Source organism: Maribacter sp. 4U21 (assembly GCF_002742365.1).
Lineage (GTDB): Bacteria > Bacteroidota > Bacteroidia > Flavobacteriales > Flavobacteriaceae > Maribacter.
Window position 1 is genome coordinate 57,672 of the sequence record NZ_MDGN01000058.1, and the last position, 115,343, is coordinate 173,014.

Here is a 115,343-nt window from a genome sequence, read left to right on the forward strand (position 1 = left end):
ACTTTACAACAATTTAGATATATAGTAACTCTTGACGAGAAACGCCATTTTGCAAGCGCTGCAGAATTCTGCCATGTATCGCAGCCAGCATTGACTACTCAACTAAAAAAGTTTGAACAAGAAATTGGTATTCAAATTTTTGATAGAACACAAGTGCCACTAAAACCTACAGAACTTGGGTTAGAAATTATATCAAAAGCAAGAAAAATCCTAAGAGATGTAAATGAAATTGAAGACTATGTCATCAATCAAAAAAACACAGATACTGGAATTATAAAAATAGGGGTTATAAATACTCTGTCACCTTACATAATTCCTTTAGCAATTAAGAATATCCAATCTGCTTTGCCAAAAGTTAAATTTATTATAAACGAATCTTCTACGCTTGAATTAATCAAATCTTTGAAAGAAGGAAAAATAGATATTGCACTTATGGCGACACCAACAGGTAATAGTAACCTAAAAGAATTTTACGTTTTTACTGAACATTTTGTCGCATATTTAAATCCAAGTCACAAAATGCGACAACAAGACTATTTTCTTTTTGACACGGATAGCTCTGAGAAATTATTAATGCTGAAAAAAGAATTCTGTTATAACTCACAAATTCTTAAGATTTGTAATATGAAACAAGAGGCCCAAGTATTTGAGCATTTCAATTTTGAAGCCAGTTCTATTGAGACATTAAAAAATTTAACCCTATCTGATTTGGGTTTCTCAATATTGCCTGAGTTAGCAACTATTCGTGAAAAAGCCGAGCAGAATATAAAATATTTTAAAAATTTTAAGCCTGCAAGAGATATAAGTTTGGTTGTTTCTCATTCTTTTTCAAAAACTTTGATACTTGAAAAACTAAAATTTGCCATTTGGAAATCGATACCAGAATATATACAAAACAGAGAAGGTTACAAAATCATCAGATGGGATGACTCACCTTACTTTAGGGCCAAGTTAAAATGAATGAACAAAACGATGAGCAGATAGTGAAAAGCCTCAAAATCCCTCAACCTATCTTAAAGCAATTGTTGGAACAAAAGGACTTTATGAGGCTCGTATAAAATTGGGCTCAAATATTTGGAGAGTGTTCTGTTTTTTCGACAAAGGCAAATTGGTAATCCTGCTAAATGGATTTGCCAAGAAAACGCAAAAGACGCCGAAAAAAGAAATCGACAAAGCGGTCGGACTAATCAATTCATACTATGAAGACAAAAAAAGATAAGATGGACACTAAAAGCTGGAAAGACATCAAGGATACGGTTTACGGAAAAAAAGGAACTGAACGCAGAGATGGACTGGAAAGAGATTTTGAATCCTTTAAAATCGGTCTGCTTCTTCGCAACGCTTGGGAGGAAAAAAACTTGACTCAAGAGCAGCTTGGCAAACTTATAGACAAAAAACGAACATACATTTCAAGAGTTGAAAATAACGGGAGTAATCTTACATTAAAAACGTTGTATGAAATCGTGGAAAAGGGACTTGGAGAAAAGGTTACTATCTCAATCGACGTGTGAAAAAAGTACGTTGTACAACAAGGCCTATACTTAATGCGGACTTGTGGCTTTTGTGCTAAGGTCTGTGTATATTTATAATGTCGCTAAATTAAAAATTACGCGATAGCGAAACGTTCAAATTTAGCTTTGGAACAAAAAAAGAAAAAGCAAAACAATAAGCTTTAGCTACGTCGGCAGACGGAAACTGGCCCGCGCGCCAACTCGCCCGCTGCTATCGCGGATGGCGTACTCCCGCAATACGCTTAGCTGAACCGTTTTAAACAATAGCTCTAAAAATTATCACATGAAAAAAATATATGGATATATTATTGTTGGAATTGGACTCTTTTTTATTGGATACGGAATAAATCTGGCAGTTCACCAAAATGAAAATGAATTTTTATTAATTGCTCTAGGCGTAATAATGGTTATTGGTGCCGCTTTTTATTTTAAAAAACTGCCAAATAAAACTGACTAAAAATTAGAACGTAATCACTGCAAAGATGGACTTTGTTCGGACGGAAAAACTAAGGAAAAAGAATCGTAATGTGTTTACTCAAACCTTTTACTACTGATTGCAACAAAGCCTATAATTAATGCGGACTTGTGGCTTTCACGCTAAGTTCTGTGTAGATTTATGAAGTCGTAAGATCTTCGGGATTTTGCTTTGGACGGAAAAAAATCAGTAAGGTTAGAAACCAACTTAGTGTAAACCCTAATCTATAACTTGTGTAAACAATGTATCTTAACGAACAATAACCCGAAACCATAAATGAGTGAATTTCAATAATTATTTAACAGGAACAATTTTTTTCGTCTTATTAATTTGGGGTCCAATCAACCACAATTCTTCATATACGATGTTAATAAGGTCTTCATATCTAATATTAATTCCTTTAATTACTTGGATAACAATATATTGTATTTGGAATAAATATGAGGTTCAAGAAAAAGTAAGCGTTTTATTAAGTAAGATTTTATCTGGCATAATAAGCTTAGCTCTCTTTATTTATCCAATCATAAAAATGAATAATGACACGCACATAACCAACACTGAATATTCAAGAACATTTGATGGAATGGAGGCTGTTGGAGATTATATTGAAGTTAATGGTACAGATTGGGGACAAATACTTGTATTATTAATAGCATCCACTTTATTTTTTGTTCTAGGTGTTTTAAGACTAGGTTCAGATAACTCTGACAAATTAAACAATAATCTGACTTTTAATTCAATGGAAAATAATGTTGAATTAAAAAAAACTAATAAGGATAAATACGAACCTAGAATGAGTAGGTCAGAAAGATTAAGGCTAGTTGCTTTTAGAAATGTTCAGGAACGAAAGAAAAAGATATCAGAAAACGGAAATGATAGAAGTACAAGCAATAAAAAGTAACAAAGAGCGGATTATATTAAAATAAAAATATAGTTGTGGACAAAAACGATTTGCCAACACCCTATATAATTTATTACTAGTTCTAGCCTACTTAAGATTATCCTAGCGGATTTTATATTCGGTTTGTATTTGCTAAATTCGTTACTTAAACCACGCAACAAATCTTACTAGATCAGCTTTGGAAAGTGAATTTTTAATGCGGAAAAAATAAATCTAGTAAAAATGACGAAAAGCCTGTAAGGTGTATTGGCACCTAATTTTTCAAGTATTAATCCATCACTTTATTTAGGAGCCCCCAAAGTTCATCGTCAAAGCCCGAGGGTCCCAGTGCTTGATAACCCGTATCCTCACCCATACGAACAACAACCAGGTTTTGACTAGGAACTATGTACAACTTTTGGTCATTTTTGCCTAAGCCTGCATAGAGGTCATCCGGCGCATTGGGCATTAGCTCTGTATTGAATACCAGTTGGGATTGTGGTACCATAGCACTCTCTTTTCCGTTTAACCACCATAGATACCCGTAGGATTTGTTTAAATCTTGAGAAGTAGTGCTCATGGAGGTGATATAGTCCGTATTTTCAAGGATAGGGGTTCCGTTCCAGTTTCCCTTATTCAGGTTCAATAAACCAAAACGGGCCATACTTCTAGCGGTACTCCAGTACACATTATTAATACCATTAGTAGAAATCCATGAACCTCCCATACCAATTCGATTCTTTATTTTAGAAGCAAAATAATCTTCAAATTCCATTTGCGTAGCGTTTGAAATTACCTGTTGAATAAGGGTATAAGGTGCATTGTGATAGGACCAGCGCGTTCCTGCATCCGCAACGTAGGTCAAACAGTCGGGCGTTTTACAATCCCCTTGCGTATCGTCCATCCCAGAGGTCATGGTCAATTGATGCCAAATGGTTATCAATTCTTCTTTCTCATTGCTTAGGCTCGTCCAACCCGTTCCTAGATAATCAGCGGTTTTATCGTTCAAGGATAAAAATCCTTCCTGTAATGCTATACCTGTAGTGAAGGACGTCAATGTTTTTCCGGCTGAGGCCCAATACCAAGGGGTGTTTTCAGTATGGTCTCCAAAATATTCTTCGAGGGCAATCTTACCATCTTTCAGCACAATAAAGGCCCTTGTACCATTTGTATTCAAAAAATCATAAAGTTCCGCTTCGGCGTCGGCATTCCAATTTAGGTCCTCTAGGTCAACCCTGTCCCAGTCCGCACCATTCAAAGGAGGACAGTAAAGGCCGTTATTTTCTATAGGGATATCATTATTTTCATCAACGGGCGTGTCTTTGGAACATCCGAGAATGAGGGTCGTGATGAGAAGTAGGATATAAGTTTTGGAACGTATCATAACGATTGATTTTTTAGTAGGACTGTATATTGATACATTGGTTTAACGTTAAAATCAAAGAAATCGTGTGAAACACAGCTAGTTCTAACGGCAAATCGTATTTTTGCACCCCATTAAAAAGCTATGCGAACAAAAACGCTCAAGAAGAATAAAATCAACGTAGTAACCCTTGGTTGCAGTAAGAATGTGTACGACTCGGAAGTTCTTATGGGCCAGTTGCGCGCTAACGAGAAAGAGGTCGTTCATGAGGAAGAGGGGAATGTAGTCGTCATTAATACCTGCGGTTTTATTGCCAATGCCAAAGAGCAGAGTGTAAACACCATTCTTGAATATGTGCAGAAGAAGGAGGCCGGAGAAGTGGACAAGGTTTTTGTTACGGGCTGCTTAAGTGAGCGGTACAAGCCAGATTTGCAAAAAGAAATACCCAATGTAGACGAGTATTTTGGAACTAGCGAACTTCCCAACCTTCTAAAAGCTTTGGGGGCGGACTATAAGCACGAGCTTATAGGGGAGCGCTTGACCACGACACCCAAAAATTACGCATATCTTAAAATAGCGGAAGGTTGTGACCGTCCCTGTTCTTTTTGTGCCATACCCTTAATGCGCGGTAAGCATAAGAGTAAGCCCATTGAAGAATTGGTTACAGAAACGGAGAAACTGGCCGCGAAAGGCGTTAAGGAGTTGATTTTAATTGCGCAGGATTTAACCTATTACGGGCTCGATTTATATAAGAAAAGAAACTTGGCGGAATTACTTGAAGCTTTGGTAAAAGTTGAAGGTATTGAGTGGATACGATTACATTATGCATTCCCGACAGGTTTTCCGATGGATGTTTTGGAGGTAATGAAGAACGAGCCAAAGGTCTGTAACTATCTGGATATTCCTTTACAGCACATTTCCGATAGTATTTTAAAGAGTATGCGTCGTGGCACCACGCAGGCGAAAACAACGAAGCTTCTGCAGGATTTTAGGGCTACGGTACCAGAAATGACCATACGCACTACCTTGATAGTGGGCTACCCCGGAGAAACCGAGGAGGATTTTCAAACCTTGAAAAATTGGGTAGAAGAAATGCGTTTTGAACGTTTGGGCTGTTTTACCTATAGTCATGAAGAGAATACTCATGCCTATAATTTAGAGGACAATGTACCTGAATCAATAAAACAGGAACGTGCCAACGAGATTATGGAAATACAATCCCAGATTTCTTGGGAACTTAATCAGCAAAAAATAGGGCAGACCTTTAGGTGTATTATTGACAGAAAAGAAGGGAATTATTTTATCGGTAGAACGGAGTTCGACTCTCCCGATGTTGATAATGAGGTTTTAATAGATGCTACCAAGCACTATGTAAAACAGGGTGAATTTGTTGATGTAACCATTACAGATGCGGCAGATTTTGATTTGTACGGTGATCCTGTAATTTCAAAATGAAAGTTTTAAGGATACTTTAAAACCATACGAAGGCTCATAAATTTATATGCATTTCAAGGAATAGTTATTCAAATTGATTTTTAAAATAATGAATCTCTTTTGAACATAATATAGATAGTTCCTTTAGTGTTTCTTTTCTCCTTTTAAGATATAATCTGATTCTTCTATAGAAGTTCTTTTCATTTGAAATAAGTGAAGAATATTTTATGTGGACTTCTCTTATGATATCTTCTTTTTTAAGTCTAAATTCCTTGGTGTTTTTATAATTATTTGCACCGTCTGCTATGATATTCATGGTTAAAAATGTTTTTTATCATCACTTAAATTACATAAAAAATTAGACTCCTTTCATCATCTTAAGCGTAAAACCACCCAATACAAGAATAATGGTACCCATTAGCAACCAGAGCCATAGCTTGTTTTCAAATAGTGGGGCCTTTACGAAGGGAGGTTTTTTCTCAATGATTTCCGGCTGCCCTAGTTGTAAGGGTTTCATATCCTCGGGGAACGTAAAGCCCGTTTGTTGAATATCATGTCGGGGTTTGTACGCATTTTCTTTTCCATAGACCAAATAATACTTCGCATCATCCATTAAGCGCGTTATTAAGGTATATTCATAACCTTTGGCTTCTACGTCAGTAATAGGTAGCGGCGCGTTGTCATTATTCGCTATCCTTACCCTGAACTTGGACGTTAACACGGGCCTAAATGTAAATTCATTCGCCTTGAAAGAGGTCAAAGTTCCGCGATAAAGATTTCTATAAGAATACCGCCATCCTTTTTCGGTTTCGGTACTGTCCACTATATAATCAATGGTAATGGTTCTGTAATACGCCATATCATCGGTAACTTTAAGCTTCAAAAAACCTATGGGCACACGTTTCTTTAAATCAATATCGATATAGGTCTGTTTTCCCTTTTCCGACACGGAGAAGTCCGAGGCAGAATAAGAACGATAACTCGCAGGCGTAATTTTGTTCGAAACGAGATAGCTCTTTAAAAGCTCAGGTTTTATAGTGGTCTTTATAAATATTCTAAAATACCTAAATTTTGAATCTGGAAAGATAAGGTCCGTAAACCGGTAGTTGGTTTCGGTATTCTGTATGGATAAAATTCTGTAGTCCTCTAGAATAGTGAACCATTCATTTTGATTTTGACTTCCTTCCAATTGAACCTTCCAATCAAAATTGGTATTCTTAAAATCGAGTGCTATTTTGTTGATGGATTCGTCCACGGGAATTTGATAGGTAAAATAGAATCCATTGGCGTTGAAAGACTGGTTTACGAGTTCAAATTTAATTTCATTCTCAACTCCAGTGGCTCTGGAAGTTTGTAGTACATAAGGTGCCTCTATGGTATCTTTTTCGGTGATACCATAAATGCGGATATCCGAAAATTCGTCATTTACCTTTGCAAAGACCGTATCGGGTAGGGCTATCGTGTGCCACGAGTCTGAAACCCCGGTAAGGGGAATTTTTTCGGAATAAGTGTCTAACTGTCCAAAAGAATAAGAGCAAATGAGCAGCGTAAGATAATAGATCAATTTAGTCTTCATTTTCTTCCGTAATAATATGTTTGTATTTATTGTACAAGAATGAGATAATAAGGAGCAGCACGCCAAGAGAAACAAAAACGATGGTCTTGGCAATAGTGCTCAAAGAAGCTATATCATAAAAGAAAAGTTTTATGAGGGTTACGCCAAAGAGTACGATTGCCGAAATACGAAGATATTTTTTCTTCTTCCAAAGCCCCAATATAATCAAGAACAATGAATAACTTCCCCAGAGAATACTAAGGCCCAATTTATAGCTTTGGTCAGAGCCACTCATATCCATCCAATGAATAAGCTCACTACTTGCAATCCATAATACGGAGGTATGTAGTAAAAGTCCAAATGGAACATTAAAGTTTATCCTCATAAAAGGAGCCAAAGTCAATTTACGGACCAAGAAAAGCAGTAGTGCTAAAAACGCAAAGCAAACATAGCGTACGGTAATCGTAAATGTGCTCACGGTATAGAACTCGGCCAATGCTCCGCTCAAGTAATTTTCCCTGAGTTCACTAAGTGCGTACAGCCCGGTTGTCAGGAAGAGGAATCCGGCCAAAATGGACAGGATCAAAGTAACGATTCCAAGGACCCTACTTTTTAGTTTATGAATGTTGATGAACGTTAGGACGGACAAGAACAACAAGGTATAGTTCAGAAGCCAGACAATTCGTTGTTGGGAAATATTTTCGTTGTATTGCGAATACTCAGAGGTATCCGTTATGGTCCTAGGTATTCCGGAGGCTTGATATAATTGTGTGAAATAGTATTCAATTTCCAAATAGAACGAACAATAAAGGACTAAAATGAAAACTGCTGGTATTGCGATGGACATTACCTTGGATATAAAACTCTTTTTTCCATCAACGGTATTGTATTTCTTGTTCACCCAATTGATAAAACCAGAGGCCGCGATGAAAAGAAACGAAGTTAAAAAAGCTGCGCTGAATATCGGCTGAAGTCGCTCGTCTTCTAGATTGAAGGTAAAGCCACCATACGCTAAAGCCCAATCCTGGGTCAAACTTAAAAACGCGATGACCATTAGAGGATAGGACATATACTCGTAAGCGCGTATGTTTTTGCTCTTTCCTATCCAGAATAAGAGTGCCGCCTCCATAGCCCATAATAATGTTACCCAGTTACCGTCTAATTGTACGGGTATGGCAATGGTTATAAAAATCAGTACTAAACCTGCCGCAAGATAAAATAGGTTCTTGTCACCAAGATTCTTTTTGAATATTATGGTAGTCACCACAAAATGGACCAACGCATTACCCAGAGTAAATAAACCTAGCAATTCCTCACCCGTTTCGTTATGGGCCAGTAGTCCAAATCCGAATCCGTAAAAGATAAAGGAATTCAACAAGAGCATAAAAACATCCGAGACTTTGAATTTTTCGGACTTGATGAGTTTATAACCCAGAAATGTTGCGTAAAAGATTAAAAAGAAGATGAAAAGAAATAGGAGTGCTATTTGATAATGGTCCTTTGTTTCGTAAGAAAAAGTAATCCAGCCGCTAAATATGAGCCATGTGAAAGCAAAAGCGACATAGTACAGCGCTTTCCAGTACTTTTTTATGGAAATGAAAAGGATGCCCAAATTAATAATGGCCATATAACTGAACAGGACCCAGGCATTGCCAGAATTATTACTGAGTAAAAAGGGCACGGCATAGGCACCGACGAGTCCAATATGGGCAATAATCTGTTTGTTGTAATTTAATGCGGCCACAACCCCGAATACGGTTAAAAAGACCATTAAGGTAAAGGCTACACCTTGCGGAAATAAATCGTAAAAACTGTAGGCCGCAAAGGTAATAAAGTATACTATCGCCAAGGCGCCACTGACCAGTACGGCGCTGTAATTCTCATAGGTTGCCTTTAGTTTAATTCCTGTTGCCACCAGTCCTAAACCTACCAAATACCCTAAGATAATGCGGGTCAGCGGGCTTATGAGGTTGTTTTCTATAGAATATTTGGCACCTATGAATACACCAATAACGGTAATGAGAATACCAATTTTATTAATTAGGTTCTCCCCAATGAATTTCTCCAGATTTGATTTGCCCTTCGGTTTTTTTATTGGTGCGGAAAACTTTATAGAAGGAGCTTCAATGGGTGTAGTCGGTTTTGTTTCAATTACCGCTTCATTATCTTTTATTACAGCGGTTTCCTCTTTTATAATAGGGTTTTCCGGGGTAGTTGCTTCTTTTGTTTCAGGAGTTATTTCAGTGATCTTTGATGGCGCTTCACCTTGCAATGCCTTTAAGTCTTTGCGAAGCTCATTGACTTCCAAATTAAAACTTTCTTGCTTTTTTAAAAGCAGTTCTAATTTTGCTAAAAGTGCTGATACGTTGTCTTGATTATCTGGCATAATGATTCATTTTACTCCACACTCTTGGTATCGTTCGGATTTTAAGAACGAATATACTCAGGATTTGTTGGCAAGATATTAAGCTTTTTAGAGTTGCTATACCCTGAATACTGGGTATTCTGAGATACTCTAAAATTCTATTAAAACCGTATTTTTCAATTAAACTACTGTAAATCAGTAGTTTGAAATTCTATTTTTCAAAATAAAGATAGATGTAAACCGCTGCACCGAAGTTGGTAGCGTCCGTTGAAGCCAGTCGCCAACCATACTTGGCATATTCATCTAACTTTTCTTGAATTTCTGCCTTTGAAGAATTGGCAATATGCTTGGTGTCCAGGGTAATTTTACTGTAATAGATAAGTGTTTCGACTTTATATGCTTTCATGCGGTTTATTTTGAGGTTTTAATTGACCATGAATATGGCGTTGGCAAAGAATAGTTTTCCATTTTCCCAAAATCCTCGAAACAATGGATTATCAACCATATAAACAACTTGACCTCTTCCTATATTTTCGGTTCCAAAAATCAGTGTTTCTGCAATTTTCTTTTGAGCCTCGCTCCCTGCAAAACCAGAAACCGGTTTGTTCGCGTTCTCATTAAGATATACCGCGCTGCCACCGTCCAAATAATTAAAGGCAGTATTACCGAGTTTTAGGGTAAAGTAAGTATTGCCATAACCGTATGCTAAGGGATGCGTAGGATCTACTGTAGCTTTAAAGATTGCGCCGGTAATAGCCGTTTTAATACGTTCTCTTTGATTGTTTTCAAAAGCTTCAAGATTTACTGTGGTGTCTTTAGGTGTTTCTTTTTCCTTGATGCCAAAACTATCACTTTTAGCTAAGGCATTTACGGACCCGCCCATGGCAATTAACCTACCACCAGATTTAACCCAATCTGTGATTTTTTCGGTAATGTTCTTCTTTAAGAAACTGCGATATCCCCATCCGTCAGGAAGAATTAAAATGTCATAGTCGGATAAATCAACCCGACTAAAGTAGCTTTCGTCCAAAACGGATAATGGGTAGTTGAGCTGTTGTTCAAAAAAATGCCATACTTCGCCAAAACGGAGTGTAGAGGTTGGTTCACCGGATAATACGGCAACTTTTACATCTGGTACAACGCCAACGTATCTAGAGCCAAAGTCTTTTCCACTCTCTACAAAACCGGTGGTTGTGGGTTGGAGCTGTTTAGAAAATTTTATGGATGCCTCATTTAAAATTTTGCTAAAGTCGGTTACGTTTTTATTGTCCGTTTTAGTAATAATAAGACTTCCTCTTTTGTGTTCAATCCCATCTAACATAAAGGGTTTGTGAGCATAGCGCACCCGTATTTTTTGCTTGAGCAATTCCGCAAGAAATTTAGCATCGTTCATGGCATTCCAATCGGTAATATAAGCATAGCTATCCGGCTTTGCTATCCCAAAGCTTCCTGCAGTATTCGTAGCCGTATTTTTCTGAATGCCGGTCTCCGTTGCCAATGCATCCAAGCCATAGGCATAGGGTAGGGACCAAGCGGTTATATCATAGGTAACCGAATCACTTAATTTTGCTTTAGGCTCAAATAGTACCTTGACCAACGTTCCTTTAGCTTGGTCTGTTGAAACGACCAGACTTTTGGTCGATGCCTTCATAGTGCCTATTTTCCCGGTAGCGTAGTCGTATCCTTTATATGTTGTATTGGAAGCGTAACCGAACTCGATTTCATGCTGTTTTAACAGGTTGGTCAGCGCATTCAATTTATCCTGGTTTCCGTTGAGCACATAGTTCTTGTACTTGAAGTCCTTGTCCTGATAGAATTTCTTGAATTCATCATTTAATTTTGCCACATTATTGCTTGCCACCTCCACAGTGGAAAGTCCGGTAGTGTGGTGGTGAGAAATTCGGTCTTTCAACGTAAGAGTGTCCCCAATGCTAGTTTTAATACCGAGACCCGCTCTACCGCTTCCTCCTTGTTCATAGGTCATGCCAATACCGCCGTTATAGGTCGGATAGGTGTCTCCGTAGCTGGGATATAACAGGTCAAACGATTCTTTGGTAAAGTAAAACCATCCGTTTTCATCAAAATATTTTGCATGGTTTTTACCGATAGTTACTTGGAACGCTCGTTGAAAATCAGTGATCACCTCATGATAAGGTTCGGCCGCCGGGGCAAAATAATAAGGGCTATCAACCCCTTGTTCATGAAAATCTACGTGTACATGGGGTAGCCATTTGTTAAACTGTTTCAGTCTTTGTTGACTTTCTACCTGTGTTAGCCATGCCCAATCCCTGTTAAGGTCGAACATGTAATGATTGCTGCGACCACTCCACCAACCTTCATGGTGCTCTTTGCTGTTCGGGTCAACCGTATTGGGATTGTTTTTGTACTGGTTGTACCAATTTACATACCGATCCCTGCCGTCTGGATTTATACAGGGGTCCATAATGACGATGGTATTTTCCAAATAATCGCTTTTACGGGTGAGTAAATCATAAATGGTCTGCATGGATGCTTCCGTGCTAACACTTTCGTTACCGTGAACATTATAACTAAGCCATACGATGGCTTTATCCGATGCTCCCTCTCCACTGGTGCTTTTTAGATGCTCTAACCGAATACGTTCTAGATTTTCAATATTATTCGCTGAGGAAATATATGCCAATAATAAAGGTCTTCTTTCATTGGTTTTCCCATACTGCATTAATTGCATCCTGTCCGGTGATGCCCCGACGAGATATTCGTAGTAGTCTACTACTTGATGGTGTCTTGTAAACTGGCTTCCAAGTTCATAACCCAAAAATTCTGAAGGGGATTGAAGCTGCGCAATTGATAAAATAGGTAGTAGAAATAGGAGGGAACGTAAAATTTTAACCATGTGATATTTTTAAAATCGAAAGTTTCCAAATCTAACAAATTATTGTTGAAAATTGTCCTGTGAAAACTGCTTTTTAACGAGTAATCAAAAATTTATTTGTTAAGGTAATTAACGTATTTTTAGGAACTCTAAAACAGGAGAGTTTTATATTTACCTTCATTTTTGTTCTTCTATGGATATTGACTGTTTACCCTTTAAAGAGACCGGCTACTTTTCAAATTTAATCTGCGACTATATTGAGGCGGATAGGAAGATTAAAACGCTCTACAAAAACTTTCCGGATAGAGCAGGTTTCCAAAAACAGTTAAAGGAGAAAGGGGCGAACTTTCCCCAAGAAAATAGAGCTATTTTAAAGGAAGCGTTATTACATCAATATAAAGATTTTAATGTTTCCGATAACACCTTACATCATATCAACAGTTTAAAGGAATCTTCAACCTTCACCGTTGTAACGGGGCACCAGCTAAACCTTTTTACGGGACCTTTATATTTTTTGTACAAAATCATAGCTACTATAAATCTCGCAGAACAGTTAAAAAAAGACTTCCCTGATTCCAATTTCGTGCCTATCTATTGGATGGCCACGGAAGACCATGATTTTGATGAAATAAATTATTTTAATTTTCAAGGTAAGAAGCTTCAATGGAACAAAGATGCCTCTGGAGCCGTTGGTCATTTAGGTACCGAAGGTTTAGATGAGGTGTTCAGGATTTTTTCTAGCCATTTAGGGAGTAGTAAGAATGCTCTGGAATTGAAGGACCTTTTTGAAAAAGCCTATTTAGAAAACGGGACACTAACAAATGCAACCCGTTTCTTGGCGAACGAATTATTTGGGGAATATGGTTTGGTTATCGTAGATGGTGGCGACAGTAGGCTTAAACGGCTACTAATTCCATACGCAAAAAAAGATATCCTAGAACAAAAAGCCCATTCCGAGGTTAGCAAGACCATTAGTGCTATAGAAGGACTAAACGAGGGGTATCCCATACAAGTGAATCCTAGGGAAATCAATTATTTCTATTTGCACGAGGGTTTAAGAGAACGGATTGTTGAACACAAGGACAGCTATGTCGTAAATGATACAGCTATTTCCTTTACGGAAGAAGAACTGCTTAGAGAATTAGAAGAACATCCAGAGCGCTTTTCGCCAAACGTGATCGCCAGACCATTGTATCAAGAGGTGATATTGCCCAATCTCTGCTATATTGGCGGAGGCGGTGAAATTGCATATTGGTTGGAGCTAAAAGCTACTTTTGAAGCTATGCAGGTGCCTTTTCCTATTCTTCTACTAAGAAATTCGGCCTTGGTGATTTCAAAGAAACAGTTGAAAAAGTTAGATAAGATGCAATTGTCCGTCAAGGATTTGTTTCTAAAGCAAAATAGCCTCATTAATAAAAAAATACGTGAAATATCGAATGTCGAAATCGATTTTACTTCACAAAAAGAACTTTTGGAAAATCAATTTAAAGACTTGTATACCTTGGCCGAACAGACGGATAAATCTTTTTTAGGCGCCGTTAAGGCACAGGAGGTAAAACAAAAAAAAGGTCTTGACCATCTGGAAAAACGACTGTTGAAGGCACAAAAAAGAAAATTGAAAGATCATGTCGTTCGTATGACGGAAATTCAGAACGAACTCTTTCCAGGAAAGTCTTTGCAAGAACGTAATTTGAACTTTTCAGAACTTTACTTGGAATACGGTGATGGTCTTATACCCATGCTAAAGAATGCCTTACAGCCTTTATGTATGGAGTTCACTGTTATTAGCCTATAGTCAAGATTAAGGAGTCAAAAATTCCTCTTCCCATTTTTCTCCCACTTTGGAGTATTTAATCCGGATGTGGTTTGGTCTCTTTAGTTTAAGATACTCGATTTTATAGGGCTTTATTTCTATCATACAAAAATGATGCTCATCATCCATGTAGGTTACCAAATCAGGATTTTTGATGACAGTTCCAGGAGCCTTTTTGGTAATGTAATCTTTGCGACTGTTGGGCTGTATGCCGTTCCAGTATTTTTTTAGAGTTTCAGGGTCTTCAATGATTCTAGCTTTCCCTTCTATTTTAAGTTGTAGCATCTTTTTGGGGTGATATAGGAGCAGGCTTACTTTGTTGTTCTCCTTTATATGTATTACTTTTTTAGAGCGTTTGTCCGTGAATATCGTAAGGTCCAGATTTTTGTTCAGCTTTCTCAAAACCACGGTTCTGAGTCTTGCCAAATGGTCCAATCCCACAGTAGCAAGGGTCATATACCGAAAAGGATGCCCTTTTTTAGTTATTCCTTTATGTAATTCCTCATTTAGCTCCTTCCAGAAAACCTGCTCCATGTTATGCTTCTTTTAATAAAGTTAGAAAAAAACATAGGATTGGGTAGGGTTTTTTACAGGTAAGTTGTTCTATATATAAATTGCTATGAAAAATAAATTAGTATTCCGATAAAATACTAAAGTTAGGTTGGTTTTTGATTTTGATTAAAAAGCTCGGGGTGGTTCCCGAGCTTTTTTTAAACCTTAAATGTAAGGCATGTATGTATCTTGCGACCAAGTGGAGGAATACGAATTGCTATGAAAAAGAGTAGTATTTAATTCCTAATCGTATTCGATTATTTGGTTGGTTGGATAGAAAGCCCGGTTGATTACCGGGCTTTTTTTAATACTGGTTAAGAATATTTTGTAGGAATCAATTCAAGAGTTTGTATATCAGCTAAATAAGATATTTTATTTCAATGAATACATTTAGTCTACCCTATAGTCCAATTTCATGGTGATAGATGCCGTTTTCTTTTTGGATGTGGTATTATAGGCTCCGCCCCAAGAGTAATCTTCACCGGAATTTTGACCTGTTATCTGAAAAACGCCCATTCGCGCAGAAGATAAGTCGCCCAATCTACTCCCCGAATTTTCTGCTATTTTCTCAGCTCTTATTCTGGCATCTTCGGTGGCTTTGGAAATCATCTCTATTTTTAAATCCGCCAGCTTGGTATAGTAATAGCGGGGAGGAAAAGAGTTGAACTGAACGCCTCTGTTCAAAAGCTCTGTAATCTCTCTAGACACTTGTTCAATAAGCGCTACATTGGGTGATTCTATTTTAATGGACTGGGTTAATTGGTAACCTCTAAAAATACTACCGACATAATTACCATTGTCGTATTTGTTATCTCTCATTTCCGTAGTCTGTACGCTATTAAAAATGATGTTTTCTTCTTTTATACCTTTTGACACTAGGTAATCCCTAACGACAGCTTTATCTAGATTTAACTGCTCAAATGCTGATTTTAACACCGTATTGTTTGCAGAAAACTTCCCCTCCCAAACAATGAGGTCCGATGTAAAATTTTCGTTTCCAAGACCCGTCACGGAAATAATCTGCGGCGGATTCGCTCTTTTGATATAGGCGTTTCCAAGAAAATAGGCCGCGAGTACTATGGCGGCACCGAAGATAATTGAAGAAATATATTTCATAGATTTTGTGTAAGCTGTGTGATAAAAATAGTGAAAACCCTACAATATGGTTCTGTAAGACTTAATACTCTAGGTATGTACGTAAGAAGTCACCTAGACGGTCGTTATGTACAAAAAAATAGTATCTGTTACCATGAAAGTTATGTCAGGCTTGTAATTTTACATACGTGTTGAAAACATGACGCTTGGGGACGGTATAGGGTTTTGCAGGCTGGTGGTTGATCTAGTTGACAGCGATGTGGTTTATTGTTAAAAACCTGTTGTAAATATCTCAAAAGAACGCTCTATCAAATTTTCGATTTTCCTATTTTTGCCCATGCAAAATAAAGTCCTGATTCTAGATTTCGGTTCTCAGTATACCCAACTCATTGGTAGACGTGTTCGAGAGCTTAATATTTTCTCTGAAATAAAACCTTATAACAAACCACCGGCAGCCCTTTCTGAATACAAAGCGGTGATACTTTCGGGTTCTCCTTATTCCGTTAGGGCCGATGATGCTCCGCATCCTGATTTATCGGAAATTCGTGGCAAGAAACCCTTGTTGGGTGTTTGCTATGGCGCACAGTATCTAGCTCATTTCAATGGTGGGAATGTTGAAAAATCGAATACAAGAGAATATGGTCGGGCAAATTTGTCCCAAGTGGATAGCAATTCCCCTTTTTTAGCCAAAATAGGTACGGGCAGTCAGGTCTGGATGAGCCATGCGGATACCATTAAAAAACTGCCAGAAAATACTACCCTATTGGCTAGTACCAATGATGTTGAGAATGCCGCTTTTAAGTTTGATGGTGAAGATACGTATGGAATTCAGTTTCATCCAGAAGTGTATCATACCACGGATGGTAAACAATTATTGGAGAATTTTCTAGTTCATATTGCAGGGGTGGCACAAACTTGGACACCGGACGCTTTTGTAGAAACCACGGTGGCGGAGTTAAAAGAAAAGATCGGGGATGAAAAGGTAATATTAGGCTTGTCCGGAGGAGTAGACTCCTCTGTGGCCGCGGTACTACTGCATAAAGCCATTGGTACTAACCTGCATTGTATTTTTGTCAACAATGGTTTGCTTCGTAAGAACGAGTTCGGCGATGTGCTAAAACAGTACGAGGGCATGGGCCTCAATGTTAAAGGAGTAGATGCTTCGGCACGCTTTTTGGATGATTTGGAAGGAGAGTCTGACCCAGAGACGAAGCGTAAAACCATAGGAAGAGTGTTCGTTGAGGTTTTTGATGATGAATCGCACAAGGTAGATAACGCCAAATGGTTGGCGCAAGGAACAATTTATCCGGATGTCATTGAGTCTGTTTCGGCAACCGGCGGACCTTCGGCGACAATAAAAAGTCATCACAATGTTGGTGGTCTTCCGGATTATATGAAGTTAAAAGTAGTGGAGCCTTTAAAAATGTTGTTCAAGGACGAAGTGCGTAGGGTAGGTGCCAGTTTAGGAATAGACAAAGCCTTGTTGGGACGGCATCCATTTCCGGGTCCTGGTTTGGCAATTCGAATTCTAGGGGATATTACCAGGGATAAAGTGGCCATATTACAAGAAGTAGACCATATATTTATTAATGGATTACGTGAGTGGGGATTGTACGATAAGGTCTGGCAGGCGGGTGCTATGTTATTGCCTGTCAATAGCGTGGGCGTTATGGGAGACGAGCGAACTTATGAAAAATGTGTAGCTTTACGAGCTGTCGAAAGTACAGATGGTATGACCGCAGATTGGGTAAATTTACCATATGAGTTTTTGCAAAAAACATCAAATGATATCATTAATAAAGTCCCTGGAGTGAATCGTGTCGTATATGATATAAGTTCCAAACCACCAGCAACGATAGAATGGGAATAATGAAAAATACAGTCAAAACACTTTTTACGGTTCTAATCTGCCTTCTGTTCGGCGTTACGGCCTTTGCGCAGAAGTTTAATACGCATCCGGTAAAGAAAGGAGAAACCTTAGAGAGCATCTCTAAGGCTTATGGAGTTTCTCCGGACGATATCCTTAAATATAACAAGCAAATTAAAAAGGACGGGGATTTAAGCCCTAATACTATTTTGGTAATACCAAGCGGTGCTATGACGGCCGATGACAAGAATACCGTTGATGCCCTTATCAAAGGTATAATGACTGATTCAGTAGTAAAAAAGGAGCCGATTGGTTTTAGGGAACACAAAGTAAGAAAGAAAGAGACGCTTTATGGTATCGCCAAGAGGTACAATGTTTCTGAGGAGGAAATAAAGAAATACAATAAACAGCTGTACGCCTCGCAATTAAGGAAGAAGATGATAATCCGTATCCCGAAATATCCAGAGGTAGACGAAGAAACATCTGCGATTGACCCAGGTGATTATGAGAAGTATATTGTCGCTCCTAAAGAAACGAGGTGGAGTATTGCCCACAAATACGGGATTACCATCGATAGTATGCTCGTACTTAATCCTGGATTGTCCAAGACAAGTAATTATCTGGCCGAAGGCTATGAGCTTTTAATGCCCAGAATTGCGGGAAGCACAGTAGAAGACCAGCAAACGCAGCTCTATATTTCCTACACGGTTCCGGCCAAAATGAATTTTTATCGGTTGGAAAAGGAGTTTGATGTAAAAGCGGATGAAATAGTTCGTTTAAATCCAGAAATTTCTGAGCGTGGAGGGTTGAAAGAGGGGATGGTCATTAGACTACCTGAAACGAAATTGGACCCTGGCGAAATCAATACGGACAATTATATCTTCTATGTGGTACGGCCAAAACAGAACGAATTTCGGCTGACTCGAAAATTTGGAATGTCCTGGTCGGATTTAATGCAACTAAACCCAGATTTAAAAGATGGTCTTAAAGCAGGGATGGTGCTTAAATTACCCAAAGATCAAGTTGGGGATTTTGAAGTACGCAATTCCCTTGTTCTGGATAAAATCAACTTGTTGGATAGCATCAATACCCAGGTAAGGCCAAAAATTATGTTTTTGTTGCCCTTCCGCATTGATAAGCTTAATATGAGCGACAAGGAATCCGTTACTTGGGCCATGCAGAACAGAAATAGCCTTAAATATAGTCTTGGGCTATACTCTGGTGCCTTGGTTGCCTTAGATTCTATTAAATCCTTAGGTATTTCTGTAGATGTGGAAACTTTTGATAACCAATTTACCTTGGCTAGGACAAAAACAATTTTACAGCAAGAAAATCTTTCAGAATACAATGCTATCGTAGGACCTTTGGACGCAATTTCTTTGAATGAGGTTTCTAACCAAGCCGCAAGTTATCAGTTACCGGTTATTGCCCCTGTTCCTGTAAAAAGTGAACTTAGTTTAAGTAACGTGTTTTTCTCCTATACCGAAGAAAAATTGTTGCGGGAACATATGATTAAATACGTGAAGGCCAATCATACCAATGAAAATTTGGTGATTATCGCGGACGAAAAAAATAGAGCGGTGGAGGAAGAGTTGTTGGGACATTTCCCGGGTTCAAAAGTAATTCTTGTAAAAGAAGAAGAGAAGAATATCGGCATAAATAGGGATAAATTGGCAAGTCAATTATCCGAAGACGTAGAAAATTGGGTTTTCGTAGAATCGGACAACTTTAAACTGATAGCCAGTGTGGTATCCATATTAAATTCCTTTAATAATGCATTGCTGGATATTGAAAATGGTAAGAACAAGGTGAAATTACGCATGTTAACAACGGATAAGAACAACGCATTTGAAAATGATGTCATTTCTAGCACCCATTTGTCTAACTTAAACTTCACGTATCCATCTGTATACAGAGAAGTCACTTCAAATGCCTTTGTGAAACGTTACAGGAAAAGATTCGGGGATGCTCCGGACAAATTTGCGGTAAGAGGTTTTGACCTTACGTATGATTTACTATTAAAGTTAGCCTATAAGAACGATTTGATAGATATTTCCAAGTTCATAGGGGCAACGGAGTATAACGGCAATAAATTCGATTACGAAAAAGATGCCACATCCGGTTACTTCAATAAGGCCTCTTATATCATGGCTTATGAGGATATGGCCATAAAACAAATAGAATAAGTAGTATGACATCAAAAGTGACCTATAATGGCGATTTGAGAACGGAGTGCGTTCATTTAAAATCCGGTAATTCTTTCGTAACCGATGCCCCAACCGATAATAATGGTCTTGGACAGGCATTTTCGCCAACCGATACGGTGGCCACCGGTTTGGCCAGCTGTATTTTAACGATGATGGGAATTAAGGCAAATAGCCTAAAATTAAATTTAGAAGGTTCGCGGGCAGATGTGACCAAACATATGGCATCCGACCCAAGAAGAATTGCCAAGATAGAAGTGGACCTAAACTTACCATCACATATTTCCGAAAAGGATAGGAAAATATTGATACACACGGCAAATACCTGTCCTGTTCATTTTAGTTTACACCCTGATATAGAAAAGGAAATCTCTTTCAATTGGGTGTTATAAAGAATGCTTTTCTAATTTTTTTCTTTTTTGTTATGTTCTCATCGTATTCTTGGGGACAAGAAGAAGTGCTTTGGGAACCGGACAAAAGGCTGTATTGGAGCGATTTCAGGGGAAAAGTTCCCGTTGGGGCGGGAGCTGCAGCTACTACCGCGAGTGGCATAAGTTATCAGTTTTCAACAAGCTATAAGGGTAATGAAATGGTGGTTGATTACGAAGTCAATGCGTTCTTTTACCCTACAAAGTCATGGTACAAACCCAACATATGTAATGAGGCAACCTTGGTACACGAACAGCTTCATTTTGATATTTCGGAGCTTTTTGCTCGCCATATGCGAAAAAAAATGGCGAAAGCACGATTTACAAAAAACATAAAGGCCGAGGTGAAGGCTATTTATAGAGAGACCCTTAAAGAACTAAACGATTTTCAGAACCGTTACGATAAGGAAACGGATTATTCTAGAAATATACCTCAGCAAAAATTTTGGATTCAAAGAATAGAAAAAGCATTGAACGAGGGTTAGGTTGCAAACGTTGAGTTAAACGTCACAAATGGTTACGCCTTGCTTAAGGGCATCTATTTTATTTTCCCAAGTAGGCACAAACTCTTGGGCTACATGGCCCTTGTATCCCGTGGCCAATATAGCCTTCATAATTGCCGGGTAAAAGAGTTCCTGTGTTTCATCAATTTCATTTCTTCCGGGATTGCCGCCCGTGTGGTAATGTCCAAAATAAGGGTGGTATTCCTGTATGTTTCTTATGATGTCCCCTTCCATAATCTGCATGTGGTAAATATCGTAAAGCAACTTGAAATTTTCGGTACCAAGGGCTTTACAAAGGGCTACACCCCATTCGGTGCGATCACACATATAGTCTTCGTGATTTACCTTGCTGTTCAAAAGTTCCATTTGTACTACAACGCCGTGTTTTTCGGCAAGTGGTAAAATGCGCTTTAAACCTGTAATACAGTTCGCTAAACCTTCTTCGTCATTCATTCCGTTTCGGTTACCACTAAAACAGATAAGATTGGTATAACCGGCTTCTGCTACTTTGGGTATTATTTGTAGATAATCCGCCACCAATTCATCATGCAGCGCGGGATCGTTCCAGCCTTTTTTAATTCCTAATCCCGCGCCCCAGCACATGGAAGCATGTATGTTGTATTTTTTAAGAAGTGGCCAATCTTCAGGTCCTACTAAATCAATGGCCTTGATATCCAGTTCATTTAAATTCTTAAGAAACGCTTCCAAGGGAATAGAATCGTAACACCAATAACAGGCACTATGGTTTATATTGTGCTTAAGTTTTACGGCCGAGTCTTTTTTTGTGACCTGTGCAGCTGAAGTATTGCACGCTATTAGGCCGACTGAAGCGGCCGCGGATGCTCCGATAAACTTGCGTCTTTTCATAAGTATAGATTTTATTGGTAGTACTAAAGATAATTTTTTTAGATTTAAAAAATGGAATTAGGTCTAGATAAGCAACATTTGATTGCGCTTGCCCATTACAGAATGCCTTTCGGAAAATATAAAGGTCGCTATCTGGTGAACCTACCAGAACCTTATTTGGTTTGGTTTAATCAAAAAGGATTTCCGACTAGAAGATTAGGGGAAATGTTGCGTTCTATGCATGAAATCAAGGTAAATGGCTTGGAAACCCTAATTCTTAAAATACAAAAAGAATTTCCTGTCAATAAGCCCTGAAATCTTACGGCAATTTGTAACTTTGTGTCCCGTAACACAGAATTCCAATCATGTCGCAAACCAAATACATCTTCGTTACGGGCGGGGTAACTTCTTCTCTTGGTAAGGGTATCATAGCCGCTTCCTTGGCAAAACTATTGCAAGCTCGCGGATACCGAACTACAATTCAAAAATTAGACCCTTATATTAATGTAGATCCAGGTACACTAAATCCCTATGAACACGGTGAATGTTATGTGACGGATGATGGGGCGGAGACCGATTTGGATCTGGGACATTATGAGCGTTTTCTTAATGTAAGGACTTCACAGGCGAACAACGTTACTACGGGAAGAATTTATCAAAGCGTCATTGAAAAGGAAAGAAGAGGGGAATTTCTAGGAAAGACCGTTCAGGTAGTTCCCCATATAACCAACGAAATAAAGGAGCGTGTTCAGTTATTGGGCAATAGTGGAGATTACGATATTGTAATAACGGAGATTGGTGGTACCGTAGGTGATATTGAATCCTTACCCTACATAGAGGCCGTTAGACAATTACTGTGGGAGTTAGGTGATAATAACGGTATAGTAATTCACCTTACCCTAGTTCCGTATTTGTCCGCCGCGGGTGAACTTAAAACGAAACCAACACAGCATTCCGTAAAAACACTTATGGAGAGCGGAATTAAAGCGGATATCCTTGTTTGTAGGACCGAACATGAGATTTCAGATGATATAAAGGACAAATTGGCACTCTTTTGCAATGTGAAAAGAGAAGCGGTTATACAAAGTATTGATGCTTCAACGATTTATGACGTGCCCGTTCTTATGCAAGAAGAAGGTCTAGATACTGTTACGTTAAAAAAATTAGCATTGCCGGATACAATTGAGCCAGACCTAACGCAATGGAACGAGTTTTTAAAGCGACATAAAAATCCTAAAAACGAAGTAGTTATAGGGCTCATCGGTAAATATGTAGAACTTCAGGATTCTTACAAGTCCATCTTGGAAGCTTTTATCCATGCCGGTGCCGTAAATGAAGTTAAGGTCAAAGTAAAATCCATTCATTCAGAATTTATAACAGAACGTAATTTCGAGAACAAATTAATAGGGCTAGATGGTATTCTAGTAGCTCCCGGATTCGGTGAAAGGGGAATAGAAGGAAAAATAAAAGCTGTTCAATACGCTAGAGAAATGGGGATTCCGTTTTTGGGAATCTGTCTGGGTATGCAAATGGCGGTCATAGAATATGCTAGAAATGTTTTAGGACTTAAAAATGCTAACTCTACTGAAATGGATGAGCATACCGTTGCTCCCGTAATAAGTCTTATGGAAGAGCAAAAGACAATTACCAATATGGGAGGTACTATGCGTTTGGGAGCATGGGACTGTAAATTAAAAGAGGGGAGCTTGGTACAAAAAGTCTATGGTGGGGAAACGGAAATTTCTGAGCGCCACCGTCATAGATATGAATTTAATAACGACTATAAATCACAATTGGAGCAATCTGGTTTATTGACATCGGGTATAAATTCGGCCACTGATTTAGTGGAAATCGTTGAGTTGGGGAATCATCCTTGGTTTATTGGCGTACAGTATCATCCAGAATACAAAAGTACCGTTGCTAATCCGCACCCTCTATTCGTAGGATTTATAAAGGCCGCCTTAGCGCATAAAAAAACACAAACTAGTGCCAGTATGGCATAAACTATCGATTTGGGCATATATTTGCTCTCTGAAAACCAAACAATTACCTTACCTATAAGATATTTTAGATGGAAGAAAAGAAATTGGACGTGAATTCCATAATCGGTTTTGTACTGATTTTTGGCATATTGATTTTCATGTTTTATCAGAACAAGCCTACCCCAGAAGAGCTAGAAGAACAGGCGAAACAAGAGCAGGTAGAGGCTAAGGCGGCACAAGAAGAAAATATAGATAAAGAGGTAGTAGCGGAAGCGCCAGTACTTAATTTAAACGATTCTACGGCAGTTGCAAATTACAAAAGTCAAATAGGGGCATTCGGCTTTACGGCGCCCTCTGCGGCAACGACCGTTCTTCAAAACGAAGTACTTTATTTAGAGATAAGTAATAAGGGAGGACACATTATAGAGGCAAAGATGAAGAATTTTGTCACCTATGATTCTATTCCGGTGTACCTAATTAAAGATGGAAATTCCTCTTTTGGGCTTAATTTCTCTACCACGGACAACAGGGTGTTGAATACCAAGGATCTGTATTTTGAACCAAGCTTAAGTAATTCGGATAACAACCAAGTGCTTTCATTGAAAGCAAAAGTTTCCAACAACCAATACTTGGAATACCGTTATGAAATGAAACCGGATGACTACTTGGTAGATTTTACAATACGTAGCCAAGGTCTGGACAGGGTTATGAACGATAGTAAGCCTGTAACCTTAGACTGGCAGTTAAAAGGTATAAGACATTCCAAAAGCATAGTATATGAAAATAGATATACGCGTCTCACTTACAATCATGAAGATGGTAAGATAAGTAAACTCTCTGAAGGTAGTGATGATGAGGAAACGGAAGAGGATATTAAATGGATATCTTATAGACAGCACTTTTTTAGCTCTATTCTGGCGACTAAGGAGCCCTTTGAAACTGGAGCGTTAGAGTCAAAAAATTTAGTGGAGGAAGAGAGTAGGACTTTTGGTTTTACTAAAGAGTATGCCTCAGTTTTACCCCTTGAAGTTAAAGGAGGTGAACTTTCTCAAAATATGCACTGGTATTTTGGCCCAACCGATGTTGAGGTCTTGTCAAAATATGAAGATTTGGGACTGGAGGACTCTATACCATTTGGGTGGGGAATTTTCGGATGGATCAATCGCTATATTTTTACGCCTTTTTACTCTTTCCTAGGGGGAATGCTACCTGCAGGTATCGCTATCATTATCATGACCATTTTGGTGCGTTTGGCCATGTCTCCGGTTACGTATAAATCGTATCTGTCACAAGCTAAGATGAAAGTGTTGAAGCCAGAGATTACAGAGCTTGGAGAAAAGTATAAGGACAATGCCATGAAAAAGCAACAGGAAACCATGAAATTGTATGGTAAAGCTGGTGTTAGCCCAATGAGTGGTTGTGTGCCGGCATTTCTTCAGATGCCTATATTCTATGCGTTGTTCATGTTTTTCCCAACATCTTTTGCATTGCGCCAAAAGTCGTTTTTATGGGCAGATGATCTTTCTTCCTTTGATACCATCTATCAGTTTCCAGAAGGTTTTTCAATACCCTTCTATGGTGACCATATTAGTCTGTTTCCAATTTTGGCATCCGTAGCTATTTTCTTTTATATGATGATGACTACTGGGCAGAATATGCCAACACAGCCCGGTATGCCCAACATGAAGTTCATTATGTACTTAATGCCCTTTATGATGTTATTCTTCTTTAATAATTATGCAAGTGGATTAAGTTTGTACTACTTTGTTTCCAACTTAATTACTATTGGAATTATGTTGGTGATCAAGAATTTTATCTTAGATAACGATAAGATTCATGCGCAAATACAGGAGAATAAAAAGAAGCCTAAAAAGGAGAATAAATTTCAGCGAAAGATGCGTGAGATGATGGAGCAGGCGGAAGCTCAGAAAAAGAAATAATTAGATACTCTTATTTATTAAATAACTCAGGGCACTCCTAAGAGTATTTAAAAGGAAAACAAGGTGTGTGCTTTTGAGCTAAGCCTTGAAGCATTCTAATCTTGTTTATTACGCAATAAAGAAAAGCCTCTGGATAATCCAGAGGCTTTTGCCAATGATTAAGGATTGGTTTGGTAAGATTTGGGGATGTAAATATGATTCTAATTACCTCTTAAAAAAAATATGAGTTGTAAAGAGCACTTATTTGTATGCTAACTAATCTACTTCTGATGTTTGAAAAAATAATTACACAAAAAAACCTCTCAAGTTGTTGAGAGGTTTTAAAATTTATACTGTTATATACTAGTGAGAAGGAGGACTTAAAATATCCAATACTTCTTGTGGTAATAACACTTTATCTATGACATGTACGATTCCGTTGCTCGCCATTACATCCGCCAGGGTAACGTTAGCATCAACATCTGTTTTGTCACGTATTTGAACGCCATGGTTCAATATTGGAAAAACAGATTCTCCCTGTACAGTACCAATTTCTTGATGATTTTGTAAATCTCCCGAAGCCACCGCAGCGCCTGCAGCTACATGATACGTAAGTACTTTAGCTAATAGGGCTTTTTCCTCATCCGTATCAAAATCAGCAAGGCTGTGGAAATCATCTCCCAAAGCATTCAATAAATCAGCGAAAGCTGCATTTGTAGGAGCAAAAACAGTAAATGGTCCGTCACCACTAAGTACGTCTACTAGACCAGCATCTGCCTGAATCAAGGCATCTACCAATAAACTTAAGTCATCTACACTTTGCGCGGTCTCAACAATATTGGGTACGGCAGGAGTCAATGCATCTAAAACAGCTTGCGGTAATAATACTTTATCAATAACGTGTACTACTCCGTTACTAGCTTCAACATCCGCAAGGACAACTGTAGCATTTTCATCGGTAGCGTCATCTATATGAACTGTACCGTCTTTAATATTAATGGAAACATCCTCTCCTTGGAAGGTAGTGATGTTTTGACCATCGCTTAAGTCAGTTGAAAAAGCGGCAGTTCCCGCAACGACGTGATATGTTAACACACTTACAAGGAGTGATTTTTCTTCGTCAGTATCAAAATCTGCTAAACTGCTATAGTCATCTCCTAAGATATCCAATAATTCCACGAATGCTGCATTTGTCGGAGCAAATACTGTAAAAGGTCCGTCACCACTCAATGTTTCCACTAAACCAGCATCAGCTTGTCCTAAAGCACTTACTAAAAGACTTAAATCATCGGTTGCAACAGCAATTTCTACGATTGTTTGTAGGCTCATGGCCGCTAGAGCATCCAGTACTTCTTGTGGTAAAAGGACTTTGTTTATTACATGTACAACACCGTTGCTAGCTTCTACATCAGCGATAACTACTTCAGCATTAGTTTCTGTAGCATCGGTTATAAATACACCGCCATTTAAACTTACTCCAACGTTTTCACCTTGGAAAGTTTCAATCATTTGTCCATCGCTTAAATCTGTAGAGAAAGCGGCTGCACCAGCAACTACGTGATACGTCAATACCTTAACAAGAAGTGCTTTTTCTTCCTCTGTATCAAAATCAGCCAAACTGTTAAAATCGTCACCTAAAACATCTAACAAAGCTGCAAAAGCCGCGTTAGTTGGAGCAAATACTGTAAATGGTCCGTCACCACTCAAGGTTTCAGCTAGTCCTGCATCTGCCTGAACTAAAGCATCAACTAAAAGACTTAAGTCGTCTGAAGCAACTGCTGTATCCACTATGGTCTTTAACTGAAGGCTAGCTACAAAATCGATTGCAGACTGTGGTAATAAAACTTTGTCGATCGTATGCGCTACACCATTGGAAGCCATGATATCCGTTGCAGTAATATTAGCGTTTGTTTCAGAAGCATCACCAATGACAAAAGTGTCACCGGAAGCGATAACTTCAATTGAATTGTCCGCAAGTGCTGTCGGTACGGAACCAGCTGCTAAATCCGCAGCCTTTACCTCTGCAGCTAAAACATGATACAATAAGATGTCTTTTAACAAGGCTATTTCTTCTTCCGTGTCAAAATCGTCCAACCCATTATAATCATCTCCTAAAATATCTAAAAGTGCAACGAAAGCATCGTCCGTGGGAGCAAAAACGGTAAAAGGACCTTCACTACTTAGAGTTGCAGCCAAATCTGCTTTAATGACAGCGGCTTCCAATATGGATAGTGCTTCGGTTGCGACAACCACATCTACAAGGGTACCAGTCTCATTAGTCATTTCTCCTTCATTCAAGGCATCGATGATAGCCTGAGGAACCATAACTTTATTTATAACATGTACTACTCCGTTACTGGCTTCAACGTCTGCGATAACAACTTCAGCATCAACTTCCGTAGCATCTTGGATAAAGACACCACCTGCAAGATTTACCGTTAACTCTTCTCCTTGTGCGGTTCCTAGCTTTTGTCCTGCACTCAAATCCGTAGATTTTGCAGCCACACCAGAAATAACATGATAAGTAAGGATAGTTGTTAGTATGGCACGTTCTTCATCCGTATCAAAATCCGCAAGAGATTCGAACCCGTCCAGTGAGGCCAATAAATTTTCAAAGGCATCATTTGTGGGGGCGAAAACTGTGAAGGGGCCATCTCCGCTTAAAGTTCCTACTAAATCGGTTCCTTCAGTATTATCTGCAGTAGTTAATGCTGAAACTAATGCCGCTAGGGCTTCTTGTCCCTGTGCGGTCTCAACAATATTTTTTTCATCAAACGTTTTGGCTACTTCATCGTTGTCGTCCTTGTCACAGGACCAGGCCAAGAAAACTATTGCTAGCAGGGCTAACAAACTTTTAAAGGATACTACTTTTTTCATAATGTGTGTTTTAGGTAAAATGTTTAATTAATTGTTTTTTAAATAGAACAAATGATTCAAATGATATTTTTTTATTTTTTGCTAATTCAATAAAAAAGTGGAGTCATAATCTAAAAAAATTGAATTTTGAACACAAAAAATGAATTTAATCACTTTTTCTATATTCTTTTTAACAAGAGTGTCAAAAGTAGAAAGGGTTGCTTTTGTTTATTTAAATTTTACAAAAGTTTAACAAAAAGCTTAAACAAAAAGCTCAATTGTAAGACAATACAACAGTATTTATCGCGAATTAGGGATATTTGTTTAAGGATGACGTGGTTTGATTGGTCATCATTCTAGTGCTAGTGAAACGAATCCGTTTCAATGATGCACATAAAAAAAAGCCGCAAGAAGCGGCTTTGAGAATTTGACTTTATATTAACTATTAATTCGTCGTATCCGGAATCATAACTTTGTTCAAGACATGAACGACGCCGTTGTTGGCTTGCACGTCTACCGCTATGATGCCTATATCCGTAGTTCCCGAACCATCGGTTACGTCGGCAATGTTGTCACCTGAGCCTGGCAAGGTTATCGTAATTGCGTCTCCTTCAAGAGTTGTAGCGGCTGTAGTTCCATCAGCATTCAAATCTCCAGACCTTACGTTAGCTCCAGCTACTACGTGATGTAACAATACTTGGGTCAAGACAGCTTCCTCGGGTATTTCGGACAATGCCTCGAATGCTTCATTTGTTGGTGCAAATACAGTAAAATCCGGATTTATATTGTCCATATTTCCACCTTCTGTTCTTGATAGGATTCCTGCGAAATCAGTATCTGGTGTTAATTCTGTCAATGCACTTACTAAAGTCGTAAAATTAGGGTCAGCTACAGCAAAAGTAACCACCGATGGTAAATCTATGACCGCATCAACTGCATGGATTACACCATTAGTAGCAATAACATCTGCAATGGCCACACTACTCGTTCCGTTAAGTCTTACCCCATCATCTGTATTAACGTACATACTTAGGTTGTCCCCATCCACATTAGTACCCAAAGAGCTAATATAACTATTGGTTAATCCTGTGGATACTGCGGCAGCACCTTGAATTACGTGATTGGACAATACATTATTAATATCGTTTCCGTTTGGATTGGTAAATGCTGTAAAAGCAGCATTGACTGGAGCGAATACGGTAAATACTTCGTCAGCATCAGATAATAGAGTAGTGAAGGTCGTATTTCCACCGTCGGTTAAAGCACCTACAAGAGAGGTCAATTCTGAATTTGCCAATGCATGATCAACAATATTGGGAAGACCTATAACCGCATCTACGATATGTACTACACCGTTACTTGCTTTAATATCGGCATTAGTAACTGAGGATACTCCATTTACGACAACACCGTCGGACACATCTATAAACATACTAAGGTTTGCGCCTTCAGGTCCCGCTGTAGAAAGTGATGATACATAACCTGTAGCTAAGTCAGAAGACATATTTGTACCGCTAACAACATGGTTCAGTAGAACTTGTGTTAATACGTCTACAGGAACATCCGCTAGGGTCGCGAAATTATTGGCCTCTAGGAAGGCTGCGAACGCATCGTCCGTTGGAGCGAAAACCGTAAAAGGTCCTGCGCCATCTAAAACATTAGGTAAATCGCCGTCTGCCGCTTGCAGTGCTGCAACTAAATTACTTAATGTCGGTGTAGCTATGGCCAAGTCTGTTATAGAACTTAAAAGAACACCTTCTAATGCATCTAATGCTGCTTGAGGTATTAATACCTTATCAATAACATGAACAATTCCATTGTTCGTAGTCACATCGGCAGTAGTTACGAAAGCTGCTTCTCCTGCTGCATCGGTAAATGAAGCACCGCCTTCAAGGCTAACGGTCAATTGTTCTCCCTGTGCGGTAGTAATTGTTAGTCCCTCCGTTAATTCAGAAGAAGGAACCGCAGCCCCGCCAACGACATGATAAGTGAGTATCGTAGCGAGTAAATTCTGAAGTTGTGTCGTATTAAAATCGTCTAAAGAATCAAATCCATCTAAACGTCCGAGTAAAGCTGTGAAAGCTTCATTGGAAGGAGCTAATACCGTATATACGGCACCTTCTGTACTTAGTAAAGTTATAAGGTCATTATCATCACTTTCATCAGCCTTCGAAAGTGCTGCTACTAAGCTACTTAAAGAATTATTAGCTTGGGCGGTTTCAACGATGTTAGAACCAGGTACTATTTCAGGTCCTTGATCCTGATCGTCATCGCTACAAGAGGCAGCGAATATTAAGAGGAACGCACAAATGGTAGATTTTAAAATTCTGGGTAATGTTTTCATAGAACTACTTTTAAGGATTTAGATTATTATTGTTTAATTATTTCAGAATATAAATAAACAGTTTTTATATAGGGAAAGATGTTATAGTATTCTTAAGGTTGATTTTGTTTATTGAAATTTCACAGAAGTTTAACAGAAATGAATCTTTTGAGTTCTTTTCCAAATAGATAGAGCACATGTGAAGTTGCCCAGAGCGGAATTTGCCTGCAACAAGGAAAATATTTGTTCAGGATTGTGCTAAAATGATAATGCAACCATGACATAAGGTTTAAAATGAACATATTGATTTCGTTATACGGAATAGGTTACAGTGTCTTCTAATGCACTGTAATTTTGTATTTTTGTACCGACAAAAGGGGAAGATGAAAAAAGTTGTTATTGGACTTTCCGGAGGTGTAGATTCTAGTGTTGCCGCTTATCTTTTAAAAAAGCAAGGATACGAGGTCATAGGACTATTCATGAAGAATTGGCATGATGATTCCGTAACCATTTCCGAGGAATGCCCTTGGCTAGAGGATAGTAACGACGCATTAATCGTTGCGGAGAAATTGGGTATTCCGTTTCAAACAGTGGATTTAAGTGCGGAGTATAAAGAGCGTATCGTTGATTATATGTTTAGGGAATATGAGATGGGAAGAACTCCCAATCCTGATGTACTTTGTAACAGAGAAATTAAGTTTGATGTTTTTATGAAGATAGCACTACAGTTGGGTGCTGACTATGTGGCTACGGGTCATTACTGTAGAAAAGGCGCCATTGAACGCCCTGATGGAAGTAAGATCTATCAGCTTTTGTCGGGTAAGGATAGCAATAAGGACCAATCTTATTTCTTATGTCAATTATCACAGGAACAATTGTCCAAGACCTTATTTCCTATAGGTGAATTAACCAAACCGCAGGTGCGAGAAATCGCCGCTGAAATGAATTTGATAACGGCGGATAAAAAAGATTCTCAAGGGCTATGTTTTATAGGTAAAGTGCGACTTCCGGAATTTTTACAACAACAATTAAAGCCAAAAAAGGGAAAAATCATACAAGTCCCCCACACCGTTGATGCCTACCGCAGAACAGTTCCTAATTTTAACAACAAGCAAGAAGAATTGGCTTTTTATGCAAGTAAACCTCAATATAGCATCGCAGACGGTGCCGTGGTAGGCGAGCATCAAGGAGCACATTATTTTACAAAGGGGCAACGTAAAGGTCTACACGTGGGCGGTACAAAAGAACCTTTGTTCGTCATTGAAACCGATGTTACCGATAATGTAATTTATACGGGTGAGGGTAAATCTCATCCCGGTCTTTATAGAAGAACCTTGTTCGTAAAGGATGAAGAATTACACTGGGTACGTCCAGATTTGAAGTTAAAAACCGATGGCTCCTTAAAAGTCATGGCACGAATAAGGTACCGGCAACTTTTGGAAGAAGCCATCCTATATAAAATAGAAGGCGGTCTTTATGTAGATTTTGCAGAAGAACAGTCCGCCATACAGGAAGGTCAGTTCGTTGCATGGTATATAGAGGACGAGCTCGTAGGTTCTGGTGTTATATCTTGATAGTTAAGGGGCATTTTTCAAAGACAGCAAAAAAGGTAACCAATGAAAAATAGAATTACCGAACTCTTCAATATACAGTATCCTATTATTCAAGGCGGAATGATTTGGGCTAGTGGCTGGCGTTTGGCTTCCGCTGTTTCCAATGCGGGCGGGTTAGGTATAATTGGGGCAGGAAGTATGTATCCCGATGTATTACGAGAACATATTCAAAAATGTAAACAGGCGACCGAAAAGCCCTTTGCGGTAAATATACCAATGCTTTATTCGGATATTGAAAAGTTGATGGATATTATAGTAAGCCAAAAGGTTAAAATCGTTTTTACTTCCGCAGGAAACCCTAAAACGTGGACGGCATTCTTAAAAGAGAACGGAATTACCGTAGTGCATGTGGTCAGTAGTGTTAAGTTTGCCCTTAAAGCGCAAGACGCCGGTGTTGATGCGGTAGTAGCAGAAGGTTTTGAGGCCGGTGGACATAACGGTCGGGAAGAAACTACGACCTTGGTTCTGATTCCTGCCGTAAAGGAAAGACTCGAAATACCTTTAATAGCCGCTGGAGGCATTGCCACAGGTAAGGCCATGCTGGCCACCATGATATTAGGAGCTGATGCAGTACAAGTAGGTAGTAGATTTGTAGCAAGTATAGAAGCCTCGTCTCATGATAATTTTAAGGAATCTATAATAGATGCAAAAGAGGGTGATACCCATTTAACTTTGAAAGAACTGGCCCCAGTTCGGCTTTTGAAAAACAAGTTCTACCAATCAGTGCAAGAAGCTTATGCCAATGGTGCTTCTACAGAGGAATTAAAACAGTTATTAGGAAGAGCAAGAGCCAAGAAAGGGATGTTCGAAGGAGACTTGGATGAGGGCGAGTTAGAGATTGGACAAGTATCCGCTTTAATCCACGATATTAAACCAGCAGGTGAAATTATCCGTGAAATGATGGAGGAGTACAAATTGGCTGTTCGTGCCACTGGGAAATCACATCGTTTTTAGGACGGTCCGCAGCATCTTGCAAACGTCATTTTATTTTGAATTGCACTATTGGCGTAAATTGCAAAAAAGGGTAGCGTTTAATGTTACCGGCACGGCCCGGTTCTTATAGCCGTATGATTTTTCCAACTTAATAGTATATTTGAAAAAAATCAATACATATGAAAAGATACTTTTTGCTGGCAGTTGTAATAACTTCTTTTAGTCCAACAATTATTTCTGCGCAAGAGGGACACCCCCTAGAAGGAAGATGGAATCTGACTATTGATCAAGAAGGAGAAAAATTACCGTCATGGCTAGAAATACGACATTCCGGTAACAACACTTTAATAGGTAGGTTTACCTATGCTTTTGGAAGTGCGAGACCAATCGCAGAGGTAAAGAAATACGGCGATTTGTTTTACTTTTCAATTCCGCCGCAATGGGAGCCAGGTGCCTCCGACATGGAGTTCCAAGGTAAAAGAGTGGGAGCGGGGCTTGAAGGGACTATGATATATACGGATGGAAAGACCTATAACTGGACAGCGGTTGCAGCTCCCAAATTGAATACCATAGCCAATCCTAAATTTGGAAAAACCCAAAAGCTCTTTAATGGAAAAAATTTAGACGGTTGGAAAACGGACGGTAGTAACCAATGGGAAGTGGTCGATGGAATTTTGACAAGTCCTAAACCCGGAATTAATCTCATTTCCCAAGAAAAATTTACGGATTTTAAGCTTCATGCAGAATTCAGATACCCTAAGGGCAGTAATAGTGGTTTGTATCTTCGTGGGCGTTATGAAATTCAGATTGCCGATAATAAGGGTCTAGAGCCATCATCCATCTATTTTGGTGGTGTTTACGGATTACTTACACCGAACACGAACATGGCCAAAGAGCCGGGAGAATGGCAGACCTATGATATTACGCTATTAGGAAGGAATATCACTATAGTGGCCAACGGCAAGACCATTATCTCCGAACAGAATATTCTTGGTATGACCGGAGGTGCACTAGATAACGATGAAGCTGCACCAGGACCAATTATGATTCAAGGGGACCATGGTCCTGTAGAATTTAGAAGCTTGGAAATAACACCGGTATTGGATAGATAAACATAACTGCATAAGTGACAGTCTTTTTTCTATACCTTTTCAGGTTTTAGCTATGGTTTTAAGTGCTGTTACCAGATGGTCAATATCCTTCTTTGTTATGAATATGGCGAATGAAAGTCGCACTGCATTTAATCCAAATTTAGACATGGGTCTAGAATCTATACCGAAGTCATTGAAGAGTTCTTCTTTTACCGCTTGTACATCCTTTCCTTTAATTTCTACCACTTGTATTCCGGCAGAGAGGTCATTTGACGAAGGCGTTTTAGTTACAATAAGGTCACTGCTTTCTATGGTCTTCAGGAAATAGTCTTTTAATTCATAGGTTCGTTTGTGAATTCTATCTTCACCAATACTATTTCGGTAATCAATTGCAGCTCCTAGCCCTAATAATTCCGGTAAATTCCGTGTATTATAATTTTCTAGTCTTCTTATACTCGGATCTTTATAGCCACGAGCTACGATTAATGGTTTAAGTAGTTCCTGCTGTTCTTTTTTAGCATAGAAAATACCGATTCCTTTTGGAGCAAATAACCACTTGTGGGCGCTAACGGTATAAAAGTCGCAATCCATTTCTCTTAGATCGGTTTTTACCATACCTGCTCCTTGGGCGCCATCTACAGCCACCAAAACACCGTTTTCATGCGCCATTTTTGAAATTTCCTTTATGGGCAGCATCATTCCGTTGGTGTTTACAATATGACAGAGCGATATTACTTTTGTTCGTGGTCTAATCGCTGCCTTGAAAATGGCTAAAATCTCTTCTTTAGTTTTAGGTAGGATGGGTAACGTAGGCCTTATGAGCTTAATTCCTTTGGATGCTTGCCATACAGTCCATGGCACAACTGCACTTGCATGTTCATGATCAGATAGAATAACTTCGTCCCCAGGCTCTAATCGTAGGCTCTGCGCAATAAGGTTCATCCCTTCCGTGGTATTGTGTATTAAAGCGATTTCTTCTTCTGATACGCTAAAAACGGAGGCCACCTTCTGGCGGGTAGCTTCCTTTTCTTCACCCCAACCACCCCACATATATTTCGAAGGAAAATCGTCTAGGGTGTCCCTGAACGTATTAGTGGCTTTTCTTATAGGGTAAGGGCAGGCTCCCAAGGATGCATTATTGAAGTATTTGACCCCTTCGGCAAATTGGAATTGTTTGGCAACAGTTTCCCAATAATTCTCTAAATTTTTATCGGGAAATTGATGAAGCTCGTTAATAGCGGATTGTAAGGGAGCTTTACTATTAGACCAACTTTGTGCAGGTAGCGCTAGGGTTCCGGCTACACCTAAACCCATATTTTTTAAAAAAGTTCTTCTGTTTTTATGCATATTTCCTAGATGTGCTTATTGCCTTTACCTAACTACCTATTCTTTACTTTTTGGGAATTTCTACTTTAGTTTTGATTAGATTGGAATGTCCCTTAGCGATTAATCGGGACTTGTCATTGTTCCAGACCAAACACTCAACATTCATAATTTGGTTTCCCTTTTTAACCATAACTGTTTGGGCTATAACGATTTCACCAGCTCTAGCTGAACTAAAGTAATCTACCGCTAGATTTACTGTGGTATAAATATGGCTATTGTTTAGGGAATAGACGGCGGCACCTATGGCATCGTCAATGATAGCGGCGGTAATACCGCCATGTAGAATACCTACGGGGTTGGTCATCTCATCACGTATAAGATGAGAGAATTCTAACTCACCCTCTTCCGCACTGAGCAAGGTAGGATTCAACCACTTCATCAACGGCGATATGGAATCAGAAGAGTCTTTTCCAATTTTCGATTTAAAATAGGCAACAACTTTGTTCATTCGTACAATTTTACGTCTGCTAGGTTAAGCTTTAATTATTTGGTTGGTCACTATTCTTGATAAACTGTGTGTAAAAACGAATGCTGTCATAAAAATCCTCTACTGCTAAGCGCTCGTTTAGACCATGAAATGATTTTTTAGTATCGTTATTCAAGTGAATAGGAGAAAAGCGGTAGATATCATCGGAAATATCCCTAAAATGCCTTGAGTCTGTTGCACCAACGACTAAATTGGGAGAGACCAGAACCTCTGGATATAGTTCTAAGATGGTCTTGTTCAAGGTAGAAAATCCGAACGAATCTGTTCTGGAAAGTTTGGACGCTTCCGCAGAGGTGCTTCCTTTTGTGAGTGTAATGCGGTCATCTGCGATAACATTCTTCACATGGGCAATGACATCTTCTATCGTTGTTTCTGGAAGCACTCTAAAATTTACCGTGGCATTTGCTCTTTGTGGTATGATATTATCTTTTATACCACTGTTAAATATAGTCGGGGAAGTCGTTGTTCGTATAAGGGCATTACCAGAGGGACTCTTTTCATAGAGGTTCAGTACAAAGGGTTCTAAAAGGCCTTTATTGGCAAAAATCATTTTATTGATAAAAGGCATCTCTGGACCTAGATAATTCATAAATCCTTCTAGGGGAACGGTGATTTTAGCTGGTAACGGATTGTTCTTTAATTTGGCGATAGCGGTGGACATAACGTCGATTGCAGTTTCTTTCCCTGGCATGGAGGAATGGCCGCCTTCAATCTTAACCGCAAGATTTAGTGTAAGGTATCCTTTTTCCGCGGTACCTATTAAAGCTACCTCTTTGGTGATATCAGGAACGAGTCCGTCTGCTATAACACCACCTTCATCAACGACAAATTCCGCTTTTACGCCTTTTTCCTTGAGATATGTGGCCATGGCCACTGCTCCTTGTCGTCCGCCTATCTCTTCATCATGACCAAATGCAAAGTAAAAACTTCTTTTAGGGGTGTAGCCCTTTTTTAAAAGCAGTTCTACCGCTTCCATAATGCCAATTACACCGACTTTGTCATCTATGGCACCCCGTCCCCAGATCGTATCATTTTTGATTTCGCCGCCAAAGGGCGCAACTTTCCATTCTGGCAGGTTTTTCTCTATGACGGGAACAACGTCCAAATGCCCCATCATCACTACAGGTTTTAAGGAAGGGTCCGTTCCTTTCCAATGGTATAAGTGACTAAAGGAGTTGAACATTTTCTTTTCTAGCAAGGAGTCCATCAAGGGGTAGGTGTCAGAAACGAAAGTGGCAAATTTTTGAAATTCCAAGGAATCAAAATCTGCTAAATTTTCTGGAGAAACAGTTTTAATCTGAAGTGCTTTCGAAAAATTCTGAATGGCTGCCTTGTCAATTTGGGGTGCGTCTAATGCAGCAACTTTTATTTGTTTGGATTCAAAATTTAGTGCATTAAAGCTAAGGTAGGCAATAAGGATTACGAATAGAATACCGATTAGGGCAATTAACTTTTTAAGCAGTTTCATATTTGGTTGGAATTTCTTTAAATATACGAACTCCTTTAGAAGACAGAAAAAGCTATTAGCACTTTTCATAAGAACTAATAGCTTTTAAGTATCAAAAATCCTTAGTAATAGTTTTAAAAATGCATGGGGACTTCCATGACCAAAATTCTTGAATTTTTCTGGGCTTTTATTTCAAAATCGGTAGTTTCCCATACGCCAAGACCATCCCTCTCCTTTAATTTTTGTTCTTCTATGGTAACTTCTCCGTCAAGAACAAAAATATAGGCTCCATTACCTTTTTTATTAACCGAATATACTGTGGTTTTTTCTTCCGTGAATTCACCAATATGAAACCACGCATCTTGATGAATCCAAACGCCTTGGTCATCTTTATGGGGTGAAAGGATTTGATAAAAATCAGTACCCTGCGCAAGCTTTTTGAGCTGCACTTGGTCATATCTTGGAGCTACATTTTGCGTTTTTGGGATAACCCAAATCTGAAGGAACTTTACTTCTGAATTATTACTGTTATTGAACTCGCTGTGGGAAATACCGGTGCCCGCGCTCATTACTTGAATATCTCCTTCTTTGATAACGGTAGCATTGCCCATATCATCCATATGTTTTAAATCTCCTTTTAACGGGATCGATATAATTTCCATATTGCGGTGTGGATGGGTGCCAAAACCTTTACCTGCGGCAACGGTATCATCATTAAGTACTCGGAGCGTTCCAAAATTCATTCGCTCAGGATTGTGGTAATTGGCAAAACTAAAACTATGATAGGAGTTTAACCATCCGTGATTGGCATGTCCTCTTGTATCTGCGTTGTGATATATCGTTTTCATACTGCTTTATTTTATCAAAATATAGTCGTAAAAATTTGTTCTTTATTACAGGATTTCGTTTAGTGTTGTTCGTTAAAAAGTAGTGTTTTTTAGATGAAATTCACAAATTGTTATTTATGGTAGGGTATTGTGTAATTTAATTGTTTTGTAGGTATAACAAGTTTTAAAAATCCCCCATTATGTTAACTAGAATAACGCTTTTACTCTTGGTATTTTTAACATATCATAGAAATAGTCATGCCCAGCAAGTGGAAAATGCCGCCAAACATTTGGGAGCAGGTGTGGCCATAGGAGCCGTTGGAGGCTATGCAGCGCATAAAATCTTTAATGGGCAACGCGGTTGGACATGGGCGGGCGCTGTTGGCAGTAGCTTAGCTGCTGGTTTGGCGAAAGAGACCTACGACATCAACAGGGGTGCTCAATGGGAAACCGAGGATGTGCTTTTCACGACTTTGGGTGGAGTCATTTCCGGACTAGCTCTTGACTTACTTTTAAAAAATAGAAGAAGGGCACGTAGTCGTAAAAATTGCGGTTGTCCGCCAATCGTTTTTGAATCCTTAAATGTGGACCCGGTAAATGCTTCAGGAAGTATCACGGCTGCGATACAAGCAAATTATATTCTAAGTAACGGCTTATAGGATACCTCTGGCCTTTATTTCTAAATACTTGTTTATAGTGTTTATCGTCAATTCTTCCGGCCTGGTAAGTATGGTCTGTATACCGTATTTCTGTAACTCTTTTTGCATCAATTTTTTTTCTAGGTAAAATTTTTCTGCAATGGTTTTGTGGTAAATGGCCTGCAGGTCCTCGGCATCCTCATCTATGAGGGATTCTAGCTCTGAATTCTGAAAGAAAATGACCACTAGGACATGCTTTTTAGCAAGACCCAACAAATAGGGTAATTGTCGTTTTAGGGAAGACATATGCTCAAAATTCGTGTAAAGGAGCAATAAACTTCGGTGGTTTACTTTTCTTTTGACAAGACCATATAAAAGTCCAAAATCGGCGTCTGTAAAAGCGGTATCTATGCGGTAAAGCTTTTCTAAAATAGTATTTAAATGTGTTATTTTTTGAACGGCAGGAACAAAATTTTCTATCTGTTTTGAAAAAGATATCAATCCCGTTTTATCGTTTCTCTTCAAAGTCACATTAGAAAAGGCAAGAGCGCTATTGATGGCATAATCCAATAATTTAAGACCGTTAAAAGGCATTTTCATTACCCTGCCCGTATCAATAATAGAATATACCGGTTGTGATTTTTCGTCCTGATATTGATTGACCATAAGTTGGTTTCGTTTTGCTGTTGCTTTCCAATTTAAAGTCCTGATGTCATCCCCTCGTACATAGTCTTTAATCTGCTCAAATTCTTGGGTATGACCAATCTTTCGAATCTTTTTTAGTCCTATTTCACTTAAACGATTACTAATAGCGAGAAAGTCGTATTGCTGCATTTGAATAATGGACGGATAGACCGGAACCATTTGGTCTTTCTGAAATACAAATCTCCTTTTTATAATTCGTAGGGGTGATGAGGCGTAAACATTTAAATTCCCAAAGAAATATTCTCCTCGGTCAACTGGTCTTACGCTGTAATCAAATTGTTTTTTTTCACCCTTTATCGCCACAGTGCTGTAATTAAAGTCGCGCTTTTGAAATTGCACGGGTAGTTCATCAATGATGGTAATATGGGTTTTGAAAGGATAAAAACTTTCAAACTGAATTTGTATCGGATTAACATCACTATTCGATAGTTTTTTAGGAAGGGCCCTTTGTGCTTTAATACTTTCTGAAGAACTGAACAAAATAAAAATATCGAACAAAAAAAGTCCAAGTAGTACCAAGGTAAGAAGCCAAGCTATTGGGTATATGTCAGATATCCAATACGATAGGATGAAGCTAGCGCAAAGCACTGCGATATACGTAAAGAACGCATTATGAATATAAAGTGCTTTTAAAAACTTCATTTATCTTGGGATTTCCACACTTTCGGTAATCATCTTTATAACATTTTCGGTGGATATTCCTTCCATTTCTCTTTCCGGTGTTAAAATAACCCTGTGGTTTAGTACGGGAACCAAGGCTTTTTTTACATCTTCTGGAGTAACAAAATCCCTTCCGTTTATTGCGGCAAAGGCCTTTGCACTATTTAGGGTTGCGATAGATGCCCTTGGGGAGCCTCCCAAATACAAATGTGGATGATTCCTTGTTTTAGAGACTACCTCCGCTATGTACTTGAATATCTTTTCTTCTACTATAATATCCTGGATTTGTGCTTTGAATGTTTTTAACTTTGTAGGACTAAGGATGTCTTTAACCTTGGTCTGTGGTAAGGCACCTTTTCTTTCGTGGTGAGATTTCAGAATCAGGATTTCTTCTTCGGTTTCTGGATAGGAAACTTTTATTTTAAATAGAAAACGGTCTAATTGTGCTTCGGGTAGGGCATAGGTACCTTCCTGTTCTATTGGGTTTTGAGTAGCTAATACCATAAACGGAGATTCCATCGTATAGGTGGTACCGTCCATGGTTACCTGTCTTTCTTCCATGGTTTCGAACATGGCAGCCTGTGTTTTGGCCGGAGCCCTGTTAATTTCATCTATGAGGATAATATTAGAGAAAATAGGCCCTTTTTTAAATTCAAATTCTGAAGACTTAACGTTGAAAATAGAAGTCCCAAGAATATCGCTCGGCATAAGGTCCGGCGTAAATTGAATACGGCTAAAATCGGTCTTTAGGGTTTTAGCAAACAGCTTTGCGGTAATCGTCTTTGCAACCCCGGGCACTCCTTCTATGAGTACATGGCCGTCAACCAAAAGGGATACGATCAATAACTCTATAAAATTATCTTGACCTATAATTACCTTTGCCAACTCCTGTTTTATATCGGCCACTGCTTTTTGTAGATCTGCCAAAGGTATTCTAGCGTCAAAATTTAAGTCGGTTGTATTTTCTTCCTTATTTTCCATCTGTTTCAGATTTAAATTTTTGAATGCGTTTGTTCAGTTGTATCAGTTCATTATCAGTTATTTGAGGATGCTCCCTAAGTTTTTCCATAAAGCCAAATAGCTTCTTGGTCTCATCCAGAGAATAGTTGCTGCGAGCAGCTAAATTTTTATAAAAATCCTCTTCGTTGGCTATATTCCCTAGATAGTACTTGGTACGCAGGTAATCTAGAAAGTAATTTATTTTGTGCTCTACGATAGCTTTTTGGTCTCCTTTTTCAAAATACATATCAGAAATGGTCCGTGTAAAGGCCAGGGTCTGATTTTGTAACGGCGTTACCACCGGTATGGCACGTTGCTTACGTTTGCCTTCAAAGACCACGTAGACAAGCACACCGATAAGCGCCAGATAGTATGCCCATTTCAATTCTTTGGTGTTTAAAAAAATGTGCATTGGGGAAGTGTAAAAGGTTTTACCGCTTTTGTAATGATTGTCTAAATATATGGTTTCATCTCCCTTAAAATAGGAAGCCAGACCGGCTGTGTAGGATTTGTTTTCTTTTTCTAAAATAAAATAATTTGTAAAGGCCTTGGGAAAAGTGGATAAAACTATCTCTCCTTTCCCAAAGGGTGTCTTTATAACCGAAACGACCTCGGGTTGTTCTTCTTCCTCGTTGGGAAAATTAACTACGCCGACAATGGTAGATTTTAAAGTATCTATGGTCTTAAAATAGCGCATAGCGTTGTCCTTTCGGTAGCGGTAGGGTTCACTTTTCTCTAAAAACGGGTTTACAAGCTGATGGTCCTGTTCTTGACCTACTTCGAATCCGCCATAATGCGTCGCGGTTTCAAAATTCAGGGTATCCCTTAATTTTTTTTCGAAACCTTCGGAGGCTATGAACAGGGAATTTCCTTGAGCCACCCAGTCCAGAATTAGATGTAGCTCCGCTTCTTGAAATTGTACAGAATTATTAATGAAAACGTAGGTTCCCTTTACCCCATTATTTTTGGAAAGGAATTCAAAAGGCGGAACCTGCAATTGCTTTGTTTTACCTGGAAATAGTTTCGTTTCCATAAGCTCGTTAAAGACTAGGGTTCCGTACGGTATTTTGTGGGACCGAACATAGGATTCAAACCAATTAATATCCTTTGGTTTAGTATATTGTAGCAGGAGTATGGCACCTAAGGTAACCAGTGCAATAATAATATAAGCAATGCCTTTTTTACCCATTGGACAAGAGTTGTTTTAAGGTTGAAAACGAGCTTTCTGCCTTTTGGTATTTTTCATGGTCCATAGGAAATTCCCCATACCAGATATAGTCGTACAGTCGCGTAATATCTTTAAAGGGATGCTGTAGTCTTTCTTGTTTTAGTTCCTTAAGATAGTCTTCGTTCGTCTTCTGTATTTGCCAATCTATTAACTCCTTTTCTGTCATTATTTGCAATATGAACAGGTAGTAATAACGAACGGCAAGACGGTAATTGTTATTGGCCAAGGCTTCCTGAATGAGCTTTTGAATATTTTCGTTTTTAATGATATGCTCCTCTTCGGACATGGCCATGGTGGCTTGGTTCTTCTTGGCATAACTAATAGCGCGCGCATTGACGTTAAGGAAGAATTTTACAAGAATAAATAGTAGTACCGCCAGCAACACATAGGGTAAGAACTCTAAAAAGAGATTCAGTGCTCCGGACGCCTTATTGACACCAAAAAGCCATTCAAAAAAACGGATGAGTAGGTTTCCGGCCCAATTTTTAAAGGCTATCCACCATTCGGGAGCATCGTTTTGTACAACCTCATAATTAAAATTGGGGTCATTTTTATAGACTTCTATATCTTGAGCTGAAATTTCTTTCTGTACTATTTTAGTCTTATCGTAATTAAGCGCTAAAGAATCCTTTTGACAAAAGCTGCTTAAAGAGAGTAGAAAGACGGTTAGATACAGAAGACCTTTGGGCATCGTTAGTTATCAGAAGTTTTACCGAGATTCTCAATTTGTTCATAGGTACCGGTAAAGTTCTTTTTCTCGTTGAGATTAAAATAGATAAAGACTCCAGCGATAACGGAGATGAGGTTCAGTAGAAATTGACCTATAGTACCTACTATATTTAAAAGAATATAAATCGGGTCCTTAAAAATATCCAACATATTCTCGGCATCCATCTCACCCGAGAAGATACCCATCTTCATCCATTGGTATATGGCCGTGGGTAGCGCGAAGGCGTAAGAGGCAATTGCTACAATAATTCCGATTACAAAAAAGGTCGCAAAGGTCATCCACCATTCATCCTTTACTAGGGTAAAACTATAACTGTAGGCGTCAGAAGCTCCCATTCTATTAAATACTAGAACGGAGAAAGAAAGTGCCAAAGGAACATAGAGGTATATTCCAGGAATAATACAACAGATAAACCCTACCATTACGGAAAGTCCCACCATAATTCCGAGTCCTATGAAGTTCCAAAAACTACCGTAGACTTCTTTTTGGACTGTATCAAAATCTGTAGTGCCTTTTCCGTTGGAGTAGGACTTAATATAATGCAATACCGTGGATTGCGACATGGTATACACGGCCATAATGGAAAGTATGTACACTAGGCCAATGATAAAAATAGTTGCCAAATTAGCCGCCTCGTTACCCGAATTGAACATCATGATATTAGCTATATTTCCTACGAAATAGAGGTAAGCGGCAAGCGCTAAAATCATTACGAGTAAAAAGGGGCCTACAATTTTGAAATAGGTGGTAAAGAAGGGTTTAAACTCTGCCCTGAGAAAAGCGAAAGTGTCCGAAAGTATATCCCCAAGTTCGCGCTGTTTTTTAAACTCTATATAATCAGTTTTCATGTGATGGTATTTTCTTGTGTATTTGGTATGGATATATAACGTAATAAAAAAGAATTAGTGCCAAAGAGGCTAAAATTATGAATATGGCGAGTCCATCTGGCATTTCGGTATGGCGGGTTACAAAGCCCTCTAAAAAACCTGCAATAATAAAGAACGGTATGGTACTTATCATAATTTTCAAACCATTTTTAATACCTCTTTTAAAGGATTCCAAACGGGAGTATGTTCCAGGAAAGAGCATACCATTGGCCAAGACCAAGCCTGCACAGCCCGCAATGATGATTACTGAAATCTCAATGGTGCCATGAATCCAAATAGTTCTAACGGATTCCCAAAGCAATCCTTTTTCGTAAAAGAAATATTGAAAACTACCCAACATGATACCATTTTGCAACATTATCATCAATGTGCCCACGCCTAACATAATTCCGTAGACAAAGGCCATTAAAGCTACCCTTATATTATTGATGGTGATGCCTAAAAACATGTTGAACTCTCCCATTTGCTTGTAAACGGCCATGGGGTCACCTTTCTCAATATTTTCAAGCGTCATATTTACATAGGCATCTCCAAGAATGGAACGGACAAAATCCCCCTCGTTGGCGGCTGAAAAGGCCCCGACGAAAGAGAAGAAAAAGAACACTAAAAACGCGATGAGCAGTTCGCGATGATGCTGTTTGAACATCATGGGGAATTCTACTTTCCAAAAACTTATGATTCTATTTTTCGGCTCTCTTTTGGTCCTATATATTTTTTGATGCGCCTGGGACGCTAAAGAATTTAGATAATGTGCCGTATTACTAGCCGGATAAAAAGTCTTGACGTAGCTAAGGTGATCCGTTATTTCTATATACAAATTGGACAATACATCTGGCTCCAGATTCGTTTTGTTAGCCAAAGCGCTTTCAAAAGTTGACCATTTGTCCTTATTTTGCTTTACAAAGGCGGCTTCGCGCATTCACAGAAGGGTTTATACCAAAGAAACAAAACAATGGAACAATTTCAAATAGAAACGGCCCAAAATATAAGTATAGACCAAAACACTGCTCACTTGGGAGACCGTATGTTGGCATTTATCATAGACACCCTGATAATCGTCATCTATTATGTGCTCATGATATGGTTTTTATTAGCCTTAGATGTAGATCTGGGAGACCAATGGGCCATTTATATGCTCGTAGGATTGCCAGCGTTCTTGTATTACCTTCTTTTGGAAACTTTTATGGACGGAAAGACCATAGGAAAAAGTTTTATGAAGTTGCGAGTGGTAAAGTTAGATGGCACCAAAGCTGGTTTTTCCAGTTATTTTGTGAGATGGATACTTAGAATAATAGATGTATCCATTAGTTCGGGGGGTGTCGCCGTATTTACCATCTTAATTCGAGGAAAAGGACAGCGCGTTGGTGATATTGCAGCAGGCACAACCGTAATTAGCGAAAAGAAACGTATTTTTCTAAAGGATACCCTTTTAAGGGAGTTACCAGAGGATTACAGTCCAAAGTTCCCACAAGTCACTGTTTTCAAGGATAATGAAATGCAGACTATAAAGAATCTGTATGATAGCGCCAAGCGAAATGGGAACCACAATGTGGTACTGTCTTTAAGTAACCGCATTAAAAAAGTTGCTGAGATTTCAACGGACCTAAAGCCAATTGATTTTGTGGATATCGTTATCAAGGATTACAACTACTACACCCAACAACTATAATATGTTCTATACGGTCATCGATATTTTAGGAACCATTGCCTTTGCAATTTCAGGAGTGTTGGTGGCCATGGAAAAACGCCTCGATTTCTTTGGAGTGGTAATTATAGCCTTTGTAACCTCAATCGGAGGGGGCACACTACGCGATTTACTCATTGGGAATACGCCCGTGGTTTGGATGCGAGATGCCACCTATGTCATCACTATTTTATCTACTGTGATCCTGGCCATACTGTTCGTTAAGCAGCTAAAGTATTTTAGGAAATCACTCTTTTTATTCGATACTATAGGAATAGGTCTGTACACTTTGATAGGGGTAGAGAAAGGGTTGGATGCCGGATTGTTACCAGTAATGTGCATCGCTCTAGGAACGATTACGGCCAGTTTTGGAGGTGTGTTACGAGATATTCTATGCAACGAAATTCCTGTAATATTCAGAAAGGAAGTATACGCAACGGTCTGTATTCTAGGAGGCGCTTTTTATTTTTTATTGATTCAATTTCCTATAAACAGCACCTATGCCTATTCTGTGGCCATACTATCCATAATCGTAATGCGGATTTTAGCGGTAAAGTTCAGAATTTCCTTGCCTAATATTTATAGGAGTTAGGAGTTGTTAGTCAGTGGTCAGTGGCCAATAGTTATCAGTTAGGAATTAGTAGGCGTAAGCAGGTTAAAGAAAATAAAATATGGATAATTCATTATATTTTCTAACCATCAACCCTTGTCTTGAGCGTAGTCGAAGGAATTAACCCTTGTCCTGAGCGTACTCGAAGGAATCAACTACTCCATAACTTCCGCTTTCTGGATATAGATGTTCTGCGAAGGCCAATCTCCTTTGCCCACAGGTTGGCTATTTATCTCATCAACCACGTCCATCCCTTCTATGACCTTCCCGAACGGGGTAAAGTCACCATCTAAATGATAAGAGCCAGGTTTGGTCACTACAATAAAAAACTCGTAGGGAGAAGCTAGCATATGTGGGTTATTTATCTCGCTACTGGGCATGGATACGGTTCCACGATGATGCCTGTAACCCTTTCTGGTATCAGGAGGTAAGAGGTATCGTCCAATGTCCCTTCGTTTTTGAGCTGTTTTCTTATCGTCAGAATTTCCACCTTGAATTATAAAATCCTTGACCACTCTATGAAACTGAGTATAGTCGAAATATCCTTTTTTCGTAAGATAAATGAAGTTTGCTTTATGATAGGGCACATTATCGTAGAGTTGAATCACAAAACTTCCAAATTTAGTGGTCATTTTAACTTTGGTAGTTTTTAAGTTTTGCTGGTATTCAAAAAAGAAATCAATGGCATTTTCTTCGGTAAGCTTAAAGGTATCCTTTTGAATTTCAGACACGAGCTTTTCTTCTTTCCGTTTTACGGAATCTATTGTCGTAACTGGCTGTTTTGCATCAGATTCTGATTTCTTCGGACTATCTTTACATCCTGAACAAAGAATGAATAAAGCGGTAATTGTCAGAAAGTAATATAGTAAGCGCATGAATTTTAGCATTTTTGAAGCAAGGTTATCAAAAATAAAAAATCTCTCGCTACCAGGCGAGGCATCACACTTTAAAATGGCGCCCGAGGAGCGAATCGAAGAACTTTTAAAAGATAAGTTCAAAAAGAAAAATCCAAGAAAAGCGGCTGTGATGGCACTTTTTTACCCAGATGCGAACCATGAAACTAAAATACTTTGCATTCTTAGAAAAACGTATAAGGGAGTACATTCCAACCAGGTGGCCTTTCCCGGAGGAAAGGTTGAAACTACGGATAGGGACTTGATGGAAACCGCTCTGAGGGAGACCCATGAAGAAGTGGGGGTACACCCAAGTAATGTAAATGTGATTTCGGAAATTACCAAGGTCTATATTCCACCCAGTAATTTTGAGGTACAACCTTTCATTGGTCTTTATCGTAGTCCCAAACCATTTGTGATACAAGAATCTGAAGTGGAGGCACTACTGGAAATTTCTTTAGTAGATTTCTTACAAGACCACAATGTAGTCTCAAAAAAATTAAGCACTTCGTATGCTTCCGAGATGGAAGTACCTGCCTTTAAACTAAACGATTACATCGTCTGGGGAGCTACGGCAATGATGATGAGCGAGATAAAAGACTTGTTGAAGCAGGTGTTATAAAACTCTATTTACTACTTTAGCGTCTATGGGATTATTCAAGAAAAACCCTTTTGGGCATAACCTATTTCTAAAAAAGTGGCTTATACGTGTTCTAGCGTTACTCTCGCACCAACGTTATAAACGCTTTAATACTTTGGATATTGAGGGTTCGGAAATTATAAGGGGTCTCCCGGACACGAACGTGCTTTTCGTGAGTAATCATCAAACTTATTTCGCAGATGTTGTCGCCATGTTCCATGTCTTTAATGCTAGTTTAAGTGGCAGGGAAGATTCCATTAAAAACCTAGGATATATTTGGCAGCCCAAATTAAATATGTATTACGTGGCCGCTGCAGAGACCATGAAGAAGAGTTTGCTCACCAAAATTTTGGCCTACGCAGGGTCTATAAGTGTTCAGCGAACATGGAGGTCAGAAGGCCAAGATGTGAACAGACAGGTAAAAATGAGTGATATTTCAAATATCGGAACCGCATTGGAAGATGGGTGGGTAATTACTTTTCCGCAAGGAACTACCACACCTTGGAAGCCACTTAGAAAAGGCACGGCCCACATTATTAAAAAATATAAGCCCTTAGTGGTACCGGTGGTCATAGATGGTTTTCGCCGTTCATTTGATAAGAAAGGATTACGGGTTAAGAAAAAAGGTATTCTTCAATCTATGGTTATCAAGGAGCCGTTGGAAATCGATTACGAAAACGAATCTACCGAGGCCATCATTGAAAAATTAGAATACGCCATAGAGCAGCACCCGTCTTTTCTAAAAGTGATTTCGGAAAAGGAACTATTGGCCTACGAGGAAGAAAATAAAATGCGCAAATGGCGCAACGGTTAAACTTCCAGCTGCTTTAATTCTTTGTAGTTTTTATTCAGTTTACGTAATAGCAGACCATATAATAAGAAATACACTCCGCCCATAAAGAGTGTTAATAAGACTCCAAAAATACCAATGGTAAGCATTAAGGTAATCCTTAGTTTTTCTGGGGAAACTTTGTCCAAACCATCTTTTAACTCCGGAAATGCTGCGGCAATATCTTCACTTAGGTAAATACCGATGACCATGACCATTATAGTCACCATAATCATGGAAAGGGAAAAAATAACATAGTGTTTCACCGTTCTTCTGGTCTTGATAATTTTCTTCATTAAATTCTTAGAACTATCCAATACGGATATTTCCTTGAACCGCTGATAGAACTGAAAAATGAAATACGCTGCAATACCGTAGGAGAAAATAGAAAGACCAAATAAATATTTGGACACGCCGATGTTTTCATAAACCTGCAAACCATCTTGCCAAGAAGGTACGAGATATAATAGGTGCGGTAGTGTAAATTCAAGAATACTTATGGTCAAAATCCACTTCACAATAGAAGATGATTTCTTCCAAATCATTTTATGAATTTCGGTATAGGATAGCTTAGGCACGGCAATTTCTTTCTTTTGCCAGTCTTTTTTTAATAATTCCAATTCATCCGTCATAACCTTATGGATTCAAAATGGTTCTTAATTTGTTTTTGATACGGTTCATCTTAACTCTGGCATTTACTTCTGTAATCCCCAGTGTTTCAGAAATTTCCATATAATTTTTATCTTCCAAGTACATAAAGACCAAGGCCTTGTCAATATCTCCTAACTGCCTAACTGCCTTGTACATCAACTTGAGCTGTTGTTCCTCCGTCTCATCGTATTCGTCGGCTTTTATTTTATAAATTACAGACTCATAGTCCTGCGTGTCAACACGTCGTTTAGACTTTCTATACAATGTAATGGCCGTATTCAACGCAACCCGGTACATCCAAGTACTAAATTTGGCTTCGCCCCTAAATTTTGGATAGGCCTTCCACAGCTGAATGGTTATTTCCTGAAACAAATCGTTATGAGAATCGCGGTCGTTTGTATACAACGTACAGACCTTGTGAACAATGTTTTGATTGTCCTGCAGTTCCGTCACAAATTGATGTTCCAGCTCTTTATTCACGCTTGGTTGGTAGTTCTTACGAGATAAGTGTGTACAGGGTTCTTTTTGTTACAACAAAAAGCAAGTTTTTATTGTTACATAGCCAGTAACCAGTAACCAGTAACCAGTAACCAGTAACCAGTAACCAGTAGCCATTAACCGGTAGCCAGTAGCCGGTAGACTTTACTAATTTCTATAGTCCAACGCCGGTGACCGTTCACCCAACAAAGGAATATATTTAAAATCCGTTCCTCTTCGGTCAACGAATTCTTTCCTGGCCTCACTGACTAGTTGTTTGTTCTTGAATAGGTCAATAGCCGTAAGTGTCAGTGTTTTTGCCGCTATCATCATACCTTTGTTTCCTATAGAGGTTCCGCCCGCCGCAACGGCCTGCCAGCTATGCGCGGGAGTACCTGGCACCCACGTAGCGGCGCTCATACCTACCGTGGGGACAGCAAAACTAACATCTCCCACATCCGTTGAGCCAAAAGCTTTTGCTTCCGTTTTATAAGGCTGTATCTTTTTAGCAGTATCACTATCAACACCGTCTTGGCCTAAACTCTTGGCAATTTTATCCGCAAATATCTTTTCTTCAGGCGTGTACTCCATGCCACCGATTTTGGATAGATTATCGTGCATTAATTTTTGTAATGTCAGGTTCGGCAGTAGTTCATGGGTTCCGCCGATCATTTCATAGTCCATAGTCGTACCTGTACCTAAAGCGGCTCCTTCGGCAGCTTTAACGATACGGTCAAAAATCTCGATGACCACACCCCTTGTATTGTGGCGCGCATAGTAATACACCTCTGCAAAATCTGGAACCACGTTCGGAGCTTTTCCGCCATCTGTTATTACATAATGAATTCTGGCTTTTTCAGGGATGTGCTCTCGCATCATGTTCACCATCATGTTCATGGCCTCCACGCCATCTAAAGAGGAGCGACCCATTTCTGGAGATGCCGCGGCATGGGCGGATACACCGTAAAAACGAAATTTAGCGGATTTGTTTGCCAACGCAGCTCCCGCACTGGCCGCATTTTGAGCTCCGGGATGCCAATGAAGGGCAACATCTACATCATTAAAAAGTCCTTCCCGTACCATGTAGACTTTTCCAGAACCACCTTCTTCGGCAGGAGTTCCATAAAAACGAATGGTCCCTTGCATCTTATTGGCCTTTAGCCAGTCCTTGGTAGCGATGCCGGCGGCAGTAGAGGCCGTTCCGAACAGGTGATGTCCACAGGCATGCCCCGCTACTTTTCCGGCTGATTTTTTTTCGGCTACTGCTTGTTGGGACAATCCGGGCAAGGCATCGTACTCGCCCATAATACCGATTACGGGACTTCCACTGCCATATTCCGCAATGAAGGCCGTAGGTATTCCGGCAACGCCTGTTTTTATGGTAAAGCCTTCATCTTCCAGTGTTTTTTGAAGTAAAGCAGAACTTTTAACCTCTTGATAACCCATTTCGGCCAAACCCCAAATCTCTTGAGCTATGTTGGCATAGGTCTCGCTTTTGGCATCTAATCTTTTTAAAACATCATCCGTTGTTTTTTGAGCCTGTACGTTATACTGGGATACGAGTAAGAAAACTAAGATATAAAGGGATTTGTGCATTTTTGTTGGTATTTGAAATTAGCTTCTAAATATACTAAAAACCCCATATTCTTTTTTCAATGGAAGAAGGTTTGTTTAATTTTGCACGTAAGATTTAAATTATGAACATACCGCAGTCCAATTATCCAAGAATCGTTATTGTGGGAGGTGGTTTTGGCGGCATTTCCTTAGCTCAAAAACTAAGTAAAAAAGAAGTTCAGGTAGTGCTTCTGGATAAAAACAACTATCACACTTTTCAGCCTTTATTATATCAAGTTTCTACGGGTGGTCTGGAACCGGATTCCATTGCCTATCCTTTGCGTAAGGTTTTAATCGGTTATGATAATTTCTTCTTTAGACTTGCTGAGGTAAAGGAAATACAGCCAGAAAAGAAGGTGTTAAGTACTTCCATAGGGGAAGTGAGTTATGATTATTTGGTTGTGGCCACAGGCTCGGAGACCAATTTCTTCGGGAACAAAGAGTTAGAAAAAAATGCGATGGCTATGAAATCCATTCCGCAATCCTTAAACCTTAGAAGTCTGATTCTCGAAAATTTTGAACAAGCCCTATTAACAGACGATTACCATGAGCGAGATGCCCTAATGAATTTTGTTATTGTGGGTGGCGGACCAACAGGTGTGGAATTGGCGGGCGCCTTGGCCGAAATAAAAAAAGGAATTTTACCTAAGGATTATCCTGATTTGGATACGCGGAGGGCACAAATCAATTTGGTACAGGGAGGCGACCGCCTTTTAGATGCCATGAGTGCTAATGCTTCTGAAAAATCCGAGCAATTTTTAGAAAAACTGGGCGTGCAAGTTTGGAAAAACACTAGAGTTACCGGCTACGATGGTAAAACGGTAACCACCAAAACCGATTTAACCTTTGACACGGCAACCCTTGTTTGGGCGGCCGGTGTAATGGGAGCTACTATTAAGGGTTTAGATGCAAAAGAATTACTGGCCGGCGGTAACCGATTGAATGTGAACGAATTTAATCAGGTAGAAGGATACCCCGAGATATTTGCCATTGGTGATATTGCCTGCATGCAAAGTGAGGATTATCCAAGAGGGCATCCTATGATGGCACAACCGGCCATACAGCAAGGAAAGCATCTTGGTGAAAACCTGGTGCGTTTAATAGATGGAAAATCCCTGAAACCCTTTTCCTATCTGGATAAAGGCAGTATGGCAACAGTAGGTAGGAACAAAGCGGTGGTAGACTTGAAAAACCTTAAATTCCAAGGGGTTTTTGCCTGGTTCGTTTGGATGTTCGTACACCTATTTTTCTTGATAGGCTTTAGAAATAGGGTAGTGGTCTTTGTAAATTGGGTGTATAATTATGTGCGATTTGACCGTGAAGCAAGACTGATCATTAGGCCTTTTAAAAGAAATTATAGTCAATTCAAAGATTAGTCAATTGTATACAGCATGGCATGATAAGGACGTACTTTAAATACGCCGTCTTTTACATGTACTACGGCATCATCGTTTGCCAAGAGTAATTTTGCATTCTGACCCTTGAACTGCTCTAAAGTTAGTATTTCCCGTTCCCTTGAAAAACTAAGAAGAATTAAATATTTGTTTTCTTCTAAAGTTCTCGTGTAGGCATAAACCCGTTCATTATCCGGTAAAAGGAGTTCATAACTCCCATAGATGAGGGCTAAATGATCTTTCCTGATTTGAACCATTTTACGGAAATAGTTCAAAACCGAGCCCCTATCATTTTCCTGTGATGCTACATTGATACCGTCCGCATAGTTATCGTTTACCTTGATCCATGGTTTTTCTTCTGAAAATCCGGCATTTTTAGAGGTGTCCCATTGCATGGGGGTTCTAGCATTATCTCTACTGGCATCTTTTTCATTTTCGATAAAAGCGGCTACATCTCCACCTTCATTCTTAACGCTTTCATATCTGTTCAGGGTATTAATGTCCTTATAATCGGTAATATTTTGAAATCTAATATTCGTCATACCTATTTCTTCTCCATAATAAAAATAGGGAGTGCCCCTCATGGTCAATAAAAACGTTTGAAGCATGGTTGCGGAGTTGTACCAATGTGTCTTGGAATCGTCTCCCCATCTACTTACACTTCTGGGAAAATCGTGATTGTTAAGATACATACTACCCCAGCCTTTTTCAGAAAAAACAGCATCCCAATCGGTATGTATTTTTTTAAACTCCGTAAGTTTCCATTTATCTTTTCGCATCATGAAAACTTCGTCTCCATCGCGGTCTAGGGACATCAAATCAAAATGGAAAAACATGTTCAGTTCCTTTCGGTCTTCGTCTACAAAGTCCAATGCGTTCTTTAAGGTAACCCCTGGAGCTTCTCCAACCGTCATCACATCATATTTAGAAAGTACTTCGTTGTTCATTTCATTGAGGTATTCGTGTAACTTTGGTCCGTTGGCATAAAAAGGGACAAAGTTCCCCTCATATTCCTGTGGAAGCTCTGGGTAGTTCGTGTCTTTGGAAATAAAGGATATTACATCCATACGGAAACCATCTACGCCTTTCTCGAACCAAAAACGCATGGCATTGTATATTTTTTCCCTAAGTTTTGGATTCTCCCACTTTAAATCGGGTTGCTTCTCGGAAAAGTAATGCAGGTAGTATGCATTGGTGGTCTCGTCATATTTCCATGCATTGCCCTCCACATCAAAATAACTCCACCTTTTTGGCGGTATGCCTTTTTCGGCTGGCCACCAATGGTAATAATCCCTGAAAGGATTATCCCTGGACTTGCGAGATTCAACAAACCATTGGTGTTCATCGCTACTATGGTTAACCACAAGGTCCATGACGAGTTTTAGACCTCTTTGCTTCATTTCTTCAAGAAGCCGGTCAAAATCTTCCATGGTTCCAAACTCGGACATAATACTCCTGTAGTCACTTATGTCGTAACCGTTATCATCGTTTGGTGAGTTGTATACCGGGTTGAGCCAAATGATGGTCACCCCCAGGCTTTTTATATAATCCAAACGCTTAATTATACCCTGTAAATCACCTATTCCGTTACCTGTAGTATCCTGAAAACTTCTAGGGTAGATTTGATAAACGATACCTTCTTTCCACCACAATCTTTCTAAATGCTCTTTCAATTCGGCCAATTTTTTTATAAATATATTGTTTTGGTTATTAAAAAAAGAGAATCAAAAAGGATAAGCGACACTATAACGATGGAGTTGTTTTCTTATGAATGTTAAATACAGTATAATCTCGTTAAATGATTCATAAAGATGGAGAGTCGTTTTATTTTTTAGAATAGCTTTAAAGGGGTTGAACTTCTAAAAAGGGCTTATGCGGAAAATACATTCTTTTCTCTGTTTGTTTGTCATTTTACAATATGGCTTCTCGCAAAACCGAGAGAACGCTTCGGCAATATCAGATGCTGAACCGCAATTGACACTCTCTACTTTTTCGTATCCCTTATTTTTAGATGATGAAGAGCATAGCTTTTTTTTGGTAAGGTATAGGCTCTCCGATAAGACCAGCGCAGAACTAAGAACCTTTTACGATACCTATGAACTACAAATCGTTTACGCTCCAATTTTCGGTTTAAACAGTATTTGAACAAGAGATTATACCTGTACTCAGGACTAGAAATAGAAGCGGAGATAAATAAATATCCTCATTTAAAACAACCACCACCAAGAGTAGGACTCATTAATGGACTGGGCTATGAGGTAAACAAAAGTTTTGTGATCGAAGGTGGATCAAATATTCAGGTAAACAATTCTCCTATGGGTGTTTTTGGTGAACGCGATATTCCAATGCCGCAAGTTTATACGCTAGGGGGTAAAATCAAATTTTGAAGGCTATTTTCTAGGATGAAATTTATTCATCACTTCAGCTAAGTGACTCCTATCAACATGCATATATACCTCCGTTGTAGTAATACTTTCGTGTCCTAACATTTGTTGTATAGACCTAAGGTCTGCCCCATTTTCCAATAAATGCGTCGCAAAGGAGTGTCTAAAGGTATGTGGACTTATATTTTTGCGAAGCCCTATGTGCTCAGCCAAATCCTTGACTATGGTAAAGACCATGGCACGTGTAAGCTGTTTACCTCTTCTGTTCAGAAAAAGAATATCTTGAAAACCCTCTTGGATTTTTAGGTGAATACGAACCTCGTCTTTGTAAATATTGATATATTTTTTATTGATGTTGCTTATGGGCACAAACCTTTGTTTATTGCCTTTGCCGGTAACTTTGATAAAGTCTTCTTCAAAATAAAGGTCGGAAATTTTGAGTCCGATTAGTTCCGAAACACGTAGGCCACAGCCGTACAATGTTTCTAACATTGCTCGGTTTCGTTCTCCTTCTTTCTTACTTAAATCAATGGCGGCAATGAGTTGGTTTATTTCATTTTCTGAAATCGTATCTGGAAGCTTACGTCCAATTTTTGGAGACTCTATAAGGTCTAAGGGATTGTTGTCCCGGTAATCCTCAAAGACCAAATAGTTGAAGAAACTTTTAAGTCCAGAAATAATACGCGCTTGGGACCTGGGATTAACCTCTTTAGCAATTTCATAAACAAAGCGCTCTACCGTGTCTTTATGAATGTCCAAGGGAGAATCTTTTAACTGATTGGTCTCAAGAAATTTTACTAATTTCTCTATATCCCAAACATAGTTTTTTATTGAGTTATCCGCTAACCCTCTTTCTATTTTAAGGTAGGATTTAAAGTCTATTAGGGCATGTTCCCAATTCATTGACCAATAGTTGTTTTCTGAAAATTTGACTATTTAGGAAAGATAGGTCGAAAATTACAAATGCAAAGCCTCTGAATAATAAAGATTTATATCATAACGCTTACATCTGAAGACAACATTCGAAATAAAAAGATGATTATTTGTTAAGGTTTTATACTATTCAGTGGTTGCTATATCAGTAACCCATAACGGAATGAGCTTTGTTGTAAAACAGGACGTAAGGTTTCCTCACCAGGTATTATAGCTACGACGCTAAATTAGGGTTTCACTTTGTGGGCATATTAGTAATTCTTTTTGATGTTATACTCGATAATCCAGATTTAAAATGTTCTGATGTTTGCTTCGGGATAAATGTTAACTTTTTAATCATTCTTGGAGGTCATTTACCAGTATTCTAATTCTGTTTTCTTCATAAAATGAGTGTTTTACAACGAAATTCATGACGATTACAACTTTTATTATCAGACCGTGATTAAGGTGTTATGTTTACATGACAATCAATCCTATAAAATCAAATGAAAACATTTTATATAGCCATCTGTTTCTTGGTTGCTTCTTTTTCAGCTGAAGCGCAAATCGATAGAACTAATTTTAGGGCTGGCGTCAACGCCGGACTCGTGGTGGGTGATTTTTCCGAAGCTTACAGTCTTACATTAGGTGTAGATATTTATCAACATTGGGGTGTGTCAAAAGAACTGGACTTAGGAATCGCCACGGGTTTTTCCAATGCCTTTGGAGAAAAGGAATCTTCTTCGGTTGGTGGTGTAACCGTCCAAACTGAATTTGACAATGCACAGTTCATTCCGGTTGCCGCATCCTTACGCATTTATCCTACTTCCGGTTTTAAGATAGGTGCAGACGTGGGATACGCTATTGGCCTCAATGAAGGTAATGATGGCGGCTTTTACTATAGGCCAAGTATGGGCGTAGATGTAAGTGGAGGTTCCACCGAAATAAATGTGTCCTACTTTGCCGTTAATGGAGATGCTAACTTCTCCACAGTACTGTTAGGGTTTCTCATTCTATTCTAAAAGCACAAGCTTGCTACTGTCGCTTTCTCTAGTATAATTATTTAGTATTTTTGATGACAAGATATGCTTTATAGGTCTTTGGCAATAAGATTGAAGCGTTTGTTCTATTTCTAGATAATCACAGAAGCGATTTATATGAAAATAATCATCATTAACGGGCCCAATCTAAACCTCTTGGGCAAACGTGAACCAGAAGTTTATGGGGATAAAACCTTTGAAGACTATTTTGCCGAGCTTCAATTTAAGTTCAAGGAGGTACAACTAGAATATTTTCAATCTAACATAGAAGGAGAGCTAATTTCCAAACTACAGGAGACAGGTTTTTTCTATGACGGTATTGTTTTAAACGCAGCATCTTACACCCACACCTCTGTAGGTATAGGCGATGCGGTAAAAGCTATAGAGACGCCCGTCGTTGAGGTGCATATTTCCAATACCCATAAAAGAGAGGACTTCAGACATGTTTCGTATATTTCTTCTGGTGCAAAAGGAGTAATTCTTGGCTTTGGTCTTCAGAGCTATAATTTAGCCATACAAAGTTTTTTATAGCCCTACGCTTATTCAATGGTTGGTTTTTGAAATACATCCAAACAGGACTATTTCTACGTTAATAAAGAAAGCCTATAGCTATGAAAAGGATTATTGCACCCATCTCATTTGCTTTATTGGTCCTATTTTCCTATAGCAAGGACGAGGACAATAAACTTGTTCCACTTTCCGAGGGCGCCGTGAGTTTGGTAAACGCGTTCCCCAATTTAGAATTTTCGAGACCTTTGGACCTCCAAAGCCCGGATGACGGTACCAATCGTATTTTTGTAGCCGAACGAGGAGGAAGTATCAAGGTATTTCCAAATGATGAAACTACGCAGGTAAGCGCTACCTTTTTAGATTTAGAAAACTGAACTGTTAGTACCGGTGAACTGGGTCTTCTTGATTTTGCATTTCATCCCAATTACAGCTCTAACGGCTTCTTTTACGTGACCTACACGCCAACAGAAGATATGGCATTGGTCTCAAGGTTTCAAGTTTCCGGTGCTTCCGAAGATATCGCGGACGTAGCTAGCGAAACAATTTTATTACGGATTCCTCAACCAGAAACAAACCATAACGGAGGGCAATTAGCCTTTGGTCCGGATGGTTATTTATATATTGCTTCGGGTGATGGTGGAGGAGGAGGTGACCCCCAAGGTAACGCTCAAAATTTAGAGAACCTGCTAGGTGCAATTTTAAGAATTGATGTAGACGTCCCGGGGTCGGACGCTAACTACAGCATTCCCTCGGACAATCCATTTGTGAATATGAATAATGCAAGAGTGGAGATTTATGCCTACGGTCTTCGTAATCCATGGCGCTTTAGTTTTGACGAACAAACCGAAAGTATATGGACCGGCGATGTGGGTCAAGGAGAAATGGAAGAGATAAATATCATAGAAAAAGGCGGTAATTATGGTTGGAACATTCTAGAGGGTACTTCCTGTTTTGGCTCGGACACTTGTGATGGTGCTAATACGATTGCACCTGTTTTTGAATACAACCACAATGCCAATGACAGGTCAATAACAGGCGGCTATGTGTATAGAGGAGATGAGGTTAGTACTTTGAAAGGATATTATATTTATGGCGATTTTATCTCAGGGCGCATATGGGCTTTGGACAGTAATCTAAGCGGCAGTCCTAGTAATCAGCTTTTGGTAGAATCTGGTTTAAATATCTCTTCTTTCGGTACGGATAATGCCAAAGAAATCTATGTCTGTAGTTTCGATGGACAAATTTACAAGTTTAAGGAAACCGAATAACGGCTATTCTTCTCTTAAATATTTTTCTTCCACGTAGAACGTCGCAAAAGGTAACAGTGAAGCTATTCCGAAAATAATGAAGCGTTTTATCCCCCATTTTTTGTTAAAACAGACGAGAAGGGCTAGCGCTATGAAGGCAATAAATAAAACTCCGTGCGCATAGCCGACTACCTTATTGGGTCCAGGAATTTCTGCCCAATATTTCAAGGGCATGGTTACCCCAAAAAGGGCTAGATATGAGATACCTTCTAAAATGGCCGTGGCTCTAAAAGCTTTTAATAGCATAGTATGCGAATAAAATAAATATGAATATCGAAAAAATTAGGCCAAGAACGGTTAATTTGAAATCGTTCTTGTTAGAATCGTCCGCATCCCGTCTCAATGGATGTTCCTAATTTTCGGCTTCATAAATTATAGATGTATTACCTCGTCATAGGCATCTGCCACTGCCTCCATCACGGCCTCACTCATCGTAGGATGTGGGTGTACGGCCTTTAAAACCTCATGACCGGTCGTTTCCAACTTACGGGCTACAACCGCTTCGGCAATCATATCGGTAACACCAGCACCGATCATATGGCACCCAAGCCATTCTCCGTATTTGGCATCGAAAATTACTTTCACAAAACCGTCAGAAGTTCCGGCGGCCTTGGCCTTTCCACTAGCCGAAAAGGGAAATTTACCAACCTTGATATCCAATCCTTGTTCTTTTGCTTGTTTTTCTGTGAGTCCGACAGAGGCGATTTCAGGTGTGCAATAGGTACATCCAGGTATGTTTCCATAATCTAGGGCTTCCACATGCATCCCTGCTATTTTTTCAACACAAAGTATACCTTCGGCCGAGGCAACGTGGGCTAAGGCCTGTCCAGGGGTAACGTCACCAATGGCATAGTATCCCGGTATATTGGTCTGGTAGAAATCGTTTACTTTGATCTTATCCCTATCGGTAGCGATACCTATATCCTCTAATCCTATATTTTCAATGTTTGTTTTGATACCCACTGCGGACAGTACAATATCAGCTTCCAATACTTGTTCTCCTTTAGCAGTCTTTACGGTGGCTTTCACACCTTCACCCGAAATATCTACCGAAGTAACTTCCGCAGACGTCATAATTTTAACCCCTGATTTCTTGAAGCTACGTTCCAATTGTTTGGAGATGTCCTCGTCTTCTACGGGGACAATATTCGGAAGGTATTCTACCACGGTAACCTCGGTACCCATGGCGTTATAGAAATAGGCGAACTCTATACCTATGGCACCACTACCCACAACGATCATTTTCTTAGGTTGGCTGGCCAAGGTCATTGCCTCCCGGTAACCAATTATTTTTTTTCCGTCCTGTGGTAAGCTCGGTAATTCCCTACTACGGGCTCCTGTAGCTACTATGATGTGATCCGCAGAGTATTCCGCAGGTTCTCCGTGCTCTCCTTTAACCACCACCTTTTTTCCAGGCATTAGGCGGCCGAACCCATTAATAACCTCGATTTTGTTCTTCTTCATTAAGAATTGCACGCCTTTGCTCATGCCATCGGCCACATTTCTACTTCTTTTCACCACGGCATCAAAATCCTTATCAACACCTTCGGCCATAAGTCCATAATCACCGGCATGTTGAAGATATTCAAAAACCTGAGCTGACTTCAATAAAGCTTTAGTTGGGATACAACCCCAGTTTAAACAAACTCCACCAAGGTTTTCCTTTTCTATAATTGCTGTTTTAAGACCTAGTTGAGAAGCTCTAATAGCAGTAACATAGCCACCTGGGCCACTACCTAAAACAATAACATCGAAAGTGCTCATATTTTTAATTTTAAATGTTTAAAGCGATTCTTTTTGAAAGCGCTGCAAAAATACAAAACCAAACCTGAAGGACAATTATCCTATTTGAAATTAAAACTAAGGATTTTGTGATTTTCACTCATTTAAATCTGAACCAAACTTTTCTTTGTTAAAAGAAACCGATCCGCCCTTTGGTATAGACAGGGAAATCCAGTCTTTTCCTTTTCGCATCTTTCCTAAGAGCACAATTTGCCCTACATGGTTTGCATAATGTGCAAGCTGTCTGTTAATAGCTTCTACCAACGTATGTTCTTCATTCCTAATCTTGATCTTCTGATTGAAATTGGATTCGCTTACTAAATCAAGCGCGTGGAAAAGACAATCCCAACCACTGTTCCAAAGGACAATGGTCTCTGATTTGGATACAGGAGGGAGGGTAAATTCTTTTTTGCGAAAACGCCATTTTTTCTCACCATCTTCGGTCAGAAAATTTGTCCATCTGCTGCGCATATTACCTACCATGTGCTTTACGATTACAGCAATGGAGTTATCGGTAGCTGCGTAAGCCCATTGTAAATCGTCTTCTGAAATGTGTTCAAAAGTTCTGTCGCCCAATGTTTTGTAGCGCTCAAATTCAAAACGAGCTCTTTCGATATAGTTTTGGGCAAATTTCATTACAGGCGGTATTCTTAGCTTTCCGGAACGAATTTAAGTGCAACCCCGTTGATACAGTGCCTTTCGCCCGTGGGTGCAGGACCATCCTCAAAAACATGACCTAGGTGTCCGCCGCAAGTAGCACAATGCTCTTCCGTTCTCTTATAGCCTATTTTATAATCTACGTCGTAGGCTACATTACCTTCAATTTCCTCATAAAAACTGGGCCATCCCGTACCGGAATCAAATTTTGTGGCACTTTTGAATAATGGCGTATCACAGCCTGCACAAACATATACGCCTTCTTTTTTATTGTCTAGGAGGTCACTAGTGAAGGGGTTTTCTGTGGCCGCTTTTCTTAGCACATAGAATTGTGCATCGGTGAGTTCTTTTTTCCATTCCGCTTCGGTTTTCTGAACGGCAAATTCTTTGACGTCCTGGCTTTCATTTTTTGCCATTTCTCCCTTCTCCTGGGAAACACCTTTGCAGCTAGCGGCAAATATTAGTAAAATGATCAAGGCATTCAATTTCATAATTATATTTTTTTACTTCGTCTTTTCTTTTATCAATTCCTTTCAAATTTAAGTTACTTAAAAGGATACTACTGTTAAGTTTTCTATAAAGACGCTATTTTTTGGCATAAAAAAGCCTCAATAAATAATGAGGCTTTCCATGACTGAAACATGATTTTGTTAGTTTAACTTAATAAGCTGAATATTCTGTTCTTCAACACTTAAACGTCCCATTACGTTATATACGTTAGATAAATCTAGTTTACTTCCTTGAGCCGTCTCCGCTGGTAATACCGCTATTCTGAATACTTGATTGTCCGTATCACCAGATTGTAGCGTACCTAAATCAAAATCTGATTCCAAGAAAATATTTACGTCTAAAAAGGTGTGATCATAATTATACTGTAACAATCCTTGGTCTAATATTCTGGTCTGTGGTAGCAATCTCCAGATGTCCACGGCCTCTCCGTTGGAGTCTTCTGTCTGGTCCCAGAGCAAATAGACCAGGACAACATCCGTTTCAAAAACTTCAATGGTCTGAGGGAACTCGAACAATAATCCATAATCATTTTCTTCTGAAAAAGTACCTTCAATGTCAATTACCTTTCCTAAAATATTTACTCCGTCCTGTCCATCAATCCCATCTCTTCCATCCAATCCGTCAAAACCATCAAACCCTGGAGGTCCTTGTGGGCCTTCACAGGTGATGAATAATAAAGCGAATAAACAACCTAGTACTAAACTTAATTTTTTCATGATGTATTGATTTTTTTGGTTTACTATTTCCTTAATAACCTGAGTGTTTTCAAAAAGCGTTCCATTTTCGTAATTTGAAAAATAAATTGAGATATTTAATTGGATGTAATCAAGTAAAACTACTAAATTCTACTCCTTAATTTAAAGTTGATTAGATTTACCGCAAAATTAATATACACATGTCTAAAGTTATTGTCCATTCTTTGTTCACGGATTTTGATATTGACCTCTTTAAGGGAGGAAAGCATTATCGTCTTTATGATAAACTAGGTTCACATCCTACAAAAGTAGACGGTGTAGAAGGTACTTATTTTGCGGTCTGGGCCCCTTCCGCCAAATCGGTATCCGTTGTTGGGGATTTTAATTTTTGGGATGCAACTACACATCAATTGAATGTGCGTTGGGATTCCAGTGGCATATGGGAAGGTTTTATCCCCGCTGTAGGTTCCGGGGATATTTATAAATATAAGATACAGTCCAACAACAATGATATTTGGACAGAAAAAGCAGACCCTTTTGCAAGACAATGTGAACATCCGCCTAAAACGGCATCCGTTATTTGGAATTCCGATTATAAATGGAAGGATAAGGCCTGGATGGGTTATCGAAAGGAAAAAAACGGATTGGATAGACCTTACTCCGTTTATGAAGTGCATTTAGGTTCTTGGAAAAGAAACAAAGATGGAGATTTTTTAACCTATAAGGAGCTGGCCAAGGATTTGGTTGGTTACGTTAAAGAAATGGGTTATACCCATGTTGAGTTCATGCCAATAATGGAATATCCGTACGATCCTTCTTGGGGATATCAGCTAACCGGATATTTTGCGCCTACTTCTAGATTTGGAACTCCAGAGGATTTTAAATTATTGGTAGATGCTTTTCATCAAAATGATATTGGTGTAATCCTAGACTGGGTTCCATCACATTTTCCCGAAGATGCCCATGGACTTGGGTTTTTTGACGGTTCTAACTTATATGAACATCCGGATAGGAGAAGAGGGTATCACCCAGATTGGAAAAGTTTGATATTTAATTACGGAAGGAACGAGGTAAGGGCATTTTTGATAAGTAATGCACTTTTTTGGTTAGAACAATTTCATGTAGACGGATTACGTGTAGATGCCGTGGCCTCTATGCTTTATTTAGATTACTCTAGGGAAGAAGGCGAATGGGAAGCTAATATGTACGGGAATAATGAAAACTTGGAAGCCATGTCCTTTATTAGGGAGCTCAACCAAGAAATATATTCCAGTTTTGATGGAGTACAGACCATTGCAGAAGAATCAACGGCCTTCACCGGAGTTTCCAAACCGGTAAACTTAGGAGGTCTAGGTTTTGGAATGAAATGGATGATGGGTTGGATGCACGATACGCTAGAATACTTCAAAAAAGAACCGATATACAGAAAACACCATCAGAACGATTTGACTTTTAGTATGACGTATGCCTTTACGGAGAACTTTATGCTGCCTTTTTCACATGATGAGGTAGTGTACGGAAAGCAATCTTTGGTGTATAGGATGCCCGGTGACGAATGGCAGCGGTTCGCCAATTTAAGGCTACTCTTTGGCTACATGTTCACGCATCCTGGCACTAACATTATGTTTATGGGCGGCGAATTCGGACAAACGGCAGAATGGAATTTTCAACAAAGTTTAGATTGGCATTTGCTACAATATGACGGACATTCTGGTGTGCAACAATTTGTTAAGGATTTAAACGCTACATATAAAAATTATCCCGCGCTTTACGAAAAGCAGTTTAGCCCGGAAGGTTTTCAATGGATCGATTATGGAGATCATGAGAATTCTGTACTGACCTATATAAGAAAAGGACATGATGAAAAAAACGATCTTATTATTGCCTGCAATTTTACTCCTGTCCTTAGAGAAAATTATAGAATAGGAATACACAAAAAAGGGAAGCTAAAGGAAATTCTTAATAGCGACGCTAAAGTGTACGGAGGTGCCGGGAATGTCAATACCACTATCAAAACGTCAACAAAGGCTTGGCACGGGTATAAGAAATCCACAGAAATAACCATTCCCCCGTTAGGAATCGTCATTATAAAGTAACTTTCTTTTCCTAAATCGTTATAGTTTGTAATTGCTCGGATAATATTTCGTGCTTCCGTGTTATTGTGCTTCTTTTGCTATTGATTTAAAATAATTAATCAATGATTACAAATACAGAATTAGAATATAAGGGTAATCTTTACCCTAACCATATAGTTGATTTTAAACAAGATACCGACAAACTTTACTTTACCACGGATAATGGGGTTATTTTACAAGTAACTATTTTGCGGGGAAGTTTAATACGTTTTAGGTACGCTACCAATTACGTTTTTGAACCAGACTTCTCATACGCTATAGATCCTGAAGCTACGCTGGGTTATAGCAGTCTTGAAGTAGAGGAGAATGATACGGAATATATCGTTAAAACCGCTAGAGTTCATGTTCTAGTTGATAAAAAATCCTTACGAACCCAAATATCTGATTTAGACGGAAATATCATCAACGAAGATGAAATAGGTTTCCACTGGGAAGAAAACTATGAGTATGGCGGTAATACCGTTAAGATGAGTAAAATTACCCAGACCGGTGAGAGTTTTTATGGATTGGGAGATAAGGCAACACATAGTAATCTTAAGGGAAAGCGCTTACACAATTGGGTAACCGACCAATATGCCTATGGCAAAGACCAAGACCCATTATATAAGGCTATACCTTTTTACGTGGGGCTTCATAAAGGGCGTGCGTATGGAATATATTTTGATAATACGTTTAAGACCCATTTTGATTTTGCCCATGAAAGGAGAAATACGACTAGTTTTTGGGCCGATGGTGGCGAGCTGAACTATTACTTCTTTTACGGTCCGGAAATGTCTAAAGTGGTGGCGGCATATTCAAATTTAACGGGTACTCCGGAACTACCTCCAATGTGGGCTTTGGGATATCATCAATCTAAATGGAGCTATTACCCGGAAAGTAATGTGAAGGAAATTACAAAGCAATTTAGGGACCTTAATATTCCCTGTGATGCCATCTATTTGGATATTGATTATATGGATGGATTTCGATGTTTTACCTGGGATAAAAAATTGTTTCCAGATCCGAAAAGAATGATCGGTGAGTTGGAAGAAGACGGTTTTAAAACCGTTGTAATGATAGACCCGGGTATTAAAATAGATAAGGAGTATTGGGTTTACAAAGAAGCATTGGAAAAAGGATATTTCTGTAGTAGGGGAGATGGTCCTCTAATGCGCGGCAAAGTATGGCCCGGAGAATGTAATTTCCCCGATTTTACCAATCCTGAAGTTCGGGAATGGTGGGCAGAATTGTATAAGGAATTTATGTCGGATTTAGGTGTGCATGCCGTTTGGAACGATATGAACGAACCAGCCGTAATGGAAGTACCAACAAAAACCGCACCTTTAGATACAAGGCACGATTACGATGGTCATCCCTGTACACATAGAAAGGCTCATAATATTTACGGAATGCAGATGGTTAGGGCTACCTACGAAGGAGTTAAGAAATATGTATATCCTAAGAGGCCCTTTGTAATTACGAGAGCAGCTTTTTCCGGCACACAGCGCTATTCCTCGACCTGGACCGGGGATAATGTTGCAACTTGGGAACATTTGTGGATTGCCAATGTGCAGATGCAGCGTATGTGCATGAGCGGTTATTCGTTTGTAGGTTCCGATATTGGTGGCTTTGCCGAACAACCGAACGGTGAGCTGTTTGCCAGATGGGTACAACTTGGTATTTTTCATCCTTTCTGTAGGGTACATTCTAGTGGTGATCACGGTGATCAAGAGCCTTGGTCCTTTGGTACCGAGATTACGGACATCGTAAGAAAGTTTATAGAGATAAGATACCAACTATTACCTTACTTGTATACCATGTTCTATAAATACAGTAAGGAACAGAAACCAATGCTACAGCCCTTGGTACTTTTTGATCAGGAAGATGCTCAGACCCATTTTAGGACAGATGAATTTATATTTGGAGAACAAATACTGGTTTGTCCTATCCAAGAACCGAATGCCAAGGGAAGAAGAATGTACATACCAAGAGGTAAATGGTATGATTTTTGGACCGACGAACTCGTTGAAGGTGGCAAAGAAAGTTGGGTTACGGCAGATCTGGATAAGGTGCCTATCTATATCAAAGACGGAGCCATCATCCCTAAATATCCCGTACAGCAGTACGTAGGCGAAATAAAGATAGAGGAACTTATTTTAGATACCTATTATAAATTGGGTGTTGAGACCTCCGAGGTGTATGAAGACGCCGCTGACGGATATGATTATAAAAAAGGAAGATATTCCTTCCGTAATTTTAAATTTACGGGAAAAGAAAAATCCGTGACCGTGCAGCAGTTTAAAGATGGTAGTTTTGTTACGGAATATGAAACGTTGAAATTTAATTTTCATGGCCTCCCATTTAAAATAGCCAAAATTGAGGTGGATAATGAAGAGGTTTCCTTAAAATCGGTAAAACCAAATGGCGAACAGAGTTTGCATATAGACAAAAACTTTACGCTGTTGCACATCACGGGAAAATAAAAATTTTGTATTTTGTCCGATACTAAACACACATGATATGAAAAAAATAATTTTAATAATCACCCTTTTTATAGGCGTTTCGGGATGTAAGGTAAATCCTTTTACCGGACAGAAAACCTTGAATTTTTATCCTAATAGTCAGATTTTTCCAATGGCTTTTGCTCAGTATGACCAGTTTTTGGGAGAAAACAAAGTCATAACCGGTACCAAAGAGGCGAACATGATTACAAGGACAGGACAACGCATTTCCGCTGCGGCGGAAAGATGGTTGGCCGCAAATGGATATCCTGGTTACCTAAGCGATTACAAATGGGAATATAACCTGGTACAGGACGATGCTGTCAATGCTTGGTGTATGCCAGGTGGTAAAATTGTTTTTTATACAGGTATTCTTCCTATAACACAGACAGAAACGGGCGTAGCCGTGGTTATGGGTCATGAAGTTGCCCACGCTTTGGCGGATCATGGAGCACAACGTATGAGTGCTGGGATGATGCAACAGCTTGGTGCAGTTGCCGGTAATATTGCTATCAAAGACCCAAAGACTAGAAACATATTTAATCAGGCCTATGGGGTCGGTTCTCAGGTCGGTGTTATGCTACCTTTTAGTAGAGGTCATGAAACAGAGGCGGACCGTATTGGTCTACAGATTATGGCCATTGCCGGTTATGACCCTTATGAGGCTGCTGAGCTTTGGAAACGTATGAAAGCCAATAGTGGTGGACAAGCCCCGCCAGAATTTATGAGCACACACCCTTCTAACGACACTAGGATTAATAACCTCACGGTTTGGGCTCCGGAAGCCGCGGCCGAAGCTGCCAAATTTGGCGTGACGGAATTTAAATAAAGTCCAATACGAGTTTTATTGTATATTGAAGCCGCTCTTAACATGAGAGCGGCTTTTATTTTTTAGTATGACCAGAACTTTAGCGATTAAAGGGAGTAAAAAATTATTGAACGCTTGGGCTTTTTATGATTGGGCGAACTCGGTATATAGTCTTGTAATTGCCTCTGCTATCTTCCCCATTTTTTACGGAGCCCTATTTCGAGTGGCAGAAATAGAAAAAGTGGTTGTTTTTGGAGGAGAGATTGCCAGAGCTCCTTTAATAAGTTATGTTACTTCTGCCGCCTTTGTTTTTATAGCGATCATTACCCCTTTAATTTCAGGTGTTGCCGATTATCTAGGTAATAAGAAGGTGTTCATGAAATTTTTCTGTTATCTCGGAGGCGTATCCTGTATTGGACTTTACTGGTTTTCCTTAGAAAATATTTATGTAGGTCTTCTTTGCTACTTCTTTGGACTGGTTGGTTTTTGGGTCAGCTTCGCTATAAATAATTCGTATCTGCCAGATGTAGCCTTTCCAGAACAACAAGACAGGATAAGCGCAAAAGGGTTTTCCATGGGTTACATAGGTAGCGTCATCTTGCTTTTGTTTAACCTTGCCATGGTTATGAAACCCGATTTTTTCAATATTGTGTCTGATGAAGGTGGTATCGCCGAAGTGAAAGCAATGAAGTACTCCTTTGTATCCGTCGGTATTTGGTGGATCATCTTTGCCCAATACTCCTTTTATCACCTACCTAAAGGTTATAGAAAAGAAGGAGAGCGTACCAATGTTATCTTAAACGGATTTAAGGAGCTTAGGGATGTCTGGCGTCAATTGGGTGAGCAGATAAAGCTAAAAAGATATTTGGTCGCTATTTTTGTTTACAGTATGGCGGTGCAGACCGTGATGTTGATCGCTACCTACTTTGGGGAGGAGGAAATAGCCTGGGGTACGGATAGCGAAAGAACTACAGGACTTATTGTAAGTATTTTGGTTATTCAGATTGTGGCTATTTTAGGAGCCACGGTGACTGCATGGGCGTCCAAGAATTTTGGTAACATCAAAACACTTATTGTAGTAAATGCATTATGGGTGGTTATTTGTATCTACGCCTATTTTGTAATAACACCCATGGATTTTTATATTGCTGCTGGATGTGTAGGTATCGTTATGGGTGGTATTCAAGCATTATCGAGATCTACATATTCCAAGTTTTTGCCCGAAACCACGGACACTACCTCTTTCTTCAGTTTTTATGACGTTGCGGAGAAAATAGGAATCATTATAGGAACTTTCTTATATGGTTTTGTAGCGCAATTTACGGGGAGCATGAGAAATGCCATTATCTTTTTGGGCTTATTTTTTCTTATTGGTATGTTATTGCTCACTCGGGTAAAGGACAAATAAAAAAGCCCCTTAAAAAAGAGGCTTTCCCAGTTGTTGATTGTTCGTGTTTTTGATGTTATCCTTTTGAAATATCTCCTGATCCTGAGGTTTTAGTGTCTAATTTTTCTGGATTTCCCTTATAGGTAATATCCCCAGACCCGGAAACTCTCGCTTTGAGCAATTTATTGGCAGTTACCTTAATATCCGCGGAACCTGAGACAGTGGCATTCACATTATCCGCCTCAAGTTCAAATGCCTTGATATCACCACTTCCAGAAATAGTAGCTTCAAAATCAGAAGTTCTTCCGCTGAAAGTAATATCACCTGAACCGGACATGCTCGCGTCTACAGATTTAGCCTCTACATCCAAGGTAATATCCCCAGAACCGGACATAGCCGTACTTAAACGGTCCGTTTTGATGGTCTTTTTACCAACGATATCACCAGAACCTGAGAGCGCTATGGAACTTACTTGCTCAACAGGAACGGTAATTCTTATTCCACTGTTCCAATTAGAAGGTTTTAGGTTAACACCCTTTTCCGTCTTAAGAACCAATTTCCCGTTTTTCACTTCGGTTACAATGTACTCTAAGAGATTAGATTCTCCTTCAATAGTTAATTTCCCTTCCTCACCTTCTACCAAATCCACATCAAACCATCCTGAGACCGCTATGGCGTCATAGTCGCCCGTTGAGCGGTCTATGGTTACCGTGTTTCCATTTCCTTTTACTTTTTTGCCCCATTGCGCGGAACAGGAAACCGTTAATGCTAATACTACTGCCAGTGTTGTTAAATTTTTCATTTTGTGTTGATTTTAATTGTTTTTTGATTGTTATTTTTTTGTAAAACTTATGCCTCCGTATTCACTGTTCAAGGTAATCATATTTCCGCTATCCTTGCTTCCATAAAAACCTTCGTAATGTTTTAAAGAGGATTTTTCCGTACTGATATTGATGTCAAAATCCTCCTTACCGCTAACACCGGCATATCTAGTGGTGATATCAAAATTGAAGTGATACGCTGAATGATAACCTATTTTAATACCGGTATAGTCTGATTTTATGGAGACATTTCCTGCATCTTGGGCCAATTCATTAATCCTAATGGAGCCATAATCCGAGGTAATATCGACGTTGCCATGTATTTTCCCTAGTTTAACCGTAATATAATCACCATTTCCGAGCACATTGTTGGCTTCACCTACTTCAATACTACCGTAATCGCTGGTATAGTCTAGATTTTCCATTTCGTCGATACTGGCATTGGTATAGTCTGCGTTCACTTTTAAATTCCCCGCTTTTCCTATGGTAAAACCTGAATAATCCGCTCTTATTTCTCCACTATTGATAAAACCGATTGTGGATTTTGAAGTATAGTCAAAATTAAGTTGATTGTTTCTACCTCTTAATTCGCCTATTTCTATTCTACCATAGTCGCAATTGATCTTCGCATGACCATCTACACGATCAAGGATGATATTGCCATAATCATTGTCTAGGTTAACACTGTTCTTTATCGGTACTTTTATGGTGTAATTGATTTGCATATTTACATTGTTGTTCTTACCCCAATTCCAACTCCAATTATTTTTCTTTTCTCCATAGGTAGTTCTAGCGTACACAACACTTTTGCTCGCTTCAAAATCAACTGAAATTTCATTTAACTTCTGTTGTACTTTCTCTTCATTATTACCATTGGTCTTAATGTGAACTTCAATAACCACTCTATTTTCGTTCCAGGAAGTAATATTGAGGTTCCCGTAATTATTGTTCACTTTTAGTAACGCGTCTGCGTTTACACTAAACTCTTTTTTAATGGTTTTTTCCTTGGTGTGTTTTCCTCTGGGCTTACCATCATTGGCAAGGATCAATCCGGGACTTGCCAGTATTAAAATGGTAAGGTATTTAAACAGTAAAGTTTTCATCATTATAGTTTTTTAAATTTTTAATTGTTTCAATTTGGTTAAGGACATCATTTAATAGATCGATCCTGATCTGAAAATTGGTAATCATAGCGCTTAGAATTAGTTTGCTATTTCCTCCCTTTAATAATTCTCCTTCTAATTTGTTGTAATCCATTTCCAAACTCTTAAGTTGGTCCATGGTATCTGCCACGATTTTCTGAGTCTCCGGTGAACTTTCTGCTTCCAATGCTTTTACCTGCTCTTGAATAAGACTTGCAAAATGAAATTGAACGTTGGAAACTTCCGGTGAAATCTTTGCGACACGTTCGTCAACACTCGGTTCGGTGTTGTTAATACCGTAAAAAATACCAAAGGCCAAGACAATAGAAGCCGCTATGGATAAGGGTTTCCACCAAAATGTTTTCTTTTGGCTAATACTAGCAGTTCCTTGGGCTTTATTTAGTTTGGCTAGAAAACGCTGTTCGTGCCCGTTATCCGGCTCTTCAAAATCGAAAGAACCCGTAATATTTTTCAAGAATTCGTCTCTATAATCTTTTTCCATTAGTTCGCAATTAAAAGTTGTTTTCTAAGGCTTTCCTTAGCCCTGGAAATTGTTGTTCTGCAATTTGCATAACTCAAGTTCATAATGGTACAAATTTCTTCATAGTCGTAACCTTCTATTAAATGTAAGGTCAAAGAAATTCTGTAATTATCTTTCAAACTTTTCATGGTTTCCATCACTTTTTGAGCCTTTTGTTCCGTAAACACATGATCTGAAGCAATTCCGTCATTATCTTCGACCTTGTACATTAAATCATCTAATGCAACTTCATTTTTCTTCCGTTGCTTTTTGTAATGATAAATACTGTTGTTTACTACAATTCGCTTTAGCCAGGCACCAAAGGCTACTTCACCTTTGAAAGTATGCAGTTTCGTAAACGCATTAAGAAACGATTCTTGCATAATATCCTCCGCCTCCGCGCTGTCTTTTACAATTCGTACGGCCGTGTTGTACATGGCTTTGTAGTACCTGTTGTAAACTTCTAGCTGTGCACTTTGTTTTCCTAGCATGCACGATTGCAGTAATGCATCAATATGTACTTTTTTTTGGCTCAAAAAGTGATTGGTTTGTTATAGAGATGAAACAATTTACAGATTGTTACAGTAGCGCTAAAATTATTTTTTAAATAACCATTTTCTTGTTTGCCTTACCTATTTTTAAGCTTGGCATAAGAATTGAATTATTGGTTTGAAAAATATAGCTAAAGACGCGGACGACTAAGTATTAATAGTTGTTCCGCAATATTCATAAAGATTTAAAAAAGATGTCATCGTCATTTTAATGACAGAATGACCGATATATAGGTATGGGAGATTCTAAATTTTCAAATTTTGACAATATGTCCTTGCAGGGAATCGATGAGGATTCTGAGTTAATACCGCTTTTGACGGCGGAGGATGAGGAGCAGATGAATAGTGAGCAACTGCCCGAAACCCTGCCTATTCTGCCATTGCGTAACACGGTATTGTTCCCCGGGGTGGTAATTCCTATAACTGCCGGGAGAGATAAATCTATTCGCCTGATTAAAGATGCCAATAACGGCTCAAAGGTAATTGGTGTAGTTTCGCAAAAAGACGAGGAAACTGAGAATCCCGATGTAAAGGATATTAATACACTGGGAACCGTTGCCCGTATCTTAAGAGTGCTTCAAATGCCGGACGGAAATACCACGGTAATCATTCAAGGAAAGAAAAGGTTCGAGGTAGCCGAGGTACTTACCAAAAAGCCCTATTTGACCGCTACCGTCAGAGAAACTCAGGAAACCAGACCTGAAAAAAACAGTAAAGAGTTTTCTGCTATTATAGAATCAATAAAAGATTTAGCATTAAAGATAATACGCGACAATCCCAATATTCCGAGCGAGGCTTCCTTTGCTATAAAGAACATTCAAAGCGATTCTTTCTTAATCAACTTTGTTTCGTCCAATTTAAATTTGGAAGTCCAAGCCAAACAGGAATTGTTGGAAATCGGTGACCTAAAGGAGAGAGCCCTTGCTACATTAAAGTATATGAATGTAGAACTTCAAAAATTAGAATTGAAAAATGATATTCAGTCTAAAGTGAGAAGTGATCTAGATAAACAACAACGCGATTATTTTCTACATCAACAAATGAAGACCATTCAAGAAGAATTGGGTGGAGTTTCTTATGATGAGGAGATTGATGAGATGCGTAATAAGGCCAAAAAGAAAAAGTGGGGTAAAAAGGTAAAGGAACATTTTACTAAGGAATTGGCAAAAATGCAGCGTATGAACCCCCAAGTGGCAGAATATTCCATACAGCGTAATTATCTGGACCTTTTTCTAGATTTGCCCTGGAACGAATTCTCAAAGGATAAATTTGATCTGAAGCGTGCGGAGCGTATTTTAGATAGGGACCATTACGGTTTGGAAGATGTTAAAAAACGAATTATTGAGTATTTGGCGGTTCTGAAGCTTCGTAACGATATGAAATCCCCAATTCTATGTTTGTACGGACCTCCAGGTGTGGGTAAAACATCCTTGGGAAAATCGGTAGCTGAGGCTTTAGGGAGGGAATACGTGCGTATCTCCTTGGGGGGATTACGGGATGAAGCTGAAATAAGAGGTCATAGAAAAACGTACATAGGTGCAATGCCCGGTAGAATTGTACAGAGCCTTAAAAAGGCGGGGACTTCTAACCCGGTTTTTATTTTAGATGAAATAGACAAACTTTCCAATAGTCATCAGGGCGATCCATCATCCGCGATGCTAGAGGTATTGGATCCTGAGCAGAATAGCGAGTTTTATGATAATTTCCTTGAGATGGGATATGACCTTTCTAAAGTCATGTTCATAGCTACGGCAAATAGCCTTGGAACAATTCAGCCAGCCTTACGCGATCGTATGGAAATTATAAACGTCACTGGTTACACCATAGAGGAGAAGGTGGAGATTGCAAAAAAGCATTTGCTCCCTAAACAATTAGCGGAACATGGTTTGGACGCGACACATTTGAAAATTGCAAAGCCACAATTAGAAAAAATCGTTGAGGGGTATACCCGTGAATCTGGCGTGCGTTCTTTGGAAAAACAAATCGCTAAGATGGTGCGTTATGCGGCCAAGTCCATTGCAATTGAAGAATCTTATAATGTAAAGATCAGCAATGAAGACATTATTGATGTGCTTGGCGCGCCCAAAATGGAACGCGGAAAATATGAGAACAATGAAGTAGCGGGCGTTGTTACTGGTCTTGCATGGACCAGTGTGGGTGGAGATATACTATTTATAGAATCCATTTTATCGAAAGGAAAAGGCACCTTGAACATCACAGGTAACTTAGGCAAGGTAATGAAGGAATCGGCTACCATAGCCATGGAATATATCAAGTCTAACGCAGAACGGTTTGGAATTGACAGTTCGGTATTTGGAAACTATAACGTGCACATACACGTGCCGGAAGGGGCAACCCCAAAAGATGGTCCAAGCGCTGGTATTACCATGCTTACCTCGCTAGTGTCTTTATTTACACAAAAAAGAGTAAAGAAAAGTTTAGCGATGACGGGTGAAATTACTTTAAGGGGTAAAGTGTTGCCCGTTGGTGGTATAAAAGAAAAGATACTAGCGGCCAAACGTGCTAAAATTAAGGAAATAATTCTTTGTGCGGACAACGAACGAGATATAAAGGAAATTAAAGAATCCTACCTAAAGGGCCTCACGTTCCATTATGTAAAAGAGATGCATGAAGTGATAGCTATAGCCATAACGAATACTAAAGTTAAAAACGCTAAGTCCTTATCGTAATAAATAGTCGCCCCTAAGGTTATGCATGAGCACTAATTCTAACTATTTTAGTGAACTTAAAGTTATTATTCAGCTTAGATGAAAAAAATTACCATAGCCATAGACGGATTTTCTTCTACAGGGAAAAGTACTCTAGCCAAACAATTAGCAAAAGCACTGAGCTACGTCTACGTAGATACAGGTGCTATGTATAGGGCGGTTACATTATTTGCAATGCAAAAAGGGTTCATAGGTTCTGGTAAAAGCGATTTTGATGGATTAGTAAGGTCATTAGAGGACATTGGTTTAAAATTTTCCTATAACGAAGAACTTGGTTTCGCAGAAATGTTTCTGAATGGTAAGAATGTAGAAAAGGATATACGCACCTTGGAAGTGTCTAGGAACGTTAGCCAAGTCGCAGAAATAGAAGAGGTTAGAGCCAAGTTGGTAGAGCTACAAAAAGAAATGGGTAAGGAAAAAGGTGTTGTAATGGACGGTAGGGATATAGGTACCGTGGTTTTTCCTAATGCCGAACTTAAAATTTTCATGACTGCATCTCCCGAAAAAAGGGCGTATAGAAGATATAAAGAACTATTGGAGAGGGGAGATAATGTAGTTTATGAAGATATTTTAGAGAATGTTCAGAAGCGTGACTATATTGACTCTCATCGTGAAATTTCTCCTTTGAAAAAAGCTGATGATGCCGTGGAATTCGATAATAGTGATATGGGTCTAAAAGAGCAGTTTGAAAGGTTACACAATCATGCTTTACATGTTATAGATAGGTAAGTCTGATGTATTCATCCAAGGCTGTTTGAAAACTCATTAATACAAACAAAAAATGCCGATGATATTTTATCGGCATTTTTTAATTCTTGTCTAACGCCCAACTATGGATTTGGAATAACCAAAACTTGATCAGGATGAATCACATCCGGATTCTTTAGGATATTTGTATTAGCCTCGAATATTTGCTTATACTTCATTGCATCACCATAATAATGCTTTGCAATTTTACTTAGAGATTCTCCACTGGCAACGGTATGTCTGTGATATACAGAACTATCGCCAACAGAAATATTTGCTTTGATGTCAGAAGCACTTTCGCCACCGATAGCTTTTATTTTATCCCATAATAAATCCTTTTCGTAAGGCGTATTCGCCTCTCCTTTTATTTTTAGGACACCACCTTCTTCGGTTACATTTCCATCTTTAATTCCTAGTTGTTCGCCAAGGTCTAGAACACCTTGATATTTAGCTTTAACACTCATGTTGTTTATTTTTAATGGTTAAAAAAACTCGTGGTAAGATAACAATATTTAGAGACTTTAAACTTAAAAAAAAGTAAATCCTGAAATAATTCTTTATCTGTGGAAACTATTCTTTGTATAAACCTTTTTTAATTGTATTTTCGCAAACCTTTTTTACAACGTTACGAAGAGCGGAAAAGGGAAAACAAAAATTTATATAACAACTTCTGTATTTGTTGTTTAGCTCTTAAAAACGATACAGGATACAAATTAATAATCAGCAAATGGCTGAAGAAAAAACACAAGCTGAGGTAGTAGAAACTGCTGAAGTTGCACAAGAAAAAGCGGTGGAGACACCAAAACAAGATCCTCAAGAATTTTTAGAAAATTTTAATTGGGAAAAATACGAGCAAGGAATTGAGCGTGTTGAAGATTCTAAATTGAAGGAATTCGAAGAATTAGTGGCAGAGAATTTTGTAGATACCGCCGATGAGGAGGTAGTTACAGGAACCGTTGTTTACATCACGGACAGAGAAGCTATTATTGATATCAATGCCAAATCAGAAGGTGTAATATCTTTAAATGAGTTTCGTTACAATCCAGATTTAAAAGTAGGTGATAAGGTAGAGGTACTTATTGATATCCGTGAAGATAAAAGCGGTCAATTGGTATTATCCCATAGAAAAGCGCGTACGATTATGGCTTGGGACCGTGTTAATGCGGCACATGACAAAGAAGAAATCGTTAGTGGTTTTGTAAAGTGTAGAACTAAAGGAGGTATGATAGTCGATGTTTTTGGAATCGAGGCATTCTTGCCAGGTTCTCAGATTGACGTTAAGCCTATCCGTGATTACGACCAGTACGTAAATAAAACAATGGAATTCAAGGTGGTTAAAATTAACCATGAATTTAAAAACGTTGTTGTTTCTCATAAAGCCCTTATTGAGGCGGATATTGAAGAGCAGAAGAAAGAAATCATTAGCCAGTTAGAAAAAGGACAAGTATTGGAGGGTGTTGTTAAGAATATCACGTCTTACGGTGTCTTTATCGATTTAGGTGGTGTTGATGGTCTTGTACACATAACGGACCTTTCTTGGAGTAGGATCAATCACCCGAACGAGGTTGTTGAGCTAGATCAGAAATTAAACGTTGTAATTCTTGATTTTGATGAAAACAAATCTAGAATTCAATTAGGTCTTAAGCAATTAGAGAAGCATCCTTGGGAAGCTTTAAGTGATGAAATCAAGATTGGTGACAAAGTAAAAGGTAAAGTAGTTGTAATAGCGGATTACGGTGCGTTTATTGAAGTTGTTGAAGGTGTTGAAGGATTAATACACGTTTCTGAAATGTCATGGTCTACACATTTACGTTCCGCACAGGACTTTGTAAAAGTAGGTGATGAGGTAGAAGCTGTAGTACTTACTTTAGATCGTGAAGATCGTAAGATGTCCTTAGGTATCAAACAATTGACGCCAGACCCATGGACAGATATCACGACTAAATATCCTGTAGGTTCTAAACACAAGGGTATCGTTAGAAACTTTACCAACTTTGGAGTGTTCGTAGAATTAGAAGAAGGAATAGATGGTTTAATTTACATATCCGACCTTTCTTGGACCAAGAAAATCAAACATCCATCAGAATTTACCAATGTTGGTGACACCTTGGAAGTTGAAGTGTTGGAGTTAGATGTAGAAGGACGCAAGTTAAGTCTTGGTCATAAGCAGACGACCGAGAATCCTTGGGACAAATACGAAACTGAATTCGCTTTAGATACGGTTCACAAGGCAGCAATTACTGAAATTGTTGATAAGGGAGCTACAATTGAGTTCAATGATGATATTACGGCATTTGTACCACAACGTCATTTAGAAAAAGAAGATGGTAAGAAACTTGGCAAGGGAGAGGAAGCTGAATTTAAGATTATTGAATTCAATAAAGACTTCAAGCGAGTTGTTGCTAGTCATACAGCAATCTTCAGAGAGGAAGAGAAACGTAATGTAAAAGCGGCCGTTAAGAGACAAACTGCTGCTGCAGATGAGGCTAAACCTACATTAGGAGATGCTAATGATGCATTACAAGCGTTAAAAGATAAGATGGAGGCTGATTCCAAGAAAAAGAAATAAAGCACTGTAATTTTATCTTTATAATAGTACCAAAAGCCTCAATGAATTCATTGAGGCTTTTTCTTTAAGGGTAAGGTCAAAGATTATTTGATAGAATTGTCTATTTTTGTATTTAGCAAAGTTTTGCGGTCATCTATGGGTCAAAAAGTACTACTTTCCTCAAAAGAAATAAACATCATTCTTCATCGTTTGGCTTGCCAACTTCTTGAAAACCATTTGGATTTTGAAAATACAGCGCTCATTGGCATACAGCCAAGGGGTATTTTTGTGGCCAATAGATTATGTAAAATATTAAAAGAGGAATATGGGGTAAAACATATAAATCTTGGCTTTTTGGATACGACTTTCTTTCGTGACGATTTTAGAAGGGGTGATAAGACCCTTGAGGCCACTAAAACCAAAATCAATTTTCTAGTTGAAGATAAAAAAGTGGTTTTAATCGATGATGTGCTCTATACGGGAAGAAGCATAAATGCCGCGCTTACGGCGCTACAATCTTTTGGCAGACCGTCTGAAGTTGAACTTCTAATCCTTATAGATAGGAGGTTTAGTCGTCATTTGCCCATACAGCCCAATTATAGGGGAAGACAGGTAGATGCTATAGATGATGAAAAAGTAAAAGTAATGTGGAAGGAGAATGACGGTAAGGATGTAATTTATTTGATGAATAGGTAAGATGAGCGAACTAAGTGTAAATCACTTGTTGGGTATAAAATATTTGAATGAGTCGGATATTCAACTCATTTTTGAAACTGCTGACCATTTTAAGGAAGTAATTAACCGATCCATAAAAAAAGTACCCTCGCTTAGGGATATTACAATTGCCAATATCTTTTTCGAAAACAGTACACGCACAAAACTATCGTTTGAATTGGCAGAAAAGAGACTTTCAGCCGATGTGTTGAATTTTTCGGCTAGTCAGTCTTCCGTTAAAAAAGGAGAGACCTTAATAGATACGGTCAATAATATTTTATCCATGAAAGTGGATATGGTGGTAATGCGCCATCCGAATCCTGGAGCCGGTATTTTCCTTTCGAAGCACGTAAAGGCCGCGATTATAAATGCAGGAGATGGTGCTCATGAACATCCTACACAGGCATTGTTAGATTCTTATTCGATTAGGGAAAGACTAGGCGATGTGGCGAACAAGAATGTTGTTATAGTAGGGGATATTCTGCATTCTCGCGTGGCCTTATCCAATATTTTCGCATTAAAACTGCAAGGTGCAAATGTAAAAGTGTGCGGTCCTAAAACACTGCTTCCCAAATATATAGAATCTCTCGGTGTAAGCGTTGAGACCAATTTGAGAAAGGCGTTAGAATGGTGCGATGTTGCCAATATGTTGCGCATACAGAACGAACGTTTAGATATTAGCTATTTCCCGACCACAAGGGAATACACTCAACAATTTGGAGTAAATAAAGAGCTTCTGGATAGTTTGGACAAAGAGATTGTAATTATGCACCCAGGCCCCATAAACAGAGGTGTAGAAATTACAAGTGATGTGGCGGACTCTAACCAATCCATAATACTAAACCAAGTAGAGAACGGTGTTGCTATACGAATGGCGGTAATCTATTTATTAGCTTCCAAAATAAAACAATAGACCTATGATTTTTGATAAAGAGGGGAATACGTCAATCGTCTATCAGGAAAAGATTTCCATAGCCGCGTTTTTGGAAAACTTAGAAAGGGAATATAAAAAGGTTGCGAATGATAATTTGGTTTTGAACCTTTTCTCTTTTGAGAAACTTACAACGGGAGATGTGCTAGAGTTTCTACAATTTTCTAAGAAGCATAAGCAAAATGGCAAATCCTTTGTCATAGTAACGGACAAGGTGTCTTATGATGATGTTCCTGAAGAAATCATAGTAACCCCTACCATCCAAGAGGCTAAGGATATTATTGAAATGGAAGAAATCGAAAGAGAGTTGGGCCTGTGAAATTAACAATATTAGGTTGTTACGCCGCTACTCCAAGAGCACTAACGAATCCTACGGCTCAAGTTCTTGAAATTAAGAACCATATGTTCTTGATAGATTGTGGTGAAGGAACCCAAGTGCAACTGCGCAAACACAAAATAAAATTTTCTAGAATTAACCACATTTTTATTTCGCATCTCCATGGAGACCACTTTTTTGGTCTTCCCGGACTCATTTCTACTTTTCGCCTTTTGGGCAGGGACAAAGAAATGCATGTTTACGGTCCCAAAGGTATAAAGGAAGCGATTACACTCTTATTAAAATTAGGAGATTCTTGGACCAACTATCACTTGTACTTTCATGAACTTACTTCCAAAGAAAGTGAATTAATCTATGAAGATGAGAAGGTAAGTGTAAGGACCATACCACTGGAGCACCGAATTTATACCAACGGTTACCTTTTCAAGGAAAAGTTGGGGGAGCGCAAATTGGATATTGCTGCAGTAGAGAAATACGGTATAAATAAAGCATATTATAGGAATATTAAATTAGGTAAGGATGCGGTTTCCAGTACAGGAGAAGTGGTGCCCAACGAAAAAATCTCTACGGACCCTCAGAAACCTAAATCGTATGCATTCTGCAGTGATACGGTTTATAAGCCGACCATTGTTCCGCTTATAAAGAATGTAGATGTGTTGTATCATGAAGCTACATTTTTAGATTCCGAAGCGGCCTTAGCAGTTAAAACAAAACACTCCACGGCAAAGGAGGCGGCAACCATTGCGAAATCGGCAGAGGTAGAAACACTTATTTTAGGACACTATTCTACAAGATATAAGAGTATCTCTCTATTCAAAGAGGAGGCGCAAACCCTATTTCCTTATGTGGAACTTGCAGAAGACGGGAAGACTTTTCAATTTTAAGTCCAAAGTACTTTTCTTTCATTAAAATTTTGATAAAAGCAAAATTCCAACTTTAAATTGTCACTTCTTTTCCGCAACTTTGAGTATCTTACTTCTAAAGTGTAAAGATGCAGAAAGATTTAGGTAGTTATAGAAAATCATACGAAAAGAGCGAATTGTTGGAGGATAGTATTCCCGACAATCCCATGCAGCTTTTTCAAACTTGGTTTTATGAAGTGGAACAGGCAGACGGGTTAGATGAGCCCAACGCTATGACCGTCTCTACCTTAGGGTTAGATGGTTTTCCAAAGAACAGGGTAGTATTACTTAAAAAATATAATCACGAGGGTTTTATTTTCTATACCAATTATAAAAGCGAAAAAGGAAAGGCCATAGATGCAAACCCTAAGCTGTGCCTGTCTTTCTTTTGGCCCAATCTAGAAAGACAGATAATCATAAAAGGTAGCGCAGAAAAAATAGCTTCAAATCTCTCCGATGGGTACTTTGAATCTAGACCGGATGGGAGTAAGTTGGGAGCCATAGTATCTGATCAAAGTAGTGTTATTAGCTCTAGGGATATTCTAGAACAAAAACTAGAGGCCTTGGAATCCGAATACAAAGGAAAAGAAATTAAAAGACCTGACCACTGGGGCGGTTATATGGTGAAGCCGGTATCTATAGAATTTTGGCAGGGCAGACCAAATAGATTACACGATAGAATACGTTACACGCTTCAAAAAGATTTTGATTGGAAAATAGAGCGCTTGGCGCCATAAGGATAAAGCAAATGAAGAATCTATTATTAATGCGCCATGGAAAATCCTCTTGGGAACTAAATGTGAATGATGAAGAAAGGGCGTTGCTGCAGAGAGGAATTAACGACAGCAAACGTGTCGGTCAACAGTTGGAAACCCTTGAGTTGAACATAGATTTCGTATTTTCTAGTCCGGCGAACAGGGCTTTGCACACGGCAATGATCTGTCTGCGACAGATAAGATTTCCGTTGAATAAATTTCAGGTAGTACCTGAACTCTATGATTTTTCTGGGAATTATGTATTAGATTTTGTAAAAAAACTACCAAACGATTTAAGCACAGTTTTGCTATTTGGTCATAACCACGCCTTTACACACATTACCAATTCATTGGGCCATCAACATATTGAAAACGTACCGACCGCAGGATTTGTTCAGCTACAATTAAATGGAGAATCTTGGAGGTCGATTTATAAAGGAACAACCATACGAACCATTTTTCCAAAGCAGTTAAAGAAATGATGAAGAACAAGAACCAATATATCAATAGAGAAATTAGCTGGCTTAGATTTAACGAACGAGTCCTGCAAGAGAGTGCGGATAAGGACGTACCCTTAATAGAACGCTTACGGTTTGCAGGAATTTTTTCTAATAATCTAGATGAATTTTTTAAGGTGCGTTATGCAACGGTTAAACGCATTGTAGAGGCAGGTAAAAAAGGTAAAAGCGTTTTAGGGGGTGAGGTTGCCAAAGATTTACTGGAGGAAATCACTAAAATCGTCATAAAGCAACAGGCAAAAAGTATTGATATCATCCTGGATATCGAAAATGAATTAGAGGAGCAAAATGTTTTCTTGATTACGGAAAAAGAATTATCAAATCAGCAACAAGAGTTTGTAAAAAAGTATTTCCTTCAAAATGTAAGTCCGCAGCTAACCACCATTATATTAAGCGATTATGCTGAATTCCCAACGCTCAAGGATACTGCCGCTTATTTGGCCATACGAATGTTACTTAAACCAGATGATAGAACACGGGAAACTTCCAGTGAAGTGGAAAAAAGGTTTGCCTTAATAGAGATTCCCAAAGGAATCGAACGCTTTGTTGTGCTACCAAAAGAGGGAGCAAAGGATTACGTAATTATGCTAGACGATGTCATCCGTTTTTGTATGGATAGCATATTTACGATGTTCGATTATAGTGCCATTTCAGCCCACATGATCAAGATTACCAGAGACGCTGAACTGGATATTGATAATGACCTGAGCAAAAGTTTTATCGAAAAGATATACTCCAGTGTAGAGCATCGAAAAATCAGCGACCCCGTACGGTTTGTGTATGACAAGAAAATAGGAAAGGATACCCTGAAGTTCTTAAAGGAAAAGATGAATGTTGAGGATACGGATAGCGTTATCCCGGGAGGAAGGTACCATAACAAGAGAGATTACTTAAGTTTTCCAAGTTTAGGTAGGCAAGACTTGTTATATGATAAAATCACGCCATTACCGGTAAAGGGCTTAAGCTTGGAGGGTAGCTTACTGGAGAAAATAGCCGATAAGGACTATTTGCAGTATACGCCCTATCATACCTTTTCTTATGTACTCAAATTTCTAAGGGAAGCTGCATTGGATCCTAAGGTCAAGACCATTAAGATTACGGTGTACAGATTGGCAAATGATTCTCAGGTAGCGGCATGTTTGTCCAACGCGGTGAAGAATGGAAAACAGGTTACGCTACAAATAGAGTTACGCGCCAGATTTGATGAGCATGCTAATATTCGTTACGCGGAAGAACTGCAGGCGGAAGGGGTTAAACTAATTTTTGGTGTACCTGGACTTAAAGTGCATAGTAAGATATGTTTAATTGAGCGGGAAGAAGAAGGGCAGATGAAACGCTATGGTTTTATTAGCACTGGTAATTTTAACGAATCTACGGCTAAAATTTATACCGATTATACATTGTTTACCGCCCATGAACCCATTTTGAAGGAATTGAACAAGGTTTTCGACTTTTTTGAAACAACCTATAAGATTAATAAATATAAGCACCTGATCGTATCGCCGCACTATACTACAAAAGTGTTCAAGAGTTTGATTGATCAGGAAATCGAAAATGCTAACCAAGGCAAAGAGGCGTTTATAAGAATTAAGATGAACAGCTTTACTTCGTATAGTATGATCGATAGATTGTACAAGGCAAGTAATGCAGGTGTCAAAATACAGTTAATTGTACGTGGTATCTGTTGTTTAATTCCAGGTGTTAAAGGAATGAGTGAAAACATTGAGGCCATTAGCGTGGTCGATAAATTTCTGGAACATCCGAGAATGTTCATTTTCTGTAATGATGGGGATACTAAAGTCTATATCTCATCAGCAGATTTTATGACTCGTAACTTAGAGAATAGGGTAGAGGTTGGGTGTCCTATCTATGATGAGGATATTAAACAGGAACTGATAGATACCTTTGAAATTTCTTGGAACGACAATGTAAAAGCAAGGGTTTTCAATGAAGCTCAGGACAATGCATACCGAAAGGACAATAAGAAAAAGGTACGTTCTCAGTTTGCACTATATGATTATTATGTTGAGAAATTAAACGAGTAACTCTTGAAAGTAAAAAAGTTTGCGGCTATCGATATTGGATCTAATGCCATACGCCTGTTGACCCATAACGTAATAGAAGAGCAAGGAAGGAAAACACAGTTCCGTAAAAGTGCACTTATCAGGGTGCCCGTTCGTTTGGGTGAGGATTCTTTTACCGTAGGAGAAATTTCAGAACACAATGTAGCCCGTATGGTAAAGACCATGCGGGCCTTTAAGCTTTTAATGGATGTTGCTGGTGTCCAAAATTATAGGGCATGCGCAACTTCCGCAATGCGAGAAGCCAATAACGGTAACGAGATTATTCAACTTATTCGTGAGAAATCGGGCATACAGATAGAGGTTATAGATGGCAAACAAGAAGCGGCAATAATAGCTTCCACAGATTTAAAGGAAATTATTAAGGAAGACCAATCTTATTTGTACATAGATGTTGGAGGTGGTAGTACTGAGTTTACTTTGTTTACAAAAGGAAAAATAAAGTTGTCCAAGTCGTTTAAGTTAGGTACGGTAAGGTTATTAAAGGATTTAGTAAAAGAAACTACTTGGTTAAAGTTGCAAGAATGGATTCAAGAAAATGTCAAGGATGCACCAAAGCTATCGATTATAGGTTCTGGGGGAAATATAAATAAATTGCATAAGATGTCCGGTAGAAAGGAAGGAGAACCTTTGTCTTATATTTGGCTGAACGCACAGTATCGCTTTTTGGAAAGTTTAAGTTATGACGACCGAGTATCCGAATTGGGATTGAATCCCGATAGAGCAGATGTTATCATACCCGCAACGCGAATATTTTTATCCGCAGCAAAGTGGAGTGGTGCAAAAAAAATTCATGTACCCAAGACTGGACTATCGGACGGGATTATCAAAAACCTATATTATAGTCAAAATGAAAATAAGGCTTAGCCGTGAATAGTTTCCTTAGTGCTTAAATTTTTCATGATTTCCGCTTCGTAATCAAGCAAGTCCTGCCATTTTTTATTCACGGTTTCCAATTCGCCGTACTTACGTGCAAATTTCAAGAACATGGTGTAATGAGAAGCTTCACTCACCATTAATTTATAATAAAATTCAGCCAATTCTTTATCTTCTAGTTGCTCTGACAAAAGTCTAAAACGCTCACAACTTCTTGCTTCAATAAGTGCGGCATAAAGCAGTCTATGTACCAGTTGTGTGGTTCTACTACCACCTTTAGGGAAAAATTTAACCAGTTGTAGCACATATTCGTCCTTGCGGTCTCTTCCCAATGTTTTTCCCCGTGCAATGATTCTATCATGTACCATTTTAAAATGGCCCATTTCCTCTCGCGATAAAGCGATCATTTCTTCAATAAGTTCTGTATACTCAGGGAAAGAAACAATCAAGGAAATTGCGGTACTAGCAGCTTTTTGCTCACAATATGCATGGTCCGTAAGTATTTCATCAATATTTTTTTCAACAATATTCACCCATCTTGGGTCCGTAGGTAGTCTAAGGCCGAGCATATGTTATTCAATTTTCACTCTTTGTATACTAAAAGAATGCTTTACACCACAAAAATAAGGCATAATGGGTTTTAATAATTATTTTTGAAAGAAAGTAAATTTCAAATATCCAGCATGCAAATAAGCGACGACATTTACGATTTCCTAAAAAGGTATGGTAAACAAGAATCTATAGTTTGGTTAATAGAAAGAATAGCTAAGATTAGCACTTCAAAATCTACCAAAGACTTGTTTATGACGTATAGTCTGTTGGCTTCTAAATTTGATGCGAATACTATTGATATAAATTCAAATACTTCTGATAACGTAGCCTTATTTGTAGATAGCAAAGCAAGTTTATTAGCGATATCAAGAATTTATCTCCTTGTAAAGATTTTGGAAATGGATGCGGATTATTTTGGAGCCAAAGTAAGTAGTATCATTGAGGTAGCCGATACGAGGGAGTTGGAAACATTTTTAAAATATTTGATTTTATTGCCTAATCCCGAATTTTTTAAGAATGCCGCTGTGGAAGCTTTGCGCACTAACATCGCCACTATTTTTGATGCCATAACTTTAAATAACCTCTATCCCGCTAAGTATTTCAATGACCAACAATGGAACCAAATGTATCTTAAAGCTGCCTTTATGGAAAGGGACTTATCTCTGATACAAGCCGTTGATGAGCGAGCAAACAGGGACCTTTCCCGTATCATTTCAGACTATGCACATGAACGTTGGGCCGCCTCTAGGAATATTGACCCTATGTTTTGGCGTCCGGCAACTAAATTTATAGACGATGCATTGCTTTTGGATATGGAACGCCTACTTTCTAGTGACAATGAGATTGAAAACAGGGCCGGCGGACTCTGTTGTTTTTATTCTCAAAATGATAGGGCACTGAAATTGCTCAGCCAATATCCGAAATTGGAAAAGCAGGTTGCATCAAAAGAAATAACTTGGAACACCTTAAAGAAATAGACTATGGAAGATAAATTGATGATAATAGACCCGCATGTGCACATGACCTCGCGCACTACGGATGATTATGAAGCCATGGCTGCAGCAGGTGTTGTAGCTGTCATAGAGCCATCCTTTTGGCTAGGGCAACCCAGAACACAAGTAGGGTCTTTTCAAGACTATTACAGTAGTCTGGTAGGTTGGGAACCCTTTAGGGCAAGTCAATTTGGGATAAAGCATTATTGTACGATAGGACTCAACTCCAAAGAAGCTAATAATGAAGCACTAGCGGAACAAGTGATTGAATTGTTGCCGCTATATTTGCATAAAGACAATGTTGTGGCGATTGGTGAAATTGGTTACGATGACCAGACTCCGGCAGAGGATAAGTTCTTTAGGATGCAATTGGATATGGCCAAGGAATTGGACATGACCGTTCAGGTCCATACACCACACAGAGATAAAAAGGCAGGCACCATTAAGAGTATGGAGGTATGCCTGGAACACGGATTAGACCCCGCTAAGGTAATCATTGACCATAATAACGAAGAAACGGTAAAAGAGGTGCTAGACAGAGGTTTTATTGCGGCCTTTACCATTTATCCAAAAACAAAGATGGGAAATGAACGCATGGTCGAGGTGGTGCGTAAATTTGGCAGTACTAATATTATCGTTGATAGCTCCGCTGATTGGGGCGTGAGCGACCCCTTAGCTGTTCCAAAAACAGCTTCATTAATGCTTAAACGAGGTATTCCCAAGGAGGATGTCGTAAAAACATGCTATCAAAATGCATTGGATGCCTTTGGTAAAAACGGAAAAATGAAAGAGGAACATTGGATGAAACCAAATGGCATTGATCAGTCCCAACTTTTTAACGATAATAGTGTACTACGTGGTCAGAAACCTCGGATTGATGATGACCAAATCACCTAGAATGAGAAAAAAAATTATGGGTTTTGCCCGTTTGGCAAGACCTGCTAATTTACCCACAGCCGCTGCAGATATTTTTGCTGGTGCCGCCATAGGTGATTTTTTTATAATTAATAATAATTGGGTTGTTACTGCGGATGATGCGTCAAAATTATTTTTATTGGTTGTTTCATCTATTTGCTTGTATGCAGGTGGCGTAGTTTTCAATGATGTTTTCGATGCAAAGTTAGATGCTGTCGAACGGCCCGAAAGAGCAATTCCCAGTGGTGTTGTCTCATTACGGCAGGCCGTACATTGGGGTAGCCTATTGATTCTTGTTGGGTTAATCTTAGCTTTCAACGTAACGCTATTAAGCGGAATAATTGCTTTGGTGCTAACGGCTTCAATCTTTTCTTACGATGCTTACTTTAAGCAATTTGGTTTTTTTGGCCCATTAAATATGGGTATTTGCAGAGGTCTTAATCTTATGTTGGGGATGTCCATAATCGGAGCCATCACGACTTGGTGGGTCGCTATCATTCCGGTGCTTTATATTTTTGCAATTACTTTAATAAGTAGAGGGGAAGTACATGGGAAGAACAAAAAACATATTATAAAGGCAGCAGTCATGTATATTGTCGTTGTGGGATTATTGACGCTCGCTATCGGTATTTATACTACTAATTTGCTATGGGCATTACCTTTTCTATTTTTATTTGTTGTTTTAATTTTTAGGCCTCTATGGAAGGCATATCGGATAAATTCTCCCGAGCATATTAAGAAATCTGTTATTGCTGGGGTATTATCATTAGTGGTCATGGATGCCTGCTGGGCCATAGGCTTTTCTAATTGGTATATTGGATTAGCCGTTTTATTACTTTTGCCCCTATCTTTATTACTTTCTAAATTATTTTCGGTTACTTAAGCTATATGGAATTAAAGCCCATTAAACAGTCTTTTTCGGTACGGTATGAATACAATTTGTATTCTACCCAAGGTTTGTTTCAAAATGGAAACAGTGTATTTCTAGATATTTTAAAGGGCTACAAAGCCGATGAAAAAATAAAATTACTCTTCGTAATCGATAAAGTCGTTTCTGCGGCGCATCCAGATTTGTTAAATCAAATAGAAGCATACTGTGCAGCAAACCCTAATCATTTAAATTATACGCAGACGCTACTTGTTGAAGGGGGAGAACAGGCTAAAAATAAAAACGAATATGTAGAAAAGGTGCTTAAGGGCATCAACGAAAACGCTATTTGCAGACATTCTTTTGTGGTTGTCATAGGAGGTGGGGCCGTGATAGATATGGTTGGCTATGCCGCTACAATTGCTCATAGGGGCGTAAAGTTAATTAGGATACCTACCACGGTACTCGCGCAAAACGATGCTGCCGTTGGCGTAAAGAATAGCGTTAATGCCTTTGGTAAAAAGAATTTCCTTGGAACTTTCGCCACACCTTTTGCGATTATAAACGATAGCGACTTTCTAAAGACATTAGCACAACGCGATTGGATTTCCGGTATTGCCGAAGCCATTAAGGTTGCGCTTATAAAGGACAAAGATTTTTTTAACTATATCGTTAAAAATGCCACTGCACTTAAAATGCGGGAAATGGACGTTATGCATCATGTTATTTATACATGTGCCCAAATGCATATGCAGCATATTTCTCAAGGGGGTGACCCCTTTGAGTCTGGCTCTTCAAGACCGCTGGATTTTGGTCACTGGGCGGCGCATAAACTAGAACATATGACCAATTATGAATTGCGTCATGGAGAGGCCGTTGCCATGGGTATAGCCTTGGATGTTACCTATGCTCATTTAGTTGGACTAATTACAGAAAAGGAATTGCAGGTAATTTTGGAGGTGCTTAGTACCATAGGTTTTAATTTACAACTTCCGATAGGAACAGAAGAAGAAATAAGTCAACTATTAGGTGGTATCGAAGAATTCAGGGAACATTTAGGAGGTAAGCTAACCATTACATTACTATCCGAAATTGGTAAAAAGCACGATGTACACGAAATAGATGTAGCCCTAATGCGAAAAGCGATAGAAGACCTCCGGGACCAATCAATTTTAAAATAATCAGACATGTTTATAGAAGATACTTTTCATCTTTCGTATTGCACGAATATACATCCAGGACAGGATTGGGAAAGTACTTTCGAGAGTTTAAAAGATTACGTTCCTAAAATTAAGCAAGAGGTATCACCTGAGCATTCCTTTGGCTTAGGGTTACGTTTGTCCAATAAAGCCAGCGAAGAATTAGGACAGGGCAATAATATGGTAGGTTTTAAGCAATGGTTAAATCAAAACGATGTCTATGTATTTACCATGAACGGTTTTCCCTACGGAAACTTTCATGATGAACGGGTGAAAGAAAATGTACATGCGCCCGATTGGACTACACAGGAGCGTGTTGACTATACCATTAGGCTTTTCAATCAACTAGAAGCCTTATTGCCCCAAGGACTTTCGGGGGGGATATCCACTTCTCCCATTAGTTATAAATATTGGCATAAGACCAATGCGGATAAAAAGAAGACTTTTGAGATTGGTGCAAGGAACATGATTAAGGTCGCGAAACATCTTTTTAATATAGAGCACGTTAGCGGAACATATATGCATTTAGATGTAGAGCCAGAACCGGACGGTCTCTTGGAGAATAGTGATGAGGTGCTCTCTTTTTATGAGGAATATTTAGTTCCCATAGGACTTACGACATTCAAGGAGGAGCTAGGTCTTGAAGCTTCCGAAATTGAGAACATTATAAAAAGATACATAACCGTTTGTTATGATATTTGCCATTTTTCCTTGGCTTATGAGGAGCCTAAGGATACTTTTAAGAAGTTTAAATCGGCCCATATTAATGTAGGTAAGATTCAAGTCAGTGCTGCCCTGAAAGTCTTGTTTAATGGCGAGGATGATGCAAAGATTTGGAAACTACTTTCACAATTTAACGAACCCACCTATTTACATCAGGTAACGGAAAAAATGGATAATGGGGTAAAAACATATAACGATCTTCCGGTAGTTTTAGAGAATAAGCATAGTTTTAAGGAACTACGAGCCCATTTTCATGTGCCTATTTTTCTAGAACAATTTGGTGCGTTGTTTTCTACACAAGACCATATTTTAAAAGTAATAACTTTCTTAAAAGAGAATCCGCTGACGGAGCATCTTGAGATAGAGACTTATACTTGGGATGTCTTACCTGTTGAATTAAAGGAAGATCTGGCCAGCTCTATTGTTCGTGAGATCAACTGGTTAAAAGACCGCTTATAGTATGAAAAAAACGGTAGTCATCAATGTGGTAGGTTTAACAAAACGCTTAATAGGTGAACATACCCCTTTTATAAAATCGTTTTTAGAAAAGGGAACATTCAACTACATAAAACCTGTATTGCCAGCGGTCACCTGTTCAGTGCAATCTACATACCTTACCGGTAAATGGCCATCGGAACATGGTGTCGTGGGCAATGGTTGGTATTTTAAGGAAGAATGTGAGGTTAAGTTTTGGCGGCAGTCCAACAAATTGGTACAACAACCAAAAGTATGGGATGTTTTAAAAGCAAAAAACCCGGACTTTACCTGTGCTAACCATTTTTGGTGGTACAATATGTATTCCACCGCAGACTATAGCATAACACCTAGGCCTAATTATTTGGCGGACGGGCGTAAAATACCCGATATATATTCGCAACCAGCAGATTTGAGAGATAAGGTTCAGGCCACTTTGGGTATTTTTCCCTTATTTGAATTTTGGGGGCCTAGGACCACGATTAATTCTTCGCAATGGATAGCGGATGCGGCAATGGAAACGGATAAACTTCATGACCCTACCTTAACATTTATCTATTTACCACACCTAGATTACAATTTACAGCGGTATGGACTTGATTTTGATAGCATCGCTAAAGATTTACAGGAGATAGACGGGGTAGTAGCGCAGTTGGTAAGTTATTACGAAAACCAGGGTGCAAACATTGCTCTACTATCGGAGTATGGTATTACTAATGTAAATAATCCCGTACACCTTAATCGGGTCCTAAGGAAAAATGGCTACCTGAGCATAAGAACGGAGCGCGGTCTAGAGCTGTTAGATGCCGGGGCAAGTAATGCATTTGCCGTTGCAGATCATCAGATGGCCCATGTGTACGTGAAGGACAAATCTAGCATTATGGTCGTTAAGAACTTGTTGCAAAAGATAGATGGCGTAGCGCAGGTGCTGTCCGGAACAGAAATCCAAAAAGAACATTTGCAACATGAACGCTGTGGTGACCTAGTCGTAGTAGCCGATAAGGATTCGTGGTTTACCTATTATTTTTGGATGGATGATGCCAAGGCTCCAGATTATGCAAGAATGGTAGACATCCATAAAAAACCGGGATACGATCCTGTTGAAATGTTGACCAATCCCAAGGATAAATTTGTAACTGTTAAAGTACTTTGGAAGCTTTTTAAAAAGAAGCTGGGCTTTAGAACGGTAATGAATATTATACCTGTAGATGCTACATTGATTAAAGGATCCCATGGGCGCATTCCTGAAGATAAAGAAGATTACCCTATGCTTATTACCAATTATAGCTTACCGCATGAAGAGGCCACGATTAAAGCCGTAGATGTAAGCAAAATCATTGAAGATCACGTAATAAAATAAGTTGATATGAATATATTATTTAAGGTTATCGGTTGTTTGTTTACTGTTTTATTCGCTTTAGGTGCGGTGGTGCAGTACAATGATCCAGATTCATTGGTGTGGATTGTAATTTATACCATCGCCGCGGTAATTTCACTGCTTTTTGTATTGAACAGATTAAAAAAAGTAGTGCCTTTAGTTTCAGGGGTATTATGTTTCGCGGGCTTTGTTTATTTATACCCACCGGATTTTCAAGGTTTCAATTTAAATGATGGAGATATTAGGACGGTCGAGCTGGGGAGAGAGGCCTTTGGACTCTTAATAATCGCTATCGTATTTTTTCTGTACGTCTTTGGCTTAAAGAGAATGTCAAAAATCTAGGTCGAACTCTTTTCGTAACAGGTCTATAGCCGGGTTCTTTTCTCTTAACTTTTCATACTTCTCCTCTGGGGTAAAAGCGAATTTCTTAGCAGTGGCCTCGTTTACGGAAATTTCAAGTTGAATGAAGTGGTTGTTAAGCTTGGCCCTTAAGTATTCCATAAGGTCGTAGTTGCCACGTTCAATTTCCTTTTTCATGGTGCCATTAGGAAGCTCAATACTAATGGTGAAATTTTCCTTTAGTTTCGGAATATCCGTATTTAAGTTCGATGCAAGTATTTTTTGACCCTTAGCATCAATTTCGTGAACAAAATCTGCCCAGTGTTTTCTTAGGTCTTCTTCGGTAAAGTCGTCCTTAGGTAGCGCATCCTCGTCTAGAACAACTTCAATTCTGTTGAGTTCGTGTTCTTTTTTAGCCTTTAAACTAGAGATGGATAGGCCAGAAACCCGTTTTTCGGGTACGGTAATATTAATTTTTTTTGCAACCGGTTCTTGAGCTCTGTTTAGTATTTCAGTAGCAATTTCAGTATTCAATACCTTGTTTTCGGGAACTGCATACTGCGTACTGGTGTCGCTAGTTGTTTTAGCCACCGTTTCTTCTACAGTATTTGGTATTTCAGTAACATTTGCAGAAGTCTGTTCCCTGCTCGCGGACACTGCATACTGCATAATAGTGTGGTCATTTTTTTTAGCAACCAGTTCTTCTGCCGTGATTGTTTGTTCAATGCTATTTTCGGTATTCAGTACATTGTTTTCGGGCACTGCATACTGCGTACTGTTTTCTTCATTTTCCTTAACATCAGGTGCATGTTGCTCAACTAGTTTTTGAAATGTTTCGGCTCGCTGTTCAGGTAAAGTATTTGTTTCGTTACTAGGTTCGGAAAGCGAGTTCTCCTTTGGTTTTGGGGTAGTATTCTCGTAAAAGGAGGCAGGGGCAATAAAGTCTATTGTTTTGTCCTGTAATGCTACTGATTCAGGATTTTTTTTTTCTCCATCAAAGTCGATAGAGGCCAATTTCATCAACGAAAGCTCTACCAAAAGCCGTTGATTTTTACTGGTTTTGTATTTCAGGTCACAATCATTGGCAATATCCAATGCTTTCAATAGAAAACTACTCGACGTACGTTGGGATTGTTCTCGATAATTTTTTTGAGCCATTTCACCCACTTCTAAGAGTGCTATGGTGTCTTGATGCTGGCATACCATCAAATCCCTAAAATGTGAAGCCAGACCAGCTATAAAATGATGCCCGTCGAATCCAAGACCTAAGGTTTTGTTGAACAATACCAATAAGTGCGGAATATTATGTTCTAATATCAGGTCGGTAGCCTCGAAATAGGTGTCATAATCCAAGACGTTTAAATTCTCGGTCACCGCTTTTCTAGTGAGTTCCTTCCCGGAAAAACTTACCACACGGTCAAAAATAGAAAGGGCATCACGCATGGCGCCATCCGCTTTTTGAGCAATGATATGTAGCGCATCTTCTTCAGCATTGATATCTTGGCTCTCCGCAATATATTTCAAATATTCTGCGGCATCTTTTACGGTTATCCTTTTAAAATCGAAAATTTGACAACGCGATAAGATCGTCGGAATAATTTTGTGTTTTTCCGTAGTGGCAAGGATAAAAATGGCATGTTTTGGGGGCTCCTCCAAGGTCTTTAAAAAAGCATTGAAAGCAGAAGGGGACAGCATGTGCACCTCGTCAATAATATACACTTTGTATTTACCAACTTGTGGCGGTATGCGCACTTGATCTATCAAACTTCTGATATCGTCTACGGAATTGTTGGAAGCCGCATCCAGTTCAAAAATATTAAAGGCAAAATCTTCGTCCGGACTTTCGGTTCCGTCGGCGTTTATTTGCTTTGCTAGGATTCTAGCACAAGTTGTTTTACCGACACCTCTGGGGCCGCAGAAAAGCAGGGCCTGTGCCAAGTGATTGTTATCTATTGCATTTTGGAGAGTATTGGTAATGGCCTGCTGACCAACAACATCCTTAAATGTTTGGGGTCTATACTTCCGTGCCGATACTATAAATGGTTCCAAATTAGAGTTTTTCGTGCCTATACAAATATAAAAATTGAGCTTAATTCTAGGTGGTATTTAAAACAGAGATCATCCTTAGTTATCAACAATTGCAGTACATTTGTTCGTAGCAGGCCAACCTATCGCGGTTTAATTTATTAAAACGAGGAAAGTCCGGACACCATAGTGCAGTATAGCGGGTAACGCCCGTCCGCCGAGAGGTGAGGACAAGTGCAACAGAAAGCAAGTACAGTTCGGCTGTAGTGAAACCAGGTAAACTCTATACGGTGAAACGTCATGTAAACCGACGTTTGAGGGCGGCACGCCCAAGTCGAAGGGTAGGCGGTTAGATCCTTTGGGTAACTAAGGGCCTAGATAAATGATAGGTAATTTAGAACGCAGTTCTAGATACAGAATCCGGCTTATGGCCTGCTTTTTCAATAAAACAGCAAATCTGTGATTTGCGTAGTTTTATTGAACCCTGAGCCAAGTCGAAGGGTCTATCCAAAATATGTAGTATTTCTTTGGCAAATCTGTGATTTGCGTAGTTTTATTGAACTCTGAGTAATTCATAGAATCCCAATAGTAGCTATTGTAGCCCTCACATTATATGTATTGAAGCCCTTTATTCCAATAAGTGAACGATTAGTTTAAAGTAAAGCTATTATTTCGCCTTGAGATGGACTTATTACGATCGTCAATCTGGTGGGCGATTATATTAACCGAAGCAGAAGTATTACGTAAATTATAAAATATTTTAATGCATATCATCAAAAACATAAATAAAAATATATGAATTAATTAGTTGAACTTTACACTCGATAACTAAAACAGCGTTTATATGAAATCAAGTGTATTGCATCAAAAATCAAATGAAAACTTAAATGAAACTGCGGTAAAAGTTGCAGTAGCTAAAGGAGATGGTATAGGTCCTGAAATTATGGATGCCACCTTGAAAATTCTTGAAGCCGCAGGTGCAAAAATTGAACCGGAGTACATACAGTTGGGAGAACAGGTATATTTATCCGGAAACTCAGCTGGTATTGCAAAGGAAACTTGGGAGATTATAAACAAGAACAAAATTATATTAAAGGCTCCCATAACAACACCACAAGGTAAGGGCTACAAAAGTTTGAACGTAACCTTGCGCAAATCTCTTGGATTATTTGCAAATGTAAGGCCAGTAAGCGCCTTGTACCCTTACGTAGAAACGAATTTTCCACAAATGGATGTTGTGGTGATCAGGGAAAACGAAGAGGATTTATACGCCGGTATCGAACACCAACAAACACAGGATGTAGTGCAATGTTTAAAGTTGATTACAAGGCCTGGTTGCGAAAAAATTGTGAGATATGCTTTTGAATACGCTAGGGTTTACGGACGAAAGAAAGTAACCTGTATGGTAAAGGACAATATCATGAAACTCACGGATGGTTTGTTCCATCAGGTTTTTGATGAAATCGCTACGGAATATCCAGAGATACAGAACGAAACACAGATAATAGATATAGGTGCAGCCCGATTGGCCGCAAACCCTGAAAACTATGATGTTGTTGTAACTTCAAATTTATACGGAGATATTGTTTCCGACATAGTTGCTGAAATTGCCGGTTCTGTAGGCATGGCGGGTTCGGCAAATATTGGCACGAATGTGGCGATGTTTGAAGCCATACATGGTTCGGCTCCTGATATTGCCGGGCAGAATATAGCTAATCCTTCCGGTTTGATCAACGCTGCAATATCCATGCTTGCCCACGTAGGTCAAACAGCCATTGCCGATAAAATAAAAAATGCCTGGTTGGCAACAATCGAAGCAGGTTTTCACACGGCAGATATCTATGGAGAAGAGAATAGTACCAAAAAAGTATCTACGTCTGAATTTGCAGATGAAATCATTTCTAGACTCGGTGAGAAGCCAAAGCATTTCGTTGGCAGTAATATGTCTAAAGGAAAAGGAAAGATAGAAATACCTGAGTACACAAGAAAGTCTGAAAATAAAGTGTTGCTTGGTGTAGATGTTTTTATTGATTGGAAAGGAAATGATCCAGAGGAAATAGGGCAGGCATTATCCAAGATAAATGCATTTAAATTAAAATTAAAGATGATTACCAACAGGGGCGTAAAGGTTTTTCCTGGAGGTATGAAAGAGACGTATTGTACGGACCATTGGAGATGTAGGTTCGTCGCTAAAAGCGCAGAAATAAATACGGGAGAAGCTCCAGTCTACACACCAATAAATTTTGAACAAATAGTAGCTTTATTGTCAAAATTGCATACCAAAGGTTTCGATGTGATTAAAACGGAAAATCTTTATGAGTTTGACGGAAAAAGAGGATTCTCACTGGGGCAGGGGGAATAATTGAAATTATTGAGTTAGCTTAAAAAATCCACGCAATTGCGTGGATTTTTTTTGAGATTATAACAAAACCCTAAAACGGTACTTAGTTAGAAACTTTATGAAATTTCAAAAGTTGAATGCTAAATGATTCATTGACTCCAAATAGACAAAATACATTACTATTTTTGATTGGAGTAATTTCTAAAATTTGATTTTCTACACTTTTGTAATATTCTATTTGAATATAGTCAAGTTTCATTTTTTAGATAAATTCAATTTTAGAAATTATTTTTCAAGATTTGAAAAAACTAAATACACTACCTCCATATTTTCTAGAACTTTCAAAATGAGGTAAGTGTTCCAAACTGGTGTGTTTGGAATGTTCTATAATTAAAACCCCATCTTCTAAAAGCATTTCCTTGGTAAAGACCAGTTCGGGGATTTTTGCAAAATCTGTCAATTCCATGCTATAAAAAGGATCGGCGAAGATGATATCAAACTTTTCCGAATTCTTGCCTAAGAAAGAGAAAACATCAGCTTTAAGTGTTCTGATATCTAATTCTAACTGAGTCGATATTTTATCAATATAATTAGTACAGCCCATATCCACATCCACGGCAAGTATATGGTCAACTCCCCTAGATGCAAATTCATAACTGATATTGCCCGTACCTGAAAAAAGGTCCAAGACATTTAAATCTGGAAAGTAGTAGCGATTATTCAAAATATTGAACAATGCCTCCTTGGCCATATCTTTAGTAGGCCGTACCGGTAATTTTTTGGGCGCCATAAGATTTCGTCCCTTATGTTTTCCTGATATAATTCGCATTTAAAGGGAGTTTAGTATGGTAAAATCAATAGATTCATCACCAGGTTCACCCAATTCTAAATGATGAGTTGCATTAGGAGCGAAAATGGCAATGTTTTGAACATAGGTATAGCAGAGTTGAAAAAGTTCGTCATCCTCAGATATAGAACCAAAGAGTTTTACGGGAACGGTTTCCGTATCCAATTCCAGTTGTTCTAAAACAAACAAGAGGTAATAGGCAAAATCTTCTTTTGTTTCATAAAGAAAGCTGTTGTACAATTTTAAATTTTTACCAGAGGAGACCATAATGTCCATCTGCCCCTTGCCAACATTTACGTAACAAACATCCTCTTTGTTTTTAGAATAACTATTAAGAAGGGACTGCACCAGTATAGAGCCATTATGAAAGAAAGAAAATTCTCCGAAAAGGTCATAGATATAATTATTAATGTTCGTGTACGGCACATAAACATTAACCATATCCTGATTTTTTATTTCGTCGTATTCCAACGTATCGGTAGGTAAAACCTTAGTATTGAACTTAAGATAGTTAGAGAGTTCGTTTACCTGGAACAAGGGTTTAGGTACCAAGGCAAAAAGTGTATTTCTATGAATAACAACGACTTCGTCGAATGCTTTATTGGCTAAGTCTTGTTTTTGAACTAATTCTTTGAGTTCCTTTAAAACCGTAATAGGGTTTAGCTCCTCGGAAAATACCTTTTTATCGGAATAAAGGATTCTTTGTGAAACTGCATCTGCCACACAAAAAGAAAGTCCATTCAAGCTAACCTGAATGGACAATTTCTCAAAATTTTTATCGGCTATATCTAAACCGTTATTGATCTTCTTTTTTGTCATAAACCGATGGCCAGTTACCACTGGTACTTACTTCTTGTAATGACCCAACTACAATTTCGCTTCCGTTAACCTCCTCAACGCTCATTTGAGCATTTTCACGGGCAACAAGGTCTTTGGGTTGGTCTTTTAATAAAATACTTTTAGGCACTTTTGCTTCAAAAACAGGAGCTCTGTAGCCGCTTTTCTCAATAATATCGGCCTTCATGATGATTTTTTCACCTGGTACTCCGGGTACCTCCATAAGGTTTTTATAGCGTGTATCCTTTTTATAAAGAGAATCTTTAACAGAAACAAAAGCTAGGGTATCAATAATCTTTACTTCTTTAAGTAAATCAATTTGATAGGTTTCATCAAACTGCATAAAAGAGGAATCTCTTTGTTGGGTAATCACATATTTGCCTGTATCTATGAATTTGATAAGGCTATTGAAATCTTTTGCATACCTCCCATTAACAGTTTTATAGGCCTCTTGTGAGTTTTTAATATCCTTCAGCTTGGCGATTACCTTGCCAAAGCGTTCTTGTTTTACTTTCTTAAATTCAATAGGTCCGGTAACCGAATTATAAATAAGGTAACCTAATCCTATACAAGCAATCCAAAGTACAATTTGAATAATGGTCTTCATTTCTTAAGTGTTAATTTAATTTAGTGGTGTTCACAAATCTACAATTTTTTTTTAATGAGAAAAGGTTTTGCGCTAAAAATCCTCTTTATCTTTGGGCACCGATGAAACCATTAACAGACGCTACTTTTTATTCTGAACTAAAGTCTAAATTTCCCCATATACCTACATTAAAGCAAGAGCTGGTGCTGCAAAAGTTGGCCAGTTTCATCTTATCAAAGGTCAAGGAAGAGGTTTTTTTGCTGAAAGGATTTGCGGGTACAGGTAAGACAACGCTGGTTGGAACAATAGTGAACAGCCTTTGGAAGACGCGCATGAAATCTGTTCTTATGGCTCCGACGGGGAGGGCGGCCAAGGTGATGTCCAATTACTCAAAAACGCAAGCTTTCACAATCCATAGGAAAATATATTTTCCTAGGAAACAAAGCGGAGGGGGAGTTCAATTTGTTTTAGCGCCCAACAAACATCGCGATACATTGTTCATTGTGGACGAAGCTTCCATGATACCGGATACTTCGGCAGATTCTAAACTCTTTGAGAACGGTTCACTTTTGGACGACTTAATGATGTTTGTATACTCCGGACATAACTGTAAACTGTTGTTAATAGGGGATACGGCCCAGTTACCTCCCGTGCATTTGCAGTTGAGCCCAGCTTTGGACGGGGATAAACTTTCCTTGAATTATAATAAAGAGGTCGTTCGTTTAGAATTGGATGAAGTCGTTAGGCAAGCCAAAGATTCTGGCATATTGGCCAATGCAACACTCTTAAGAGAGCAATTGCAGGGCGACTACTATGAAAGTTTCCAGTTTGATGTAAACCCTTATAAAGACATTATAAGACTTATAGACGGTCATGAAATCCAGGAAGCTATAGACGAATCCTATTCTAGAAACGGAAAAGAAGAAACAGCGATAATCGTTAGATCCAACAAGCGGGCCAATTTATACAATCTAAATATTAGGGAACGTATATTGTTTTTGGAGAATGAGCTTGCTGCGGGTGATTTTATGATGGTCGTTAAGAACAACTATTTTTGGCTAAAACCGAACTCGGAAGCAGGTTTTATCGCAAACGGAGATATTATTGAAATTTTAGAAATCTTCGCTTTTAAGGACCTTTACGGATTTAAATTTGCTGAGGTAAAGGTGCAAATGGTAGATTATCCAAATATGAAACCCTTTGAAACGGTCTTGTTGTTAGATACGATAAAAGCGGAATCACCGTCATTGTCCTACGAAGAGGGTAATAGGCTCTATCAAGAAGTTATGAAAGATTTCGCACATGAAAAATCCAAATACAAGAAATTCCTTGGGGTTAAAAACAATAAATACTTTAATGGTTTACAGGTGAAATTCTCATATGCCATTACCTGTCATAAATCACAGGGCGGACAATGGGACACCGTCTTTGTAGAGCAACCTTATCTGCCCAATGGTATAGACAAAGAATACTTGCGATGGCTTTACACCGCTGTTACCCGGGCCAAAAGAAAATTATATTTAATTGGCTTTAAGGATGATTTTTTTGTTGAATAGGAAAAGGTTATTTTAGTCATTTATAAAGAGTTGTAGTTTTTTGAAAGTGAATATATCAAAAAGATTACCCTATTAAAAGTATAATTAGAGCATGACGACCGAAACTATATTAAGCATCTTTCTAGGAGTTGGCCTTGCCGCTTCGGTTGGTTTTAGGGTCTTTTTGCCATTATTCGCACTTAGTTTAGCATCTTATTTCGGTGTTTGGGATTTGAACGATAATTGGGAGTGGATCGGAAGTTTAGCCGCGGTACTGACATTAGGAATAGCTACGGGTGTGGAAATCTTCGCTTATTTCATTCCTTGGTTGGATAATTTGTTGGATAGCATAGCAGTACCGTTGGCGGCAATTGCCGGCACGGCGGTAATGGTATCTACGGTGGCAAATTTAGACCCTGTGGTTACGTGGTCCTTGGCAATCATAGCAGGAGGTGGCACGGCAACGGCGATTAAGGGTGCCGGTGCTACTGGGAGATTGGCATCAACGGCAACAACGGGTGGTTTAGCTAATCCGGTGGTCGCAACGGTAGAGACCGGTACAGCGGCCATGGTTACTGTGGCCTCGATTTTTGCACCTATTCTTGCCGCCGTATTGGTAATCATTATATTGACGATTATTTTTAGAATTTATAGAAGTTTAAGACCAAAGCAAAAAACATAGAGTAGTGAAGATTATAGCAATGATACCGGCGAGGTATGCGGCATCCAGGTTTCCTGCTAAGTTAATGCAAGACCTCTCGGGGAAGCCTGTAATTGTGCGCACTTATGAAGCGGCGGTCAAAACTGGGCTTTTTGACGAGGTTTACGTGGTTACGGACAGCACCGTCATCTATGAAACCATCATAAAAGAGGGCGGTCTGGCCATTATGAGCAAAAAGGAACACGATTGTGGTAGTGATCGTATCGCAGAGGCGGTCACGGATATGGATGTGGACATCATTGTTAATGTGCAGGGAGATGAACCCTTCACTGATAAAGAAAGTTTAGCTGGGGTTATCGAAGTTTTTAGGGGAGACGTAGCGAATGAGATAGATTTGGCCTCTTTGATGGTTAAAATAACGGAAGACGATGAGATAAACAATCCGAACACGGTAAAGGTAATTGTGGACAACAGGAATTTTGCATTATATTTTTCCAGGTCGCCTATACCGTTCCCAAGAGTAAAAGATGACCATACGGTATATTACAAGCATAGGGGAATATATGCGTTTCGAAAACGCGCCTTGATGGATTTTCAAAGATTACCGATGTTGTCCTTGGAGGCAACGGAGAAAATTGAAGCAATCCGTTATCTCGAATACGGTAAAAAGATTAAGATGGTAGAAACATCGGTCTCGGGGATAGAGATTGATACTCCAGAAGATTTGGAAAAAGCACAGGCTGCATGGAGATAGATTTCATGGAGGTTAAAGTCATCGGGTTCGATGCCGACGATACGCTCTGGGTAAACGAAACCTATTTTAGGCATGCAGAAGAGCGGTTTGCAGAATTACTGGAAGGTTATGAAACGAGGAATAAAATAGACCAAGAGCTATTTAAAATGGAAATGAAAAATCTGGAACTGTATGGATACGGTATCAAAGGTTTTATGCTTTCCATGATAGAATCCGCTTTAGAACTTTCGGATAATAATATTTCTCAAGCAACGCTTTTGGAATTGTTGAATCTAGGAAAAGAGATGATTGCCCATCCGGTAGAGCTTTTAGACGGCGTAGAGGAGGTTTTAGAAAGTTTACAAGGGAGATATAGGTTAATAGTTTTAACAAAAGGTGATTTATTAGACCAAGAAAGGAAATTGAGTAAATCTAACCTATCGACATATTTTCATCATGTAGAAGTATTAAGTGATAAAAAAGAAAGAAATTACAAGGATTTATTAGATCACTTAGAAATTTCTACAAACGAATTTTTAATGATCGGGAATTCTTTGAAATCAGACGTATTACCCTTGGTCAATATTGGCGCCAAGGCCGTACATGTTCCGTTTCATACCACTTGGAAGCATGAAGAAATAGAGGAGCCAAAAGAAAAAAAAGGATATTTGACCGTCCAAAAATTGGTCGATGTATTGGAATATCTGTAGAATTTAAATGGAGATTAAAAAGAAAATAAAATTGAAGAAGATACCTACTAGAGCTTCAGAAAAATATAGGAACTTTCCTATGGTTCCAAGAGTTGTTTTTGGTAACGGAAGTTTTGATCAGTTAGGGGATATCCTATTGCCAAAACGAAAACATTCCGAGTCGCCTATCATATTTTTGGTAGACGATGTGTTTGAAGGAACAGCGTTGATTCCACGGATACCAAAAATTTTCTGTGATCAAATTGTTTTTATATCGGCCGAGGAGGAACCTAAGACGACTCAGGTAGACGCATTGGTCGCCATGATCCGAGAAGAGTACCAAGAATTACCTTCAGGTATTGTTGGTATAGGAGGCGGTACTTTGTTAGATTTGGCCAAAGCGGTTGCTATTCTTTTGACCAATAAAGGAAGCGCTTCGGAATACCAAGGCTGGGATTTGGTACACAAAAAGTCTATTTATCATGTTGGTATTCCAACAATTAGCGGAACGGGTGCAGAGGTTTCCAGAACTACGGTCTTATTAAGTCCGGAAAAGAAACTGGGCATAAATTCTGACGAAACAACGTTTCATCAAGTCATTCTAGACCCAGAGCTTACGAAAGGGGTAACGCACGACCAATGGTTCTACACCGGTATGGATTGCTATATTCATTGCGTGGAGTCCTTGAATGGTACATATCTGAACGCCTTTAGTCAGAGTTATGGAGAAAAGGCAATGGATTTGTGCAAAGAGGTTTTCTTGACAGACTTGTCAAAGACAGAATCTCAGGATAAGTTAATGATGGCTTCTTGGCATGGGGGCATGAGCATCGCATACTCTCAAGTGGGTATTGCTCACGCTATGAGCTATGGTCTTGGATATCTCTTAGGCGTAAAGCATGGCATTGGAAACTGTTTGGTTTTTCAATATTTAGAAGAGTTCTATCCGGAAGGGGTCGCTACGTTCAATAAAATGATGCAGCGACACCAGATTGAGCTTCCCAACGGAATCTGTAGAAATTTATCCGAAACGGATTTCGATAAAATGGTAACTGTAGCTCTAAGCATGGAACCGCTTTGGGAAAATGCATTGGGAGATAATTGGAGAAACTTAATAACTCCCGAAAAACTGAAATCAATCTACCAGAAGATTTGATTCTCTTGATAGCGGTCTGTTTGTAGGCAGTCGAGAACAAAATTAGCAATCAATAATTATCGATGCAGCAAATAGCAAAGTTTATCTATTTTAAAGTTTTGAAGTGGTCACTTGTAGGAGCGTTCCCTTCTCACCTCAATAAATTTGTAATCCCCGTAGTACCACACACAAGCTGGTGGGACTTTTTTTTAGGACTTTTGGTACGCAAAGTTTGGAACGAGGAAATAAATTATATCGGCAAAAAGAGTCTTTTTGATTCTCCATTGGGATGGTTTTTCAAATGGACAGGTGGGGCACCCATCGATAGAAGTAAATCTAATGATACCGTAAGTGCAACAGCTCAAATTTTTGAGGAAAGAAACGTTTTCCGATTGGCATTATCGCCAGAAGGTACCCGTAAAAAGGTCACGAAGTGGAAAACAGGCTTCTACTATATTGCCAAAGCCGCAAACGTTCCTATTGTACTCGTTGCGTTCGACTACGGCAACAAACAAATTAAAATATCGGAACCATATTTTCCAACAGCAGACATGACAGCGGATTTTAAAGTGTACGAGTCCTTTTTTGAGAATGTTAAAGGAAAGGTGCCCGAGTTCAGTTTTTAGATCGTTCAATCAACTTCTTGGTATGTTTTTCATCCTTCTTAGTGTTTCCAGGAAACACTATTGAGGTACTTGTATAGCTGTTGCCAAATGTCGCTGATGCCAAATACACTTGGTCCAGCGCATCTAAAACTTGATGGTCTGATAGTTCTTTTAAGGGATGGGTAAAAACGGACCAGATGATTTCATCACTTAAGGCGTATTACATCCAATGCTGCGTGAAAGTTTGCTACTAAGGTATTTAAGATTTCCTTTTCACCAATTTCCTCATGTTTAACGATAGGTGATATAATCCGCATTCTGTTTGCGCACTCATCAAAATAAAGAATACGCGTACTTCTTTATGTAGGATAGTATAGGAATTTCCATTCTCAAAAACGTTTTCCGATACTTCTCCAAAAAGTTGCCCCGTCCGGTCAGAAGTCATCTGAAGTCCGCTAATGCTTAAAGAGAAGAGAAAAAGAAAATTGATGTAATGACCGCATGACTAATGGTTTATTGGCACTTCCTAAAGGTATAACACCCCGAGGCTTGCTTCGAAATTAAATGTTCATTTCCTACTTGTGACCCGAAGGCTTGTCCTAAGTAGTAAAGGTAAAGTCGTCTTTTTTTAGTAAAGATGACACGTATACCTCATCAATTTTATTTTTAAAATGAGTTAGGAAATCGATGAACGGCGTCTTTTTTTAACATTTAATTCAAAACCCCCAAGGAGGTTTCCTCGTTTATAGAACCGAAAAACAATTTTAAATTATTTTCTTATGAAGAATAGATTTTTTAAATGTGGAATTTTGATTGCGCTTGGAACTATTGTATTGAACTCATGTAGTAATGATGATGGAGATGATGGTGAAATGAGTTTGGAGAGCGTTCAGCTTTTTGCTTCAAACAATACAGACGGTAATATTACCGTCTATGATATGGTGTCGAGTGAGGTAAGAACCCTTGCCACGGCTTCAACAATGGCTGAAGGTGTTTATTATGATGCTGATTCTGATGAAATTATACAAGCGTCTAGGTCGTCTAATCAACTGAACGCCTACAGTGGAGTTTCGGCAATATTGAACGGAAGTTCATTAAATATTTCCATTTCTGCTTCGGTTTCCAGTGAATCTTCGTTGGAAAGTCCACGAGACATTGCGGTAAATGATAATTTCGTGGTTGTTTCCGATAACGCAGACGTTGACGGAGATGACGCTACGGCAGATGGAAGACTATTTATTTTTTCAAGGAGTAATGGCAACCTTACTTTAAGGAATACGGTTATAGTGGATTTTGCACTTTGGGGAATAGAATTTGTTGGTAATGATCTGTATGCCGTTGTCGATAAAACCAATCAATTGGCGGTCTTCGCAAATTTCACTGCTTCAAATACAACGAATGCTGCGGTGAGTGCAACAAAGACGATTGCTATCGAGGGTATTGTGAGAACTCATGGTTTGGCCTATGACAAGGGAACGATGATACTCACCGATGTAGGTAGTGCAATGGACGACGCAGATGGTGCGTTTCATATCATTACCAATTTCGATTCCAAGTTTTCTGGTGTATCCGATGGCGGTATTCTTGTTGTAGCAGGTAATCAAACCAGAATTTCTGGGGACGCCACTTCATTAGGTAATCCTGTTGCGGCCGAATACGATGCAGACTCCAATACGGTCTTTATAGCTGAGGCAGCAAACGGAGGAGGAAAAGTTTTAGGTTTTGCTAATGCTAACTCCGGAGGAAATATAGCACCATCAATGAATAATAGTTTGTCTAAAGCTTCTTCGCTTTATTTTTATAGTAATAAATAAACAAAGAACAATTTTGGTTTTTTAGGTTGTTGTTAAAATGGCCCGTTCAAAGGAACGGGCCATTTTTGTTTCCTCTGGGATAAATCTATTAAGAATCTTCTGACCAGAAGAATACAGATTTCAAAAAAAGTCCTTTTTTGTGTGCAAGAGACATTCTACTCCATATCCGATATTAAAAGTGACATAAGGATTGCTCAAAACTTGCAAATTCATGTGTTTTTCAAATTTCTTGTGAACTTAGGACTGGTTAATCTATTCCTGCATGGTGTGATATACGTTCTGTATATCATGCAATTATTCTTAAAATATTAATAATCAATTTTTTATATATTTAAAAATAGTTATTTGTTCTTTATTTGTTCGATTTTAGTTGTCATATTTATCAATCATTAATAGGGAAATATTGAAGTGTAGGGTTGGTTATATTGGTATGCTAAGCTATTGGGGTGTTTTATTCTGCAATTTAAACGAAGTACATTCCAACAAACGCCTTATTACATTTTTTTGACCAAACTTTAATCCGGTCAATATAGATAATTATTAAGAAATAATATAGTTGTATTTTCCTTTTAATAATTATCCTCGCCATAGCCGTATATTTTTTTATTTACAATAACTTAACGTTAAATTTACAATAATATTTTGAGTTTTGAATCATATTATTTTTAAAAGTGTTGTTATCCAGTACTTTAGGATGAATGTTATTAACTGATGTGTTTATAAGTTTGTGATTTAAATTATTTGGTCAATGATCTTAATTTTTAAACAATGTGTTTCTAATTGTTCAGAATTCTTGAAAGGCTTTGTAGCCCTCAATATAGCTAAGTCTTCAACTACATGCAGAAAACTTAACTTTGTGAAGATTGTTATGTTAATCTCTTTTTAAAACCTCTATGATAGGCTCTTTGTTTGCCGAACTTGGTAAAGGTATATTTAGTAAAAAGGACAGTGTTGAGGCAATCTGATCTATGGAGTATTTTTTATATGTTCTTCCTTGTCTAATATTCTTGCCATACCAAATCATCGGCACATGTGTGTCGCTATTATAAGCAGTGCCGTGAGTAGTTCCGTATTTGCGCTCAGGCATCCACCCTTCTTCTAGGTGAAATAGAATGTCGCCTGATCTTTTAATGTTAAAACTTTTTTTGAAAAAACTATCCACACCGAAGTGCCTATTCTGGTCCGTACTAGGTAGATATACTTGCTTGATACCTTCTGTGTCCTTTAATATTTTGATGGCCTCCTCACAAATAGAAAGTCGATTGCCGTCTGCGTACTTTAAGTATACCTGAGTTTTGTCCAAATAGATAACCCACTCCTCATAACCGAATTTTTTTGAAAGATTACGGTTCAACTCTTCTTTGATATTTGCTAGCTTTAGGGATTCTCCAGATAATCTGGATTTTTTTAGGAAATTGGGGTTGTCGCTGGCACCATGGTCAGCAGTAAGGAATAGAAGATAATTGTTTTCACCAATCTTGGAATCAAGAAAAGAAAGTAAAGTCTCAATTTCAGCGTCTAATCGAACATATGTATCTTCCAATTCTTTCGATCGTATACCGAAGTTGTGTCCTACATAATCCGTACTGGAATAACTAATAGTAAGAAAATCGGTTTCCTTTCCAATTCCCATATGTTCGTTAGTAATTACGTTTATAGCTAATTTTGTCAATAAAGTATTCCCAAAAGGTATTTGAGGTATTAAACCGAAGTTACCATTGTCCTTTCTGAGTTTCCTTAAATTATAGGGAAAGCTATTTCCTTCTTTGCCGATAAAAGTTTTTTCGCCAGCTTGATTATCTGTGCCACTATTTTGATATTTACTAAGTTTAAATTTTGCCTCCCACGTAAGATTCAAAATTGAATCGGCAATTTTTCTTTTATTGAAATTTTTCAGCCATGTTGGTAATGATTTTGAGTAGTAAGAACTGGTAATAAAATTTCCGGTATGGGTGTTGAACCAAAGTGCGAAATCAGCCATGTGTCCCGCTGGCAGAATGCTTCCTCGATCCTTTAATGATATTCCAATAATTTTTGAACGACCATTGGAACTCAGTTTTAACTCATCCGTTATAGTGGTAGAAAGTAAATTTCTTGGAGATCTAGAATACATGGAAAATTGATGGGTTTTACTTTCACCATCCACTAACACTTCTTTATCGTCCAATGTGCAATAGACTATCTTTTTGTCTTGTCTACTATACCAGTCATTCGCGACTATTCCATGGTTTATTGGAGTAGTACCGGTGAAAATCGATGCATGGCCCGGACCTGTTGCGGTTGGCAAGTAATTATAGTGCATGTTTTTGACGACAAAACCATCTTCCAATAGTCTATTGAATCCATCAGGTCCAAAATTACCCGAAAAACGGTGTAGGTAGTCAGCGCGCATTTGATCTACGACTATGCCCACGACTAGCTTAGGTCTGTTCTTTTCTTGACCAAATATAAGGTAAGGTAAAAGTATAAAATGCAGTACTATACACATTCGTATCATAAAGTATGTTATTTGAAAGTTTTCAAGCTATACTATAGCTTAAGCATTATTGATTTGTTCATTTTAATATCCTGTAAAGAAATGGACCTCCTTTCACACCTTTTTTTATGATACCCGTATTCTCAAGAAGCTCTAATTGAGAAATTCTTTTTCGGAAATTTCGCCTATCCAATTGTTCGTTCAGAACTGCTTCGTACAGACTTTGAAGCTCGTTTAGGGTAAATGTTTCAGGAAGTAATTGGCCAAAGGTCATATGATGGTTTAAATTGTATTGGAGCAGTTTTAGGGCGTCCGTAATTATCTCTTTATGGTCAAAGCCAATTTTTTTTGGTAGCTCTTTAATATTGAACCACTTGGTTTCAGTCACGTTCACTTTCTGTTCGATTGGATGGTTTTTAGGTTGAACCAATGCATAAAAAGAAACGGTAACCACGCGCTTTACATCATGTCTTTTCAATTTACTATATGCTTTTACCTGCTGCATTGGTACGTTTTTAATGCCTGTTAGATATAAAAGCACTTTCGTAGCACACTGTTCAAGTGTCTCCTCTTCTTCCATTATACCTCCGGGCAAGAGCCAGAAATTCTTCTTAAGCCCTACACTTCTTTTCGTGAGTAATATTTTGAGCTCCCCTTCGTTAAACCCAAAGAGGGCAACATCGGCGGTCATACTGCATTCGAAGGATGTCGATACTACTTGAATATTGTCCAAATCCTTTTTAATGTTCCCCATAAATTTTTCTAATAAACAGGGCAAACTTAAAAATAAATAATTATGTTTGTAACTGTGTACTTAATACACAGAAAGCCAAATATAAGTATTTTATGTAGTAAGAAAAAATATCGGCTTTAACAACTTTGATTAAAATTTAAGGCGAATGGGAAAGATTATAGTATTGACCGGAGCTGGTGGTATCCTCTGCGGAACTATTGCTAAAGCATTGGCTCGTGAAGGCCATAAAATTGCTGTATTGGATTTGAGAAAAGAGGCCGCTGAAACTGTGGTAGAAGAAATTAAAAAGGATGGAGGTATTGCTATAGGGATATCAGCCAATGTGTTGGACAAGGACTCTTTGGAAGAAGCGAAAAAATTGGTAAATAAAATACTGGGACCATGCGATATATTAATCAATGGAGCTGGAGGAAATCATCCTTTGGGTACTACCTCCAATACCCATTTATTGGAAGAGGATTTGTTAAATGGAACAAATGATTTTCGAACGTTTTTCGATTTAGATTCGGATGGAATCAAATTTGTTTTTGATTTGAATTTTATGGGTACTCTATTGCCAACCCAAGTGTTCGCCAAGGATATGATAGGGAAAAAGGGATGTAGTATTCTTAACATCTCTTCTATGAATGCCTTCACTCCGTTAACGAAAATACCCGCATACAGTGGAGCAAAAGCGGCTGTTTCCAACTTTACGCAGTGGTTGGCGGTACATTTTTCAAAAATAGGGATTAGGGTAAATGCGTTGGCACCAGGATTTTTTCTAACAGATCAGAATAGAGGGTTGTTGACTATGGAAGACGGAAGCCTTACCGAAAGAGGAAATAAGATTATTGAGCAAACACCCATGGCGAGATTTGGAGAACCAGACGATTTAATAGGAACTACGTTATGGCTTTGCGGAGAAGGAGCATCATTCGTAACTGGGGTCGTAGTTCCGATTGATGGTGGATTTAAGGCCTTCAGTGGGGTCTAAGAGATTTCTTATAATTATTTAATAATAAAATATGGAACAAACATGGCGATGGTACGGTCCCAAAGATACGGTAACCCTACAGGATATAAAACAGGCAGGAGCTACGGGTATCGTTACCGCCTTACACCATGTGCCCAATGGGGAAGTTTGGACGATTGAAGCAATTCAAGAAAGAAAAGATACCATTGAAAGAGCTGGATTGTCTTGGAGTGTAGTGGAGAGCGTGCCTGTCCATGAGCAGATAAAGACCAGAAAGGAAGGTTTTGAAACGTTTATCGAAGCATATAAAACTAGCATAAGGAATTTAGCGAGCTGTGGTATTAGGACCATCTGTTACAATTTTATGCCTGTTCTGGATTGGACACGGACTGATTTGGCCTATGAAATAGAGGATGGGTCAAAAGCTTTACGATTCGATGTCATAGCCTTTGCGGCCTTTGAACTTTATCTGTTAAAGAGACCGGGAGCTGAAGAGAACTATTCAAAGAATATGAGAGCAAAAGCGAAGATTTTCTTGGATTCCCTTACTCAGGTCGAGAAATTGGATTTAATAAATAATATAATCGCTGGTCTGCCAGGGGCGGAGGAAGGCTATAGCTTGGAGAAATTTCAGGAAGTATTAGACACCTACAAGAACATCGATACGGAGAAGCTCAAACATCATTTGGTATTGTTTCTAAAGGAAATCATTCCGGTAGCGGAAGAAAATAAAGTGTTGATGTGCATTCATCCGGACGATCCTCCTTATCCTATTCTCGGCCTTCCTCGTGTAGTAAGCACAGAGACGGATTACGCCCACTTGTTTCAGGAGGTGCCCAGCATCAACAACGGAATTACATTCTGCACAGGATCATTAGGTGTTATTCCAGAAAATAATTTGAGGCGGATGATACAACGTTTTGCGGACCGCACCCATTTTATCCATTTAAGGAGTACAAAAAGAGATGACAATGGTAATTTTTACGAAGCCAATCATCTGGAAGGTGATGTCGACATGTATTCTATAATAAAAGAAATCCTATTTGAGGAAAAACGCAGAAAAACTAATGATGTTGCAAATAAAAAGATTCCTATGCGTCCCGATCACGGACACCAAATGCTCGATGACCTGAACAAAAATACCAATCCAGGCTATTCCGCCATAGGCAGGTTACGGGGGTTGGCAGAATTACGGGGTCTGGAAATGGGTATCGCCAGAAACATGGAACAATGAATTTTACAACATCCACTACATTCATAACCAATGATTTTTTACTGGAAACACCAGTAGCAAAGAAGCTATACTATGATTACGCTGCTCTCATGCCTATCATTGACTACCACAACCATTTGTCACCAAAAAGGATTTCAGATAACAATCCTTTCAAGAACTTAGGTGAAGCATGGTTAGAGGGAGATCATTATAAATGGAGGGGTATGAGGGCCAATGGCATACCTGAAAAGTATATTACGGGAAACGCACCGGATAAAGAAAAATTTGGAAAATGGGCGGAGACCGTACCCTATACCGTGGGGAATCCATTGTTTCATTGGACCCATTTGGAACTGTCACGTTATTTTGGTATAGACACTATTTTACAGCCAAACTCTTCGGATATAATATATCAAAAAGCAAATGAAATCCTCGAGGACAAGACACCGAGACAACTTCTAAAGGACATGAAGGTAGAAGTAGTATGTACTACGGACGACCCTTCCGATAGTCTAGAACATCATAAGATATTAGCAAAGGCACATGGCTATACCAAAGTATTTCCCACATTCCGTTCGGACAACCTTTTCCTTATAGAGCAGGAGACTTTTCAAAATTATCTGGAAAACTTGGAATCTCGTATTGGATTTTCAATTGTGGACTTCGCAGATTTTTTAAAGGCTATTGATGCCAGAATTGATTTTTTTCATAGTAATGGATGCCGCTTATCCGATTTTGGTATCGGGGCACCAATTCATATAGAGTGCTTTACGGAAAACCAGGTAGACCTAATTTTTAAGAAGCGTCTTAAGAATGAAAAACTATCTTTTACGGAAATTAACCAGTATAGAAGCTTCCTTTTTTTTCATCTTGGAAAAAGATACCACGATAAGAACTGGACGCAGCAATATCACTTGGGAGCCATCAGAAATAATAACATAAGGTTGCTGAATGATATCGGTGCCGATGTAGGTTGTGATTCCATAAGTGATTATTGCTTTGCAGAACCCATGTCTAGACTATTTGGAATATTGGATTCCGAACGTAAACTTGCTAAGACCATTACCTATAATTTAAACCCCTCGCATAATGAGGTATTCGCCACTATGATGGGTAATTATAATACAGGTGGAACGCCGGGCAAAATGCAATGGGGATCTGGTTGGTGGTATTTGGACCAAAAGGATGGAATGGAAAAGCAATTGACCTCTTTGGCCAATATTGGATTGTTGAGTCGGTTTGTAGGTATGCTGACGGATAGCAGAAGCTTCCTATCATTTCCGAGACATGAATATTTTAGACGCATCCTTTGTAATTTTTTAGGAAATGCCATAACAAAAGGTGAATTACCAAATGATTTGCCTTTTTTCGGTCAGTTGGTCAAAGACATTTGCTATAATAACGCAAAACAATATTTTGATTTTGAATCATAGGTACATCATCCAAGAATTAATAATCCTACTACTAATAGTAGGTATGGTAACGCTTGTATCCTGCAAACCGGAGGATGCGGAAAAGACACTCACTTTTGCGCATAACCTTCCGATTAGTCATCCGGTACATAAGGGTGTGGTATCTTTTAAAAACCATTTGGAAGAAATTTCCAAGGGAAAACTAACATTAAAAATTTATGCTAACGGCCAAATAGGTTCGGAACGTGAAGTACTGGAGTTATTGCAGATTGGCAGTATATCCATGACCAAGGTAAGTGTTGCGGCAATGTCGAATTTTGTACCAGAATATCGTGTCTTGGGACTACCGTATCTTTTTGAGGACAAAGATCATCTTTTTAAGGCATTGGAAGGTGAAGTTGGTGAGCTTTTACTAAAAAAAGGTACATCCTCCTGGCTGCGTGGCTTATGTTATTACGACGCTGGTAGCCGCAGTTTTTATACTAAAAGCAGGTTTATTGAACAGCCAAAGGATTTAGAAGGAATGAAAATAAGAGTTATGAGTGATAAAATGTCCGTAGCAATGGTGGAGTCCTTAGGAGGCTCACCTACCCCCATGTCCTTTGGAGAATTATATACCGCTTTACAGCAGGGGGTAGTGAACGGAGCTGAGAATAACGCCCCATCATTCGTTACTTCACGTCATTTCGAAATCTGTAAGTACTATAGTCTTGATGCGCATAGCTACGTGCCGGACGTGGTATTGATGAGTACTAAATTTTTAAACCGATTAACAGCGCAGGAACAAGCATGGGTGTTCAGGGCGGCTAAATTATCAGCAAAGGACCAAAAGAAATTCTGGAAATCCTCAGAAGAGGAAAGTATGGAAATTTTGAAGGCGTCCGGTGTCCAATTTATTACTCCAGATAAAGCCATGTTCGAAAAGAAAACAAATAATATCAAGGAAGAATTTATAAAGGACGGACAAATGAAAATCCTTGTGGAAGCAATTGAAAGATTGGAATAGTATATAAATAACTAAGAGTTTTCTTGAATTTCAAAAGCACTAATATTTAAGTTATGGAAAGAATATTTTCAATCGTAAGCAATACGCTAAAGACCTTGCTGGTCATCATTTTTAGTGTCCTGGTACTCGATGTGGTATGGCAGGTATTCGCACGCTATAGCATCGGTAAACCAAATGCCTTTACTGAGGAATTGGCGAGATATCTATTAATATGGTTAGCCATTTTGGGTACGGCCTATGTAAGGAGCTATAAGG

The 115,343-nt window shown here is 38.8% G+C and carries 107 protein-coding genes, 1 other RNA gene and 1 pseudogene (2 of these 109 cut by a window edge); 65 read left to right on the plus strand and 44 right to left on the minus strand.

Annotation, left to right across the window (positions count from 1 at the left end; translation table 11 throughout):
* From BFP77_RS12555 to BFP77_RS12570, 5 genes and pseudogenes are all read left to right on the plus strand, one after another.
* On the plus strand, positions 1-960 hold the 3' portion of the coding sequence (locus BFP77_RS12555; RefSeq protein WP_099574377.1) for a LysR substrate-binding domain-containing protein. Its footprint begins 3 nt before the window's first position; the window shows 960 of its 963 coding nt (coding positions 4-963); its start codon lies off the left edge, out of view; the stop codon is at positions 958-960.
* Between the two features lie 40 nt (positions 961-1,000).
* Positions 1,001-1,219: pseudogene (locus BFP77_RS12560) on the plus strand (type II toxin-antitoxin system RelE/ParE family toxin); the annotation flags it as partial.
* A gap of 1 nt (position 1,220) precedes the next feature.
* Positions 1,221-1,511 carry a helix-turn-helix domain-containing protein gene (locus BFP77_RS12565; RefSeq protein ID WP_099574492.1) on the plus strand — a complete coding sequence of 97 codons (291 nt, stop codon included), beginning with the start codon at positions 1,221-1,223 and terminating at the stop codon, positions 1,509-1,511.
* A gap of 283 nt (positions 1,512-1,794) precedes the next feature.
* On the plus strand, positions 1,795-1,968 hold the full coding sequence (locus tag BFP77_RS17020) for a hypothetical protein (protein WP_180272359.1): 174 nt from the start codon (positions 1,795-1,797) through the stop codon (positions 1,966-1,968).
* Positions 1,969-2,350: 382 nt separating this feature from the next.
* Entirely contained in the window at positions 2,351-2,887 is a 537-nt protein-coding gene (locus BFP77_RS12570) for a hypothetical protein (protein WP_099574378.1), read from the plus strand.
* 268 nt (positions 2,888-3,155) lie between these two features.
* Here the strand turns inward: BFP77_RS12570 and BFP77_RS12575 are convergent, their stop codons facing one another.
* On the minus strand, positions 3,156-4,250 hold the full coding sequence (locus BFP77_RS12575) for a serine hydrolase domain-containing protein (protein ID WP_099574379.1): 1,095 nt from the start codon (positions 4,248-4,250) through the stop codon (positions 3,156-3,158).
* A gap of 123 nt (positions 4,251-4,373) precedes the next feature.
* Between BFP77_RS12575 and rimO the strand changes: the two genes are divergently transcribed.
* On the plus strand, positions 4,374-5,684 hold the full coding sequence (rimO, locus tag BFP77_RS12580; RefSeq protein WP_099574380.1) for a 30S ribosomal protein S12 methylthiotransferase RimO: 1,311 nt from the start codon (positions 4,374-4,376) through the stop codon (positions 5,682-5,684).
* Between the two features lie 64 nt (positions 5,685-5,748).
* Here rimO and BFP77_RS12585 read toward each other — a convergent pair whose 3' ends face one another.
* From BFP77_RS12585 to BFP77_RS12605, 5 genes are all read right to left on the minus strand, one after another.
* Positions 5,749-5,979, minus strand: coding sequence for a hypothetical protein (locus tag BFP77_RS12585; protein WP_099574381.1), 231 nt, complete (start codon positions 5,977-5,979; stop codon positions 5,749-5,751).
* 42 nt (positions 5,980-6,021) lie between these two features.
* Positions 6,022-7,239 (minus strand): hypothetical protein, encoded by a 1,218-nt coding sequence (locus tag BFP77_RS12590; RefSeq protein ID WP_099574382.1) that lies wholly within the window; start codon positions 7,237-7,239, stop codon positions 6,022-6,024.
* Entirely contained in the window at positions 7,229-9,604 is a 2,376-nt protein-coding gene (locus BFP77_RS12595; RefSeq protein WP_099574383.1) for a DUF2339 domain-containing protein, read from the minus strand. The genes BFP77_RS12590 and BFP77_RS12595 overlap by 11 nt, the downstream gene beginning before the upstream one ends.
* 190 nt (positions 9,605-9,794) lie before the next feature.
* Positions 9,795-9,989 (minus strand): DUF4177 domain-containing protein, encoded by a 195-nt coding sequence (locus BFP77_RS12600; protein WP_099574384.1) that lies wholly within the window; start codon positions 9,987-9,989, stop codon positions 9,795-9,797.
* An 18-nt stretch (positions 9,990-10,007) separates the two neighbouring features.
* Positions 10,008-12,458: a M14 family zinc carboxypeptidase gene (locus tag BFP77_RS12605; protein WP_099574385.1), complete on the minus strand. Its 2,451-nt coding sequence runs from the start codon at positions 12,456-12,458 to the stop codon at positions 10,008-10,010.
* Positions 12,459-12,630: 172 nt separating this feature from the next.
* Here BFP77_RS12605 and bshC point away from each other — a divergent pair, with 172 nt between their 5' ends.
* On the plus strand, positions 12,631-14,232 hold the full coding sequence (gene bshC / locus BFP77_RS12610) for a bacillithiol biosynthesis cysteine-adding enzyme BshC (protein WP_099574386.1): 1,602 nt from the start codon (positions 12,631-12,633) through the stop codon (positions 14,230-14,232).
* Positions 14,233-14,238: 6 nt separating this feature from the next.
* Here the strand turns inward: bshC and BFP77_RS12615 are convergent, their stop codons facing one another.
* Both BFP77_RS12615 and BFP77_RS12620 read right to left on the minus strand, forming a co-directional pair.
* Positions 14,239-14,784: a pyridoxamine 5'-phosphate oxidase family protein gene (locus BFP77_RS12615; RefSeq protein ID WP_099574387.1), complete on the minus strand. Its 546-nt coding sequence runs from the start codon at positions 14,782-14,784 to the stop codon at positions 14,239-14,241.
* Positions 14,785-15,192: 408 nt separating this feature from the next.
* A complete protein-coding gene (locus tag BFP77_RS12620) occupies positions 15,193-15,918 on the minus strand; it encodes an SIMPL domain-containing protein (protein ID WP_099574388.1) in 726 nt (241 codons plus the stop codon).
* 316 nt (positions 15,919-16,234) lie between these two features.
* Between BFP77_RS12620 and guaA the strand changes: the two genes are divergently transcribed.
* The 4 genes from guaA to BFP77_RS12640 are packed head-to-tail and all read left to right on the plus strand — an operon-like array spanning position 16,235 to position 20,881.
* Positions 16,235-17,767 carry a glutamine-hydrolyzing GMP synthase gene (guaA, locus tag BFP77_RS12625; protein WP_099574389.1) on the plus strand — a complete coding sequence of 511 codons (1,533 nt, stop codon included), beginning with the start codon at positions 16,235-16,237 and terminating at the stop codon, positions 17,765-17,767.
* A complete protein-coding gene (locus BFP77_RS12630) occupies positions 17,767-19,950 on the plus strand; it encodes a LysM peptidoglycan-binding domain-containing protein (protein WP_257212964.1) in 2,184 nt (727 codons plus the stop codon). Before guaA ends, BFP77_RS12630 begins: the two co-directional genes overlap by 1 nt.
* 5 nt (positions 19,951-19,955) lie before the next feature.
* Positions 19,956-20,360 carry an OsmC family protein gene (locus BFP77_RS12635; RefSeq protein ID WP_099574391.1) on the plus strand — a complete coding sequence of 135 codons (405 nt, stop codon included), beginning with the start codon at positions 19,956-19,958 and terminating at the stop codon, positions 20,358-20,360.
* 32 nt (positions 20,361-20,392) lie between these two features.
* Positions 20,393-20,881 carry a DUF922 domain-containing protein gene (locus BFP77_RS12640; protein ID WP_099574493.1) on the plus strand — a complete coding sequence of 163 codons (489 nt, stop codon included), beginning with the start codon at positions 20,393-20,395 and terminating at the stop codon, positions 20,879-20,881.
* 15 nt (positions 20,882-20,896) lie between these two features.
* Here the strand turns inward: BFP77_RS12640 and BFP77_RS12645 are convergent, their stop codons facing one another.
* On the minus strand, positions 20,897-21,766 hold the full coding sequence (locus BFP77_RS12645; RefSeq protein WP_099574392.1) for a hydroxypyruvate isomerase family protein: 870 nt from the start codon (positions 21,764-21,766) through the stop codon (positions 20,897-20,899).
* A gap of 51 nt (positions 21,767-21,817) precedes the next feature.
* On the opposite strand from BFP77_RS12645, the gene BFP77_RS12650 reads away from it, so the two are divergent.
* The 3 genes from BFP77_RS12650 (at position 21,818) to yidC (ending at position 25,667) form a co-directional block, all read left to right on the plus strand.
* Entirely contained in the window at positions 21,818-22,060 is a 243-nt protein-coding gene (locus BFP77_RS12650; RefSeq protein ID WP_099574393.1) for a DUF3820 family protein, read from the plus strand.
* 50 nt (positions 22,061-22,110) lie between these two features.
* Positions 22,111-23,748 carry a CTP synthase gene (locus tag BFP77_RS12655; RefSeq protein WP_099574394.1) on the plus strand — a complete coding sequence of 546 codons (1,638 nt, stop codon included), beginning with the start codon at positions 22,111-22,113 and terminating at the stop codon, positions 23,746-23,748.
* Positions 23,749-23,816: 68 nt separating this feature from the next.
* Positions 23,817-25,667: a membrane protein insertase YidC gene (gene yidC / locus BFP77_RS12660; RefSeq protein WP_099574395.1), complete on the plus strand. Its 1,851-nt coding sequence runs from the start codon at positions 23,817-23,819 to the stop codon at positions 25,665-25,667.
* Positions 25,668-26,009: 342 nt separating this feature from the next.
* Here the strand turns inward: yidC and BFP77_RS12665 are convergent, their stop codons facing one another.
* Positions 26,010-28,523, minus strand: a complete 2,514-nt coding sequence (locus BFP77_RS12665) for a fasciclin domain-containing protein (protein ID WP_099574396.1) — start codon at positions 28,521-28,523, stop codon at positions 26,010-26,012.
* A gap of 424 nt (positions 28,524-28,947) precedes the next feature.
* Positions 28,948-30,846: a fasciclin domain-containing protein gene (locus BFP77_RS12670; protein WP_099574397.1), complete on the minus strand. Its 1,899-nt coding sequence runs from the start codon at positions 30,844-30,846 to the stop codon at positions 28,948-28,950.
* A gap of 320 nt (positions 30,847-31,166) precedes the next feature.
* Between BFP77_RS12670 and mnmA the strand changes: the two genes are divergently transcribed.
* From mnmA to BFP77_RS12685, 3 genes are all read left to right on the plus strand, one after another.
* Positions 31,167-32,399, plus strand: coding sequence for a tRNA 2-thiouridine(34) synthase MnmA (gene mnmA, locus BFP77_RS12675; protein ID WP_099574398.1), 1,233 nt, complete (start codon positions 31,167-31,169; stop codon positions 32,397-32,399).
* Positions 32,400-32,441: 42 nt separating this feature from the next.
* Positions 32,442-33,392, plus strand: a complete 951-nt coding sequence (locus BFP77_RS12680; RefSeq protein ID WP_099574399.1) for an NAD(P)H-dependent flavin oxidoreductase — start codon at positions 32,442-32,444, stop codon at positions 33,390-33,392.
* A gap of 158 nt (positions 33,393-33,550) precedes the next feature.
* Positions 33,551-34,483 (plus strand): 3-keto-disaccharide hydrolase, encoded by a 933-nt coding sequence (locus tag BFP77_RS12685; RefSeq protein WP_099574400.1) that lies wholly within the window; start codon positions 33,551-33,553, stop codon positions 34,481-34,483.
* 39 nt (positions 34,484-34,522) lie between these two features.
* Here BFP77_RS12685 and BFP77_RS12690 read toward each other — a convergent pair whose 3' ends face one another.
* From BFP77_RS12690 to BFP77_RS12705, 4 genes are all read right to left on the minus strand, one after another.
* The gene (locus tag BFP77_RS12690; RefSeq protein WP_099574401.1) at positions 34,523-35,776 is read right to left on the minus strand and encodes an aminotransferase class V-fold PLP-dependent enzyme; all 1,254 of its coding nucleotides are present in this window, start codon (positions 35,774-35,776) and stop codon (positions 34,523-34,525) included.
* A gap of 76 nt (positions 35,777-35,852) precedes the next feature.
* Entirely contained in the window at positions 35,853-36,296 is a 444-nt protein-coding gene (locus BFP77_RS12695) for a PaaI family thioesterase (RefSeq protein ID WP_099574402.1), read from the minus strand.
* 31 nt (positions 36,297-36,327) lie between these two features.
* Positions 36,328-37,872, minus strand: coding sequence for a M20 family peptidase (locus BFP77_RS12700; protein WP_257212965.1), 1,545 nt, complete (start codon positions 37,870-37,872; stop codon positions 36,328-36,330).
* A gap of 44 nt (positions 37,873-37,916) precedes the next feature.
* Positions 37,917-38,630, minus strand: a complete 714-nt coding sequence (locus BFP77_RS12705; RefSeq protein ID WP_099574403.1) for a pirin family protein — start codon at positions 38,628-38,630, stop codon at positions 37,917-37,919.
* A gap of 179 nt (positions 38,631-38,809) precedes the next feature.
* Between BFP77_RS12705 and BFP77_RS12710 the strand changes: the two genes are divergently transcribed.
* Entirely contained in the window at positions 38,810-39,268 is a 459-nt protein-coding gene (locus tag BFP77_RS12710; protein WP_099574404.1) for a hypothetical protein, read from the plus strand.
* Here BFP77_RS12710 and BFP77_RS12715 read toward each other — a convergent pair.
* From BFP77_RS12715 to BFP77_RS12740, 6 genes are read right to left on the minus strand one after another with little or no spacing between them, the layout of a single operon-like run.
* Positions 39,263-40,594: a DUF58 domain-containing protein gene (locus BFP77_RS12715; protein ID WP_099574405.1), complete on the minus strand. Its 1,332-nt coding sequence runs from the start codon at positions 40,592-40,594 to the stop codon at positions 39,263-39,265. The two genes, BFP77_RS12710 and BFP77_RS12715, sit on opposite strands and share 6 nt — an antisense overlap.
* The gene (locus BFP77_RS12720) at positions 40,595-41,593 is read right to left on the minus strand and encodes an AAA family ATPase (protein ID WP_099574406.1); all 999 of its coding nucleotides are present in this window, start codon (positions 41,591-41,593) and stop codon (positions 40,595-40,597) included. It abuts the gene before it with no gap.
* Positions 41,583-42,800: a DUF4350 domain-containing protein gene (locus tag BFP77_RS12725; protein WP_099574407.1), complete on the minus strand. Its 1,218-nt coding sequence runs from the start codon at positions 42,798-42,800 to the stop codon at positions 41,583-41,585. Before BFP77_RS12725 ends, BFP77_RS12720 begins: the two co-directional genes overlap by 11 nt.
* A complete protein-coding gene (locus tag BFP77_RS12730) occupies positions 42,793-43,530 on the minus strand; it encodes a DUF4129 domain-containing protein (RefSeq protein WP_099574408.1) in 738 nt (245 codons plus the stop codon). The genes BFP77_RS12725 and BFP77_RS12730 overlap by 8 nt, the downstream gene beginning before the upstream one ends.
* Positions 43,531-43,532: 2 nt before the next feature.
* Positions 43,533-44,417, minus strand: a complete 885-nt coding sequence (locus tag BFP77_RS12735) for a hypothetical protein (RefSeq protein WP_099574409.1) — start codon at positions 44,415-44,417, stop codon at positions 43,533-43,535.
* Positions 44,407-45,375 carry a stage II sporulation protein M gene (locus BFP77_RS12740; RefSeq protein WP_099574410.1) on the minus strand — a complete coding sequence of 323 codons (969 nt, stop codon included), beginning with the start codon at positions 45,373-45,375 and terminating at the stop codon, positions 44,407-44,409. The genes BFP77_RS12735 and BFP77_RS12740 overlap by 11 nt, the downstream gene beginning before the upstream one ends.
* Positions 45,376-45,408: 33 nt before the next feature.
* Between BFP77_RS12740 and BFP77_RS12745 the strand changes: the two genes are divergently transcribed.
* Both BFP77_RS12745 and BFP77_RS12750 read left to right on the plus strand, forming a co-directional pair.
* Positions 45,409-46,125 carry an RDD family protein gene (locus BFP77_RS12745; protein ID WP_099574411.1) on the plus strand — a complete coding sequence of 239 codons (717 nt, stop codon included), beginning with the start codon at positions 45,409-45,411 and terminating at the stop codon, positions 46,123-46,125.
* 1 nt (position 46,126) lies between these two features.
* The gene (locus tag BFP77_RS12750; protein ID WP_099574412.1) at positions 46,127-46,732 is read left to right on the plus strand and encodes a trimeric intracellular cation channel family protein; all 606 of its coding nucleotides are present in this window, start codon (positions 46,127-46,129) and stop codon (positions 46,730-46,732) included.
* Between the two features lie 173 nt (positions 46,733-46,905).
* On the opposite strand, the gene BFP77_RS12755 is transcribed toward BFP77_RS12750, so the two are convergent.
* Entirely contained in the window at positions 46,906-47,625 is a 720-nt protein-coding gene (locus BFP77_RS12755; protein WP_099574495.1) for a peptidylprolyl isomerase, read from the minus strand.
* Between BFP77_RS12755 and BFP77_RS12760 the strand changes: the two genes are divergently transcribed.
* Together BFP77_RS12760 and BFP77_RS12765 are read left to right on the plus strand one after the other, a co-directional pair.
* Complete coding sequence (locus BFP77_RS12760; protein WP_099574413.1) at positions 47,624-48,265, plus strand: NUDIX hydrolase; 642 nt, start codon at positions 47,624-47,626, stop codon at positions 48,263-48,265. The genes BFP77_RS12755 and BFP77_RS12760 overlap by 2 nt on opposite strands.
* 25 nt (positions 48,266-48,290) lie before the next feature.
* Positions 48,291-49,097, plus strand: coding sequence for a lysophospholipid acyltransferase family protein (locus BFP77_RS12765; protein ID WP_099574414.1), 807 nt, complete (start codon positions 48,291-48,293; stop codon positions 49,095-49,097).
* On the opposite strand, the gene BFP77_RS12770 is transcribed toward BFP77_RS12765, so the two are convergent.
* The 3 genes from BFP77_RS12770 to BFP77_RS12780 form a co-directional block, all read right to left on the minus strand.
* Complete coding sequence (locus tag BFP77_RS12770; protein ID WP_099574415.1) at positions 49,094-49,744, minus strand: hypothetical protein; 651 nt, start codon at positions 49,742-49,744, stop codon at positions 49,094-49,096. The two genes, BFP77_RS12765 and BFP77_RS12770, sit on opposite strands and share 4 nt — an antisense overlap.
* 4 nt (positions 49,745-49,748) lie before the next feature.
* Positions 49,749-50,243, minus strand: a complete 495-nt coding sequence (locus BFP77_RS12775) for an RNA polymerase sigma factor (RefSeq protein ID WP_099574416.1) — start codon at positions 50,241-50,243, stop codon at positions 49,749-49,751.
* 165 nt (positions 50,244-50,408) lie between these two features.
* Positions 50,409-51,836 carry an amidohydrolase gene (locus tag BFP77_RS12780; RefSeq protein ID WP_099574417.1) on the minus strand — a complete coding sequence of 476 codons (1,428 nt, stop codon included), beginning with the start codon at positions 51,834-51,836 and terminating at the stop codon, positions 50,409-50,411.
* 101 nt (positions 51,837-51,937) lie between these two features.
* Here BFP77_RS12780 and BFP77_RS12785 point away from each other — a divergent pair, with 101 nt between their 5' ends.
* Positions 51,938-53,230 carry an NAD(P)/FAD-dependent oxidoreductase gene (locus BFP77_RS12785; protein ID WP_099574418.1) on the plus strand — a complete coding sequence of 431 codons (1,293 nt, stop codon included), beginning with the start codon at positions 51,938-51,940 and terminating at the stop codon, positions 53,228-53,230.
* On the opposite strand, the gene BFP77_RS12790 is transcribed toward BFP77_RS12785, so the two are convergent.
* On the minus strand, positions 53,227-54,921 hold the full coding sequence (locus tag BFP77_RS12790; RefSeq protein ID WP_143751903.1) for a glycoside hydrolase family 13 protein: 1,695 nt from the start codon (positions 54,919-54,921) through the stop codon (positions 53,227-53,229). The genes BFP77_RS12785 and BFP77_RS12790 overlap by 4 nt on opposite strands.
* Positions 54,922-55,120: 199 nt before the next feature.
* On the opposite strand from BFP77_RS12790, the gene BFP77_RS12795 reads away from it, so the two are divergent.
* Complete coding sequence (locus BFP77_RS12795; RefSeq protein WP_099574420.1) at positions 55,121-55,393, plus strand: hypothetical protein; 273 nt, start codon at positions 55,121-55,123, stop codon at positions 55,391-55,393.
* The gene (locus BFP77_RS12800; protein ID WP_099574421.1) at positions 55,390-55,635 is read left to right on the plus strand and encodes a hypothetical protein; all 246 of its coding nucleotides are present in this window, start codon (positions 55,390-55,392) and stop codon (positions 55,633-55,635) included. Before BFP77_RS12795 ends, BFP77_RS12800 begins: the two co-directional genes overlap by 4 nt.
* Before the next feature lie 3 nt (positions 55,636-55,638).
* Here the strand turns inward: BFP77_RS12800 and xerD are convergent, their stop codons facing one another.
* Positions 55,639-56,535, minus strand: a complete 897-nt coding sequence (xerD, locus tag BFP77_RS12805; protein ID WP_099574422.1) for a site-specific tyrosine recombinase XerD — start codon at positions 56,533-56,535, stop codon at positions 55,639-55,641.
* 515 nt (positions 56,536-57,050) lie between these two features.
* Here xerD and BFP77_RS12810 point away from each other — a divergent pair.
* From BFP77_RS12810 to BFP77_RS12820, 4 genes are all read left to right on the plus strand, one after another.
* Positions 57,051-57,566, plus strand: coding sequence for a hypothetical protein (locus BFP77_RS12810; RefSeq protein WP_099574423.1), 516 nt, complete (start codon positions 57,051-57,053; stop codon positions 57,564-57,566).
* 135 nt (positions 57,567-57,701) lie between these two features.
* Positions 57,702-58,115 carry a type II 3-dehydroquinate dehydratase gene (aroQ, locus tag BFP77_RS12815; protein ID WP_099574424.1) on the plus strand — a complete coding sequence of 138 codons (414 nt, stop codon included), beginning with the start codon at positions 57,702-57,704 and terminating at the stop codon, positions 58,113-58,115.
* A gap of 80 nt (positions 58,116-58,195) precedes the next feature.
* Positions 58,196-58,468 carry a hypothetical protein gene (locus BFP77_RS17140; protein WP_218963472.1) on the plus strand — a complete coding sequence of 91 codons (273 nt, stop codon included), beginning with the start codon at positions 58,196-58,198 and terminating at the stop codon, positions 58,466-58,468.
* Positions 58,469-58,486: 18 nt separating this feature from the next.
* Complete coding sequence (locus BFP77_RS12820) at positions 58,487-59,362, plus strand: PQQ-dependent sugar dehydrogenase (protein WP_218963474.1); 876 nt, start codon at positions 58,487-58,489, stop codon at positions 59,360-59,362.
* 3 nt (positions 59,363-59,365) lie between these two features.
* On the opposite strand, the gene BFP77_RS12825 is transcribed toward BFP77_RS12820, so the two are convergent.
* The 5 genes from BFP77_RS12825 to BFP77_RS12845 form a co-directional block, all read right to left on the minus strand.
* Complete coding sequence (locus tag BFP77_RS12825; protein ID WP_099574425.1) at positions 59,366-59,647, minus strand: DUF3817 domain-containing protein; 282 nt, start codon at positions 59,645-59,647, stop codon at positions 59,366-59,368.
* A 126-nt stretch (positions 59,648-59,773) separates the two neighbouring features.
* Entirely contained in the window at positions 59,774-61,165 is a 1,392-nt protein-coding gene (lpdA, locus tag BFP77_RS12830) for a dihydrolipoyl dehydrogenase (RefSeq protein WP_099574426.1), read from the minus strand.
* A 114-nt stretch (positions 61,166-61,279) separates the two neighbouring features.
* Positions 61,280-61,819 carry a DUF1572 family protein gene (locus BFP77_RS12835; protein ID WP_099574427.1) on the minus strand — a complete coding sequence of 180 codons (540 nt, stop codon included), beginning with the start codon at positions 61,817-61,819 and terminating at the stop codon, positions 61,280-61,282.
* 14 nt (positions 61,820-61,833) lie between these two features.
* Positions 61,834-62,331 carry a peptide-methionine (R)-S-oxide reductase MsrB gene (msrB, locus tag BFP77_RS12840; RefSeq protein WP_099574428.1) on the minus strand — a complete coding sequence of 166 codons (498 nt, stop codon included), beginning with the start codon at positions 62,329-62,331 and terminating at the stop codon, positions 61,834-61,836.
* A gap of 159 nt (positions 62,332-62,490) precedes the next feature.
* Positions 62,491-63,066: a collagen-like protein gene (locus BFP77_RS12845; RefSeq protein ID WP_099574429.1), complete on the minus strand. Its 576-nt coding sequence runs from the start codon at positions 63,064-63,066 to the stop codon at positions 62,491-62,493.
* A gap of 179 nt (positions 63,067-63,245) precedes the next feature.
* On the opposite strand from BFP77_RS12845, the gene glgB reads away from it, so the two are divergent.
* From glgB to BFP77_RS12865, 4 genes are all read left to right on the plus strand, one after another.
* Positions 63,246-65,141, plus strand: a complete 1,896-nt coding sequence (glgB, locus tag BFP77_RS12850) for a 1,4-alpha-glucan branching protein GlgB (protein ID WP_099574430.1) — start codon at positions 63,246-63,248, stop codon at positions 65,139-65,141.
* Positions 65,142-65,242: 101 nt separating this feature from the next.
* On the plus strand, positions 65,243-67,642 hold the full coding sequence (locus BFP77_RS12855) for a glycoside hydrolase family 31 protein (protein ID WP_099574431.1): 2,400 nt from the start codon (positions 65,243-65,245) through the stop codon (positions 67,640-67,642).
* 37 nt (positions 67,643-67,679) lie between these two features.
* Positions 67,680-68,489 carry a M48 family metallopeptidase gene (locus BFP77_RS12860; protein WP_099574432.1) on the plus strand — a complete coding sequence of 270 codons (810 nt, stop codon included), beginning with the start codon at positions 67,680-67,682 and terminating at the stop codon, positions 68,487-68,489.
* A gap of 67 nt (positions 68,490-68,556) precedes the next feature.
* Positions 68,557-69,876 (plus strand): MFS transporter, encoded by a 1,320-nt coding sequence (locus BFP77_RS12865; protein WP_099574433.1) that lies wholly within the window; start codon positions 68,557-68,559, stop codon positions 69,874-69,876.
* A gap of 55 nt (positions 69,877-69,931) precedes the next feature.
* On the opposite strand, the gene BFP77_RS12870 is transcribed toward BFP77_RS12865, so the two are convergent.
* The 4 genes from BFP77_RS12870 to BFP77_RS12885 are packed head-to-tail and all read right to left on the minus strand — an operon-like array spanning position 69,932 to position 72,874.
* A complete protein-coding gene (locus tag BFP77_RS12870; RefSeq protein WP_099574434.1) occupies positions 69,932-70,657 on the minus strand; it encodes a head GIN domain-containing protein in 726 nt (241 codons plus the stop codon).
* Positions 70,658-70,687: 30 nt separating this feature from the next.
* The gene (locus BFP77_RS12875) at positions 70,688-71,779 is read right to left on the minus strand and encodes a hypothetical protein (protein WP_099574435.1); all 1,092 of its coding nucleotides are present in this window, start codon (positions 71,777-71,779) and stop codon (positions 70,688-70,690) included.
* A complete protein-coding gene (locus BFP77_RS12880) occupies positions 71,760-72,320 on the minus strand; it encodes a hypothetical protein (RefSeq protein WP_099574436.1) in 561 nt (186 codons plus the stop codon). Before BFP77_RS12880 ends, BFP77_RS12875 begins: the two co-directional genes overlap by 20 nt.
* Complete coding sequence (locus BFP77_RS12885) at positions 72,320-72,874, minus strand: RNA polymerase sigma factor (protein WP_099574437.1); 555 nt, start codon at positions 72,872-72,874, stop codon at positions 72,320-72,322. Before BFP77_RS12885 ends, BFP77_RS12880 begins: the two co-directional genes overlap by 1 nt.
* A 251-nt stretch (positions 72,875-73,125) precedes the next feature.
* On the opposite strand from BFP77_RS12885, the gene lon reads away from it, so the two are divergent.
* Both lon and cmk read left to right on the plus strand, forming a co-directional pair.
* On the plus strand, positions 73,126-75,579 hold the full coding sequence (lon, locus tag BFP77_RS12890) for an endopeptidase La (RefSeq protein ID WP_099574438.1): 2,454 nt from the start codon (positions 73,126-73,128) through the stop codon (positions 75,577-75,579).
* A 78-nt stretch (positions 75,580-75,657) separates the two neighbouring features.
* On the plus strand, positions 75,658-76,347 hold the full coding sequence (gene cmk, locus BFP77_RS12895; protein WP_099574439.1) for a (d)CMP kinase: 690 nt from the start codon (positions 75,658-75,660) through the stop codon (positions 76,345-76,347).
* A gap of 101 nt (positions 76,348-76,448) precedes the next feature.
* Here cmk and BFP77_RS12900 read toward each other — a convergent pair whose 3' ends face one another.
* Complete coding sequence (locus BFP77_RS12900) at positions 76,449-76,829, minus strand: LysM peptidoglycan-binding domain-containing protein (RefSeq protein ID WP_099574440.1); 381 nt, start codon at positions 76,827-76,829, stop codon at positions 76,449-76,451.
* A 263-nt stretch (positions 76,830-77,092) separates the two neighbouring features.
* Between BFP77_RS12900 and rpsA the strand changes: the two genes are divergently transcribed.
* The 9 genes from rpsA to BFP77_RS12945 all read left to right on the plus strand — a co-directional run bounded on the left by rpsA (position 77,093) and on the right by BFP77_RS12945 (position 86,018).
* Positions 77,093-78,934 carry a 30S ribosomal protein S1 gene (rpsA, locus tag BFP77_RS12905; RefSeq protein WP_099574441.1) on the plus strand — a complete coding sequence of 614 codons (1,842 nt, stop codon included), beginning with the start codon at positions 77,093-77,095 and terminating at the stop codon, positions 78,932-78,934.
* Positions 78,935-79,069: 135 nt separating this feature from the next.
* Positions 79,070-79,609, plus strand: coding sequence for a bifunctional pyr operon transcriptional regulator/uracil phosphoribosyltransferase PyrR (gene pyrR / locus BFP77_RS12910; RefSeq protein ID WP_099574442.1), 540 nt, complete (start codon positions 79,070-79,072; stop codon positions 79,607-79,609).
* Between the two features lies 1 nt (position 79,610).
* The gene (locus tag BFP77_RS12915; protein ID WP_099574443.1) at positions 79,611-80,540 is read left to right on the plus strand and encodes an aspartate carbamoyltransferase catalytic subunit; all 930 of its coding nucleotides are present in this window, start codon (positions 79,611-79,613) and stop codon (positions 80,538-80,540) included.
* Between the two features lie 4 nt (positions 80,541-80,544).
* Positions 80,545-80,877, plus strand: coding sequence for a ribonuclease Z (locus BFP77_RS12920; protein ID WP_099574444.1), 333 nt, complete (start codon positions 80,545-80,547; stop codon positions 80,875-80,877).
* Positions 80,874-81,779, plus strand: a complete 906-nt coding sequence (locus tag BFP77_RS12925; protein ID WP_099574445.1) for a ribonuclease Z — start codon at positions 80,874-80,876, stop codon at positions 81,777-81,779. Before BFP77_RS12920 ends, BFP77_RS12925 begins: the two co-directional genes overlap by 4 nt.
* A 107-nt stretch (positions 81,780-81,886) precedes the next feature.
* Positions 81,887-82,534 (plus strand): pyridoxamine 5'-phosphate oxidase, encoded by a 648-nt coding sequence (gene pdxH / locus BFP77_RS12930; protein ID WP_099574446.1) that lies wholly within the window; start codon positions 81,887-81,889, stop codon positions 82,532-82,534.
* Complete coding sequence (locus BFP77_RS12935; RefSeq protein WP_306475427.1) at positions 82,507-83,034, plus strand: SixA phosphatase family protein; 528 nt, start codon at positions 82,507-82,509, stop codon at positions 83,032-83,034. Before pdxH ends, BFP77_RS12935 begins: the two co-directional genes overlap by 28 nt.
* Complete coding sequence (gene ppk1, locus BFP77_RS12940) at positions 83,031-85,115, plus strand: polyphosphate kinase 1 (protein WP_099574447.1); 2,085 nt, start codon at positions 83,031-83,033, stop codon at positions 85,113-85,115. Before BFP77_RS12935 ends, ppk1 begins: the two co-directional genes overlap by 4 nt.
* Before the next feature lie 3 nt (positions 85,116-85,118).
* Positions 85,119-86,018: a Ppx/GppA phosphatase family protein gene (locus BFP77_RS12945; protein ID WP_099574448.1), complete on the plus strand. Its 900-nt coding sequence runs from the start codon at positions 85,119-85,121 to the stop codon at positions 86,016-86,018.
* Here BFP77_RS12945 and BFP77_RS12950 read toward each other — a convergent pair.
* The gene (locus BFP77_RS12950; RefSeq protein ID WP_099574449.1) at positions 86,015-86,596 is read right to left on the minus strand and encodes a tRNA-(ms[2]io[6]A)-hydroxylase; all 582 of its coding nucleotides are present in this window, start codon (positions 86,594-86,596) and stop codon (positions 86,015-86,017) included. The two genes, BFP77_RS12945 and BFP77_RS12950, sit on opposite strands and share 4 nt — an antisense overlap.
* Before the next feature lie 114 nt (positions 86,597-86,710).
* On the opposite strand from BFP77_RS12950, the gene BFP77_RS12955 reads away from it, so the two are divergent.
* From BFP77_RS12955 to BFP77_RS12985, 7 genes are read left to right on the plus strand one after another with little or no spacing between them, the layout of a single operon-like run.
* The gene (locus tag BFP77_RS12955) at positions 86,711-87,556 is read left to right on the plus strand and encodes an EboA domain-containing protein (RefSeq protein ID WP_099574450.1); all 846 of its coding nucleotides are present in this window, start codon (positions 86,711-86,713) and stop codon (positions 87,554-87,556) included.
* 3 nt (positions 87,557-87,559) lie between these two features.
* Positions 87,560-88,468, plus strand: coding sequence for a TatD family hydrolase (locus BFP77_RS12960; RefSeq protein WP_099574451.1), 909 nt, complete (start codon positions 87,560-87,562; stop codon positions 88,466-88,468).
* Position 88,469: 1 nt separating this feature from the next.
* The gene (gene eboC / locus BFP77_RS12965) at positions 88,470-89,369 is read left to right on the plus strand and encodes a UbiA-like protein EboC (protein ID WP_099574452.1); all 900 of its coding nucleotides are present in this window, start codon (positions 88,470-88,472) and stop codon (positions 89,367-89,369) included.
* Between the two features lie 5 nt (positions 89,370-89,374).
* The gene (locus tag BFP77_RS12970; protein WP_099574453.1) at positions 89,375-90,535 is read left to right on the plus strand and encodes a 3-dehydroquinate synthase; all 1,161 of its coding nucleotides are present in this window, start codon (positions 89,375-89,377) and stop codon (positions 90,533-90,535) included.
* Positions 90,536-90,541: 6 nt separating this feature from the next.
* Positions 90,542-91,735 (plus strand): metabolite traffic protein EboE, encoded by a 1,194-nt coding sequence (gene eboE, locus BFP77_RS12975; protein WP_099574454.1) that lies wholly within the window; start codon positions 90,542-90,544, stop codon positions 91,733-91,735.
* 1 nt (position 91,736) lies between these two features.
* Positions 91,737-93,110 carry an alkaline phosphatase family protein gene (locus BFP77_RS12980; RefSeq protein WP_099574455.1) on the plus strand — a complete coding sequence of 458 codons (1,374 nt, stop codon included), beginning with the start codon at positions 91,737-91,739 and terminating at the stop codon, positions 93,108-93,110.
* 6 nt (positions 93,111-93,116) lie between these two features.
* Complete coding sequence (locus tag BFP77_RS12985) at positions 93,117-93,470, plus strand: transmembrane 220 family protein (RefSeq protein ID WP_099574456.1); 354 nt, start codon at positions 93,117-93,119, stop codon at positions 93,468-93,470.
* Here the strand turns inward: BFP77_RS12985 and dnaX are convergent.
* Positions 93,459-95,516: a DNA polymerase III subunit gamma/tau gene (gene dnaX, locus BFP77_RS12990; protein ID WP_099574457.1), complete on the minus strand. Its 2,058-nt coding sequence runs from the start codon at positions 95,514-95,516 to the stop codon at positions 93,459-93,461. The genes BFP77_RS12985 and dnaX overlap by 12 nt on opposite strands.
* Positions 95,517-95,622: 106 nt before the next feature.
* On the opposite strand from dnaX, the gene rnpB reads away from it, so the two are divergent.
* Both rnpB and BFP77_RS13000 read left to right on the plus strand, forming a co-directional pair.
* Positions 95,623-95,935: RNase P RNA component class A (gene rnpB, locus BFP77_RS12995), an RNA gene on the plus strand.
* Between the two features lie 401 nt (positions 95,936-96,336).
* The gene (locus BFP77_RS13000; protein WP_099574458.1) at positions 96,337-97,854 is read left to right on the plus strand and encodes an NADP-dependent isocitrate dehydrogenase; all 1,518 of its coding nucleotides are present in this window, start codon (positions 96,337-96,339) and stop codon (positions 97,852-97,854) included.
* A gap of 271 nt (positions 97,855-98,125) precedes the next feature.
* On the opposite strand, the gene BFP77_RS13005 is transcribed toward BFP77_RS13000, so the two are convergent.
* The 3 genes from BFP77_RS13005 to BFP77_RS13015 are packed head-to-tail and all read right to left on the minus strand — an operon-like array spanning position 98,126 to position 100,124.
* Positions 98,126-98,662, minus strand: a complete 537-nt coding sequence (locus BFP77_RS13005) for an RsmD family RNA methyltransferase (protein WP_099574459.1) — start codon at positions 98,660-98,662, stop codon at positions 98,126-98,128.
* Entirely contained in the window at positions 98,663-99,499 is an 837-nt protein-coding gene (locus tag BFP77_RS13010; RefSeq protein ID WP_099574460.1) for a DUF3822 family protein, read from the minus strand.
* Positions 99,477-100,124 (minus strand): hypothetical protein, encoded by a 648-nt coding sequence (locus BFP77_RS13015; protein ID WP_099574461.1) that lies wholly within the window; start codon positions 100,122-100,124, stop codon positions 99,477-99,479. Before BFP77_RS13015 ends, BFP77_RS13010 begins: the two co-directional genes overlap by 23 nt.
* Positions 100,125-100,225: 101 nt before the next feature.
* Between BFP77_RS13015 and BFP77_RS13020 the strand changes: the two genes are divergently transcribed.
* The 7 genes from BFP77_RS13020 (at position 100,226) to BFP77_RS13050 (ending at position 107,275) form a co-directional block, all read left to right on the plus strand.
* Positions 100,226-101,659 carry an ATP-dependent DNA helicase gene (locus tag BFP77_RS13020; RefSeq protein ID WP_099574462.1) on the plus strand — a complete coding sequence of 478 codons (1,434 nt, stop codon included), beginning with the start codon at positions 100,226-100,228 and terminating at the stop codon, positions 101,657-101,659.
* 91 nt (positions 101,660-101,750) lie between these two features.
* Positions 101,751-102,320 (plus strand): DUF4126 domain-containing protein, encoded by a 570-nt coding sequence (locus BFP77_RS13025; protein WP_099574463.1) that lies wholly within the window; start codon positions 101,751-101,753, stop codon positions 102,318-102,320.
* Between the two features lie 19 nt (positions 102,321-102,339).
* Positions 102,340-103,053, plus strand: coding sequence for a 3-deoxy-manno-octulosonate cytidylyltransferase (gene kdsB, locus BFP77_RS13030; protein WP_180272360.1), 714 nt, complete (start codon positions 102,340-102,342; stop codon positions 103,051-103,053).
* On the plus strand, positions 103,044-103,742 hold the full coding sequence (locus BFP77_RS13035; RefSeq protein WP_099574465.1) for an HAD family hydrolase: 699 nt from the start codon (positions 103,044-103,046) through the stop codon (positions 103,740-103,742). Before kdsB ends, BFP77_RS13035 begins: the two co-directional genes overlap by 10 nt.
* A 7-nt stretch (positions 103,743-103,749) precedes the next feature.
* Positions 103,750-104,877 (plus strand): iron-containing alcohol dehydrogenase family protein, encoded by a 1,128-nt coding sequence (locus tag BFP77_RS13040; RefSeq protein ID WP_099574466.1) that lies wholly within the window; start codon positions 103,750-103,752, stop codon positions 104,875-104,877.
* A gap of 62 nt (positions 104,878-104,939) precedes the next feature.
* Positions 104,940-105,482 carry a 1-acyl-sn-glycerol-3-phosphate acyltransferase gene (locus tag BFP77_RS13045; protein WP_099574467.1) on the plus strand — a complete coding sequence of 181 codons (543 nt, stop codon included), beginning with the start codon at positions 104,940-104,942 and terminating at the stop codon, positions 105,480-105,482.
* 758 nt (positions 105,483-106,240) lie between these two features.
* Entirely contained in the window at positions 106,241-107,275 is a 1,035-nt protein-coding gene (locus BFP77_RS13050; RefSeq protein ID WP_099574468.1) for a hypothetical protein, read from the plus strand.
* An 871-nt stretch (positions 107,276-108,146) separates the two neighbouring features.
* Here BFP77_RS13050 and BFP77_RS13055 read toward each other — a convergent pair.
* Both BFP77_RS13055 and BFP77_RS13060 read right to left on the minus strand, forming a co-directional pair.
* On the minus strand, positions 108,147-109,772 hold the full coding sequence (locus BFP77_RS13055; protein WP_099574469.1) for an alkaline phosphatase family protein: 1,626 nt from the start codon (positions 109,770-109,772) through the stop codon (positions 108,147-108,149).
* Between the two features lie 58 nt (positions 109,773-109,830).
* Positions 109,831-110,505, minus strand: coding sequence for an NUDIX hydrolase (locus tag BFP77_RS13060; RefSeq protein WP_099574470.1), 675 nt, complete (start codon positions 110,503-110,505; stop codon positions 109,831-109,833).
* A 145-nt stretch (positions 110,506-110,650) separates the two neighbouring features.
* Between BFP77_RS13060 and BFP77_RS13065 the strand changes: the two genes are divergently transcribed.
* The 5 genes in view from BFP77_RS13065 to BFP77_RS13085 are tightly spaced (at most 53 nt apart) and all read left to right on the plus strand, a layout consistent with a single transcriptional unit that may run on beyond the window.
* Positions 110,651-111,478 (plus strand): SDR family oxidoreductase, encoded by an 828-nt coding sequence (locus BFP77_RS13065; protein WP_099574471.1) that lies wholly within the window; start codon positions 110,651-110,653, stop codon positions 111,476-111,478.
* Between the two features lie 31 nt (positions 111,479-111,509).
* A complete protein-coding gene (gene uxuA / locus BFP77_RS13070) occupies positions 111,510-112,691 on the plus strand; it encodes a mannonate dehydratase (RefSeq protein WP_099574472.1) in 1,182 nt (393 codons plus the stop codon).
* Entirely contained in the window at positions 112,688-114,103 is a 1,416-nt protein-coding gene (uxaC, locus tag BFP77_RS13075; protein ID WP_099574473.1) for a glucuronate isomerase, read from the plus strand. The genes uxuA and uxaC overlap by 4 nt, the downstream gene beginning before the upstream one ends.
* Positions 114,104-114,146: 43 nt before the next feature.
* Positions 114,147-115,088 (plus strand): TRAP transporter substrate-binding protein, encoded by a 942-nt coding sequence (locus BFP77_RS13080; protein WP_099574497.1) that lies wholly within the window; start codon positions 114,147-114,149, stop codon positions 115,086-115,088.
* A gap of 53 nt (positions 115,089-115,141) precedes the next feature.
* Positions 115,142-115,343, plus strand: partial view of a TRAP transporter small permease gene (locus BFP77_RS13085; protein WP_099574474.1) — the beginning only. It continues 320 nt past the right edge of the window; the window shows 202 of its 522 coding nt (coding positions 1-202); the start codon lies at positions 115,142-115,144; its stop codon lies beyond the right edge, outside the window.

What these genes read in the sequence shown, in the direction of transcription:
- BFP77_RS12565 (WP_099574492.1), top strand. Translation starts at nt 1,221, where the DNA reads ATGGACACTAAAAGCTGGAAAGACATCAAGGATACGGTTTACGGAAAA.
- BFP77_RS17020 (WP_180272359.1), top strand. Translation starts at nt 1,795, where the DNA reads ATGAAAAAAATATATGGATATATTATTGTTGGAATTGGACTCTTTTTT.
- BFP77_RS12570 (WP_099574378.1), top strand. Translation starts at nt 2,351, where the DNA reads ATGTTAATAAGGTCTTCATATCTAATATTAATTCCTTTAATTACTTGG.
- BFP77_RS12575 (WP_099574379.1), bottom strand. Translation starts at nt 4,250, where the DNA reads ATGATACGTTCCAAAACTTATATCCTACTTCTCATCACGACCCTCATT.
- rimO (WP_099574380.1), top strand. Translation starts at nt 4,374, where the DNA reads ATGCGAACAAAAACGCTCAAGAAGAATAAAATCAACGTAGTAACCCTT.
- BFP77_RS12585 (WP_099574381.1), bottom strand. Translation starts at nt 5,979, where the DNA reads ATGAATATCATAGCAGACGGTGCAAATAATTATAAAAACACCAAGGAA.
- BFP77_RS12590 (WP_099574382.1), bottom strand. Translation starts at nt 7,239, where the DNA reads ATGAAGACTAAATTGATCTATTATCTTACGCTGCTCATTTGCTCTTAT.
- BFP77_RS12595 (WP_099574383.1), bottom strand. Translation starts at nt 9,604, where the DNA reads ATGCCAGATAATCAAGACAACGTATCAGCACTTTTAGCAAAATTAGAA.
- BFP77_RS12600 (WP_099574384.1), bottom strand. Translation starts at nt 9,989, where the DNA reads ATGAAAGCATATAAAGTCGAAACACTTATCTATTACAGTAAAATTACC.
- BFP77_RS12605 (WP_099574385.1), bottom strand. Translation starts at nt 12,458, where the DNA reads ATGGTTAAAATTTTACGTTCCCTCCTATTTCTACTACCTATTTTATCA.
- bshC (WP_099574386.1), top strand. Translation starts at nt 12,631, where the DNA reads ATGGATATTGACTGTTTACCCTTTAAAGAGACCGGCTACTTTTCAAAT.
- BFP77_RS12615 (WP_099574387.1), bottom strand. Translation starts at nt 14,784, where the DNA reads ATGGAGCAGGTTTTCTGGAAGGAGCTAAATGAGGAATTACATAAAGGA.
- BFP77_RS12620 (WP_099574388.1), bottom strand. Translation starts at nt 15,918, where the DNA reads ATGAAATATATTTCTTCAATTATCTTCGGTGCCGCCATAGTACTCGCG.
- guaA (WP_099574389.1), top strand. Translation starts at nt 16,235, where the DNA reads ATGCAAAATAAAGTCCTGATTCTAGATTTCGGTTCTCAGTATACCCAA.
- BFP77_RS12630 (WP_257212964.1), top strand. Translation starts at nt 17,767, where the DNA reads ATGAAAAATACAGTCAAAACACTTTTTACGGTTCTAATCTGCCTTCTG.
- BFP77_RS12635 (WP_099574391.1), top strand. Translation starts at nt 19,956, where the DNA reads ATGACATCAAAAGTGACCTATAATGGCGATTTGAGAACGGAGTGCGTT.
- BFP77_RS12640 (WP_099574493.1), top strand. Translation starts at nt 20,393, where the DNA reads ATGTTCTCATCGTATTCTTGGGGACAAGAAGAAGTGCTTTGGGAACCG.
- BFP77_RS12645 (WP_099574392.1), bottom strand. Translation starts at nt 21,766, where the DNA reads ATGAAAAGACGCAAGTTTATCGGAGCATCCGCGGCCGCTTCAGTCGGC.
- BFP77_RS12650 (WP_099574393.1), top strand. Translation starts at nt 21,818, where the DNA reads ATGGAATTAGGTCTAGATAAGCAACATTTGATTGCGCTTGCCCATTAC.
- BFP77_RS12655 (WP_099574394.1), top strand. Translation starts at nt 22,111, where the DNA reads ATGTCGCAAACCAAATACATCTTCGTTACGGGCGGGGTAACTTCTTCT.
- yidC (WP_099574395.1), top strand. Translation starts at nt 23,817, where the DNA reads ATGGAAGAAAAGAAATTGGACGTGAATTCCATAATCGGTTTTGTACTG.
- BFP77_RS12665 (WP_099574396.1), bottom strand. Translation starts at nt 28,523, where the DNA reads ATGAAAAAAGTAGTATCCTTTAAAAGTTTGTTAGCCCTGCTAGCAATA.
- BFP77_RS12670 (WP_099574397.1), bottom strand. Translation starts at nt 30,846, where the DNA reads ATGAAAACATTACCCAGAATTTTAAAATCTACCATTTGTGCGTTCCTC.
- mnmA (WP_099574398.1), top strand. Translation starts at nt 31,167, where the DNA reads ATGCACTGTAATTTTGTATTTTTGTACCGACAAAAGGGGAAGATGAAA.
- BFP77_RS12680 (WP_099574399.1), top strand. Translation starts at nt 32,442, where the DNA reads ATGAAAAATAGAATTACCGAACTCTTCAATATACAGTATCCTATTATT.
- BFP77_RS12685 (WP_099574400.1), top strand. Translation starts at nt 33,551, where the DNA reads ATGAAAAGATACTTTTTGCTGGCAGTTGTAATAACTTCTTTTAGTCCA.
- BFP77_RS12690 (WP_099574401.1), bottom strand. Translation starts at nt 35,776, where the DNA reads ATGGGTTTAGGTGTAGCCGGAACCCTAGCGCTACCTGCACAAAGTTGG.
- BFP77_RS12695 (WP_099574402.1), bottom strand. Translation starts at nt 36,296, where the DNA reads ATGAACAAAGTTGTTGCCTATTTTAAATCGAAAATTGGAAAAGACTCT.
- BFP77_RS12700 (WP_257212965.1), bottom strand. Translation starts at nt 37,872, where the DNA reads ATGAAAAGTGCTAATAGCTTTTTCTGTCTTCTAAAGGAGTTCGTATAT.
- BFP77_RS12705 (WP_099574403.1), bottom strand. Translation starts at nt 38,630, where the DNA reads ATGAAAACGATATATCACAACGCAGATACAAGAGGACATGCCAATCAC.
- BFP77_RS12710 (WP_099574404.1), top strand. Translation starts at nt 38,810, where the DNA reads ATGTTAACTAGAATAACGCTTTTACTCTTGGTATTTTTAACATATCAT.
- BFP77_RS12715 (WP_099574405.1), bottom strand. Translation starts at nt 40,594, where the DNA reads ATGAAGTTTTTAAAAGCACTTTATATTCATAATGCGTTCTTTACGTAT.
- BFP77_RS12720 (WP_099574406.1), bottom strand. Translation starts at nt 41,593, where the DNA reads ATGGAAAATAAGGAAGAAAATACAACCGACTTAAATTTTGACGCTAGA.
- BFP77_RS12725 (WP_099574407.1), bottom strand. Translation starts at nt 42,800, where the DNA reads ATGGGTAAAAAAGGCATTGCTTATATTATTATTGCACTGGTTACCTTA.
- BFP77_RS12730 (WP_099574408.1), bottom strand. Translation starts at nt 43,530, where the DNA reads ATGCCCAAAGGTCTTCTGTATCTAACCGTCTTTCTACTCTCTTTAAGC.
- BFP77_RS12735 (WP_099574409.1), bottom strand. Translation starts at nt 44,417, where the DNA reads ATGAAAACTGATTATATAGAGTTTAAAAAACAGCGCGAACTTGGGGAT.
- BFP77_RS12740 (WP_099574410.1), bottom strand. Translation starts at nt 45,375, where the DNA reads ATGCGCGAAGCCGCCTTTGTAAAGCAAAATAAGGACAAATGGTCAACT.
- BFP77_RS12745 (WP_099574411.1), top strand. Translation starts at nt 45,409, where the DNA reads ATGGAACAATTTCAAATAGAAACGGCCCAAAATATAAGTATAGACCAA.
- BFP77_RS12750 (WP_099574412.1), top strand. Translation starts at nt 46,127, where the DNA reads ATGTTCTATACGGTCATCGATATTTTAGGAACCATTGCCTTTGCAATT.
- BFP77_RS12760 (WP_099574413.1), top strand. Translation starts at nt 47,624, where the DNA reads ATGAATTTTAGCATTTTTGAAGCAAGGTTATCAAAAATAAAAAATCTC.
- BFP77_RS12755 (WP_099574495.1), bottom strand. Translation starts at nt 47,625, where the DNA reads ATGCGCTTACTATATTACTTTCTGACAATTACCGCTTTATTCATTCTT.
- BFP77_RS12765 (WP_099574414.1), top strand. Translation starts at nt 48,291, where the DNA reads ATGGGATTATTCAAGAAAAACCCTTTTGGGCATAACCTATTTCTAAAA.
- BFP77_RS12770 (WP_099574415.1), bottom strand. Translation starts at nt 49,744, where the DNA reads ATGACGGATGAATTGGAATTATTAAAAAAAGACTGGCAAAAGAAAGAA.
- BFP77_RS12780 (WP_099574417.1), bottom strand. Translation starts at nt 51,836, where the DNA reads ATGCACAAATCCCTTTATATCTTAGTTTTCTTACTCGTATCCCAGTAT.
- BFP77_RS12785 (WP_099574418.1), top strand. Translation starts at nt 51,938, where the DNA reads ATGAACATACCGCAGTCCAATTATCCAAGAATCGTTATTGTGGGAGGT.
- BFP77_RS12795 (WP_099574420.1), top strand. Translation starts at nt 55,121, where the DNA reads ATGCGGAAAATACATTCTTTTCTCTGTTTGTTTGTCATTTTACAATAT.
- xerD (WP_099574422.1), bottom strand. Translation starts at nt 56,535, where the DNA reads ATGAATTGGGAACATGCCCTAATAGACTTTAAATCCTACCTTAAAATA.
- BFP77_RS12810 (WP_099574423.1), top strand. Translation starts at nt 57,051, where the DNA reads ATGAAAACATTTTATATAGCCATCTGTTTCTTGGTTGCTTCTTTTTCA.
- aroQ (WP_099574424.1), top strand. Translation starts at nt 57,702, where the DNA reads ATGAAAATAATCATCATTAACGGGCCCAATCTAAACCTCTTGGGCAAA.
- BFP77_RS17140 (WP_218963472.1), top strand. Translation starts at nt 58,196, where the DNA reads ATGAAAAGGATTATTGCACCCATCTCATTTGCTTTATTGGTCCTATTT.
- BFP77_RS12825 (WP_099574425.1), bottom strand. Translation starts at nt 59,647, where the DNA reads ATGCTATTAAAAGCTTTTAGAGCCACGGCCATTTTAGAAGGTATCTCA.
- lpdA (WP_099574426.1), bottom strand. Translation starts at nt 61,165, where the DNA reads ATGAGCACTTTCGATGTTATTGTTTTAGGTAGTGGCCCAGGTGGCTAT.
- BFP77_RS12835 (WP_099574427.1), bottom strand. Translation starts at nt 61,819, where the DNA reads ATGAAATTTGCCCAAAACTATATCGAAAGAGCTCGTTTTGAATTTGAG.
- msrB (WP_099574428.1), bottom strand. Translation starts at nt 62,331, where the DNA reads ATGAAATTGAATGCCTTGATCATTTTACTAATATTTGCCGCTAGCTGC.
- BFP77_RS12845 (WP_099574429.1), bottom strand. Translation starts at nt 63,066, where the DNA reads ATGAAAAAATTAAGTTTAGTACTAGGTTGTTTATTCGCTTTATTATTC.
- glgB (WP_099574430.1), top strand. Translation starts at nt 63,246, where the DNA reads ATGTCTAAAGTTATTGTCCATTCTTTGTTCACGGATTTTGATATTGAC.
- BFP77_RS12855 (WP_099574431.1), top strand. Translation starts at nt 65,243, where the DNA reads ATGATTACAAATACAGAATTAGAATATAAGGGTAATCTTTACCCTAAC.
- BFP77_RS12860 (WP_099574432.1), top strand. Translation starts at nt 67,680, where the DNA reads ATGAAAAAAATAATTTTAATAATCACCCTTTTTATAGGCGTTTCGGGA.
- BFP77_RS12865 (WP_099574433.1), top strand. Translation starts at nt 68,557, where the DNA reads ATGACCAGAACTTTAGCGATTAAAGGGAGTAAAAAATTATTGAACGCT.
- BFP77_RS12870 (WP_099574434.1), bottom strand. Translation starts at nt 70,657, where the DNA reads ATGAAAAATTTAACAACACTGGCAGTAGTATTAGCATTAACGGTTTCC.
- BFP77_RS12875 (WP_099574435.1), bottom strand. Translation starts at nt 71,779, where the DNA reads ATGAAAACTTTACTGTTTAAATACCTTACCATTTTAATACTGGCAAGT.
- BFP77_RS12880 (WP_099574436.1), bottom strand. Translation starts at nt 72,320, where the DNA reads ATGGAAAAAGATTATAGAGACGAATTCTTGAAAAATATTACGGGTTCT.
- lon (WP_099574438.1), top strand. Translation starts at nt 73,126, where the DNA reads ATGGGAGATTCTAAATTTTCAAATTTTGACAATATGTCCTTGCAGGGA.
- cmk (WP_099574439.1), top strand. Translation starts at nt 75,658, where the DNA reads ATGAAAAAAATTACCATAGCCATAGACGGATTTTCTTCTACAGGGAAA.
- BFP77_RS12900 (WP_099574440.1), bottom strand. Translation starts at nt 76,829, where the DNA reads ATGAGTGTTAAAGCTAAATATCAAGGTGTTCTAGACCTTGGCGAACAA.
- rpsA (WP_099574441.1), top strand. Translation starts at nt 77,093, where the DNA reads ATGGCTGAAGAAAAAACACAAGCTGAGGTAGTAGAAACTGCTGAAGTT.
- pyrR (WP_099574442.1), top strand. Translation starts at nt 79,070, where the DNA reads ATGGGTCAAAAAGTACTACTTTCCTCAAAAGAAATAAACATCATTCTT.
- BFP77_RS12915 (WP_099574443.1), top strand. Translation starts at nt 79,611, where the DNA reads ATGAGCGAACTAAGTGTAAATCACTTGTTGGGTATAAAATATTTGAAT.
- BFP77_RS12920 (WP_099574444.1), top strand. Translation starts at nt 80,545, where the DNA reads ATGATTTTTGATAAAGAGGGGAATACGTCAATCGTCTATCAGGAAAAG.
- pdxH (WP_099574446.1), top strand. Translation starts at nt 81,887, where the DNA reads ATGCAGAAAGATTTAGGTAGTTATAGAAAATCATACGAAAAGAGCGAA.
- ppk1 (WP_099574447.1), top strand. Translation starts at nt 83,031, where the DNA reads ATGATGAAGAACAAGAACCAATATATCAATAGAGAAATTAGCTGGCTT.
- BFP77_RS12950 (WP_099574449.1), bottom strand. Translation starts at nt 86,596, where the DNA reads ATGCTCGGCCTTAGACTACCTACGGACCCAAGATGGGTGAATATTGTT.
- BFP77_RS12955 (WP_099574450.1), top strand. Translation starts at nt 86,711, where the DNA reads ATGCAAATAAGCGACGACATTTACGATTTCCTAAAAAGGTATGGTAAA.
- BFP77_RS12960 (WP_099574451.1), top strand. Translation starts at nt 87,560, where the DNA reads ATGGAAGATAAATTGATGATAATAGACCCGCATGTGCACATGACCTCG.
- eboC (WP_099574452.1), top strand. Translation starts at nt 88,470, where the DNA reads ATGAGAAAAAAAATTATGGGTTTTGCCCGTTTGGCAAGACCTGCTAAT.
- BFP77_RS12970 (WP_099574453.1), top strand. Translation starts at nt 89,375, where the DNA reads ATGGAATTAAAGCCCATTAAACAGTCTTTTTCGGTACGGTATGAATAC.
- eboE (WP_099574454.1), top strand. Translation starts at nt 90,542, where the DNA reads ATGTTTATAGAAGATACTTTTCATCTTTCGTATTGCACGAATATACAT.
- BFP77_RS12980 (WP_099574455.1), top strand. Translation starts at nt 91,737, where the DNA reads ATGAAAAAAACGGTAGTCATCAATGTGGTAGGTTTAACAAAACGCTTA.
- BFP77_RS12985 (WP_099574456.1), top strand. Translation starts at nt 93,117, where the DNA reads ATGAATATATTATTTAAGGTTATCGGTTGTTTGTTTACTGTTTTATTC.
- BFP77_RS13000 (WP_099574458.1), top strand. Translation starts at nt 96,337, where the DNA reads ATGAAATCAAGTGTATTGCATCAAAAATCAAATGAAAACTTAAATGAA.
- BFP77_RS13005 (WP_099574459.1), bottom strand. Translation starts at nt 98,662, where the DNA reads ATGCGAATTATATCAGGAAAACATAAGGGACGAAATCTTATGGCGCCC.
- BFP77_RS13010 (WP_099574460.1), bottom strand. Translation starts at nt 99,499, where the DNA reads ATGACAAAAAAGAAGATCAATAACGGTTTAGATATAGCCGATAAAAAT.
- BFP77_RS13015 (WP_099574461.1), bottom strand. Translation starts at nt 100,124, where the DNA reads ATGAAGACCATTATTCAAATTGTACTTTGGATTGCTTGTATAGGATTA.
- BFP77_RS13020 (WP_099574462.1), top strand. Translation starts at nt 100,226, where the DNA reads ATGAAACCATTAACAGACGCTACTTTTTATTCTGAACTAAAGTCTAAA.
- BFP77_RS13025 (WP_099574463.1), top strand. Translation starts at nt 101,751, where the DNA reads ATGACGACCGAAACTATATTAAGCATCTTTCTAGGAGTTGGCCTTGCC.
- kdsB (WP_180272360.1), top strand. Translation starts at nt 102,340, where the DNA reads ATGATACCGGCGAGGTATGCGGCATCCAGGTTTCCTGCTAAGTTAATG.
- BFP77_RS13035 (WP_099574465.1), top strand. Translation starts at nt 103,044, where the DNA reads ATGGAGATAGATTTCATGGAGGTTAAAGTCATCGGGTTCGATGCCGAC.
- BFP77_RS13040 (WP_099574466.1), top strand. Translation starts at nt 103,750, where the DNA reads ATGGAGATTAAAAAGAAAATAAAATTGAAGAAGATACCTACTAGAGCT.
- BFP77_RS13045 (WP_099574467.1), top strand. Translation starts at nt 104,940, where the DNA reads ATGCAGCAAATAGCAAAGTTTATCTATTTTAAAGTTTTGAAGTGGTCA.
- BFP77_RS13050 (WP_099574468.1), top strand. Translation starts at nt 106,241, where the DNA reads ATGAAGAATAGATTTTTTAAATGTGGAATTTTGATTGCGCTTGGAACT.
- BFP77_RS13055 (WP_099574469.1), bottom strand. Translation starts at nt 109,772, where the DNA reads ATGATACGAATGTGTATAGTACTGCATTTTATACTTTTACCTTACCTT.
- BFP77_RS13060 (WP_099574470.1), bottom strand. Translation starts at nt 110,505, where the DNA reads ATGGGGAACATTAAAAAGGATTTGGACAATATTCAAGTAGTATCGACA.
- BFP77_RS13065 (WP_099574471.1), top strand. Translation starts at nt 110,651, where the DNA reads ATGGGAAAGATTATAGTATTGACCGGAGCTGGTGGTATCCTCTGCGGA.
- uxuA (WP_099574472.1), top strand. Translation starts at nt 111,510, where the DNA reads ATGGAACAAACATGGCGATGGTACGGTCCCAAAGATACGGTAACCCTA.
- uxaC (WP_099574473.1), top strand. Translation starts at nt 112,688, where the DNA reads ATGAATTTTACAACATCCACTACATTCATAACCAATGATTTTTTACTG.
- BFP77_RS13080 (WP_099574497.1), top strand. Translation starts at nt 114,147, where the DNA reads ATGGTAACGCTTGTATCCTGCAAACCGGAGGATGCGGAAAAGACACTC.